The organism is Streptomyces sp. YIM 121038 (genome assembly GCF_006088715.1).
Classification (GTDB): Bacteria; Actinomycetota; Actinomycetes; order Streptomycetales; family Streptomycetaceae; genus Streptomyces.
Window position 1 is genome coordinate 5,059,737 of record NZ_CP030771.1, and the last position, 111,729, is coordinate 5,171,465.

Annotated in this window: 104 protein-coding genes, 1 tRNA gene and 2 pseudogenes (1 of these 107 cut by a window edge); 54 read left to right on the plus strand and 53 right to left on the minus strand. The window is 72.1% G+C overall.

All coding sequences use genetic code 11. The features are described 5' to 3' along the window. Positions 1-34 carry the final stretch of a GAF and ANTAR domain-containing protein gene (locus tag C9F11_RS21515; protein WP_138960806.1) on the plus strand. Its footprint begins 683 nt before the window's first position, so 34 of the gene's 717 nt are visible here — the last part of the coding sequence; its start codon lies beyond the left edge, outside the window; the stop codon is at positions 32-34. 81 nt (positions 35-115) lie between these two features. Here C9F11_RS21515 and C9F11_RS21520 read toward each other — a convergent pair whose 3' ends face one another. Then, on the minus strand, positions 116-829 hold the full coding sequence (locus tag C9F11_RS21520) for a DUF5324 family protein (RefSeq protein WP_138960807.1): 714 nt from the start codon (positions 827-829) through the stop codon (positions 116-118). 376 nt (positions 830-1,205) lie between these two features. Between C9F11_RS21520 and C9F11_RS21525 the strand changes: the two genes are divergently transcribed. After that, a complete protein-coding gene (locus C9F11_RS21525) occupies positions 1,206-1,739 on the plus strand; it encodes a peptidylprolyl isomerase (RefSeq protein ID WP_138960808.1) in 534 nt (177 codons plus the stop codon). Positions 1,740-1,901: 162 nt separating this feature from the next. Then, a complete protein-coding gene (locus C9F11_RS21530; protein ID WP_138960809.1) occupies positions 1,902-2,795 on the plus strand; it encodes a rhomboid family intramembrane serine protease in 894 nt (297 codons plus the stop codon). A gap of 398 nt (positions 2,796-3,193) precedes the next feature. Here C9F11_RS21530 and crgA read toward each other — a convergent pair whose 3' ends face one another. Then, positions 3,194-3,451 carry a cell division protein CrgA gene (crgA, locus tag C9F11_RS21535; protein WP_138960810.1) on the minus strand — a complete coding sequence of 86 codons (258 nt, stop codon included), beginning with the start codon at positions 3,449-3,451 and terminating at the stop codon, positions 3,194-3,196. Between the two features lie 142 nt (positions 3,452-3,593). Between crgA and C9F11_RS21540 the strand changes: the two genes are divergently transcribed. The 5 genes from C9F11_RS21540 to C9F11_RS21565 all read left to right on the plus strand — a co-directional run bounded on the left by C9F11_RS21540 (position 3,594) and on the right by C9F11_RS21565 (position 7,806). After that, positions 3,594-4,385: a DUF881 domain-containing protein gene (locus C9F11_RS21540; protein ID WP_138960811.1), complete on the plus strand. Its 792-nt coding sequence runs from the start codon at positions 3,594-3,596 to the stop codon at positions 4,383-4,385. Between the two features lie 29 nt (positions 4,386-4,414). After that, positions 4,415-5,098: a class E sortase gene (locus C9F11_RS21545; protein ID WP_138966817.1), complete on the plus strand. Its 684-nt coding sequence runs from the start codon at positions 4,415-4,417 to the stop codon at positions 5,096-5,098. Between the two features lie 228 nt (positions 5,099-5,326). Continuing rightward, positions 5,327-5,965, plus strand: a complete 639-nt coding sequence (locus tag C9F11_RS21555) for an aminodeoxychorismate/anthranilate synthase component II (RefSeq protein ID WP_138960812.1) — start codon at positions 5,327-5,329, stop codon at positions 5,963-5,965. After that, entirely contained in the window at positions 5,962-7,035 is a 1,074-nt protein-coding gene (locus C9F11_RS21560; protein ID WP_249401826.1) for a class E sortase, read from the plus strand. Before C9F11_RS21555 ends, C9F11_RS21560 begins: the two co-directional genes overlap by 4 nt. Positions 7,036-7,071: 36 nt before the next feature. Further along, positions 7,072-7,806, plus strand: a complete 735-nt coding sequence (locus tag C9F11_RS21565; protein ID WP_138960813.1) for a class E sortase — start codon at positions 7,072-7,074, stop codon at positions 7,804-7,806. Positions 7,807-7,902: 96 nt separating this feature from the next. On the opposite strand, the gene pknB is transcribed toward C9F11_RS21565, so the two are convergent. The 6 genes from pknB to C9F11_RS21600 all read right to left on the minus strand — a co-directional run bounded on the left by pknB (position 7,903) and on the right by C9F11_RS21600 (position 16,129). After that, the gene (gene pknB / locus C9F11_RS21570; RefSeq protein ID WP_138960814.1) at positions 7,903-9,945 is read right to left on the minus strand and encodes a Stk1 family PASTA domain-containing Ser/Thr kinase; all 2,043 of its coding nucleotides are present in this window, start codon (positions 9,943-9,945) and stop codon (positions 7,903-7,905) included. 170 nt (positions 9,946-10,115) lie between these two features. Continuing rightward, positions 10,116-11,579: a penicillin-binding protein 2 gene (locus C9F11_RS21580; protein ID WP_138960815.1), complete on the minus strand. Its 1,464-nt coding sequence runs from the start codon at positions 11,577-11,579 to the stop codon at positions 10,116-10,118. After that, the gene (locus C9F11_RS21585; RefSeq protein ID WP_138960816.1) at positions 11,576-13,003 is read right to left on the minus strand and encodes an FtsW/RodA/SpoVE family cell cycle protein; all 1,428 of its coding nucleotides are present in this window, start codon (positions 13,001-13,003) and stop codon (positions 11,576-11,578) included. The genes C9F11_RS21580 and C9F11_RS21585 overlap by 4 nt, the downstream gene beginning before the upstream one ends. A gap of 26 nt (positions 13,004-13,029) precedes the next feature. Beyond that, positions 13,030-14,571: a Stp1/IreP family PP2C-type Ser/Thr phosphatase gene (locus C9F11_RS21590; protein ID WP_171076104.1), complete on the minus strand. Its 1,542-nt coding sequence runs from the start codon at positions 14,569-14,571 to the stop codon at positions 13,030-13,032. A 120-nt stretch (positions 14,572-14,691) separates the two neighbouring features. Continuing rightward, positions 14,692-15,228 (minus strand): FHA domain-containing protein, encoded by a 537-nt coding sequence (locus tag C9F11_RS21595; RefSeq protein ID WP_138960818.1) that lies wholly within the window; start codon positions 15,226-15,228, stop codon positions 14,692-14,694. A gap of 10 nt (positions 15,229-15,238) precedes the next feature. Further along, positions 15,239-16,129: a DUF3662 and FHA domain-containing protein gene (locus C9F11_RS21600; RefSeq protein ID WP_138960819.1), complete on the minus strand. Its 891-nt coding sequence runs from the start codon at positions 16,127-16,129 to the stop codon at positions 15,239-15,241. 1,406 nt (positions 16,130-17,535) lie between these two features. Here C9F11_RS21600 and C9F11_RS21605 point away from each other — a divergent pair. Together C9F11_RS21605 and C9F11_RS21610 are read left to right on the plus strand one after the other, a co-directional pair. Continuing rightward, positions 17,536-17,622: transfer RNA gene (locus tag C9F11_RS21605), tRNA-Leu, on the plus strand. A gap of 672 nt (positions 17,623-18,294) precedes the next feature. Next, positions 18,295-19,710: a DUF2252 domain-containing protein gene (locus tag C9F11_RS21610; RefSeq protein WP_249402209.1), complete on the plus strand. Its 1,416-nt coding sequence runs from the start codon at positions 18,295-18,297 to the stop codon at positions 19,708-19,710. A gap of 89 nt (positions 19,711-19,799) precedes the next feature. Here C9F11_RS21610 and C9F11_RS21615 read toward each other — a convergent pair whose 3' ends face one another. Next, a complete protein-coding gene (locus C9F11_RS21615) occupies positions 19,800-20,336 on the minus strand; it encodes a dihydrofolate reductase family protein (protein ID WP_138960820.1) in 537 nt (178 codons plus the stop codon). A 46-nt stretch (positions 20,337-20,382) separates the two neighbouring features. Here C9F11_RS21615 and C9F11_RS21620 point away from each other — a divergent pair, with 46 nt between their 5' ends. From C9F11_RS21620 to C9F11_RS21630, 3 genes are all read left to right on the plus strand, one after another. Then, the gene (locus C9F11_RS21620) at positions 20,383-20,592 is read left to right on the plus strand and encodes a hypothetical protein (protein ID WP_138960821.1); all 210 of its coding nucleotides are present in this window, start codon (positions 20,383-20,385) and stop codon (positions 20,590-20,592) included. Between the two features lie 20 nt (positions 20,593-20,612). Further along, on the plus strand, positions 20,613-21,431 hold the full coding sequence (locus tag C9F11_RS21625; protein WP_249402210.1) for a hypothetical protein: 819 nt from the start codon (positions 20,613-20,615) through the stop codon (positions 21,429-21,431). A gap of 105 nt (positions 21,432-21,536) precedes the next feature. Then, complete coding sequence (locus C9F11_RS21630; RefSeq protein WP_138966823.1) at positions 21,537-21,866, plus strand: rhodanese-like domain-containing protein; 330 nt, start codon at positions 21,537-21,539, stop codon at positions 21,864-21,866. Between the two features lie 97 nt (positions 21,867-21,963). Here C9F11_RS21630 and C9F11_RS21635 read toward each other — a convergent pair whose 3' ends face one another. The 6 genes from C9F11_RS21635 to paaA all read right to left on the minus strand — a co-directional run bounded on the left by C9F11_RS21635 (position 21,964) and on the right by paaA (position 26,882). Then, positions 21,964-23,112 carry an acyl-CoA dehydrogenase family protein gene (locus tag C9F11_RS21635; RefSeq protein ID WP_138960823.1) on the minus strand — a complete coding sequence of 383 codons (1,149 nt, stop codon included), beginning with the start codon at positions 23,110-23,112 and terminating at the stop codon, positions 21,964-21,966. A gap of 144 nt (positions 23,113-23,256) precedes the next feature. Continuing rightward, positions 23,257-24,324, minus strand: coding sequence for a 1,2-phenylacetyl-CoA epoxidase subunit PaaE (gene paaE, locus C9F11_RS21640; RefSeq protein ID WP_138960824.1), 1,068 nt, complete (start codon positions 24,322-24,324; stop codon positions 23,257-23,259). Continuing rightward, positions 24,324-24,824: a 1,2-phenylacetyl-CoA epoxidase subunit PaaD gene (gene paaD / locus C9F11_RS21645; RefSeq protein WP_138960825.1), complete on the minus strand. Its 501-nt coding sequence runs from the start codon at positions 24,822-24,824 to the stop codon at positions 24,324-24,326. The genes paaE and paaD overlap by 1 nt, the downstream gene beginning before the upstream one ends. After that, complete coding sequence (paaC, locus tag C9F11_RS21650; RefSeq protein ID WP_138960826.1) at positions 24,818-25,543, minus strand: 1,2-phenylacetyl-CoA epoxidase subunit PaaC; 726 nt, start codon at positions 25,541-25,543, stop codon at positions 24,818-24,820. The genes paaD and paaC overlap by 7 nt, the downstream gene beginning before the upstream one ends. Then, a complete protein-coding gene (paaB, locus tag C9F11_RS21655; RefSeq protein WP_138960827.1) occupies positions 25,540-25,830 on the minus strand; it encodes a 1,2-phenylacetyl-CoA epoxidase subunit PaaB in 291 nt (96 codons plus the stop codon). Before paaB ends, paaC begins: the two co-directional genes overlap by 4 nt. After that, a complete protein-coding gene (gene paaA, locus C9F11_RS21660) occupies positions 25,827-26,882 on the minus strand; it encodes a 1,2-phenylacetyl-CoA epoxidase subunit PaaA (protein ID WP_138960828.1) in 1,056 nt (351 codons plus the stop codon). Before paaA ends, paaB begins: the two co-directional genes overlap by 4 nt. Positions 26,883-27,235: 353 nt before the next feature. Here paaA and C9F11_RS21665 point away from each other — a divergent pair, with 353 nt between their 5' ends. From C9F11_RS21665 to C9F11_RS21675, 3 genes are read left to right on the plus strand one after another with little or no spacing between them, the layout of a single operon-like run. Continuing rightward, entirely contained in the window at positions 27,236-28,150 is a 915-nt protein-coding gene (locus tag C9F11_RS21665) for a DUF5819 family protein (RefSeq protein WP_346347324.1), read from the plus strand. Positions 28,151-28,170: 20 nt separating this feature from the next. After that, the gene (locus C9F11_RS21670) at positions 28,171-29,409 is read left to right on the plus strand and encodes an HTTM domain-containing protein (RefSeq protein WP_249401827.1); all 1,239 of its coding nucleotides are present in this window, start codon (positions 28,171-28,173) and stop codon (positions 29,407-29,409) included. Next, positions 29,406-30,209, plus strand: a complete 804-nt coding sequence (locus C9F11_RS21675) for a TrmH family RNA methyltransferase (protein WP_138960831.1) — start codon at positions 29,406-29,408, stop codon at positions 30,207-30,209. Before C9F11_RS21670 ends, C9F11_RS21675 begins: the two co-directional genes overlap by 4 nt. Before the next feature lie 67 nt (positions 30,210-30,276). On the opposite strand, the gene paaN is transcribed toward C9F11_RS21675, so the two are convergent. After that, on the minus strand, positions 30,277-31,968 hold the full coding sequence (gene paaN / locus C9F11_RS21680) for a phenylacetic acid degradation protein PaaN (protein WP_138960832.1): 1,692 nt from the start codon (positions 31,966-31,968) through the stop codon (positions 30,277-30,279). A gap of 194 nt (positions 31,969-32,162) precedes the next feature. Between paaN and C9F11_RS21685 the strand changes: the two genes are divergently transcribed. Further along, positions 32,163-33,677 carry a 3-hydroxyacyl-CoA dehydrogenase gene (locus C9F11_RS21685; protein ID WP_138960833.1) on the plus strand — a complete coding sequence of 505 codons (1,515 nt, stop codon included), beginning with the start codon at positions 32,163-32,165 and terminating at the stop codon, positions 33,675-33,677. Beyond that, positions 33,674-34,267: a TetR/AcrR family transcriptional regulator gene (locus tag C9F11_RS21690; RefSeq protein ID WP_138960834.1), complete on the plus strand. Its 594-nt coding sequence runs from the start codon at positions 33,674-33,676 to the stop codon at positions 34,265-34,267. Before C9F11_RS21685 ends, C9F11_RS21690 begins: the two co-directional genes overlap by 4 nt. Before the next feature lie 62 nt (positions 34,268-34,329). Here C9F11_RS21690 and C9F11_RS21695 read toward each other — a convergent pair whose 3' ends face one another. Further along, positions 34,330-34,830 (minus strand): Lrp/AsnC family transcriptional regulator, encoded by a 501-nt coding sequence (locus C9F11_RS21695; protein WP_171075809.1) that lies wholly within the window; start codon positions 34,828-34,830, stop codon positions 34,330-34,332. A 201-nt stretch (positions 34,831-35,031) separates the two neighbouring features. Between C9F11_RS21695 and pdhA (C9F11_RS21700) the strand changes: the two genes are divergently transcribed. The 9 genes from pdhA (C9F11_RS21700) to C9F11_RS21740 all read left to right on the plus strand — a co-directional run bounded on the left by pdhA (C9F11_RS21700) (position 35,032) and on the right by C9F11_RS21740 (position 45,575). Then, positions 35,032-36,174, plus strand: coding sequence for a pyruvate dehydrogenase (acetyl-transferring) E1 component subunit alpha (pdhA, locus tag C9F11_RS21700; RefSeq protein WP_138960835.1), 1,143 nt, complete (start codon positions 35,032-35,034; stop codon positions 36,172-36,174). Beyond that, positions 36,171-37,175: an alpha-ketoacid dehydrogenase subunit beta gene (locus tag C9F11_RS21705; protein WP_138960836.1), complete on the plus strand. Its 1,005-nt coding sequence runs from the start codon at positions 36,171-36,173 to the stop codon at positions 37,173-37,175. The genes pdhA (C9F11_RS21700) and C9F11_RS21705 overlap by 4 nt, the downstream gene beginning before the upstream one ends. After that, the gene (locus C9F11_RS21710) at positions 37,175-38,638 is read left to right on the plus strand and encodes a dihydrolipoamide acetyltransferase family protein (protein WP_138960837.1); all 1,464 of its coding nucleotides are present in this window, start codon (positions 37,175-37,177) and stop codon (positions 38,636-38,638) included. The genes C9F11_RS21705 and C9F11_RS21710 overlap by 1 nt, the downstream gene beginning before the upstream one ends. 201 nt (positions 38,639-38,839) lie before the next feature. Then, a complete protein-coding gene (locus C9F11_RS21715) occupies positions 38,840-39,931 on the plus strand; it encodes a DUF6457 domain-containing protein (RefSeq protein ID WP_171075810.1) in 1,092 nt (363 codons plus the stop codon). A 509-nt stretch (positions 39,932-40,440) separates the two neighbouring features. After that, the gene (locus C9F11_RS21720; RefSeq protein ID WP_249401828.1) at positions 40,441-42,078 is read left to right on the plus strand and encodes a molybdopterin molybdotransferase MoeA; all 1,638 of its coding nucleotides are present in this window, start codon (positions 40,441-40,443) and stop codon (positions 42,076-42,078) included. A 34-nt stretch (positions 42,079-42,112) separates the two neighbouring features. Next, the gene (locus C9F11_RS21725) at positions 42,113-43,219 is read left to right on the plus strand and encodes a potassium channel family protein (RefSeq protein WP_138960839.1); all 1,107 of its coding nucleotides are present in this window, start codon (positions 42,113-42,115) and stop codon (positions 43,217-43,219) included. Between the two features lie 112 nt (positions 43,220-43,331). Beyond that, positions 43,332-44,309, plus strand: coding sequence for an NAD(P)H-quinone oxidoreductase (locus C9F11_RS21730; protein ID WP_138960840.1), 978 nt, complete (start codon positions 43,332-43,334; stop codon positions 44,307-44,309). A gap of 203 nt (positions 44,310-44,512) precedes the next feature. Further along, the gene (locus C9F11_RS21735; protein ID WP_138960841.1) at positions 44,513-44,932 is read left to right on the plus strand and encodes a hypothetical protein; all 420 of its coding nucleotides are present in this window, start codon (positions 44,513-44,515) and stop codon (positions 44,930-44,932) included. A gap of 100 nt (positions 44,933-45,032) precedes the next feature. Then, positions 45,033-45,575, plus strand: coding sequence for a bacterial proteasome activator family protein (locus tag C9F11_RS21740; RefSeq protein WP_138960842.1), 543 nt, complete (start codon positions 45,033-45,035; stop codon positions 45,573-45,575). 188 nt (positions 45,576-45,763) lie between these two features. Here the strand turns inward: C9F11_RS21740 and C9F11_RS21745 are convergent, their stop codons facing one another. Next, entirely contained in the window at positions 45,764-46,225 is a 462-nt protein-coding gene (locus C9F11_RS21745) for a carboxymuconolactone decarboxylase family protein (RefSeq protein WP_138960843.1), read from the minus strand. A 133-nt stretch (positions 46,226-46,358) separates the two neighbouring features. Further along, entirely contained in the window at positions 46,359-47,996 is a 1,638-nt protein-coding gene (locus tag C9F11_RS21750; protein WP_138960844.1) for a protein kinase, read from the minus strand. Between the two features lie 363 nt (positions 47,997-48,359). On the opposite strand from C9F11_RS21750, the gene C9F11_RS21755 reads away from it, so the two are divergent. After that, on the plus strand, positions 48,360-49,961 hold the full coding sequence (locus tag C9F11_RS21755) for a protein kinase (RefSeq protein ID WP_138960845.1): 1,602 nt from the start codon (positions 48,360-48,362) through the stop codon (positions 49,959-49,961). 65 nt (positions 49,962-50,026) lie between these two features. Here C9F11_RS21755 and C9F11_RS21760 read toward each other — a convergent pair whose 3' ends face one another. Together C9F11_RS21760 and C9F11_RS21765 are read right to left on the minus strand one after the other, a co-directional pair. After that, positions 50,027-50,479 carry a pyridoxamine 5'-phosphate oxidase family protein gene (locus C9F11_RS21760; protein ID WP_138960846.1) on the minus strand — a complete coding sequence of 151 codons (453 nt, stop codon included), beginning with the start codon at positions 50,477-50,479 and terminating at the stop codon, positions 50,027-50,029. A 201-nt stretch (positions 50,480-50,680) separates the two neighbouring features. Then, positions 50,681-51,343, minus strand: coding sequence for a response regulator transcription factor (locus C9F11_RS21765; RefSeq protein ID WP_138960847.1), 663 nt, complete (start codon positions 51,341-51,343; stop codon positions 50,681-50,683). Between the two features lie 359 nt (positions 51,344-51,702). On the opposite strand from C9F11_RS21765, the gene pdhA (C9F11_RS21770) reads away from it, so the two are divergent. The 3 genes from pdhA (C9F11_RS21770) to C9F11_RS21780 are packed head-to-tail and all read left to right on the plus strand — an operon-like array spanning position 51,703 to position 55,351. After that, entirely contained in the window at positions 51,703-52,947 is a 1,245-nt protein-coding gene (pdhA, locus tag C9F11_RS21770) for a pyruvate dehydrogenase (acetyl-transferring) E1 component subunit alpha (RefSeq protein WP_138960848.1), read from the plus strand. Between the two features lie 2 nt (positions 52,948-52,949). Further along, on the plus strand, positions 52,950-53,930 hold the full coding sequence (locus tag C9F11_RS21775) for an alpha-ketoacid dehydrogenase subunit beta (RefSeq protein ID WP_138960849.1): 981 nt from the start codon (positions 52,950-52,952) through the stop codon (positions 53,928-53,930). 11 nt (positions 53,931-53,941) lie between these two features. Further along, a complete protein-coding gene (locus C9F11_RS21780; protein ID WP_138960850.1) occupies positions 53,942-55,351 on the plus strand; it encodes a dihydrolipoamide acetyltransferase family protein in 1,410 nt (469 codons plus the stop codon). 71 nt (positions 55,352-55,422) lie between these two features. Here C9F11_RS21780 and C9F11_RS21785 read toward each other — a convergent pair whose 3' ends face one another. Continuing rightward, on the minus strand, positions 55,423-56,307 hold the full coding sequence (locus tag C9F11_RS21785; protein WP_138960851.1) for a serine hydrolase: 885 nt from the start codon (positions 56,305-56,307) through the stop codon (positions 55,423-55,425). A gap of 293 nt (positions 56,308-56,600) precedes the next feature. On the opposite strand from C9F11_RS21785, the gene C9F11_RS21790 reads away from it, so the two are divergent. Together C9F11_RS21790 and C9F11_RS21795 are read left to right on the plus strand one after the other, a co-directional pair. After that, positions 56,601-57,308 carry a GntR family transcriptional regulator gene (locus C9F11_RS21790; protein WP_138960852.1) on the plus strand — a complete coding sequence of 236 codons (708 nt, stop codon included), beginning with the start codon at positions 56,601-56,603 and terminating at the stop codon, positions 57,306-57,308. Then, entirely contained in the window at positions 57,305-58,627 is a 1,323-nt protein-coding gene (locus C9F11_RS21795) for an MFS transporter (protein ID WP_138960853.1), read from the plus strand. The genes C9F11_RS21790 and C9F11_RS21795 overlap by 4 nt, the downstream gene beginning before the upstream one ends. Positions 58,628-58,694: 67 nt before the next feature. On the opposite strand, the gene C9F11_RS21800 is transcribed toward C9F11_RS21795, so the two are convergent. Further along, a complete protein-coding gene (locus C9F11_RS21800; protein ID WP_138960854.1) occupies positions 58,695-59,519 on the minus strand; it encodes a maleylpyruvate isomerase family mycothiol-dependent enzyme in 825 nt (274 codons plus the stop codon). A gap of 136 nt (positions 59,520-59,655) precedes the next feature. Here C9F11_RS21800 and C9F11_RS21805 point away from each other — a divergent pair, with 136 nt between their 5' ends. Further along, a complete protein-coding gene (locus tag C9F11_RS21805; protein ID WP_138960855.1) occupies positions 59,656-60,483 on the plus strand; it encodes a carbon-nitrogen family hydrolase in 828 nt (275 codons plus the stop codon). A gap of 155 nt (positions 60,484-60,638) precedes the next feature. Here C9F11_RS21805 and C9F11_RS21810 read toward each other — a convergent pair whose 3' ends face one another. The 4 genes from C9F11_RS21810 to C9F11_RS21825 all read right to left on the minus strand — a co-directional run bounded on the left by C9F11_RS21810 (position 60,639) and on the right by C9F11_RS21825 (position 65,474). Further along, positions 60,639-61,136 carry an LURP-one-related family protein gene (locus C9F11_RS21810; protein ID WP_138960856.1) on the minus strand — a complete coding sequence of 166 codons (498 nt, stop codon included), beginning with the start codon at positions 61,134-61,136 and terminating at the stop codon, positions 60,639-60,641. Positions 61,137-61,201: 65 nt separating this feature from the next. Then, the gene (locus C9F11_RS21815) at positions 61,202-62,506 is read right to left on the minus strand and encodes a M18 family aminopeptidase (protein ID WP_138960857.1); all 1,305 of its coding nucleotides are present in this window, start codon (positions 62,504-62,506) and stop codon (positions 61,202-61,204) included. A 154-nt stretch (positions 62,507-62,660) separates the two neighbouring features. Beyond that, a complete protein-coding gene (locus C9F11_RS21820; protein ID WP_138960858.1) occupies positions 62,661-64,487 on the minus strand; it encodes an acyl-CoA dehydrogenase in 1,827 nt (608 codons plus the stop codon). Between the two features lie 129 nt (positions 64,488-64,616). Next, complete coding sequence (locus C9F11_RS21825) at positions 64,617-65,474, minus strand: alpha/beta fold hydrolase (protein ID WP_138960859.1); 858 nt, start codon at positions 65,472-65,474, stop codon at positions 64,617-64,619. A 144-nt stretch (positions 65,475-65,618) separates the two neighbouring features. Between C9F11_RS21825 and C9F11_RS21830 the strand changes: the two genes are divergently transcribed. Further along, positions 65,619-66,095 (plus strand): SseB family protein, encoded by a 477-nt coding sequence (locus tag C9F11_RS21830; RefSeq protein ID WP_138960860.1) that lies wholly within the window; start codon positions 65,619-65,621, stop codon positions 66,093-66,095. Between the two features lie 55 nt (positions 66,096-66,150). Here the strand turns inward: C9F11_RS21830 and C9F11_RS21835 are convergent, their stop codons facing one another. Continuing rightward, positions 66,151-67,254 carry a cytochrome P450 gene (locus C9F11_RS21835; protein WP_249401829.1) on the minus strand — a complete coding sequence of 368 codons (1,104 nt, stop codon included), beginning with the start codon at positions 67,252-67,254 and terminating at the stop codon, positions 66,151-66,153. Positions 67,255-67,971: 717 nt separating this feature from the next. Between C9F11_RS21835 and C9F11_RS21840 the strand changes: the two genes are divergently transcribed. Next, positions 67,972-68,928, plus strand: coding sequence for a pirin family protein (locus C9F11_RS21840; RefSeq protein ID WP_138960862.1), 957 nt, complete (start codon positions 67,972-67,974; stop codon positions 68,926-68,928). 315 nt (positions 68,929-69,243) lie between these two features. Further along, positions 69,244-70,329, plus strand: coding sequence for an AI-2E family transporter (locus C9F11_RS21845; protein ID WP_138960863.1), 1,086 nt, complete (start codon positions 69,244-69,246; stop codon positions 70,327-70,329). Here the strand turns inward: C9F11_RS21845 and C9F11_RS21850 are convergent. Next, positions 70,263-72,560: a SpoIIE family protein phosphatase gene (locus C9F11_RS21850; protein ID WP_138960864.1), complete on the minus strand. Its 2,298-nt coding sequence runs from the start codon at positions 72,558-72,560 to the stop codon at positions 70,263-70,265. The genes C9F11_RS21845 and C9F11_RS21850 overlap by 67 nt on opposite strands. Positions 72,561-72,776: 216 nt before the next feature. Between C9F11_RS21850 and aspS the strand changes: the two genes are divergently transcribed. The 3 genes from aspS to C9F11_RS48715 all read left to right on the plus strand — a co-directional run bounded on the left by aspS (position 72,777) and on the right by C9F11_RS48715 (position 75,953). Further along, positions 72,777-74,558: an aspartate--tRNA ligase gene (gene aspS / locus C9F11_RS21855; protein WP_138960865.1), complete on the plus strand. Its 1,782-nt coding sequence runs from the start codon at positions 72,777-72,779 to the stop codon at positions 74,556-74,558. A gap of 238 nt (positions 74,559-74,796) precedes the next feature. Next, a complete protein-coding gene (locus tag C9F11_RS21860; RefSeq protein ID WP_138960866.1) occupies positions 74,797-75,381 on the plus strand; it encodes a TetR family transcriptional regulator in 585 nt (194 codons plus the stop codon). A 110-nt stretch (positions 75,382-75,491) separates the two neighbouring features. Then, positions 75,492-75,953, plus strand: coding sequence for a hypothetical protein (locus C9F11_RS48715; RefSeq protein ID WP_138960867.1), 462 nt, complete (start codon positions 75,492-75,494; stop codon positions 75,951-75,953). 3 nt (positions 75,954-75,956) lie between these two features. On the opposite strand, the gene C9F11_RS21870 is transcribed toward C9F11_RS48715, so the two are convergent. Together C9F11_RS21870 and C9F11_RS21875 are read right to left on the minus strand one after the other, a co-directional pair. After that, the gene (locus tag C9F11_RS21870; RefSeq protein ID WP_138960868.1) at positions 75,957-76,154 is read right to left on the minus strand and encodes a hypothetical protein; all 198 of its coding nucleotides are present in this window, start codon (positions 76,152-76,154) and stop codon (positions 75,957-75,959) included. Between the two features lie 131 nt (positions 76,155-76,285). Beyond that, positions 76,286-77,182, minus strand: a pseudogene (locus C9F11_RS21875) (NAD(P)-binding domain-containing protein); the annotation flags it as partial. Positions 77,183-77,274: 92 nt separating this feature from the next. On the opposite strand from C9F11_RS21875, the gene C9F11_RS21880 reads away from it, so the two are divergent. Then, the gene (locus C9F11_RS21880; RefSeq protein ID WP_138960870.1) at positions 77,275-77,862 is read left to right on the plus strand and encodes a TetR/AcrR family transcriptional regulator; all 588 of its coding nucleotides are present in this window, start codon (positions 77,275-77,277) and stop codon (positions 77,860-77,862) included. Positions 77,863-77,953: 91 nt separating this feature from the next. On the opposite strand, the gene metG is transcribed toward C9F11_RS21880, so the two are convergent. Both metG and C9F11_RS21890 read right to left on the minus strand, forming a co-directional pair. Further along, positions 77,954-79,582 carry a methionine--tRNA ligase gene (gene metG / locus C9F11_RS21885; RefSeq protein ID WP_138960871.1) on the minus strand — a complete coding sequence of 543 codons (1,629 nt, stop codon included), beginning with the start codon at positions 79,580-79,582 and terminating at the stop codon, positions 77,954-77,956. 38 nt (positions 79,583-79,620) lie between these two features. Further along, positions 79,621-81,027 (minus strand): VWA domain-containing protein, encoded by a 1,407-nt coding sequence (locus C9F11_RS21890; protein ID WP_138960872.1) that lies wholly within the window; start codon positions 81,025-81,027, stop codon positions 79,621-79,623. Between the two features lie 258 nt (positions 81,028-81,285). Between C9F11_RS21890 and C9F11_RS21895 the strand changes: the two genes are divergently transcribed. Further along, positions 81,286-83,397, plus strand: a complete 2,112-nt coding sequence (locus C9F11_RS21895; RefSeq protein WP_138960873.1) for a PhoX family phosphatase — start codon at positions 81,286-81,288, stop codon at positions 83,395-83,397. Positions 83,398-83,452: 55 nt separating this feature from the next. Here C9F11_RS21895 and C9F11_RS21900 read toward each other — a convergent pair whose 3' ends face one another. Both C9F11_RS21900 and C9F11_RS21905 read right to left on the minus strand, forming a co-directional pair. Then, positions 83,453-84,451 carry a hypothetical protein gene (locus C9F11_RS21900; protein ID WP_138960874.1) on the minus strand — a complete coding sequence of 333 codons (999 nt, stop codon included), beginning with the start codon at positions 84,449-84,451 and terminating at the stop codon, positions 83,453-83,455. Positions 84,452-84,613: 162 nt separating this feature from the next. Next, a complete protein-coding gene (locus C9F11_RS21905) occupies positions 84,614-85,696 on the minus strand; it encodes a LysR family transcriptional regulator (RefSeq protein WP_138960875.1) in 1,083 nt (360 codons plus the stop codon). Positions 85,697-85,906: 210 nt separating this feature from the next. Between C9F11_RS21905 and snpA the strand changes: the two genes are divergently transcribed. After that, entirely contained in the window at positions 85,907-86,581 is a 675-nt protein-coding gene (gene snpA / locus C9F11_RS21910) for a snapalysin (RefSeq protein ID WP_138960876.1), read from the plus strand. A 2-nt stretch (positions 86,582-86,583) separates the two neighbouring features. Here snpA and C9F11_RS21915 read toward each other — a convergent pair whose 3' ends face one another. From C9F11_RS21915 to C9F11_RS21935, 5 genes are all read right to left on the minus strand, one after another. Further along, on the minus strand, positions 86,584-88,545 hold the full coding sequence (locus C9F11_RS21915) for an FUSC family protein (protein ID WP_138960877.1): 1,962 nt from the start codon (positions 88,543-88,545) through the stop codon (positions 86,584-86,586). A gap of 201 nt (positions 88,546-88,746) precedes the next feature. Next, positions 88,747-89,763 (minus strand): endonuclease/exonuclease/phosphatase family protein, encoded by a 1,017-nt coding sequence (locus tag C9F11_RS21920; protein WP_138960878.1) that lies wholly within the window; start codon positions 89,761-89,763, stop codon positions 88,747-88,749. A gap of 57 nt (positions 89,764-89,820) precedes the next feature. Further along, complete coding sequence (locus C9F11_RS21925) at positions 89,821-90,684, minus strand: hypothetical protein (RefSeq protein WP_138960879.1); 864 nt, start codon at positions 90,682-90,684, stop codon at positions 89,821-89,823. 77 nt (positions 90,685-90,761) lie between these two features. Beyond that, a complete protein-coding gene (locus C9F11_RS21930) occupies positions 90,762-91,607 on the minus strand; it encodes an ABC transporter permease (protein ID WP_138960880.1) in 846 nt (281 codons plus the stop codon). Next, on the minus strand, positions 91,604-92,653 hold the full coding sequence (locus C9F11_RS21935) for an ATP-binding cassette domain-containing protein (RefSeq protein ID WP_138960881.1): 1,050 nt from the start codon (positions 92,651-92,653) through the stop codon (positions 91,604-91,606). The genes C9F11_RS21930 and C9F11_RS21935 overlap by 4 nt, the downstream gene beginning before the upstream one ends. A gap of 164 nt (positions 92,654-92,817) precedes the next feature. Between C9F11_RS21935 and C9F11_RS21940 the strand changes: the two genes are divergently transcribed. After that, positions 92,818-93,195: a hypothetical protein gene (locus tag C9F11_RS21940; RefSeq protein WP_138960882.1), complete on the plus strand. Its 378-nt coding sequence runs from the start codon at positions 92,818-92,820 to the stop codon at positions 93,193-93,195. A 71-nt stretch (positions 93,196-93,266) separates the two neighbouring features. Here C9F11_RS21940 and C9F11_RS21945 read toward each other — a convergent pair whose 3' ends face one another. Beyond that, positions 93,267-94,538 (minus strand): SGNH/GDSL hydrolase family protein, encoded by a 1,272-nt coding sequence (locus tag C9F11_RS21945; RefSeq protein ID WP_138960883.1) that lies wholly within the window; start codon positions 94,536-94,538, stop codon positions 93,267-93,269. Positions 94,539-94,683: 145 nt separating this feature from the next. On the opposite strand from C9F11_RS21945, the gene C9F11_RS21950 reads away from it, so the two are divergent. Further along, positions 94,684-95,592 carry a LysR family transcriptional regulator gene (locus C9F11_RS21950; protein WP_171075813.1) on the plus strand — a complete coding sequence of 303 codons (909 nt, stop codon included), beginning with the start codon at positions 94,684-94,686 and terminating at the stop codon, positions 95,590-95,592. On the opposite strand, the gene C9F11_RS21955 is transcribed toward C9F11_RS21950, so the two are convergent. Continuing rightward, on the minus strand, positions 95,589-96,044 hold the full coding sequence (locus C9F11_RS21955; protein ID WP_138960884.1) for a hypothetical protein: 456 nt from the start codon (positions 96,042-96,044) through the stop codon (positions 95,589-95,591). The genes C9F11_RS21950 and C9F11_RS21955 overlap by 4 nt on opposite strands. 72 nt (positions 96,045-96,116) lie before the next feature. After that, the gene (locus tag C9F11_RS21960) at positions 96,117-96,860 is read right to left on the minus strand and encodes a TetR/AcrR family transcriptional regulator (protein WP_138960885.1); all 744 of its coding nucleotides are present in this window, start codon (positions 96,858-96,860) and stop codon (positions 96,117-96,119) included. 135 nt (positions 96,861-96,995) lie between these two features. Between C9F11_RS21960 and C9F11_RS21965 the strand changes: the two genes are divergently transcribed. Then, a complete protein-coding gene (locus C9F11_RS21965) occupies positions 96,996-98,561 on the plus strand; it encodes an MFS transporter (protein WP_138960886.1) in 1,566 nt (521 codons plus the stop codon). Between the two features lie 617 nt (positions 98,562-99,178). On the opposite strand, the gene C9F11_RS21970 is transcribed toward C9F11_RS21965, so the two are convergent. From C9F11_RS21970 to C9F11_RS21980, 3 genes are read right to left on the minus strand one after another with little or no spacing between them, the layout of a single operon-like run. Continuing rightward, on the minus strand, positions 99,179-99,955 hold the full coding sequence (locus C9F11_RS21970) for an SDR family oxidoreductase (RefSeq protein WP_171075814.1): 777 nt from the start codon (positions 99,953-99,955) through the stop codon (positions 99,179-99,181). Continuing rightward, complete coding sequence (locus tag C9F11_RS21975; protein ID WP_138960887.1) at positions 99,948-100,418, minus strand: cupin domain-containing protein; 471 nt, start codon at positions 100,416-100,418, stop codon at positions 99,948-99,950. The genes C9F11_RS21970 and C9F11_RS21975 overlap by 8 nt, the downstream gene beginning before the upstream one ends. Beyond that, positions 100,408-100,851 (minus strand): ATP-binding protein, encoded by a 444-nt coding sequence (locus tag C9F11_RS21980; RefSeq protein ID WP_249401830.1) that lies wholly within the window; start codon positions 100,849-100,851, stop codon positions 100,408-100,410. Before C9F11_RS21980 ends, C9F11_RS21975 begins: the two co-directional genes overlap by 11 nt. 76 nt (positions 100,852-100,927) lie before the next feature. Here C9F11_RS21980 and C9F11_RS21985 point away from each other — a divergent pair, with 76 nt between their 5' ends. Beyond that, entirely contained in the window at positions 100,928-101,788 is an 861-nt protein-coding gene (locus tag C9F11_RS21985) for a helix-turn-helix transcriptional regulator (protein ID WP_249401831.1), read from the plus strand. After that, entirely contained in the window at positions 101,748-102,017 is a 270-nt protein-coding gene (locus C9F11_RS21990) for a DUF397 domain-containing protein (RefSeq protein WP_138960889.1), read from the plus strand. Before C9F11_RS21985 ends, C9F11_RS21990 begins: the two co-directional genes overlap by 41 nt. 5 nt (positions 102,018-102,022) lie before the next feature. On the opposite strand, the gene C9F11_RS21995 is transcribed toward C9F11_RS21990, so the two are convergent. After that, positions 102,023-102,541, minus strand: coding sequence for a GNAT family N-acetyltransferase (locus tag C9F11_RS21995; RefSeq protein ID WP_138960890.1), 519 nt, complete (start codon positions 102,539-102,541; stop codon positions 102,023-102,025). Here C9F11_RS21995 and C9F11_RS22000 point away from each other — a divergent pair. Next, positions 102,540-102,737: a hypothetical protein gene (locus C9F11_RS22000; protein WP_138960891.1), complete on the plus strand. Its 198-nt coding sequence runs from the start codon at positions 102,540-102,542 to the stop codon at positions 102,735-102,737. The genes C9F11_RS21995 and C9F11_RS22000 overlap by 2 nt on opposite strands. Positions 102,738-102,759: 22 nt before the next feature. Here C9F11_RS22000 and C9F11_RS22005 read toward each other — a convergent pair whose 3' ends face one another. Then, a complete protein-coding gene (locus C9F11_RS22005) occupies positions 102,760-103,461 on the minus strand; it encodes a TetR/AcrR family transcriptional regulator (RefSeq protein WP_138960892.1) in 702 nt (233 codons plus the stop codon). Positions 103,462-103,699: 238 nt separating this feature from the next. On the opposite strand from C9F11_RS22005, the gene C9F11_RS22010 reads away from it, so the two are divergent. After that, positions 103,700-104,689, plus strand: a complete 990-nt coding sequence (locus C9F11_RS22010) for an alpha/beta fold hydrolase (RefSeq protein WP_249401832.1) — start codon at positions 103,700-103,702, stop codon at positions 104,687-104,689. 45 nt (positions 104,690-104,734) lie between these two features. Here the strand turns inward: C9F11_RS22010 and C9F11_RS22015 are convergent, their stop codons facing one another. Then, positions 104,735-105,178: a nuclear transport factor 2 family protein gene (locus tag C9F11_RS22015; RefSeq protein ID WP_249401833.1), complete on the minus strand. Its 444-nt coding sequence runs from the start codon at positions 105,176-105,178 to the stop codon at positions 104,735-104,737. Positions 105,179-105,300: 122 nt separating this feature from the next. Here C9F11_RS22015 and C9F11_RS22020 point away from each other — a divergent pair, with 122 nt between their 5' ends. Then, on the plus strand, positions 105,301-106,167 hold the full coding sequence (locus tag C9F11_RS22020) for an LLM class flavin-dependent oxidoreductase (RefSeq protein ID WP_138960894.1): 867 nt from the start codon (positions 105,301-105,303) through the stop codon (positions 106,165-106,167). Positions 106,168-106,216: 49 nt separating this feature from the next. Here C9F11_RS22020 and C9F11_RS22025 read toward each other — a convergent pair whose 3' ends face one another. Beyond that, positions 106,217-106,558 carry a hypothetical protein gene (locus C9F11_RS22025; protein WP_138966837.1) on the minus strand — a complete coding sequence of 114 codons (342 nt, stop codon included), beginning with the start codon at positions 106,556-106,558 and terminating at the stop codon, positions 106,217-106,219. A 5-nt stretch (positions 106,559-106,563) separates the two neighbouring features. Continuing rightward, positions 106,564-108,180: pseudogene (gene ctaD / locus C9F11_RS22030) on the minus strand (cytochrome c oxidase subunit I); the annotation flags it as partial. Between the two features lie 118 nt (positions 108,181-108,298). Between ctaD and C9F11_RS22035 the strand changes: the two are divergent. Both C9F11_RS22035 and C9F11_RS22040 read left to right on the plus strand, forming a co-directional pair. Further along, a complete protein-coding gene (locus C9F11_RS22035) occupies positions 108,299-108,835 on the plus strand; it encodes a sigma-70 family RNA polymerase sigma factor (RefSeq protein WP_138960896.1) in 537 nt (178 codons plus the stop codon). Further along, complete coding sequence (locus tag C9F11_RS22040) at positions 108,828-109,664, plus strand: hypothetical protein (RefSeq protein WP_138960897.1); 837 nt, start codon at positions 108,828-108,830, stop codon at positions 109,662-109,664. Before C9F11_RS22035 ends, C9F11_RS22040 begins: the two co-directional genes overlap by 8 nt. Before the next feature lie 19 nt (positions 109,665-109,683). Here C9F11_RS22040 and C9F11_RS22045 read toward each other — a convergent pair whose 3' ends face one another. After that, positions 109,684-110,706, minus strand: a complete 1,023-nt coding sequence (locus C9F11_RS22045; RefSeq protein WP_138960898.1) for an SGNH/GDSL hydrolase family protein — start codon at positions 110,704-110,706, stop codon at positions 109,684-109,686. A 214-nt stretch (positions 110,707-110,920) separates the two neighbouring features. Here C9F11_RS22045 and C9F11_RS22050 point away from each other — a divergent pair, with 214 nt between their 5' ends. Further along, complete coding sequence (locus C9F11_RS22050; RefSeq protein ID WP_138960899.1) at positions 110,921-111,298, plus strand: nuclear transport factor 2 family protein; 378 nt, start codon at positions 110,921-110,923, stop codon at positions 111,296-111,298. A gap of 71 nt (positions 111,299-111,369) precedes the next feature. Here the strand turns inward: C9F11_RS22050 and C9F11_RS22055 are convergent, their stop codons facing one another. After that, the gene (locus C9F11_RS22055; RefSeq protein WP_138960900.1) at positions 111,370-111,702 is read right to left on the minus strand and encodes a putative quinol monooxygenase; all 333 of its coding nucleotides are present in this window, start codon (positions 111,700-111,702) and stop codon (positions 111,370-111,372) included. Between the last annotated feature and the right edge of the window lie 27 nt (positions 111,703-111,729).

Sequence of the window (111,729 nt, forward strand, 5' to 3'; positions counted from 1 at the left end):
GCTGGACGTGGTGGAGGGGAGGCTGGATCCCTGACGGGGTCCGGCCCGCGGGTCCGGTGCCGTACGGGACGCCCGCCCGAGGGCGAGGTCCGGCACCCCGCCCCCGGCCCTCGCGTCAGTCCCGCTCGTCCCGGCCCTCCGCCTCGGCCTCCGCCTGCTTCGCCTGCACCTCGGGGTCCAGGGACGCCTGGCCGCTGCCGTCCACCGAGGTGAGCGGGGTGCGATCGGGGACCTCGGTGGCCGCGGGGGGCTCGACCAGCCAGTCCGGGTTGGCCTGCTTGTCCCACCACTTCCACACGGCGACCGCGGCGGCACCGAGCACGCCGAGCACCGCGAGCCGCTTGACCGTGCGGCCGGTGCGGGACCGGCGCTCCTGCCTGCGGGCGATCTCCTTGATCTCCTGCGGCGACACCTGACCGCGCAGCGCGGCGAGGGCCGCCGCACCCCGGGCCGCCGCCTCCTCGCGGACCGGTCCGGAGACGGCCACGGCGTGCTCGATGCGGGGCTTCGAGAAGTCGGCGGCCTGGCGGGCGGCCTTGCGGGTGCGGACGGCGGCCTCGTGCGCGGCGTGGTCGAGCTTCGGCGGCACATGCCCCCGTGCCTGCGTCACGCGCGGCGCGACGTGCGCCCCGTACTGGGCGCGGGCCTGGTCGGCGGCGGTGTGCGCCGCGTGCGACACCTTCGGGGCGAGGCGCGAGCGGGCCTCCTGTGCCAGGTGGGTGGCCCGGTCCTTGGCTTCTTCGGCGTAGGGCGCCACCGCGTCCGCGGCGTGCCGCGCGCTTTCCTTCGCCGAGTCGGCCGCGGCGCGCACGCTGTCTTTGCGGGTCACGGGATCCTCCTCCTTGGTGGCGTATAGGTATGTCACCTTTCCACCCTTTCCGGGATCATGCCTGCCGGGATGGAACCGGTCCACGCGCGGATGGGCATCCGGGGCGTCCCCGCGAGCGCGGGGCGCGCGTCGGTCCGCCCCGGCCGCCGGTGCGACACGGTGTTCGGCACGGCGTCCGGCAGGGCTCGTACCGCGGCTCCCGGTGCACCCGGAGCCGCGCGATCCGTGACGGGCGAAGCCGCTCCATCCGGTGCGGGCAGGGCCCGCCGACGACAATGCCACGGATCGTCCCCAGGTGTGCCTGCTCGGCGGCTACTCGTCCCAAACCGGTCCGTGCGAGGATCGGAGAGTCACAGAGGACAACGGAAGGCAGATCGTGGCTGAGCAGCTTTATGCCACCCTCAAGACCAACCAGGGCGACATCGAGATTCGGCTGCTGCCGAACCACGCGCCCACGACGGTCAAGAACTTTGTTGAGCTCGCCCAGGGCGAGCGCGAGTGGACGCACCCCGCGACCGGCAAGAAGTCCACGGACAAGCTGTACGACGGCACGGTCTTCCACCGGGTGATCAGCGGCTTCATGATCCAGGGCGGCGACCCGCTGGGCAACGGCACGGGTGGTCCGGGCTACGAGTTCAAGGACGAGTTCCACCCGGACCTCGCCTTCACCAAGCCCTACCTGCTGGCCATGGCGAACGCGGGCCCGGGCACCAACGGCTCGCAGTTCTTCATCACGGTCTCCCCGACCGCGTGGCTGACGGGCAAGCACACCATCTTCGGCGAGGTCACCAACGACGCCGGCAAGAAGGTCGTGGACGCCATCGCCGGTACGCAGACCAACCCGCGCACGGACCGCCCGGTGAACGACGTCGTCATCGAGTCCGTCGTCGTCGAGACGCGCGAGGGCTGAGCGCCTCCACGCTCGATCCCGTCCGTCGGGAGCTCCCGCCCGTCCGGGAGGACCCGCCCGCCGGGGAACAAAACCGCCCCGCCCATCCGTAGAGGAGGGCGGGGCGGTGCGTTGACCAGCATGCCGGCGCCGCCCGCGTACGGCAGACCAGAGGGGACCGCGATGGACCAGGCGCCAGGCAGCCCGGAGGGGCCGCAGGACGCGCAGAGCCTGCCGAGCTGCTACCGGCATCCCGGCCGGGAGACGGGGATCACCTGCACCCGCTGCGAGCGTCCGATCTGCCCGGAGTGCATGATCAGCGCCTCCGTCGGCTTCCAGTGCCCCGAGTGCGTCAAGGGCGGCTCCGGCACCGGGCACGCTCCGGCGGCCGCTCAGCCGCGCACGCTGGCGGGCGGCACGCTCACGCAGGACCCGCGCCTGCTCACGAAGATCATCCTTGCGCTCAACGTGCTGGTGTTCGTCGCGGTCCGCGCCCGTGAGGACCTCGTCGGGGACCTGTTCCTGATCGGCCGGTGGCCGCCCGAGCCGTTCCCCGCCACCGAGGGCGTGGCGGACGGTCAGGCGTACCGCCTGGTCACGGCCATGTTCACGCACCAGGAGATCTGGCACATCGCGTTCAACATGCTGGGGCTCTGGTGGCTCGGCGGCCCCCTGGAGGCGGCGCTCGGCCGGGCGCGGTTCCTCGCCCTGTATCTGCTGTCGGGGCTCGGCGGCAGCGCCCTGACGTATCTGGTCTCGGACCCCAGTGACGCCTCGCTCGGCGCCTCCGGAGCGATCTTCGGCCTGCTCGGCGCGACGGCGGTCCTGATGCGCCGGCTGAACTACGACATGCGTCCGGTCATCGCCCTGCTCGCGCTGAACCTGCTCTTCACCTTCACCTGGAGCGGCATCGCCTGGCAGGCGCACGTCGGCGGTCTCGTCGCCGGTGTCGCCATCGCGTACGGCATGGTGCACGCGCCGCGCGAGCGCCGGGCCCTGGTGCAGTGGGGCACCTGCGCCCTGGTGTTCCTGGTGATCGCGGCCACCGTGATCGTGCGGACCGTGCAGCTCACCTGAGGCTCCGGTCCAGCCGAGGCTGCCGTGGCCCCGCCCGTTCCCGGGCGGGGCCACGGCCCTTCAGCGGCGCTGTGGGCCGGGGTACAGGACCGCCCCCGTGCCCGGTGCGGGTACGGGGATGTCCCCACCGTCTCACCCCAGGTTGTCCACAGTCTGTGCCCGATCTTGTGCACGAAGTGGGGAACGTCTGTTCCGTGCGTCGCCGATCCGGGTTTTCCCAGGCGGGGCAAGGGATGGGCGGACCGGGCCAGGGCGGTCGGCCAGTCACACCGGCGTCAACGTCCGGAGAGTTATCCACAGATCTTCAGACCTTTCCCCAGGTCTGTGGATGGCACCGCTCGCGCTGTGGATAACTCAGGCCAGGGCTTGCGTTCCGCCCCCGCCGTTACCCCGGATCGTTACTTCCACTGAGTGGAGACGCCGAAGCCCGCGGCGATGAAGCCGAAGCCGACCACGATGTTCCAGTTCCCCAGCGGGTCGATCGGGAGCTCGCCGTCCGTGACGTAGAAGACGACGATCCAGGCGAGGCCGATCAGGAACATCGCCAGCATCACCGGAGCGACCCAGCTGCGGCTGGTCAGCTTGATGTTCGTCGCCTTCTTCGACGACGGGGGCGTGTAGTCGTCTGCCTTCTTGCGGATACGTGACTTCGGCACGAGGGTCTCTCCTGTCGATGCGCTGCGTGGCCGCGCAGGTAACTGGGTCCGGCGCCGGGAGCGGACACTACGGTGCGCTAAGTCTTCCCCCGGGCGTCCGTTAGCGTAGTGCTTCCGCGGCGGTGAAGGAGATAAGGGTACGTTGAGCAATTCCGCCGACTTCCCCACGGGCCCGGGCCGGCCGTCCCCGGGCACGGGCCGACGCCGCCGCTGGCGGCCGGTCCGCGTGCTCACCGCAGGCGTCTTCGCGCTCGCCGGGCTGCTCTTCATGACCAGCTTCAACACGGCCAAGGGCACCAACATCCGTACCGACGACTCCCTCCTGAAGCTCTCCGACCTCATCCAGGAGCGCAGCCGCAAGAACAAGGACCTGGACGCGTCCACCGGCTCGCTCCGCGACGAGGTCGAGTCCCTCGCCCGCCGCGACAGCCCCGGCACCAAGGCCGACGCCGCCCGGCTCAGCGCCCTGGAGCGGAACGCGGGCACCAAGAAGCTGAGCGGCCCGGCCGTCTCGGTCACCCTCACCGACGCCCCGCCGCACGCCACCGCCAAGCTCCCCGGCTACCCCGAGCCGCAGCCCAACGACCTGGTCATCCACCAGCAGGACCTCCAGGCCGTGGTCAACGCCCTGTGGCAGGGCGGCGCCGAAGGCATCAAGGTCATGGACCAGCGGCTGATCTCCACCAGCGCCGTGCGCTGCGTCGGCAACACCCTGATCCTCCAGGGCCGCGTCTACTCACCCCCGTACACGGTGACCGCGATCGGCGACCCCGACCGCCTCAAGAAGGCCCTCGCCGCCTCGCCGGAGATCCAGAACTACATGCTGTACGTCAACGCCTACGGGCTCGGCTGGAAAGTCGACGACGACGGGGCGGTGACTCTTCCCGGCTACTCGGGCACAGTGAACCTCCATCACGCGAAGCCTGTGGAGTAGCGCTCGCTCGGGAGGTCCCTGCGGTGTCGGTGCGCGTGCTCGTCCGGACGTTCAGCGAAGTGTGCGTCACCGTCGGCACCCTGATCGTGCTCTTCGTGGTCTACGTGCTGTTCTGGACCGGAGTGAAGGCCGACCGGGCCATGGACGACCAGGTCGACCGTCTCCAGGACCGGTGGTCCCAGGGGCGGGTCGCCACCGGCGCCGGAGCCCTGGACGCCTCGCCCCCGAAGCCCGCCGCCTACGAGAACGGCGAGGCCTTCGCCGTCATGTACATCCCCCGCTTCGGTTTCACGTGGAACAAGCCCGTGCTCCAGGGCACCGCCACCGACACCCTCAAGAAGGGCCTCGGCCACTACGCGCGCACCGCCCGGCTCGGCCAGCGGGGCAACTTCGCCGTGGCCGGACACCGGCGCACCTACGGCGACCCGTTCAAGGACTTCCCCGCGCTGCGCCCCGGCGACGCGGTGGTCCTGACCGACGGCACGACCTGGTTCACGTACCGCATCGACAAGAAGCCGTACAAGACGCTGCCCAGTGACATCGGGGTCGTCGACCCGGTGCCGCGGGGCTCCGGCTACCGCGCGCCCGGCCGCTATCTCACCCTGACCACCTGCGAGCCCGAGTGGGGCCACAGCCACCGTCTGATCGCCTGGGCCCATCTGGACGCCACCCAGCCCGTGGAGGCCGGGAAACCCGAGGCACTGCGCCGTTAGTCTGGTGCGGTACGGCGGCGACGGCCGGTGCGATGGGGCCGGGTGGCCGTGTGGCGACGAAAGGGACGGCATGTACGGCTGGATCTGGCGACATCTGCCGGGGAACGCATGGGTGAGAGCACTGATCTCCCTGATGCTGGTCCTCGCCGTGGTCTATGTGCTGTTCCAGTACGTGTTCCCCTGGGCCGAGCCCCTGCTTCCCTTCAACGACGTGACGGTGGACAACTGATGGGCGCGCGGATCCTCGTCGTCGACAACTACGACAGCTTCGTCTTCAACCTCGTGCAGTACCTGTACCAGCTGGGCGCCGAGTGCGAGGTGCTGCGCAACGACGAGGTCGAGCTGCGGCACGCGCAGGACGGCTTCGACGGAGTCCTCCTGTCGCCGGGCCCCGGCACCCCCGAGCAGGCGGGCGTCTGCGTGGACATGGTGCGCCACTGCGCCGCCACCGGGGTCCCCGTCTTCGGCGTCTGTCTGGGCATGCAGTCGATGGCTGTGGCGTACGGCGGTGTCGTCGACCGGGCGCCGGAGCTCCTGCACGGCAAGACCTCCCCGGTCACGCACGAGGGCAAGGGCGTCTTCGCGGGCCTGCCCTCGCCCTTCATCGCGACCCGGTACCACTCGCTGGCGGCCGAGCCCGCCACGGTGCCCGCGGAGCTGGAGGTCACCGCCCGCACGGCGGACGGCATCATCATGGGCCTGCGCCACCGCGAACTACCCGTCGAGGGCGTGCAGTTCCACCCCGAGTCCGTCCTCACCGAACACGGGCACCTGATGCTCGCCAACTGGCTCGCCGAGTGCGGAGACGCCGGGGCCGTCGCACGATCGAGCGGGCTCGCCCCGGTGGTGGGCAGGGCCACGGCGTGACCGCGGAGGCGCACGGGGGCGCCGACGCGACGGGGGCGGGGGAGCACCCGTCACCGTGGTTCCGCAGTGCGTCTCCGCCGGACGCGCCCGACCCCGATCAGCCCGCGCCTGGTCAGCCCGGGCTCGATCAACCTGCGCCTGGTCAGCTCGTCCCCGAGGCCCCGGAGCCGTACGTTCCGCCGCCGGACGACGCGACCATCGGCCTGCGGACCGCGGACACCCGTCGAATAGCGGGCGGGCCGGTGGTGCCGGGCGGCCGGGCCGCGCGGCGGAAGGCGGCCAAGCACAAGGGCCGCCGGGGCGCGAAGGCGCGGGCACGGGCGGCTCCCGCCGCCGAGGGCGTGCCGGACCGCCCGCTGACCAGGGTCGAAGCCCGGCGCGCCGAGCGGGCCCGCAGACCGGGCCCGGCCACCGTGGCGAGCCGCGTCATCGGCGAGCTCTTCATCACCGCGGGCGTCCTGATGCTCCTGTTCGTCACGTACCAGCTGTGGTGGACGAACATAAGGGCCCATCAGCAGGCGAACGCCGCCGCCCGCGACCTCCAGGAGGACTGGGCGAAGGGCAAGGGCAAGCCCGGCGCCTTCGAGCCCGGGCAGGGCTTCGCGCTGCTGCACATCCCCGAGCTCGACGTCGTCGTGCCGGTCGCCGAGGGCATCGACAAGCACAAGGTCCTCGACCGGGGCATGGTCGGCCACTACAGCGAGGGCGGCACCAAGACCCCGATGCCGGACGCGGATCCCGGCAACTTCTCCGTCGCCGGACACCGCAACACCCACGGCGAGCCGTTCCGGTACATCAACCGGCTCAAACCCGGCGACCCGATCGTGGTCGAGACGCAGGACACGTACTACGTCTACAAGATGGCGAGCATCCTCCCGCAGACCAGCCCCGGCAACACGGCGGTCCTCGGCCCCGTCCCACCGGGCTCCGGCTTCACGAAACCCGGCCGCTACATCACACTGACCACCTGTACCCCCGAGTTCACGAGTAAGTACCGAATGATCGTGTGGGGCAAGATGGTCGAAGACCGGCCACGGGCCAAGGGGAAACCGGCCGCGCTGGTCGACTAAGGGCGCCGGAAAGCCGAGACAGACAGGGCGGATGCAGTGGCAGCCACCACCGAAGAGGACGAGCGGACCGACGAGTCCAAGCCCGCGGACGGGCCGCCGCCGCGCGGCCGCGGCCCCATCGCGACGGCCGTCAGCGTCTTCGGCGAACTCCTCATCACCGCGGGCCTGATCCTGGGCCTGTTCGTCGTCTACTCGCTGTGGTGGACGAACGTCATAGCGGACCGCGAGGCGAGGAAGCAGGGCGACCGCGTCCGCGACCACTGGGCCGGCGGCCCCGGCGCCCTGAACACCAAGGACGGCATCGGCTTCCTCCACGTACCGGCGATGGGCGGCGGCGAGATCCTCGTGAAGAAGGGCACCGCCACCCACACCCTCAACAACGGCGTCGCGGGCTACTACACGGACCCGGTCAAGTCGGCCCTGCCGCAGGACGCGAAGGGCAACTTCTCGCTGGCCGCCCACCGCGACGGCCACGGCGCGAAGTTCCACAAGATCGACAAGATCGGCGAGGGCGACCCGATCGTCTTCGAGACCCGCGACAAGTGGTACGTGTACAAGGTCTACAAGACCCTCCCCGAGACCTCGAAGTTCAACGTCCGCGTCCTCGACCCGGTCCCGAAGGAGTCGGGCGCGAAGAAGCCCGGCCGCTACATCACGCTCACGACCTGCACACCCGTGTACACGTCGGCGTACCGCTACGTGGTGTGGGGCGAACTGGAGCGCGTCGAGAAGGTCGACAACAAGCGGACACCGCCGCCCGAGCTCCGCTGACGCGCAGGCCGGCCGAGCTCCACCGACGCGGCCCGCGCACGAGAGAGCCCCGGCACCACAGTGGTGCCGGGGCTCTTCCCGTAGGGGGCTCGGGACTCAGTCCCGCTCGTGACGGCCGAAGCCGGTGGCGCCCTCGATGAAGCCGCCGCCTCCGTCGTCACCGCCGCCGTTGTCGCCGCCGCCCTGCTGGCCGCCGCCGCCCCCGATGGTCGTCAGGTTGATGGCGGTGCCGGACTTGACCTTCGTACCCGCGGCCGGGTCGGCGAGGACCACCAGGGCGTCGTCGTCCTGCGGGCCCTGGATGTTGCCGACCGTCAGGTCCGCGTCCTCGATGGCGTCACGGGCGTCGGACAGCTTCTGGCCGGTGACGGTGGGGACCTGGACGTCCTCCTCCTCGGCCTTCTTCTTGGCGACCTGGACGGTGACCGTGGAGTTGGGGTCGACCTTCGTGCCCGCGGTGGGCGTGGTCTGGATGACCTTGCCCTCCTCGACGCTGTCGCTCTCCACGTCCGTACGGGTCGCGCTGAGCCCGCTGTCCTCGATCTGCTTCTTCGCGGCCTCCCACGTCTGACCGGACACGTCCGGGACGGTGGGCTTCTGCTGCTCCTTGGCGATGTACAGCGTGATCGTGCTGCCCTTTTGCACCTCGGTGCCGGTGACCGGGTCCTGCTCCAGGACCTTGCCCTCGGTCTCCGTGGAGATCCGCTGCTTGGTCTCGACCTTGAGCTGGTAGTCGTCGCCCTCGAGCTTCTCGGTGGCCTCGTCCTCGTCCAGGCCGAGGACGCTCGGGACCGCCACCTTCGGGGCTCCCGTGGACACGACCACGTTGATCGTGTCGCCCTTCTCGACCTTGGTGCCCTCGGTCGGGTCCTGCTTGCAGATCTCGCCCTTGGGGTACTTCTCGCAGGGCTTGCGCTCGGAGACCTCGATCTTCAGGTCGACGTTCGCCGCGGACTCCTTGGCTTCCTTCAGCGTCTCGCCGACGAAATTCGGTGCCTTCTTGTCGTCGGCCGCGCCTCCGCCGCCGCTGAACGCCCACTTGCCGATCAGGATCGCGCCGACCAGGACGAGGATGCCCGCGACGACCAGGAGGATCGTCGACGTGTTGCTCTTCTTCTGGCGGCCCCGGCGGCCGTTCTCGTCGTAGCCGTAGGTGCCGTCGTCCGGGTTGACCGGGGGCATCATCGACGTCTGGCCCTGGCCCGGCCCGCCGTTCTGCGGGTGCAGCATGGCCGTGGCCTGGTCGTCCGGGTGGCCGCCGTAGCCGACGGCTCCCATCGCCGCGGTGGCGGCGACGGGCTGGCCGTCGAGGCAGGCCTCGATGTCGGCGCGCATCTCGTCCGCCGACTGGTAGCGGTAGTCCGGGTCCTTGGTGAGCGCCTTGAGGACGATCGCGTCCATCTCGGGCGTGATCTCGTTGTCGAAGACGCTCGGGGCCTGCGGCTCTTCCCGCACGTGCTGGTAGGCCACCGCGACCGGCGAGTCGCCCACGAACGGCGGGCGCACGGTCAGCAGCTCGTACAGCAGACAGCCAGTGGAGTAGAGGTCGGAGCGCGCGTCGACCTGCTCGCCCTTGGCCTGCTCGGGCGAGAGGTACTGCGCGGTGCCGATGACCGCCGCGGTCTGCGTCATCGTCATGCCGGACTCGCCCATGGCGCGGGCGATGCCGAAGTCCATGACCTTGACCTGGCCGTTGCGCGTCAGCATGACGTTCGCGGGCTTGATGTCGCGGTGGACGATCTGGTTGCGGTGCGAGTACTCCAGGGCCTGGAGGATGCCGATCGTCATCTCCATGGCGCGCTCGGGAAGGAGCTTGCGCCCGGAGTGCAGGAGCTCGCGCAGCGTGGAGCCGTCGACGTACTCCATGACGATGTACGGGATGGAGACCCCGTCGACGTAGTCCTCGCCGGTGTCGTAGACCGCGACGATCGCCGGATGGTTGAGCGAGGCGGCCGACTGGGCCTCACGGCGGAACCGGGCCTGGAACGACGGGTCGCGGGCGAGGTCCACCCGCAGCGTCTTCACCGCCACGGTGCGGCCGAGGCGGGTGTCGTGCGCGAGGTAGACCTCGGCCATTCCGCCGCGGCCGAGCACCTGGCCCAGCTCGTACCGGCCGCCGAGGCGACGCGGCTCTTCCATAGCTATTCCAGCCCTCTCCGTCGGTCCCGACCGCACCGTGTTGCGCGGTCCGGCGGTGTGCTGTCCGGGCATACCGTACCCGGATCGCCTAACGTGACCCGGCCGCAACCGTCACCCGATACAGGACCGGTATCGCAACGTGCACCGATGTGGAGTGGCCGTGACACGGGTCACTTCTTGCTGTCGAGGACCGCCTTCATCACGTCCCTCGCGATCGGAGCCGCGAGACCGCCACCGGAGATGTCGTCACGGCTCGCCGCGCTGTCCTCGACGACCACGGCGACCGCGACCGGAGAACCCGACTCGGTCTTCGCGTAGCTGATGAACCACGCGTACGGGTTCTTGCTGTTGTTCAGGCCGTGCTGGGCCGTACCCGTCTTGCCGCCGACGGTGACGCCGGGGATCTTGGCCTTGGTGCCGGTGCCCTCGTTCACGACCGTCTGCATCATGTCCTGGAGCTTCTGCGCGTTCTCCTTGGACAGCGGGCTGCTCATCTCCTTCGGCGAGTGCTTCTCGACCACGTCGAGGTTCGGCGCCTGGAGCTCGCGGACCATGTACGGCTCCATGAGGGTCCCGTCGTTGGCGATCGCGGACGTCACCATCGCCATCTGCAGCGGCGTCGCCGCCGTCTCGAACTGGCCGATGGACGACAGCGCGGTCTGCGGCTTGTCCATCTCCTTGGGGAAGTTCGAGGCGTTGGAACGGACCGGGACGAACTGCTCCTCGTTGAAGCCGAACTTCTCGGCCGTCTCCAGCATCTTGTCCTTGCCGAGATCGGAGCCGATCTTGCCGAAGACGGTGTTGCAGGACACCCGCAGCGCCTCGCGCAGCGTGGCGTTCTTGCAGGGGATCGGGCCCTCGTTCTTCAGCTCGGTGCGGGTGTCGGGCATCACCCAGGGCAGCGGGGAGCGCGTCTTGGAGTCGATGTCCGTGTAGAGGTCGTGCTCCAGGGCCGCCGCGGCGGTGACCACCTTGAAGGTGGAACCGGGCGGGTAGGTCTCGCGCAGCGCCCGGTTCAGCATGGGCTTGTCGCGGTCCTTGTCCAGCTTCCCGAACGTCTCGGCTTCCTTGTTGGTGTTGCCCGCGAACCGGGAGGGGTCGTACGACGGGGTGGAGGCCAGCGCCAGGATCGCGCCCGTCTCCGGGTCTATCGCGGCGACGGCGCCCTTGCCGCGGGTCTTCAGGCCGTCGTACGCGGCCTTCTGCGCGGCGGCGTTCAGCGTCGTGACGACGTTGCCGCCCTCCTTCTTCTTGCCGGTCAGCATGTCGAGGCTGCGGCGGAAGAAGAGCCGGTCGTCGTTGCCGGTGAGGATGCGGTCCTCGATGGACTCGATCTGGGTGGCCCCTATGCGCTGCGAGGCGAAGCCGGTGACGGGCGACCACATGGGCCCGTTCTTGTACGTCCGCTTGTACTTGAAGTCGTCGCCGTCGACCTTCTTGGAGCCCGTGATCGGGTTGCCGTCCACGATGATGTCGCCGCGCGGCTGCGCGTACCGCTCGATCGGCACGCGGCGGTTCATGGCGTGCTCGGCGAGCTTGTCGGCCTGGACGTACTGCAGCCAGTTGTCCCGGGCGAGCAGCGCGAGGACGAGCAGTCCGCAGAAGATCGCGATGCGGCGCAGGGGCTTGTTCACGGCCGTACCACCTGGGTCATCTCGGCGTCGGGGTTCGGGGCGGGCGACGGCGCCGGGCGGCGCGCGGTGTCGCTGATGCGCAGCAGGACCCCGATCAGCGCCCAGTTGGCGATCACGGACGAACCGCCGTACGCGATGAACGGCATCGTCATACCGGTCAGCGGGATCAGGCCCATGACGCCGCCCGCGACGACGAACACCTGGATGGCGAACGCGCCGGACAGGCCGATCGCGAGCAGCTTGCCGAACGGGTCGCGGGCCGCGAGCGCCGTGCGCACGCCCCGCTCCACGATCAGGCCGTAGATCATCAGGATCGCCATGACACCGGCGAGACCCAGCTCCTCACCGTACGTGGCGAGGATGAAGTCGGAGTTGGCGGCGAAGCCGATCAGGTCGGAGTGGCCCTGGCCGAGGCCGCTGCCGAGGGTGCCGCCGGAGCCGAACGCCATCATTGACTGGGCGATCTGGTCGGTACCGGTCGCCTGGATGACATCGGCGTTGAACGGGTCGAGCCAGGCGTCCACACGCACCTTCACGTGCGGCTCGAAGGAGGCCACGGTGACCGCGCCCACGGCCGACATCAGCAGACCGAACACGATCCAGCTGGTGCGCTCCGTGGCGACGTACAGCATCACGACGAACATGCCGAAGAACAGCAGCGACGTACCGAGGTCGGTCTCGAAGACCAGGATCAGGATGGACATCGCCCACACGGCGAGGATCGGACCGAGGTCACGGCCGCGCGGCAGGTACAGACCCATGAAGCGGCGGCTGGCCAGCGCGAGCGCGTCCCGCTTGACCATCAGATAGCCCGCGAAGAACACCGCGATGACGATCTTCGCGAACTCCGCGGGCTGGATCGAGAACGCGCCGACCTGGATCCAGATCTTGGCGCCGTAGATGTTCTTGCCGAGGCCCGGGACCAGCGGCAGCAGCAGCAGCCCGATCGCGGCGACCATCGAGATGTACGTGTACCGCTGCAGGACGCGGTGGTCCTTCAGGAACAGCATGACGATCACGAACAGCGCGATGCCGACCGCCGAGTACAGCAACTGCTTCGGCGCGGACGGGCTGAACGCCCCGAACGACGCCTTGGCCAGCTGCTGGAGTCTCTCCGACTGGTCCAGGCGCCAGATCACCACCAGGCCCAGGCCGTTGAGCAGCGTGCCGAGCGGCAGAAGGAGCGGGTCGGCGTACGGCGCGAACTTGCGCACCACCAGGTGCGCTACGCCCGCGAGCAGGCCGAGTCCGAGGCCGTAGCCGAGCATGCCCGGGGGGAGCTCGCCGGAGATAGCGAGGCCCACGTTCATATAGGCGAACAGCGGAATGACGACGGCGAACACCAGGAGCGCGAGCTCGGTGTTGCGCCGGCTCGGCGCACCGATGGCGCCGATCGTCGACGTGTGTGTAGTGCTACTGCTCATGGCGTGCAAGGGCCCCCAACGGCTGCTTACTGCTTACCGCACTGCGGGACCAGCTTCTTCTCCTCCTCGGAGAGGCTGGGGCCGGGTGTGGGAGTCGGTGCGGTGGTGGACTTGGACTTGTCGTCCTTGGCGTTCTTGTCGTCGTCGGACGCGGGTGCGCCGGTCTGGCCGCTCATGCCGCCCGCCTCGCCCTCACCGGGCTTGGCGCTCGGCTTGGACTCGCGCTCCGAACGCTCCTTGTTCTCCCGCTCGATCCTGCGCCGCTCGGCGTCCTTCTCGCACGCCGACGCCTGCAGGCCCAGCTCCTCGATCTTCCGCTGGGCGTCGTCGAGGCTGTCCTCGACGATGGCCTCCTCGACCTGCTTGCGCTGGTACGGCGGCAGGTACTTGAGTTCGATCTCGGGGTGGTCCTTCTCGACCTTCGACAGGCTCACCCAGGCCAGGTCCTGGTCGATGCCGCGGTAGAGCGCTACGTGCTCGTCGTTCGTGCCCACGTAGTACTGCGTCTGCGTCCAGCGGTAGCCCCCGTAGAGGCCGCCCGCGACCACGGCGAGCGCGAGGGCCGTGTACAGCGATCTCTTCAGCCACTTGCGGCCGCCGCCGGGCTTCACGAAGTCCTCGTCGTCGTACGCCCCGAAGGAGCCCTCCGGGACGTACCCCGCGGTGTCGCCGCTGCCGGGCGGGCCGAAGCCGCCCGCGGACGGCGGCGCGGGACGGCCGAGGCCGGAGGCGCGGCCCGCCGGGGTCTCCATGGCTCCGCCGTCGCTCGTCTGCAGCTGGTTCTCCGCGACCGCGCCGACCACCACGGGGGTGTCGGACAGCTGGCCCGCGAGGGTGTCGCCGGTGTCGATGTCCAGGACGTCGGCCACGATCACCGTGATGTTGTCCGGGCCGCCGCCGCGCAGGGCGAGCTGGATCAGCTCCTGCACGGTCTCCTGGGGGCCCTGGTAGCTGGCGAGCGTGTCCTCCATCGTCTGGTGCGACACGACGCCGGAGAGGCCGTCCGAGCAGATCAAGTACCGGTCGCCCGCGCGGACTTCGCGGATCGACAGATCCGGCTCCACGTGGTCGCCGCTGCCGAGGGCGCGCATCAGCAGCGAGCGCTGCGGATGCGTCGTCGCCTCCTCCTCGGTGATGCGGCCCTCGTCCACGAGCCGCTGCACCCAGGTGTGGTCCTGCGTGATCTGGGTGAGCACGCCGTCGCGCAGCAGATACGCGCGCGAGTCGCCGACGTGCACCAGGCCGAGCCGCTGGCCCGTCCACAGCAGGGCGGTGAGCGTCGTGCCCATGCCCTCCAGCTGCGGGTCCTCCTCGACCATCAGCCGCAGCTGGTCGTTGGCCCGCTGCACGGCGGTGCCGAGCGAGGTGAGGATGTCCGAACCCGGCACGTCGTCGTCGAGCGTGACGAGCGTCGAGATCACCTCGGAGCTCGCCACCTCGCCCGCGGCCTGACCCCCCATGCCGTCGGCGATGGCCAGGAGCCGCGGACCGGCGTAACCGGAGTCCTCGTTCCCTTCCCGGATCATGCCTTTGTGCGATCCGGCGGCGAAGCGCAGTGACAGACTCATGCGCACCTCGCCCGTCGGCTCCGGGTACATCCGCACGGTGCCCACCCTCCGGTCGGGAGCGCGCTGGCGTCCTGAATCTGGACCGCGTCGGCTCGCTCGCTCCGCTCGCTCATTGTCGTACTACTTCCGCAGCTCGATGACGGTCTTGCCGATGCGGATCGGCGCGCCCAGCGGAACGGGCGTCGGGGTGGTCAGGCGGGTCCGGTCGAGATACGTGCCGTTGGTGGACCCGAGGTCCTCGACGATCCACTGGCCGTCACGGTCCGGATAGATCCTGGCATGCCTGCTGGAGGCGTAGTCGTCGTCCAGCACGATGGTCGAGTCGTGCGCCCGGCCGAGCGAGATCGTCTGGCCCTGCAGGGCCACGGTCGTACCCGTGAGCGTCCCTTCCGAGACGACCAGCTTCGTGGGGGCGCCACGGCGCTGGCGGCCGCCCCCGCCGCCCTGCCGTCCGCGGCCGCCACCGTCCTGCTGGCGCTGCGGCGGTGGCGCGGCGGCCTGCCGGGCCGCCTGCCGTCCGCCCTCACGGCGCGAGCCGCGCTGAGTGACGCGCGTACCGAACAGGTCGCTGCGGATGACCTGGACGGCCACGATCACGAACAGCCACAGAACGGCCAGGAAACCCAGCCGCATGACCGTCAGGGTCAGCTCTGACATTGCCCCCGCTTCACCCTTCGGCTTGCCGGTAAATGATGGTCGTGCTGCCCACGACGATCCGCGAGCCGTCGCGGAGCGTAGCGCGGGTGGTGTGCTGCCCGTCTACCACGATGCCGTTGGTAGACCCGAGATCCTGGATCGTCGAGGGCGTTCCGGTCCGGATCTCACAGTGCCGGCGGGATACGCCGGGGTCGTCGATCCGCACATCGGCGTCGGTGCTGCGGCCCAGCACCAGCGTCGGGCGGGAGATCTGGTGGCGATTGCCGTTGATCTCAATCCAGCGCCGTACTTGTGCGCCCGGGCCCGCGCCGGGGCCCTGCGGCGGGCGGCCCGGCGCCTGGGCGCCGCGGCCCGCGCCCGCGCCGGGAGGCGGCGCGGCGGGCATGGGAGGGGCGCCCGAGGGGCCCTGCGGCTGGCCGAAGCCCCCACGGGCGCCCTGGCCCGCGCTCGTGGGCCCGCCGCCGGGGCTCGCCGGGCCACCGGGGCCCGCGGAGCCGCCGGGAGCCGCGTCGGGGGTCTGCGAGGTGCTGGACGCGAGCGTGCGGCTGCGCACCCGGTATAGGCCGGTGTCGAGGTCCTCGGCCTTCTCCAGGTGGACCTTGATGGGGCCCATGAAGCTGTAGCGCTGCTGCTTCGCGTACTCGCGCACCATGCCGGACAGCTCGTCGCCGAGCTGTCCGGAGTACGGGCTCAGGCGCTCGAAGTCGGGGGCGCTGAGCTCCACGATGAAGTCGTTCGGGACGACCGTCCGCTCGCGGTTCCAGATCGTCGCGTTGTTGTCGCACTCGCGCTGGAGCGCGCCCGCGATCTCGACCGGCTGGACCTCGGACTTGAACACCTTGGCGAAGGTGCCGTTGACCAGACCTTCGAGTCGCTGCTCGAACTTCTTCAGAACTCCCATGGGGCACCTCCTCCGTCGTTGTCATCCTCGTACTGCTTACTGATCGTATCCACGCGCCGGGAAATCAGCTGGTTCCCCCTGTCTGCCCAGACCACGAGTGTCGCCTCTCACAAGGCATTCCCGCACCGCTCTTCCGGGATCCTCCGGCTTCCTTCAGGGTTCCACCGGAGCCCCGCCAGGGTCCTGCCCACGGCTTCGGCGGAGATCCGCCGAAGATCTTCAGGGACACCTCAGGGGCTCCTTCGGGAACCATTGCGGGGCGCCCGTTTCCGGGGCGTTCCGCGTGCCCGCGGGGGTCCTGCGGACGCCGCCGTGGAGGCTTCCCCGGGTGGTTCCTCGGGGGCTTCCTCATCGGGGCCTCTGTGAGGTTCCTCGCGGTCCCCGATGAGGTGCACCGGGGGTCTGTGAGGTGCCTTGAGGTCTCCCTTGGAGGCCGCCGTTCAGGTCTCCGTGCTCGGGTCCTCGGGTTCGGATCCATCTGTTCGGTATGTGGCTCTGGTCCCTCGACTCAGGTCCTTCGGCTCAGGTCCTGCCGCACTCGCTGCTCGCTCCGTGTCGCCTCGTCTCGCTCCGCCCTCGCCTCCAGCCCTTCCTTCTTCGGTCGTCCCCTGCCTGCCGCCGCCTGCCGCCGCCTGCCGCGGTCCTTGTCGGCCCGCGCCGAGGTGCGTCCGCGGTCGCTTCCGTCCGGCCTCGCGTGGCCGGACGGACCGGGGCCCGAGCCCGGCGGGGCGCGTTGCCGACCCGTCGGGCGTCCGTCGGGGCCCGGCGTTCCCGCCGAGTTCCCTTCCAGGTGCCCGCCCATGTCCGTGGCGGACATCCGGTGCCTTTACGGACCGGGCCGGGGTTCCTCTTTACCAGGGATCGTAGAGGGGCTCTCAAGACAGTGTCCCGTACGTGGCTGTCGACTCTGGAGGAGGACTTGACGGGCGGCTCGGTTGCGTCGGGGGCGGGAGTCGCCGGGGTGATGTTGGCCCGCGCGGCCGGGCTGTGTGACGGCTGTGGTGTGACTCAGGGTGTCTGGCGGGGGCTGGAGGGGGGCTGGGTTGCGGTGCCGTGTGCCTGGGGCGGTGCGTGGGGCGGTGCTGGAGGCGGTGCCGGGGTGTGGGGTCGGGGGCCGTGTGGGCCGGAGGGGCGGGGTGCTGTTCAGCAGTGGTTCGCCGGTCGGCCCGGTGGTGGATGCGCAGGTCGGCCGGGGAGTGGAAGTGCGGGGCGGCCCGGCGGCGGGTGTGCGGGTCGCCGGGCTGGTGGGCGGCGGGGGCGGTCGCGGGGGCGTCGTGCGGGTGCTCGCCCCTGTCGGGCAGGTGCTCGCACATACGGATGTGAATCCACCCTCCGCAGCGTGCTAATCTTCTGCATGTCGGAAGGCGCTCGCACCACACAGTGAGAGACCCAAAGACAACACCCATGCGCGGGTGGCGGAATAGGCAGACGCGCTGGATTCAGGTTCCAGTGCCCGAAAGGGCGTGGGGGTTCAACTCCCCCCTCGCGCACCAGTGAAGACCCCAGTTCATCTGGGGTCTTTCTGTTTTTCCCGGACTTGTGCCGGGGCCCGGGGTCCGCGTGCCGGGCCGGGGGCGGGTTGAGGCTGGGGCGCGGTGCTGGGGTCGGGCTGTGGGCCTGACTCGGTGGGCCTGACCCGGCGGCCGGGCCGCCGAGGTCGGACTGTGCTGGAGGTCACTCCGGTCGGTGCCCGGTGCGTGCGATCGGCCGCCCCCCTTGCCGCCGAGTCCGCCGGGGCGACCCCTCCCTTTCGGGGTGGTGACGTATGTCACGGCGGCGGCTCGTGTGAGCGCCGGACGGAAGTTATCCACAGGCTGTGACGAGGATTCGCTCGCGGCGGTACGGTCGAAGCCAGTTGATGTTCGCGACGCCGCGCGACGGCTTCGCCCCGGACGGGGCGCACGCGCCGACGTGGCCACGCGGACGCCGGAATTCGGGGGGCGATGGCCGTGACTGAGACAACTGACACATCCGGCATGGGCGGGTCGCTCGGCGGTGGCGCGGGCGCGGGCGAGCACGGGGTGCCGGGCGGTGGCAGGGGAGCGTTGGCCACTGGTGCTGGTGCTGGTGCTGGTGCTGGTGCTGGTGCCGACGTGGGTGTGGGTGTGGGTGCGGGTGCCGGTGCGGTGGTGCCGGGGCCGCGGGGGCCCGAAGGTGCCCGGCGGCTGCCGCACGTGGACGGATTCGCCCGCCTGCCCGCGCACGGTGCGGGCCACCACCCGCGGCCCAAGCAGGAAGGCAAGGCCCTGCGCACCCGCGTCCCGCGCTCCGCACACGCGGAGTACGCCGAGGACGACCACCGCCCCGACCCCCTCGCCGTCCTGGCCGAGACCAACAAGGGCCGGATCCCCGAGCTCACCCCCATCCGCACCGGCAGGATGGCCGCGACCCCCTTCGCCTTCCTGCGCGGCGCCGCCGGACTCATGGCGTACGACCTCGCGCGCACCCCCACCACCGGCATCGGCGCACAGATCTGCGGCGACGCCCACGCGGCCAACTTCGGGCTCTACGGAGACGCCCGCGGCGGCCTCATCATCGACCTGAACGACTTCGACGAGACCGTGCACGGCCCCTGGGAGTGGGACGTCAAACGCCTGGCCACCTCCCTCGTCCTCGCGGGCCGCGAGGCGGGTGCCACCGAGGACACCTGCAAGGAAGCCGCCCACGACGCCGTCGGCGCATACCGCCGCACGATGCGGCTGCTCGCCAAACTCCCGGTCCTCGACGCGTGGAACGCGATAGCCGATGAGGAACTGGTCTCCCACACCGACGCACGCGACCTGCTCGGCACCCTCGACCGGGTCTCGGAGAAGGCCCGGCAGAACACGAGCGCCCGCTTCGCGGCCAAGTCGACCGAGCCCGTCCCCACCGCCGGGGACGACCACGGCGGCGTCACACCGAGGCGCTTCGTCGACGCGCCTCCGGTCCTGCGCCGCATACCGGACGCCGAGGCCGCGGCGGTGGCCCTGGCCCTTGGCGAGTACCGGAGCACGCTGTCGGCGGACCGGCTCCCCCTGCTCGCGCGCTATGCGATCCAGGACGTGGCGTTCCGCGTCGTCGGCACGGGAAGCGTCGGGCTGCGCTCCTATGTGGTGCTGCTCCTGGACCACCGGGGCGAGCCGCTCGTCCTCCAGGTCAAGGAGGCGTGCCCCTCGGCGCTGCTGCCGCACCTGCCGACGGCCGGGTTCAAGGAACAGGAAGCCGTCCACGAGGGCCGGCGCGTGGTGCTGGGCCAGAAGCGGATGCAGGTCGTCAGTGACTTCCTGCTCGGCTGGACCACGATCGCCGGACGCCCCTACCAGGTACGGCAGTTCAGGAACCGCAAGGGCAGCGTCGACCCGGCCGCGCTCGCCGCCGACCAGCTGGACGACTACGGCCGCATGACCGGAGCCCTGCTGGCCCGCGCCCACGCCCACAGCGCGGACCCCCGGCTCATATCCGGATACTGCGGCAAGAACGCCGAACTGGACGAGGCGATGGCCGACTTCGCGATGACGTACGCCGACCGCACAGAGGCGGACCACGCCCGACTTGTCGCTGCCGTACGCGAGGGGCGGGTAGCTGCTGAGGCAGGGGTCTGAGGGGTCGGCGGGGTGAGGGCACGTCCGTAATCGAGGGCATGTCCGTGACTGTGGTGGCTGACGCGGCGGACAGGCCCTGGCTGCGACCGTTACTTGTGCACGTGGAAGCGCAGCATGGTGACCCCGCCCGACTGGACGTTGCTGAAGGGCTCCAGGTCGATCCGGCCGAGGCCCGGCGGTGTGAAGCGGACGCCGTCGCCGAGCAGCACCGGCAGCACGTACACCAGGATCTCGTCGACGAGGCCGCGCTGTAGGCACTGGGCGGCCACGTCGGCGCCGAGGATCTCCAGGTTCTGGTCGCCGGCGGCGCGGCGTGCCGTGGCCACGGCCTCCTCGATGTCGCAGGTGAGGAAGGTGACGTGGGGATCCGGCTCGTCGGGCGGGCGGTGGGTGAGGACGAACTGCGGCCCGCCGTCGTAGCCGGTGTTCTCGTCGGACATGCGCTTGCCGACCTCGTACGTGCCCCGGCCGACGAGCATGGCGCCGGTGGCCGCCATGACCTCCGGGAACGTCGCCGACGTCATGTGCTCGAAGATCCAGTCCATCGTGTGGCCGGGACCGGCGATGAAGCCGTCCAGGGACATCGCCCTGTTCACGACGACCTTGCCGGTGCTCGCATCCCTCATGCGTCTTCTCCAAGCAGGTGGAGGGCCGGGATCGCATCATAGGTCGGTGAGCAACGTCTTCTCGGGTGGCAGCTACGACCTGGACCTGTCCCATGGCGCCACCGCGGTGTTCATCGACGTGCTGATGCTCGTCGCGTCCGATCTCGCGTCCGAGGACTGGGACTTCTGTGATCGGCCGCGCCAGGGCCCGGCCGGCCCGGAGGCGGGGGCTCTGGGCGGGGGTCTGCTCCGGGTGTGGCCTACGCTGGCCTGGTGACGAGCCCGGAAGCCGAGCAGGTGCAGGACGAGACGCCGGAGGGCGCGCCGCCCGAGGGCGGTGCGCGGCCCGAGGAGCGGCTTGAGAGGGCTGTGCGGGCGGCCGAGCAGGCGTTGATCGAGTACGAGATCGCGGTGGAGACGTTCCGGGTCGAGGTGGAGAACTTCTCCCGGCTGCATCACCAGCGGCTCGGCCCGATGTACGCGCGCCTCGACGAGCTGGACGCGCAGATCGCCGAGGCGGTGGCGGCGCGGTCCGGTGATCCGGAGGACCGGCGCAAGGCCGATGAGGCGCGGGCGCGGGTGCTGCCGATGCCGGGGGTCGAGGAGCTGTTCCACGGCTGGATGGACGGTGACGGGCTGCCGCCCGAGGCCGCCGCGATGCTGACCGATCAGTCGGTGCGGCCGCCGCAGCGGGTGCGGCCGAGCGACGAGGCCCGCAAGCTCTACCGCGAGCTGGCGCGCAAGGCGCACCCCGATCTCGCGCAGGACGAGCAGGAGCGGGAGCGGCGTGACGGGTTCATCGCCCGGGTGAACGCGGCGTACGGCCGTGGTGACGAGGCGTTGCTGCGGGAGCTCCTCGAGGAGTGGGAGGCGGGGCCGGTGCCCGAGGAGCAGCGGCCCAGCCCCAGCGAGGAGCTGTACGTCCGGCTCGAGTGGCTCGCGCAGCGCAAGGAGCTCCTTTCGGTGGTCGCGCGGGAGCTGGAGGAGAGTGCGATCGGCGCGATGCTGAAGCTGGCGCCCGACGACCCCGACCGGCTGCTCGAGGAGATCGCCGAGCAGCTGCTCGCGCAGGTCGCGGAGCGTGAGGCGGAACTGGAGCGGCTGACCTCGACGTGAGCGGCGGCGGCCGGGTTTCTGCGATGGCCCGTCGGCTGTGGGCGGTCGGGCGGGGCCGTGGCGCGGGGGTCGGGTAGCGTCGGTGGCATGGAATTCGGTTCTGGTGTGCCCACGGTCACAGTCGCTGATCTCTCGGACGGCGACTTCCTGCTCGACGTCCGTGAGGACGATGAGTGGCAGGCTGGCCACGCGGCGGATGCGCTGCACATTCCGATGAGTGAATTCGTGTCCCGTTTCGGGGAGTTGACCGAGGCGGCGCCGCAGGACGGCAGGGTGAACGTGATCTGCCGGTCCGGGGGCCGTTCGGCACAGGTGACGATGTACCTCGCCCAGCAGGGCATCGACGCGGCCAACGTGGACGGTGGCATGCAGGTCTGGGAGGCCTCCGGCAAGCCCGTCGTCGACGACAAGGGTCAGCCGGGCACTGTGATCTAGGGCGCCACCGCGTGATCTAGGGCGCCACCGCCACCGCTGCCCTTGCCGCGCGGGCCCGCGCCCCGTCGGCGGGCCCCGGCCGCTGTCGCGTGTCGGCTCAGCCGAGGGCGTGGGCGGCGAGTACCTCGCCCAGTGCTTCCTCGTGGGCTGCCGCAGGGCCGAGGGAGAGCTCCAGGTGCTTGGCCCAGGCGTGGTAGCGGTGCAGGGGGTAATCGGTGTCGGCGCCGAAGCCGCCGTGCAGGTGTTGGGCGGTCTGGACGACGCGGCGTACGCCGTCCGAGGCCCAGGTCTTGGCGACCGCGATGTCGGCGGCGACAGGGAGCAGCCCGTCGCCGGGGGCCGTGCGGTCCGGTGTGCTGAGGCGCCAGGCGGCCTGCCAGAGGGTCGCTTCCATCGCGCGCAGGTCGATGTAGCGGTCGGCGGCCTGGACCGCGACGGCCTGGAACGTGGCGATGGGGTGGCCGAACTGCTCGCGCTTTCCGGCGTATTCGCTGGTCATGCGCAGCACCCTGGTGCCGAGGCCGAGCGCGAGCGCGCAGGTGCCGGTGGTGAGCAGATCACGTAGGAAGTCCCAGGCCCCGTCAGTGGTGATGAGGTCGGATTCGGGCACGCGCACGGAGTCCAGGTGCAGTTCGCCGAGGCGTTCGCCGCTGGTGGAGATCTGCTCGGCGAGGCTCAGGCCCGGGGCTGCGCGGGAGACGACGGCGAGGACGGTGCGGCCTTCCGGTGCGGTGGCCGGTACGAGGGTGAAGTCGGTGGTGTGCGCCCAGGCCACGGCGGTCTGGACGCCGTCGAGGAGCCAGTCGGCCCCGTCGGGCCGCGCGGTGACGGCGAGCTCGGCCCCGTCGTGTCCGGTGCGGCCGTGCGCGGCCACGGTCAGGACGGCTTCGCCCCGGGCGGCCCGTGCGAGGAGCCGCTGCTTCAACTCGGCGCTGCCGTAGGTCTGTACGGCATACGCGGCCGCGCTGGACTCCAGGAGCGGGACGCGGGCGAGTACCTTCGCTGATTCGCGCAGGACGAGGCAGAGCGCGATGGCGTCGAGGCCGGAGCCGCCGTACTCGGGGGCGAGGAGCAGGCTGAGCAGATCGGCCTCGGCGAGCTTGGCCCACAGGGCGCGGTCGAAGTCGTCGGCGACGGCCCCGGGGGTGAGGGAGGGGCTGGGCACGCCGTCGGGTGCGACGTCGGCGAAGACCGCCTGGGCCGCTTCCAGCGCTGCCTGCTGCTCCTCGGTGAAGGTGAAGTCCACTGTTCGTCCTCCCGCGCGCGCCGGCCTGGTCGTGTCCGTTCGCTCCGCCACCGTTTCTGACGGGTCGTCAAGATAGAACAGGTTCTAGCGGATGGGAACAGGTGCTGCCCCAGTGGCGGGCGCACCGGCGCGGCGGCGGTCGGCTCAGCGGTCGAAGTCCAGCTCCACCTTGTCCGTGGTCGGATGGGACTGGCAGGCCAGGACGTACCCGGCCTCGGTCTCCTCCGGCTCCAGGGCGAAGTTCCGGTCCATGCGGACGTCGCCGGAGACCTTGAAGGCCCGGCAGGTGCCGCAGACTCCTCCCTTGCAGGCGAACGGCGCGTCCGCGCGGTTGCGCAGCACCGTGTCGAGGAGCGTCTCCCCCGCCTGCACCGGCCAGGTGCCGGAGCGGCCGTCGAGGGTCACGGTGACGGTGCTGTGCTCGCGCACCGGCACGGTCGCGGCTGCCGTGGGGGCGTCGTCGACGTGGAATATCTCCTCGTGGATGCGGCGCCGGTCCACGCCGAGGGACCGCAGGGTCCGCTCCGCGCTCTGCACCAGGCCGTACGGGCCGCACAGGAACCAGCCGTCGACCTCGGGCACCGCGAGCAGCGCGGGCAGCAGGGCCGCGAGCCGCTCCTGGTCGAGCCGCCCGGAGGCGAGCCCGGCCTGCTGCTCCTCGCGGGAGAGCACCGTCACCAGCTGGAACCGGTCCGGCCAGCGGTCCTTGAGGTCGGCGACCTCCTCGAGGAACATCGTGGACGCCGTGGTGCGGTCGCTTCGGATGAGGCAGAACTGGGCGCGCGGTTCCCGCTCCAGGAGCGTGGTGACGATGGAGAGGACCGGGGTGATGCCGCTGCCGCCGACCACCGCCGCGTACCGGCCGGGGGCGGGGTCCAGGGTGAAGCGGCCCGCGGGGGTCATCACCTCCAGCTCGTCGTCCACGGCTATTTCCTTGTGCGCGTACGTCGAGAAAGCGCCGCCGTCCACCACGCGCACGCCGACCCGCAACGTGCCGGGGGCCCCGGCCTGCTGGGGAGCGGGTGCCGGGGAGCAGATCGAGTAGGTCCGCCGGATCTCCACACCGTCGACGACGCGGCGGAGGGCGAGGTGCTGGCCCGGGGTGTAGCGGTAGTCCTCGCGCAGGTCCGGGGGGACGTCGAAGGTCAGGGCCACGGAGTCGTCGGTGAGCTGCTCGACGGCCGCTACGCGCAGCTGGTGGAAGCGCGCCATCACAGCTCCTTGAAGTGGTCGAAGGGTTCGCGGCAGGCCACGCAGCGGCGCAGTGCCTTGCAGGCCGTGGACGAGAAGCGGCTGAGCAGCTCGGTGTCGGTGGAGCCGCAGTGCGGGCAGCGCACGGCGAGGGTGAGCGGCACGGGCCCTTCGGCGGCGTGCGGGCGAGGCGGGGCGATGCCGAACTCGGCGAGCTTGCGGCGGCCTTCGGCACTGATGTCGTCCGTGGACCAGGCAGGGGAGAGCACCGTGCGCACCTGGACGTCGGCCACGCCGTGCTCGTGGAGGATCTGCTCTATGTCGGCGGACATGGCCTCGATCGCGGGGCAGCCGGTGTACGTCGGCGTCAGCTCGACCTCGACCCGGCCGGGGCCGCTGGCGCGGACGGCACGGACCACGCCGAGCTCGGCGAGGGTCAGGACGGGCAGCTCGGGGTCGGGCACCGAACCCGCCAGGGCGAGCAGGCGCTCCTCGAGGGCGGTGGGCGCGACGCTCACCATGACGCCCCCGGGTGGCTGCGGTGCAGGTGCTGCATTTCGGCGAGCATCCGGCCGAACGGCTCCGTGTGCAGGCCCTCGCGCCCCGCGCCCGCTGTCCAGGCCCCGCTCTGCGGGCCCTCCGGGACGGTGAGCGTGGCCTTCTCGATGACTCCGGTGACCGTGGCGGTCCACTGCTCGCGCAGCGTCTGCCAGGCGATGTCCAGGCCGGGCACCGGCTGGAACAGCTCTCCCGTGAACCGCCACAGGGCGTCCAGGCCGCGCTGCATCCGCTGGTGGCTCTCCGCCGTGCCGTCGCCGAGCCGGAGCGTCCACTGCTCGGCGTGGTCCTGGTGGTAGGCCACTTCCTTGGCGGCCTTCGCGGCCAGGGGGGCCAACTCGCTGTCCGTGGTGGCCAGCTGGGTGTACAGCAGGTTCTGGTAGACGGAGAAGTAGAGCTGGCGGGCGATGGTGTGGGCGAAGTCGCCATTGGGCTGCTCGACCAGCTGGGCGTTGCGGAAGGCGCGCTCCTCGCGCAGGAACGCCAGCTCGTCCTCGTCGCCCGCGAGGGACAGCAGGATGCGGGCCTGGCCGAGGAGGTCCAGGGCGATGTTCGCCAGGGCGACCTCTTCTTCGAGGACGGGGGCGTGACCCGCCCACTCTCCCAGGCGGTGCGAGAGCACCAGCGCGTCGTCGCCGAGGGCGAGGGCCGCGATGCCGGCGGTGCGGGGGGTCGTGGTCACAGGTGCTTCACTCCTTCCGGGATGTCGTAGAACGTCGGGTGGCGGTACGGCTTGTCGGCGGCCGGATCGAAGAAGGAGTCCTTCTCGTCCGGGGACGACGCGGTGATCTCGGCGGAGGGCACGACCCAGATGGAGACGCCTTCGCTTCTGCGGGTGTACAGATCACGGGCGTTGCGCAGGGCCATGTCGGCGTCCGGGGCGTGCAGGCTGCCCGCGTGGGTGTGCGAGAGGCCGCGGCGCGAGCGCACGAACACTTCCCACAGGGGCCATTCGGTCGAGCTGCTCATGCGGTCGCCTCCGCGGGGGTGCCGAGCGCCGCGGGGCGGCGGTCCTTGTCGTGGTCGCTGTGCTTGGCGGCATACGCCGCCGCGGCTTCGCGCACCCAGGCGCCTTCCTCGTGGGCGCGCCTGCGCTGGGTGATGCGCTCCTCATTGCACGGGCCGTTGCCCTTGAGGACCGACCAGAACTCGCTCCAGTCGATGGGGCCGAACGTGTGGTGCCCCCGCTCCTCGTCCCACCGCAGGTCGGGGTCGGGCAGGGTGAGGCCGAGGGACTCGGCCTGGGGGACGCAGATGTCCACGAAGCGCTGCCGCAGCTCGTCGTTCGAGTGGCGCTTGATCTTCCAGGTCATGGACTGCTCGGAGTGCGACGACTCGGCGTCCGGGGGGCCGAACATCATCAGGGACGGCCACCACCAGCGGTCCACGGCGTCCTGGGCCATGGCGTGCTGCTCGGGGGTGCCGCGGCTGAGAGCCAGCAGCAGTTCGTACCCCTGGCGCTGGTGGAACGACTCTTCCTTGCAGACGCGGACCATCGCGCGTGCGTACGGGCCGTACGAGCAGCGGCACAGGGGGACTTGGTTGGTGATCGCCGCGCCGTCGACGAGCCAGCCGATGGCGCCTACGTCCGCCCATGTCAGCGTGGGGTAGTTGAAGATCGATGAGTACTTCTGGCGGCCCGAGTGCAGCTTGTCGAGCAGCTCGTCGCGGCTGACGCCGAGCGTCTCCGCCGCGCTGTACAGATACAGGCCGTGGCCCGCCTCGTCCTGGACCTTGGCCATCAGGATCGCCTTGCGGCGCAGCGACGGGGCGCGCGTGATCCAGTTCGCCTCCGGCTGCATGCCGATGATCTCGGAGTGGGCGTGCTGCGCGATCTGGCGCACGAGCGTCGCGCGATAGGCGTCGGGCATCCAGTCGCGGGGCTCGATGCGCTCGTCGGCCGCCACGGCGGCGTCGAAGAGGGACTCGAGCTCGGTGGTGTCCGGCCCCACGTCGGCGGCCGCGGGGCCGGGCGCAGCCCTGTCCTTCGCCGCGTCGGGCGCCTTGTGCGCTGTCGCCATCTCGGTCCCCCTCGACCTCGGGCAGTCTCTGCGTCCTCCGGCGGTCTCCCGACCGATCGTTCGGTCCGCCGGAATTCAATGGTGCGGCGCCTCGCCATAAGGTGTCAACCCTGTGGATAACCTCCGTGCCGCTGTGCCTGACGGGCAGGCCTGAGTACGGTTCCGGCGGCAGGGTTCGGTGCGGGAACGGGAAACGGGACGGAATGGACGCCTACGACAAGGGCCCGCGGGACGGGCCTGTCGGGCCTGACGGGTCCTCTGTGCCGGACGGGGCCGACGGGCCCGACGGGCCTTCCGCGCCGGACGAGGCCGTTGCGCCTTCAGCGTCGGGTGGGACTGAACAGGCCTCCGGGATGCAGGAGGCACAAGAGGGCCACGGGGTGCCTGCGGTGGAGGAGCTGTCCGGGACGGGCGAGGCTGTCGGGCCGGGCAAGGCTGCCGGGGCGGTCAAGGCTGTCGGGGCCGCCGAGACCACCGGTGTAGGTGGGGCATCCGTGAGGGATAGGGCTCACGGGGCCACCGATGGTCCCCTGCCCGAACCGCCCACCGGCTCCGGCCGCGGCTCCGGTCCCGGCCTGCCCACGGGAATCGCCGGTCTCCCCCGTGGCTACCAGCTCGCCGCCGCCTTCGCGCTCGCGTTGATCGTCGTCACCGTCTGCGTGCACCTGGGGATGTTGTTCCTGCACGTCGCCCCGGCGAACACGGTGAGCAAGGAGCACGGCAAGAAGATCTACGACTGGGTGTACCCGGAGTTCGAGCAGAACTGGAAGCTGTTCGCGCCCAATCCGCTGCAGCAGAACGTCGCGGTGCAGGCCCGCGCGCAGCTGCGTACCGCGGACGGCGGCCGCCGGGTCACCCGCTGGTACGACCTGTCGGCGCAGGACGGCGCGGCCATCGACCACAACCTCCTGCCGAGCCACACCCAGCAGAACGAACTGCGCCGGGCCTGGGACTTCTTCGTGTCCACGCACGACGCGCAGAATCGTCCCACCGGTCTGCGCGGCGAGATCTCCGAGCGCTACGTCCGCCGCATCGTGCTGCTGCGCATCGACCGCCACGAGCCGCTCGCGCGCGGTGAGGCGATCGACCAGGTGCAGGTCCGATCGCGGACGACGGGTGTGCGGCCGCCGAAGTGGAGCGACGAGAAGAACAACGCCGAACCGGTCCTCCGGTTGCTGCCGTGGTGGTCGGTGACCCCGGACGACCTGCCCCTGGCCGACGGCACGCGCGCGAGGCGGGACGTCGCCGAGGGGAGTGGTGCCCGGTGAGCCGTCCGAAGGAGCGTCACGTGCCGCGTCTCGAACCGCTCGCGCGGGGGCTCCAGCGCGTCACCGCGCAGGCCCTCGGCCCGTACCAGAGCGCGGTCGTCCGCATCGGCTTCGCGGCGACATGGCTGCTGTTCCTGCTGCGCGAACTGCCGCACCGGAACGAGCTGTACGGGCCCGACGGCCCGTGGGGCTGGGACATGGCACGCCAGGTGATCGCCGAGAACGACGCCTTCACGGTGCTCATGTGGTCCGACGCGCAGCTCTGGTTCCAGCTCGTCTACGGCTTCGCCATGCTGACCAGCGCGCTGCTGCTGCTGGGATGGCGTACGCGGACCATGTCCGTGCTCTTCATGATCGGTGTCCTCTCGCTCCAGAACCGCAGCATCTTCATGGGGGACGGCGGCGACAACGTCATCCATCTGATGGCGATCTACCTGGTGTTCACGCGCTGCGGCCAGGTGTGGTCCCTGGACGCGCGACGACGGACACGCGCGCGTGCGGAGGGCGGGGACCGGGTCGGTCCCGCGCTGTGGGGGGTGCTCGGGCTCGCGCTGGCTCTCGTGACGGGCATGGGTGAGCTCGGCTGGTTCTGGCTGGTGCTCTTCTGGGGGCTGTGGGCGTCCCAGGGCCTGTGGTGGGCCGCCGGGCGGCACGCCCCGCGCGGGCCGCAGCGCCTGCTGCTCGACGTCGTGGCCAACCTCGTGCACAACGCGGCCCTGCTCGTGATCATGGTCGAGGCGTGTCTGATCTACGCGACGGCGGGCTGGTACAAGATCCAGGGCAGCCGTTGGCAGGACGGGACGGCGGTCTACTACCCGCTGAACCTGGACTACTTCTCGCCCTGGCCCGCGCTGTCGGAGCTGCTGTCCTCGCACGGCGTGATGATCATGATCATCACCTACGGGACGGTCATCGTGCAGGTCGCCTTTCCGTTCACGCTGCTCAACCGGCGCGTCAAGAACGTGCTGTTGACGCTGATGATCTGTGAGCACGCCGTCATCGCGGTGGTCCTCGGCCTGCCGTTCTTCTCGCTCGCGATGATCGCGGCCGACGCGGTGTTCCTGCCGACCTCGTTCCTGCGGCGGCTCGGGACGTGGGCGGCACGCGCGCGTGGGGCGCTGTCCGCCCGTCTGCCGCTGTCCCGCCTCTCCCGGGGCTCCCGCCCTGCCCGCGTCCCTGCGGGGCCGCAGACGGCCCCGCAGGGCGGTCGGAGCGCACAGGGGAGCGCTGAGCACGCGCGCGTAGGCTTCGGTGCATGAGCGGTACGGATGAGGGCGGCGGGCCGGGCACGGTGGACGCGGTGCGTGTGTGGCGCGGGCTCGCCGCTACGTCGGTGCTGCTTGACGGCTTTCACGCGCTGAAGCACGCGCTGCGCTTCGGTGCGCGTGTCCCGGTGGCGCTGACCAGCGACAAGGCGGCCGCGCTCGCTCTTGCGAAGGACCTCGCGCCGGACGTCACGGACGCGCTCGACGGGCTCCTCGCCGAGACCGACGACGCGACGCTGCGCGCCCTGGTCCCCCGGCTGCACCCCACCGCGGTGGCCGCTCTGGCGGTACGTCCCTCGCGCGCCGCCAATCTGGAGGTGCTGGCCCGCAGGCCGAGGACGGCGCCCGTCGTCGTCCTGGACGATCCGCGCAACCTCGGCAACGCGGGGGCGGTGATCCGGCTCGCCGCGGGCTTCGGCGCGACGGGTGTGGTGACGACCGGCACGCTCGATCCCTGGCACCCCACGGTGGTCCGTGGCGGTGCGGGGCTGCACTTCGCGACGGCGGTGGAGCGCCTGGACGTCGACGAGCTGCCCCCGGGCCCGGTGTTCGCCCTCGACGCCGAGGGCGAGGACATCCGGGGGCTCAAGCTCCCCGATGACGCCGTCCTCGCCTTCGGGTCCGAGCGCAGCGGTCTCTCTCCCGAGCTGCGGGCCCGCGCCGAGCACTTGGTGTCCCTGCCGATGCGGCCGCAGGTCTCCAGCTACAACCTGGCGACGAGCGTCGGCATGACGCTGTTCCACTGGTCGTCGCTCCACGGCCCGGCGGGCGGACCGCCGGGAGCGGAGGACTGATCCTCCGCTCCCGGGGCCGGGCCGAGCGGACCGCTGCCGGGCCCGGCGGGCGCCGGGTGCCGCCGGCTCACGCCTCCTTGCGGATCTCCACCACGCGGAAGCGGTTGGCCACGAAGGCGCTGTCGCACAGCGCGGCGTTCGCCGCGGGGTTGCCGCCGGAGCCGTGGAAGTCCGAGAACGCCGCGGTCTGGTTCACATAGACCCCGCCGGTCAGGTTCAGCGACAGCTGGGCGCTCTCCTCCAGGCAGGCCTCCTCGACGGCGGAGGTGACGTCCTCGGAGGTGGTGTACGCGCCGACGGTCATGGCGCCCTTGTCGCGCACCGTGCGCCGCAGCAGGTCCACCGCGTCCGCCGCGGAGTCCACGGCGACGGCGAACGACACCGGGCCGAAGCACTCGCTCAGATACGCGGCCTCGGCGTCCGGCTTCGCGCCGTCCAGCTTCACGATCACCGGGGTGCGCACCACGGCGTCCGGGAACTCGGGGTTGGCGATCTCCCGCGAGGGCAGGGCGACTTCACCGATGCCGGGCGCCGCGTCCAGGCGGGCCTTCACGTCCGGGTTGACCAGGGCACCCAGGATGCCGTTGGCCCGGGCGTCGTCGCCCAGGAGGCCGCTCACCGCGGCGGCGAGGTCCGTGACCACCTCGTCGTACGACTTGGCGCCCGCGTCCGTCGCGATGCCCTCGCGCGGGATGAGGAGGTTCTGCGGGGTCGTGCACATCTGGCCGCTGTACAGCGACAGGGAGAAGGCGAGGTTCGCCAGCATGCCCTTGTAGTTGTCGGTCGACTCGATGACGACCGTGTTGACCCCCGCCTTCTCCGTGTAGACCTGCGCCTGGCGGGCGTGGGTCTCCAGCCAGTCGCCGAAGGCCGTGGAGCCCGTGTAGTCAATGATCTTGACTTCGGGGCGGACGGCGAGGGTCTTGGCGATGCCTTCGCCGGGGCGCTCGGCGGCGAGCGCGACCAGGTTCGGATCGAAGCCCGCCTCGGTGAGGACCTCGCGGGCGACCCGCACCGTCAGGGCGAGCGGGAGCACCGCGCGCGGGTGGGGCTTGACCAGGACCGCGTTGCCCGTGGCGAGGGAGGCGAAGAGGCCCGGGTAGCCGTTCCACGTCGGGAAGGTGTTGCAGCCGATCAGCAGGGCGATGCCGCGGCCGACCGGGGTGAAGCGCTTGGTGAGGACCAGGGGGTCGCGCTTGCCCTGCGGCTTGTTCCACTCGGCGGTGCCGGGGGTGCGGGCCTGCTCGGCGTACGCGTACGCCACGGCTTCCAGGCCGCGGTCCTGGGCGTGCGGGCCGCCCGCCTGGAACGCCATCATGAAGGCCTGGCCACTGGTGTGCATGACCGCGTGCGCGAACTCGTGCGTGCGGGCGCTGATGCGCGACAGGATCTCCAGACAGACCGCCGCGCGCGCCTCGGCGCCCGCGTCGCGCCAGGCGGACAGGCCCGCGCGCATCGCGGGGAGCAGGGTGTCCACGTCCGGGTGCGGATATGTGATGCCCAACTCCGGGCCGAAGGGGGAGACTTCCGCGCCCGTCCAGTCGTCCGTGCCGGGCTGGTCGAGGTCGAAGCGGCCGTTCAGGAGGGACTCGAAGGCGGCCTTGCCTTCCGGCAGGCTCAGGCTGCCGTTCTCCCCATAGGCCTTGGGGTGCTCGGGGTGCGGCGACCAGTACGCGCGCGTGCTGATGGCCTCAAGGGCCTGGTCGAGCGTGGGCCGGTGCTTGGCGATCAGCTGGTGCGCGGTGACTTCGGCGGCCATGAGGGACCAACTCCTCGTCGAGTCAGCTCTCCTTCGAGCTGGCGAGCTGGGCAGGGGCAGTGGGCAGGAACAGCTGGACAGAGCTAGAGTAACCGAACGATCGGTCGGGACAAGAGGGTCTGCCAAAGCTGTGGAAAACCTCCCCGCCCACCCCGAACCCCTGGCCAAGACCCTTGTGCGGGAGGATCGCGAGCATGACAGCACTCGATCTCAGCAGCCCGGTCGCCGTGGTCGGCACCGGCACCATGGGCCAGGGCATAGCCCAGGTCGCCCTGGTGGCGGGACACCCGGTGCGGCTGTACGACGCCGCGCCCGGCTTCGCGAAGACGGCCGCCGAGGCGATCACCGCCCGTCTGGACCGGCTCGTGGAGAAGGGCCGACTCGACCAGGCCGCCCGCGCCGCGGCCGCCGGGCGCCTCGAGGCGGTCGACGACCTGGCCGAGCTCGCCGGGTGCGGGCTCGTGGTCGAGGCCGTCCTGGAGCAACTGGACGTCAAGCAGAAGCTGTTCCAGGACCTCGAGGGCGTCGTCGCCGAGGACTGTCTGCTCGCCACGAACACCTCGTCCCTGTCCGTGACGGCCATCGCGGGCGCGCTGACCGGGCCCGGCCGCTTCGTGGGCCTGCACTTCTTCAACCCGGCGCCGCTGCTGCCCCTCGTCGAGGTCGTCAGCGGCTTCGCGACCGACGAGACAGCCGCCACGCGCGCGTACGACACGGCGAAGGCCTGGGGCAAGACCCCGGTGCGCTGCGCCGACACCCCCGGGTTCATCGTCAACCGCGTCGCGCGCCCCTTCTACGCCGAGGCGCTGCGCGCGTACGAGGAGCGGGCCGCGGACCCGGCGACGATCGACGCCGTGCTGCGCGAGTGCGGCGGCTTCAGGATGGGCCCCTTCGAGCTCACCGACCTCATCGGCCAGGACGTGAACGAGGCCGTCACGCGCTCGGTGTGGGAGTCGTTCTTCCAGGACCCCAAGTTCACGCCGTCCCTCGCCCAGCGCCGCCTCGTCGAATCGCGCCGCCTGGGGCGCAAGTCGGGGCAGGGCTGGTACGCGTACGGGGACGACGCCCCGCGTGCCGAGCCGCACACCGCGGAGCCCGCCGACGCGCCGGCGGCCGTCACCCTGCGCGGCGAGCTGTTCCAGGCCGCGGCCCTCGTCGGGCTCATCGAGGCCGCGGGCATCCGCGTGGACCGCGAGGAAACCGCGGGTGCGCCCTGCCCGGGCTGGATCGAGCTGCCCGGCGGAGCGCGGCTCGCCCTCGTCTCCGGCACGTCCGTGCACGCCATGGCGGAGCCCACGATCGAGTTCGACCTGGCCCTCGACTACGCGAGCGCCACCCGGGTCGCCCTCGCCCGTGACGTGCGCGTGAGCGACCAGGACCTCAGCGAGGCCGTGGGCCTCTTCCAGGCGCTCGGCAAGAAGGTCAGCGTCATCCGGGCCACCCCGGGCATGATCGTGGCCCGTACCGTCGCGATGCTCGTCGACGTCGCGCACGACGCCGTCGCGCGCGAGGTGGCCCACGCGGACGACGTCGACACCGCCATGCGCCTGGGCGTCAACTACCCCCGCGGACCGCTCGCCTGGGGAGCCGGGCTCGGCCTCTCCTGGGTGGCCCAGTTCCTCGACGACGTGCACAGCGAGTACCCCTCGGGGCGCTACGCCCCCTCTCCGGGGCTGCGCCTCGCGGCCGCTCAGGAGGAGAACGGATGACCACGGCGAGGCGCGACACCTACACCCCGCAGACCCTCCTCGAGGTCGCTGTGCGGGTCTTCAACGAGCGGGGCTACGACGGCACGTCCATGGAGCACCTCTCCAAGGCTGCCGGCATCTCCAAGTCGTCGATCTACCACCACGTCGCGGGCAAGGAGGAGTTGCTGCGGCGCGCGGTGAGCCGGGCGCTCGACGGCCTCTTCGCCGTCCTCGACGAGGAGCACGCGCGCGTGGGCAGGGCGGTGGAGCGCCTGGAGTACGTCACGCGCCGCACCGTCGAGGTCCTTGTGGCCGAGCTGCCCTATGTGACGCTGCTGCTGCGCGTGCGCGGCAACACCGACACCGAGCGGTGGGCGATGGAGCGGCGCAGGGACTTCGACCACCAGGTCGCGGCGCTCCTCAAGGAGGCCGCGGCGGACGGCGACCTGCGCTCGGACGTCGAGCTGCGCCTCGCCACCAGGCTGCTCTTCGGAATGATCAATTCCATCGTGGAGTGGTACCGGCCGGACAGCCGTGGTGCCGCCGACGGGACGGAAGTCGCCGAAGCGGTGGTGCAGTTGGCGTTCGCGGGGTTGCGTACGGACGGCTGAGAGCCGGTGGTACGCCGACGGCTGAATCCGTCGGCGTACGCCCGGCGCGAACGGTCGGCGCCTCAGCCCTCCGTCTCCAGGTCGTCCTCCTCGAAGACCAGCAGCGTGCGCGTGCTCAGGACCTCGGGGATGGACTGCAGACGGGTGAGCACCAGCTCGCGCAACGCGCGCGTGTCGGGCGTGTGCACCAGGAGCAGTACGTCGAAGTCGCCGCTGACCAGGGCGATGTGCGACGCGCCCGGCAGTGTGCGCAGCTGGTCGCGGACCGTGCGCCAGGTGTTCTGGACGATCTTCAGGGTGATGTACGCGGAAGCGCCCTGGCCTGCCCGTTCGTGGTTGATCCGGGCGCCGAAGCCACGGATGACACCGTCCTCGATGAGCCGGTTGATGCGCGCGTAGGCGTTCGCCCGCGACACGTGGACGCGCTCCGCCACGGAACGTATCGAGGCGCGACCGTCCGTGTGCAGGATCTGCAGGATGTCGCGGTCGATGGCGTCCAGCGGACGGGGCTGCGGTTCCGGACGGCCCCCGTCCTGCTTGTCGGCCATTCGTTCAGCTGCCATGTCCCCCCGCCTCCTTACCATGGACGTAATGCGTCCATCCCAGGCTGTGCAGAACCGTTTGTCCACAGCCTGGAGGTGCCTGTAGCCAAAATGTGCCAACGACCGAACAATCGGTAGGTGAGGCGCATCACATCGCCGCGCCTCTTTTGCAGCTCCCACGAGGAGACCGCTTCCCTCAGCATCCCCCCAGGAGGTGCCGTCATGACGGTCATGGAGCAGCGGGGCGCCTATCGACCCGCCCCGCCCCCCGCATGGCAGCTCAGGACAGACCCTGAGCCGCTGCTGCCCGACGCGGCGCCGTATCGGGTGCTCGGCACCGAGGCCGCCGCCTCGGCCGACCCGCAGCTGCTCCTGCGCCTGCACGCCGAACTGGTGCGCGGACGGCGGTACAACACCCAGGCGACCGCCCTCACCAAGCAGGGCAGGCTCGCGGTGTACCCGTCAAGCACCGGCCAGGAGGCCTGCGAGATCGGCGCCGCGCTCGCCCTGGAGGAGCGCGACTGGCTCTTCCCCAGCTATCGCGACACCCTCGCGGCCGTGGCGCGCGGCCTCGACCCGGTGCGCGCCCTCACGCTCCTGCGCGGGGACTGGCACACCGGGTACGACCCGCGTGAGCACCGGATAGCGCCCCTGTGCACACCGCTGGCCACCCAGCTGCCGCACGCCGTGGGCCTCGCGCACGCCGCCCGCCTCAAGGGCGACGACGTCGTCGCGCTCGCCATGGTCGGCGACGGCGGCACCAGCGAGGGCGACTTCCACGAGGCGCTGAACTTCGCGGCCGTGTGGCGGGCGCCGGTGGTCTTCCTCGTGCAGAACAACGGCTTCGCGATCTCCGTGCCGCTCGCCAAGCAGACGGCCGCTCCCTCCTTGGCGCACAAGGCCGTGGGCTACGGCATGCCGGGCCGCCTGGTGGACGGCAACGACGCGGTCGCGGTGCACCAGGTGCTCAGCGAGGCCGTGCGGCACGCGCGCGAGGGCGGCGGCCCCACCCTCGTGGAAGCGGTGACGTACCGCCTGGAAGCGCACACCAACGCGGACGACGCCACGCGCTACCGCCAGGACGACGAGGTGGAGGCCTGGCGCGACCACGACCCGGTCCTGCTCGTGGAGCGGGAGCTGACCGCGCGCGGGCTGCTCGACGAGGACCGCGCCGCCACGGTGCGCGAGAACGCCGAGGCGATGGCGGCGGACCTGAGGGAACGGATGAACCAGGACCCCGAGCTCGACCCGATGGACCTGTTCACCCACGTGTACGCCGAGCAGACCTCCCAACTGCGCGAGCAGGCCGCCCAGCTGCGGGCCGAGCTCGACGCCGAGACCGAGTCGGACGGAGCGGGCCGATGACCACTGTCGCCGTGAAACCGGCCACCATGGGGCAGGCGCTCGGGCGCGCCCTGCGCGACGCGATGGCCGACGACCCCACCGTGCACGTCATGGGTGAGGACGTCGGCACGCTCGGCGGCGTCTTCCGCGTCACCGACGGACTCGCCGCGGAGTTCGGCGACGACCGCTGCACGGACACGCCGCTGGCCGAGGCGGGCATCCTGGGGACCGCGGTCGGCATGGCGATGTACGGCCTGCGGCCCGTCGTGGAGATGCAGTTCGACGCGTTCGCCTACCCCGCCTTCGAGCAGCTGATCTCGCACGTGGCGCGGATGCGCAACCGCACCAAGGGCGCGATGCCCATGCCGCTCACCATCCGGGTGCCGTACGGCGGCGGGATCGGCGGCGTCGAGCACCACAGCGACTCCTCCGAGGCGTACTACATGGCGACGCCGGGGCTCCATGTCGTCACGCCCGCCACGGTCGCCGACGCCTACGGCCTGCTGCGGGCCGCCATCGCCTCCGACGACCCCGTGGTCTTCCTGGAGCCCAAGCGCCTGTACTGGTCGAAGGCCGAGTGGAATCCGGACACACCGGAGACGGTGGAGCCCATCGGCAGGGCCGTGGTGCGGCGCACCGGGCGCAGCGCCTCACTGATCACGTACGGCCCGTCCGTGCCGGTCTGTCTGGAGGCGGCGGAGGCGGCGCGCGCGGAGGGCTGGGACCTCGAAGTGGTCGACCTGCGCTCGCTGGTGCCGTTCGACGACGAGACGGTGGCCGCTTCCGTGCGGCGCACCGGGCGCGCGGTCGTGGTGCACGAGGCGAGCAGCTTCGGCGGGCCCGGCGGGGAGATCGCCGCGCGCATCACCGAGCGCTGCTTCCACCACCTGGAGGCGCCGGTGCTGCGGGTCGCCGGGCTCGACATCCCCTATCCGCCGCCGATGCTGGAGCGGCACCACCTGCCGGGCGTCGACCGCATCCTGGACGCCGTGGCGCGGTTGCAGTGGGAGGCGCGGAGCTGATGGCCCAGGTCCTGGAGTTCAAGCTGCCCGACCTCGGTGAGGGGCTCACGGAGGCGGAGATCACCCGCTGGCTGGTGCAGGTCGGCGACGTGGTGGAAGTGGACCAGCTGGTCGTTGAGGTCGAGACGGCCAAGGCGATGGTCGAGGTTCCCTGCCCGTACGCGGGCGTGGTCACCGCCCGCTTCGGCGAGGAGGGCACCGAACTGCCGGTGGGGGCACCCCTGCTGACGGTCGCGGTGGGCACCCCGGCGGTGGGCGCGCCGGCACGCGGTGGAGCCCCGGACAGCGGCCCGGCCCCGGCGGACGAGACGTCGGGGAACGTACTCGTCGGCTACGGCACGGGAGCGGCCCCCGCCCGGCGGCGACGGATACGCCCGGCGCTGGACGTGACGGCTGCCCCGGCCGCCCGAACGGAAGCCCGGGCGGAGGCCCGCACGGAAGCGCCCGTGGAGCCCCGGACGGGCTCCGGCCGGACCCTCGACGCCGGGCCGGGCCCCGAGCACGACGAGGGGCCCGTGCCGGTGATCTCGCCGCTCGTCCGCAGGCTGGCGCGGGAGAACGGCGTGGATCTGCGGCAGCTCGCGGGTTCGGGCCCGGACGGGCTGATCCTGCGCGCCGACGTGGAGGACGTCATGCGGGCGTCGGCGGCCACGGCCGCCCCGTCCACGGGCCCCGCCCCGGCGTCCGCCGCCGCGCGCACCACGGCGACGGGCCTCGGCGCCACCTTCGGCAGCACCCGGGAGGGCGCGCCCGCCGCGGGCCGCGCCGCCGTGTCCGGCACGCGCGTGCCGCTGCGCGGTGTGCGCGGTGCGGTGGCCGACAAGCTGTCCCGCAGCCGCCGGGAGATACCGGACGCCACCACGTGGGTCGACGCGGACGCGACGGAACTGATGAACGCGCGCGCGGCGATGAACGCGGCGGGCGGGCCGAAGGTCTCCCTGCTCGCGCTGCTCGCCCGGATCTGCACGGCGGCCCTCGCCCGCCATCCGGAGCTCAACTCCACGGTCGACATGGAGGCGCGCGAGGTCGTCCAGCTCGGCGAGGTCCACCTCGGCTTCGCCGCGCAGACCGAGCGCGGGCTCGTCGTGCCCGTCGTACGGGACGCGCACGCGCGCGACACGGAGTCGCTGAGCGCCGAGCTCGCCCGCCTCTCCGAGGCCGGCCGGGCCGGGACGCTCACGCCCGGGGAACTGACGGGGTCCACGTTCACGTTGAACAACTACGGAGTGTTCGGCGTCGACGGATCCACGCCGATCATCAACCACCCCGAGGCGGCCATGCTCGGCGTCGGCCGGATCGTGCCCAAGCCGTGGGTGCACCAGGGGGAGTTGGCGGTCCGGCAGGTCGTCCAGCTGTCGCTCACCTTCGACCACCGGGTGTGCGACGGCGGCACGGCGGGCGGCTTCCTGCGGTTCGTGGCGGACTGCGTCGAACAGCCGGCGGTACTGCTGCGCAAGGTGTGACCGGGCTCCACCGGCTGAGGGCCGCCCCGCGCCACCCGGCCGACGGCAAAGGCCCCGCCGGGTGGCGCCCCGGCGCCACCTCCTGGAGCCCTCAGCGGCTGGTGCCCTCACCCGTCGGGTCTCTGCGCCTGTGAGGAACATGAGACCTGCGGGGCGCCCATAAGGGGTGGCGTTGACATCTCGGGCGCCCATACTCGGTGGATGACCACGAACACGGCCCCCGGCACGGCGGCGTTCGACGCCGTCGTGCTCGCCGGAGGCCGCGCGGCGCGGCTCGGCGGCGCGGACAAGCCCGGTGTGCGCGTGGGCGGCAGGGCGCTCCTCGACCGCGTCCTGACCGCCTGCTCCGGCGCGACGACGACCGTCGTCGTGGCGGCGCCCCGGCCCACCGGGCGGCCCGTGGTGTGGGCCCGCGAGGAGCCCGCGGGCGGCGGGCCCCTGGCCGCGCTCGACGCGGGCCTGCGCCACACCGCCGCCGAGCTGGTGGTGGTGCTCTCCGCGGACCTGCCGTTCCTGCGGGCGGAGACGGTACGCGGCCTCGTCGCCGCGGTGGGCACGGCGGACGGCGCGCTGCTCACCGACCCGGACGGCCGTGACCAGCCGCTGGTCGCCGTGTACCGCGGCGCCGCGCTGCGACGGGAACTGGCCCGGATCGCGGCCGGGGATCCCGCCCGAGCCGCCGCCGGGGATTCCGCCCGGGGTGCGGCCGGGGAGCCTCCCCGCAGCGCCGCCGGGAAGCCCGCCCGCGCGGGAGCCGGGCCGGCCGGGCTGCCGCTGCCCGGGCTCGCCGGGCTGCCGCTGCGGCTGCTCACCGAGCGCCTCGACCTGGCCCGGATCGCCGAGCCGCTGGCCGCGTTCGACTGCGACACCTGGGACGACATCGCCACCGCCCGCGCGCGGATCAGGGAGCATGGGCACGTGTTGTTGGATGAATGGATTTCCGCAGTCAAGGACGAACTGGGCATCGACCTCGACGTCGACACCGGCACCCTCCTCGACCTCGCCCGCGACGCCGCGCACGGAGTGGCCCGGCCCGCCGCGCCGCTGACCACCTTCCTGGTCGGGTACGCGGCGGGGCTCGCCGGGGCGAGCGGCGGGCCGCAGGCCGTCGCGGAGGCATCGCGCAAGGCGGCCGCGCTCGCGGCCCGCTGGGCCGAGGAAGGGGACCCGGGCGGGGCACCCGCGGCTGGGAACCCGGCGCCAGGGTCCGGCACCCATGCCGGTACGGCACCGGACGCGCTGTCCGGCAGCGCGCAGGCCGCCCCGGCCGACGAGAATCCGGGCGCCCGATGACCGGGGGCCAATCGGCCGACGCCGAGCTGGACGAAGCACTGGCCCTGGTGAACGAGGACCGCGCCGCCACCCGAGCCGCGAGCGGTCCGCCCGTCCCCGGGGCACCGGGCGTGCCGCCCACAGCGGGTTCGGCGAGCGTGCCGCCCGCCCCCGGGGCGCCGGGCGTGCCGCCCACAGCGGGCTCGGCGAGCGTTCCGCCCGCCCCCGGGACACCGGGCGTGCCGCCCACGGCGGGTCCCGCGAACGTGCCGCCCGCTCCGGGGGCACCCAGCGTTCCGCCCGTCCCCGGGACGCCCAGCGGTCCGACCGTCCCCGGGACGCCCAGCGGTCCGACCGTCCCCGGGGCACCGGGCGTGCCGCCCACAGCGGGTCCCGCGAACGTGCCGCCCGCTCCGGGGGCACCCAGCGTGCCCCCCGTCCCCGGGACGCCCAGCGGTCCCCCCACCCCCGCGGCCCCCAGCGTGCCGCCCGCAGCAGGGCCCCCGGGCACATCGCCCGCCCCCAGGGCCGTGAACGACTCGCCGCCCGCCCCCGCGCCGGGCACCGCGTCGGCCCCCGGGCCGGAGTCCAGGCCCGGCTCCGCGAGCGGGCCGTCCACCGGCCAGGGCACCTCGCCCCACCGGGACGAGCCCGCCGCGCCCCGCTCCCGCGCCGAGCCGTCGGTGCCGTCCACGCCTGCCCAAGGCCGCCCCGGGTCCCCGCGCGACCGGGCCGCGGCGTCCGGCGACGACCCGGCGGCCCACGGGGGCGCGCGGCACCGCTCCCGCGCCGCCTCCTGGCCCGAAGCCCGCGCGGTGTCCCGCAGGGCCGGTGCTCCGGGGGCCGCAGCTGCCGTGGCCACGCCGTTGTCCGACGCCCTGGGGCGCGTCCTCACCGCGCCCCTGGCCGCCCTCACCGACCTGCCCTCGTTCGACACCTCGGCGATGGACGGGTGGGCGGTGGCCGGGCCGGGGCCCTGGACGGTCCTCGCGGACGGGGTCCTGGCCGGGCAGGAGCGGCCCGAGCCGCTCGGCGACGGCGAGGCGGTGCGGATCGCGACCGGTGCCCGCATCCCGCAGGACACCACCGCCGTCATCCGCAGCGAGCACGCCCGCGTGGACGACAAGAACAAGCTGCACGCGCAGCGCGCTGTCGTGCCCGGCCAGGACATCCGGCCGCGCGCCCAGGAGTGCCGTTCCGGGGATCAACTCCTGCCGCCCGGCGCCCTGGTGACGCCCGCCGTGCTCGGCCTCGCCGCCGCGGCCGGGTACGACACGCTGCCCGTCGCCCCGCGCCCCCGCGCGGAAGTGCTCGTCCTGGGCGACGAGTTGCTCACCGAAGGGCTGCCGCACGAAGGCCGCATCCGGGACGCGCTGGGCCCGATGCTGCCGCCCTGGCTCCGCGCGCTCGGCGTGACCGTAACGGCCGTACGTCGTCTCGGCGATGACGCGGAAGCCCTCTACGAAGCCCTGTCCCGGTCCACGGCCGACGTGATCGTGACGACCGGCGGTACCGCGTCCGGGCCCGTCGACCACGTCCACCCCGCGCTGCGCCGTCTCGGCGCGGAGTTGCTCGTCGATGGGGTCGCGGTACGCCCCGGCCACCCGATGCTGCTCGCCCGCCTGCCCGAGGCCGCCCGACCGCAGGCCGCCCGACCGCAGGACGCACAACCGCAGGCCGCCCAGCCGAAGCCCGCACAACCGCAGGCCACCCAGCCCGAGACACCCCCCGCCACCCCCGGCCGGGCCCCGGCAGCGCCGGGACGACCCCCCGTCCGCCACCTCGTGGGTCTCCCCGGAAACCCCCTCGCCGCCGTCTCCGGTCTGCTCACCCTGGCCGAGCCGCTGCTGCGCGGGCTCGCGGGCCGTCCCGCCGCCGAGCCGTACACGGCGCCGCTGCGGGACGACGTACACGGGCATCCGCACGACACGCGCCTCGTGCCGGTCGTCCTACGGGCCGAGTACGCGGTGCCGTTGCACTACAACGGCCCGGCGATGCTGCGGGGCATCGCGGTCGCCGACGGGCTCGCGGTGGTGCCGCCGGGCGGTGCGCGCCGTCGGCAAGAAGTGGAGATTCTCGATCTGCCCTGGACCGAACCAGGCGGATCACACGGCGAGTTGGGCCCCGACGGCTCGGCGGGCCCTTTCAGCGAGGTGTGTTTCACGTGAAACTGGCGGACCCCTTCGGTGAGGTGTGTTTCACGTGAAACTGCCCGGCCATGACGCGATCGCGCGCCAAGCCGACGAACACCTCGTCACCCACCGCGTCAAACTCCCCCGGCGCGTCGTCGAACGCCCCCTGCGCCAGGTCGGCAAACGCCTGCTGATGGCGATGTTCGTGCTGGGGCTGACCATCCTCATCGTGTACGTCGACCGCGACGGCTACCACGACAACGCGAACGGGACGATCGACTTCCTCGACGCCTCGTACTACGCCACCGTGACGCTCTCCACCACCGGGTACGGCGATATCGTCCCGCACAGCGACAGCGCGCGGATGGCCAACATCTTCCTGATCACGCCGCTGCGCGTGCTCTTCCTGATCATCCTCGTCGGCACCACGCTCGAAGTGCTGACGGAACGCACCCGTGAGGAATGGCGGCTTTCCCGCTGGAGGTCCAACTTGCGTGACCACACCGTCGTCGTCGGCTTCGGCACCAAGGGCCGTTCCGCGATCCAGACCGTGCAGGCGACGGGACTCAAGCCCGAGCAGGTCGTGATCGTCGACCCCAGTTCGAAGGTCGTCGACGCGGCCACGGCGGAGGGCTACGCGGGCGTCGTCGGTGACGCGACGCGCAGCGACGTGCTGCTGCGGGCCGAGGTGCAGAAGGCCCGCCAGATCATCGTGGCGACCCAGCGCGACGACACGGCGGTCCTGGTCACGCTCACCGCCCGGCAGCTCAACCGGCAGGCGAAGATCGTGGCCGCGGTGCGCGAGGAGGAGAACGCCCCGCTGCTGCGGCAGTCCGGTGCCGACGCCGTCATCACCAGTGCCAGCGCGGCGGGACGGCTGCTCGGCCTTTCGGTGCTCAGCCCGAGCGCGGGCGTGGTCATGGAGGACCTGATCCAGCAGGGCAGCGGCCTCGACCTGGTCGAACGGCCGGTGATAAAGGCTGAGGTGGGACGCGGAGTGCGCGATATGCCGGACCTCGTCGTCAGCGTCGTACGGGGGCACAGGCTGCTCGCCTACGACGATCCCGCCATCGGTGAGCTCCAGTTGACGGACCGGCTGATCACGATCGTCCGGGCCTCCCCGGCTCCGGAGCCACCGGCGGCGGACGCGCGGCGGGTGCCTCGGCCGCTGGACTGAGGCCCGCGCTGTCCGGAGTGCCGCCACGGCCCCGCGCCCCGAGAGGGCCGGGGCCGTGTCGTTCGTGTGCACCGCCCTTCCGGCCAAAGGGAGCGGGAGTAGCCTCGCCCGCATGCATGCGATCACGATCCGCGAATCCGGTGGGCCCGAGGTGCTTCAGTGGGCCGAGGTCCCCGATCCCGTACCCGCTGAGGGCGAGGTCCTCATCGACGTGGCGGCCAGTGCCGTGAACCGTGCCGATCTGCTGCAACGGCAGGGCTTCTACGACCCGCCGCCCGGCGCGTCCCCCTACCCGGGCCTGGAGTGCTCCGGGCGGATCGCGGCGCTCGGCCCCGGCGTCGCCGGGCTGGCGGTCGGCCAGGAGGTGTGCGCGCTGCTCGCGGGCGGCGGCTACGCGGAGAAGGTCGCCGTCCCGGCGGGGCAGGTCCTGCCGGTGCCCGACGGCGTCGACCTCGTCACGGCGGCCGCGCTCCCGGAGGTCACGGCCACGGTCTGGTCGAACGTGTTCATGGTGGCCCATCTGCGCCCCGGCGAGACGCTCCTCGTGCACGGCGGCGCCAGCGGCATCGGCACCATGGCGATCCAGCTCGCGAAGGCCGTCGGGGCGCGCGTCGCGGTGACGGCGGGCGGCAAGGAGAAGCTGGCGTTCTGCGGCGACCTGGGCGCGGACATCCTCATCGACTACCGGGAGCAGGACTTCGCCGAGGAGATCCAGCGGGCCACCGACGGAGCGGGCGCGGACGTGATCCTGGACATCATGGGCGCCAAGTACCTGGAGCGGAACGTGAACTCCCTCGCGGTCAGCGGCCGCCTCGCGATCATCGGCATGCAGGGCGGCGTCAAGGGCGAGCTGAACATCGCCACGCTGCTGCGCAAGCGCGCCGCCGTCACCGCGACCTCGCTGCGGGCCCGGCCCGTCGCGGAGAAGGCCTCGATCGTCGCGGCCGTGCGGGAGCACGTGTGGCCGTTGATCGGGGCGGGGCAGGTGCGGGCCGTGGTGGACCGGACGGTGCCGATGCGGGACGCGGGGGCCGCGCATCAGGTTCTGGAGGGTGGGGGGCACATGGGGAAGGTGCTACTGGTGCGGTAGGGCCCTCGCGGGGGCGCCCCAGACCCGCCCCTTCCCGAAACCAGGGGGCTCCGCCCCCCGGACCCCCCCGGTTGTCGGCGCTGCGCGCCTCGTCCTCAAACGCCGGACGGGCTAGGGCGCCGAGATGCCGGATGGTGCGTGTCGTGTGACGCTGGCTGCACGCCCGCGATCTTGGCGACCCGGCAGCGGGAGGGAGTCGTGCGGTGACGTCGTGGCTGTGCCGTGCTGCGCGCGGGGCCGTACCGGTGGCGCTGGTGAGCGTGCTGCTCGCCCCGGCCCCGGGGTACGCCGCCGACCCGTCCCCCGCCCCCTCGGCCGCGTACTACGACGAGGTGGAGCTCGCCGGGAGCCGTGCGGGCGAGGGGAGGGCCCGGCCGGGCCGTGCGGAGCCGCTCGTCGTGCCCGATCCGCGGGGCTGGCGTCCGTTGCCGCCCCCGGCGGCCCGGAAACCGCGCACCGAACCGAGGCCGCCGCCCGCCGTCGACGTGGCCGAGCCGTCGTCCGCGCGGCGTACGGCGACCGGACCGCCCATCCCCGGCCTGCGCGTCCTGCCGCTCGGTGCGGGCCTGGTCCTGATCGGCCTCGGCCTGGGGTTCCTGGGGCTGCGCGTGCGCCGGGGCTGACGCGCCCACGAGCCCCGGTTCCGCGCGTCCGTACACGGTGGATCATCGGCGAATGGGGGCACCAAGGATGTGTGAACAACGGGTGCGAGAGAATGGCGGCATGGAGATGCCGAGGAACGAACGGTCGCCGGAGAATCCCCAGGTCCTGGTTGTCGGCCAGGACGGCATGGCGCTCGGCGGCGGAGGCGGCGACGACGTCCGCGAGGTCCCGGTGACGGACATGGTCGAACAGCCGGCGAAGGTCATGCGCATCGGCAGCATGATCAAGCAGCTTCTGGAAGAAGTGCGCGCGGCACCTCTGGACGAGGCGAGCCGGGTGCGCCTCAAGGAGATCCACGCCAGCTCGGTGAAGGAGCTGGAGGACGGCCTCGCGCCCGAGCTCGTGGAGGAGCTGGAGCGCCTGTCGCTGCCGTTCACCGACGAGACGACGCCGAGCGACGCGGAGCTGCGCATCGCGCAGGCCCAGCTGGTGGGCTGGCTGGAGGGCCTCTTCCACGGGATCCAGACGACGCTGTTCGCGCAGCAGATGGCCGCACGGGCCCAGCTGGAGCAGATGCGCCGCGCGCTGCCCCCGGGCGTGGGCGGTCACGAGGACGACGAGGAGGGCGGCGTGGCGGGCCGCAGCGGCGGCCCCTACCTCTAGCCCGTACGCGATTCAGCCCGTACGCGATCCAGCCCGTACGGGCATCCAGCCCGTACGCGAAAGGCGCCGCCCGCAGGCCGGGCGGCGCGCCCGCACACCGAGTGCCCCGCCCGTACGCCGGGCGGCGCGGACACGAAAGGGCCCGGTACGCATCCCGCGTACCGGGCCCTCGGTCGGTGGCTCCGGGCTCAGCCCCACGTACGGCCCGCGGGCTCCTGAATCGTGGCGTTGATCCGGTTGAACAGGTTCGTCACGCCGATGACCAGGATCAGGGCGGACAGCTCCCGCTCGTCGAAGTGGTCGGCGACCTCGTCCCAGAGTTCGTCGGACACGGCCTGCGCGGAGCGGTCCGCGAGCCGCGTGACGTGCTCCGTGAGGGCCAGCGCGGCGCGCTCGGCGTCCGTGAAGAACGGTGCCTCGCGCCAGGCCACCACCGCGGCGAGCCGCTCGGTGCTCGTTCCGGCCTTGACGAGGTTCGCCGTGTGGCTGTGGATGCAGGCGCTGCAGCCGTTGATCTGGCTGGCCCGCAGGCCGACGATCTCCTGGAGCTCCTGCGGAAGGCCGCTCTCGGCGATGGCCTGCATCATGGTGCCGATGCCCTTGAGGCTGTCGGGAAGGACGTACGCCGGGTTCTTCATACGGGCCTGCATGGCTGGTCTCCTCTGTGCCGCTCTCGCGCCGCTCGGTCTGTTGCTTCACTGACGGAGCGGGAGGAGGGAATGTGACCGGGGCGCGGAAAAACTTCCGGGCCCACCGGCTGACCCCGCGAGGGCCGGGCAGGCGCTACGAGGGGTCGCCCGTCGAGATCTGGAAGGTGATCTCCACGTCCTTCGGGTCGACGTCGGAGCCCGCCTTGGGGATCTGCCCCATGACGGTGTCCTCGCCGTACGTGTTCTCGTCGAGCTTCTGCTTGTCGTAGTTCCACCCGGCGGCCTGGAGACAGGAGAGGACCGAGCGCCAGTCCTTGTAGCTGAAGTCGGGCAGCTTGATCTTGTCCGGGTCGTTGTACGCCGTGTCCGGCTCGGTGCACTCGGTCTTCTCGATGGTTTTCGTGCGGTCCGGGCCGCGGTGCCCGGCGACCGGCTTCTTCGACTCCTTGGAGCCGCCGCCGTCGTCGCTGTCGCCGTTCAGGGAGATCGCGGTGATCACGCCGCCGATGGCGAGGAGGGCGACGACGATCGAGCCGATGACGACCGGCATGGTCCGCTTGCCGCCGCCCGAGCCGCCCCGCCCACCGGCCGGCGCCGCCGTGGCGGGCTGCGGCGACAGGGAGTACGGGGGCGGGGTCTGGGCCGCCTGCGGGGCCGGGGCGTACGCGTTGGTGGGCGCGGGGGTCGGGAAGCCCTGCTGCGGGTAGCCGTACCCGGGCTGCGGGGTGGGGGCGGCCGGGGTCGCGGGGCCGTAGGGGCCCGGCTGGTACGGCGTCTGGACGCTGCCCGGAGCCTGCGGGTTCGTCGAGTCGACCGGCGGGAAGACGGCGGAGCCGACGCCCGCGCCGCTCGCGGTCCGGGCGCCCGGGACGATGCTGGGGGCCGCCGCCTGGAAGGACTGCGCGACGCGCAGGCACTCGTCGCGCATCGCCTCGGCGGTCGGGAAGCGCTCGTTCGGGTTCTTCTTGAGCGCGCGGGCGACGAGGGCGTCGACGGCCGGGGGCAGCGAGCGGTTGACGGAGGACGGGGCGACCGGCTCCTCCTGGACGTGCGCGTACGCGATGGCGAGCGGCGAGTCCGCCTCGAAGGGGAGGCGCCCGGTCACGAGCTGGAACAGCATGATGCCGACCGAGTACAGGTCGGAGCGGGCGTCGACGCCGCGGCCGAGGGCCTGCTCGGGCGACAGGTACTGCGGGGTGCCGACGACCATGCCGGTCTGGGTCATGGAGGTGACGCCAGACTGCATGGCGCGGGCGATGCCGAAGTCCATGACCTTGACGACGTTCCGCTTCGTCATCATCACGTTGCCGGGCTTGATGTCGCGGTGGACCAGGCCCATCTCGTGGCTGATCTCCAGGGCCGCGAGCACATCGGCGGTGATCTTCAGCGCCTGGTCGGTGGGCATCGCGCCCTGCTGGCGGATCGCGGCGTCCAGGACGGAGCCGAGCGGCTTGCCCTCCACGTACTCCATGACGATGTACGGCATGGCCGCCCCGCCAAGGTCGTCCTCGCCGGTGTCGAAGACCGACACGATGTTCGTGTGCGTGAGCTTGGCCACGGACTGGGCCTCGCGCCGGAAGCGCTCGCGGAAGGACTGCTCACGGCCGAGCTCGGTGTGGAGTGTCTTGATCGCGACCTGTCGGTCGAGCACCGTGTCGTAAGCGAGGTGCACCGAGGCCATGCCGCCCTCGCCGAGCAGATCGCGCAGCTGATAGCGGCCGCCGGCCAGTGAACTGCCCGCGTACCGGCCCTGAGCGCCGTCCTGGCTCATGTCGTGCGTCCCCCATCGGCGCGGACGCGAGACGGCGCCGCGGTTGTGACTGTGGCTATGGGTTGCGACCGATGACGTCGAGAAGACGGTGATCGATCCGCTATTCCTGGCCAAGTCTGCCCGAGGGGGATGCCACGTCAAGCTCGGTGCCCGTTCCGTGACCGTACGCGCAAGAAGAGTCTCGGAAGCGTTACAAGTTTGCCTCGGGGAGCCCTCGGCGGGTTTGATGGCCGGTCCTTCTCGGACCGGCATGCCGCGCGGAGGCTGTAGCGTGGCACGGCGGAGTACCCCGTACCGCTCCTATCACGTATCCGGTGCACGCCCTCCACGGGCGGACCACGATCAGAACGACGGCGAGGACTGATGGCACAGACGCAGCGCGCTCAGGGCCCGTCCGACCCCGAGGCGACTGGCGGCGGTATGTCAGACGTGCCCGAGATGTGGGGGAACGGTGGCCTGGTCGGAGACGGTAGGTACCGGCTGACCCACCGGCTCGGCCGTGGTGGCATGGCCGAGGTGTTCGCCGCGGAGGACGTGCGTCTGGGACGTACGGTCGCGGTCAAACTGCTGCGCGCCGACCTCGCCGAGGACCCGGTGTCCAAGGCCCGCTTCACGCGCGAGGCGCAGTCGGTCGCCGGTCTGAACCACCACGCGGTCGTCGGGGTCTACGACTCCGGCGAGGACTTCATCGGCGGGAACTCCGTCCCGTACATCGTGATGGAGCTGGTCGAGGGCCGCACCATCCGCGATCTGCTGATCAACGCGGAGGCGCCCGGGCCCGAGCAGGCGCTGATCATCGTGTCGGGCGTCCTGGAGGCGCTCGCCTACTCGCACCAGCACGGCATCGTGCACCGCGACATCAAGCCCGCGAACGTCTCCATCACCAACACCGGCGCGGTGAAGGTGATGGACTTCGGCATCGCGCGCGCCCTGCACGGCGCGTCCACGACGATGACGCAGACCGGCATGGTCATGGGCACGCCCCAGTACCTGTCGCCCGAGCAGGCGCTCGGCAAGGCCGTCGACCACCGGTCCGACCTGTACGCGACGGGCTGTCTGCTGTACGAACTGCTCGCGCTGCGGCCGCCGTTCACCGGTGAGACGCCGCTGTCCGTGGTCTACCAGCACGTCCAGGACACGCCCGTACCGCCGTCCGAGGTGTCCGACGCGGCGCCGCCGGAGCTCGACGGGCTCGTCATGCGGTCCCTCGCCAAGGACCCCGACGACCGCTTCCAGACCGCCGAGGAGATGCGCGGTCTGATCCAGTACGGGCTCCAGATGCTCGCCGAGCAGGGCAGCCACACGGGGACCTGGAACACCGGCCCGGTGACGGCCGTGCACGGGCACGAGGGCGCGCACACCCCGGCGATGGGCGTCGGCGGCACCACCGCGATGCCGCACCCCGGGGACAGCGGTACCCAGCAGATCCCGAGCCCCATGCTGCGGCCGCCGGGCGGCGACGACGGCGGCTTCGACGGCGGGCACCGCGACGGTGGCGGGCGGGGCCGCGCGGGCAAGGTGTGGATCCTGGCCGTGCTCGCGGTGATCGCGGTCGCGGTGGGCGTCGCGTTCGCGCTGTCCGGGAACGGCGGCGGCGACAAGAAGGACGACGGCCCCTCCAAGACGCCCTCGACGAAGCAGTCGCAGGAGAAGAAGCCGAGCAAGAGCGCGGACGACGACGAGACGGCCGACAACAACACGCAGCCCGGTGGCGACGGCACCGGGGGGCAGAACGACTACCCCCAGCAGTCGACCCGGCCGACGCATCAGCAGACCCAGCCGACGACGAAGCCCACGGAACCGACGAATCCGCCGACGGAGCCCACGGATCCGCCGACCGATCCGACGGACCCGCCCACCGATCCCTCGGATCCGCCCACCGAGCCGTCCGACCCGGTCTCGCCGCCGGACGACGGCGGGAACGACGGCGGTACGGAGGGCGGCGAGGGCTCCGACTCCGAGTGATCCTCCGCGGCGACTCCGAGTGATCCTCCGCGGCGACTCCGAGTGATCCTCCGGGGTCCCCGGGCTCAGCCCCGGGCCCTGGCCACCCGGTGGGCGGACCAGCCGTCCACAGAGGTACCGGCGGGGCTCAGCGTGTGGACCACGGCCTTCTGCGGGGCTATGCGCAGGTACACCGCGTCGTACGGCTCGCCGTCCACGAAGCGCGGGGGTGCGCCGAAGCGCGCGAGCTCCGCCGTGGTGGGGCGCACGGCCTCGCAGAGCCCGACGAGCTGGACCGTCCACTGGCCCTCGGCGGCCGCCGCCGTGCCCAGGTTGTCCGCGCCGTACGCGACGACGCTCCCGACGCACGCGTCGTGGTACCCGAAGCCCCGGTGCATGCGCAGCAGGACGTGCCCGTCGGTCACGATGTGGCGGGCCGCCGCGAGGAAGGGCAGGGCGCGCATGCTGGTCGCGACCCGGCCGTAGTCGGTGCGCCGGAGCAGGGCGAAGGCGAGCTGCTGGTCGGAGTCGGAGGGCATGGTTCCTACCGTCCCGCACGCGCGCGGGGCGGGAGAAGAGCCCCCCGCCCCGTAACCAAGGGACGTAAGTCCCGAGGGCCCGGGCCCGCTGCGGTCCGGGAGCGCCGGAAGGGGCACGGGGCTGTGTCTGTGTGCGGCTCCACCGCGAGGGCGCGACAGCGACAACGGTGCCCGCATGGTGCGGCACATCCCGCGAAGCGCTCAGCGAAGGCGCTCGGCCTGCATCCGCGCCACGTACGCCGCCGCCTGCGAGCGGCGCTCCATGCCGAGCTTGGACAGCAGGCTGGAGACGTAGTTCTTGATCGTCTTCTCGGCGAGGTGGAGGCGCTCGCCGATGGCGCGGTTGGTGAGTCCCTCGCCGATCAGGTCGAGGATCTTGCGCTCCTGCTCGGTGAGGTTGGCCAGGCGGTCGTCGCCCTTGGCGCCGCTGCCGTCGCGCAGGCGCTCCAGGACGCGGGCCGTGGCGACCGGGTCGAGCAGGGACTTCCCGGCGGCGACGTCCCGCACGGCGGACAGGAGTTCATTGCCGCGGATGGCCTTCAGGACATATCCGGAGGCACCGGCCATGATCGCGTCGAAGAGGGCCTCGTCGTCCGCGAAGGAAGTGAGCATCAGGCATTTGATGGAGTCGTCCTGCGAACGGATCTCACGGCAGACCTCGACTCCGCTGCCGTCGGGAAGGCGGACGTCGAGCACCGCCACATCCGGACGCGTGGCCGGAATGCGCACCAAGGCGTCGGCGGCCGTGCCCGCCTCTCCGACCACCTCGATGTCGGACTCCACCGAGAGGAGCTCATGGACTCCGCGACGCACGACCTCGTGATCATCGAGCAGGAATACCGTGATTTTTCCTTGTTCGCGCACGGTGCCAGTGTCACACATCAACTCTTCCCGTGCCCGGGGTGGCCGGGATAACGTGCCGGTGTTCCGGCCCCCTGCCAGGCTGTGATCAGTGGCGTGACCAGCGAGTGTTTCCCGGCTTCTCGGTTTAGTTGGATTTCCTAGTGGGCCTTTACTTGGAAATCCAAGCAAAATTGCAGGTCAGACGGGGTTTCACAGTTTCGGTACGCACTGGGTAACGTGCTTGGAGAAGGGCGCTCGCCGGGACGACTGTCACGCCTAATCCCGCTGAGCCGCACCCACCCCGTGCGACGGGCTGGAATCGGGCGAGCCGTACTGGCCTGCCGGTGGACCCCGGGGGCCGGACCGACGGAGGAGCACACGTGACCGTGGAAAGCACCGCCGCGCGTACGCCGCGCCGCGCAGGCACAGGCAGCGGCGCCAAGCGCACCAGTGCCGGCGCGAAGAAGAGCGCAGGCGCGAAGAAGAGCGCGAGTGCCGAGAAGGCCACGGGCCCGGGCACGCAGCCCGAGCTCGTCCAGCTGCTGACGCCCGAGGGCGAGCGGGTCGAGAACCCCGCGTACGACAAGTACGTGGCGGACGTGACCCCCGAGGACCTGCGCGCGCTGTACCGGGACATGGTGATGACCCGCCGCTTCGACGCCGAGGCCGTCACGCTCCAGCGCCAGGGCGAGCTGGGCCTGTGGCCCTCGCTGCTCGGCCAGGAGGCGGCCCAGGTCGGCTCGGGGCGCGCGACCCGCGACGACGACTACGTCTTCCCCACCTACCGCGAGCACGGCGTCGCCTGGTGCCGTGGCGTCGACCCGACGCTGCTGCTCGGCATGTTCCGCGGCGTGAACCACGGCGGCTGGGACCCCAACAGCAACAACTTCCACCTGTACACCATCGTGATCGGCTCCCAGACGCTGCACGCGACGGGCTACGCGATGGGCGTGGCCAAGGACGACGCGGACAGCGCGGTGGTCGCGTACCTCGGCGACGGCGCCACCAGCCAGGGCGACGTGGCGGAGGCCTTCACGTTCGCGGCGGTCTACAACGCCCCCGTGGTGTTCTTCTGCCAGAACAACCAGTGGGCGATCTCCGAGCCGACCGAGAAGCAGAGCCGCGTACCGCTGTACCAGCGCGCGCAGGGCTACGGCTTCCCGGGCGTGCGCGTCGACGGCAACGACGTCCTCGCCTGCCTCGCGGTCTCCAAGTGGGCCCTGGAGCGGGCGCGCACCGGCGAGGGCCCCTCCCTCGTCGAGGCGTTCACGTACCGCATGGGCGCGCACACCACCTCCGACGACCCGACGCGCTACCGCCGCGACGAGGAGCGCGAGGCGTGGGAGGCCAAGGACCCGATCAAGCGGCTGCGGGCGTATCTGGAGGCCGGGGGCCACGCGGACGAGGCGTTCTTCGCGGAACTCGACGCGGAGAGCGAGACGTTGGGCAAGCGGGTGCGGGACGTGGTGCGGTCCATGCCCGACCCCGAGCCGATGTCGATCTTTGAGAACATCTACGCGGACGGGCACGCTCTCGTGGACGAGGAGCGGGCCGATTTCGCCGCCTACCAAGCGTCGTTCGCGGACGCCCCTGCGGACGCCGTCACCGGCGGAGAGGTCAAGTAGCCATGGCCGTGAAGAAGTTGCCGGTCGCCAAGGCGATCAACGAATCCCTGCGCACGGCCCTGGAGGCCGACCCCAAGGTCCTCGTGATGGGTGAGGACGTCGGCAAGCTCGGCGGCGTCTTCCGGGTCACGGACGGGCTGCAGAAGGACTTCGGCGAGGACCGCGTCATCGACACGCCGCTCGCCGAGTCCGGCATCGTCGGCACCGCGATCGGCCTGGCCCTGCGCGGCTACCGGCCGGTCGTGGAGATCCAGTTCGACGGCTTCGTCTTCCCCGCGTACGACCAGATCGTCACGCAGCTCGCGAAGATGCACGCGCGGTCGCTCGGCAAGGTCAAGGTGCCGGTCGTCATCCGCATTCCCTACGGCGGCGGCATCGGCGCCGTCGAGCACCACAGCGAGTCCCCCGAGGCGCTGTTCGCGCACGTCGCGGGCCTGAAGGTGGTCTCTCCCTCGAACTCGTCGGACGCGTACTGGATGCTCCAGCAGGCCATCCAGAGCGACGACCCGGTCATCTACTTCGAGCCGAAGCGGCGCTACTGGGAGAAGGGCGAGGTCAACACCGAGTCCATCCCGGACCCGCTGCACGGGGCGAGCGTGGTCCGCGAGGGCACGGACGCGACGCTCGTGGCGTACGGCCCGATGGTGCGCACCTGTCTGGAGGCGGCCGCGGCCGCGGCCGAGGAGGGCAAGTCCCTGGAGGTCGTCGACCTGCGCTCCGTCTCGCCGATCGACTTCGACACGGTGCAGGCCTCGGTCGAGAAGACCGGCCGGCTGATCGTCGTGCACGAGGCGCCGGTGTTCTTCGGCTCGGGCGCGGAGATCGCCGCGCGCGTCACCGAGCGCTGCTTCTACCACCTGGAGGCGCCCGTCCTGCGGGTCGGCGGCTTCCACTCCCCGTATCCGCCCGCGCGGGTGGAAGAGGACTATCTGCCGGGCCTCGACCGGGTGCTCGACGCCGTCGACCGCTCGCTTGCGTACTGAGGGAAGGGGTCGTGACGACAATGACTGACACCACGTCGGCCGTCCGCGAGTTCAAGATGCCCGACGTGGGCGAGGGACTCACCGAGGCGGAGATCCTCAAGTGGTACGTGGCCGCGGGCGACACCGTCACCGACGGCCAGGTCGTGTGCGAGGTGGAGACGGCCAAGGCGGCCGTGGAGCTGCCGATCCCGTTCGACGGCACGGTCCGTGAGCTCCGGTTCGCCGAGGGCACGACCGTGGACGTCGGCCAGGTGATCATCACCGTGGACGTGTCCGGGGGCGCGGCGCCCGCGCCCGCCGCGGCGCCGGAGCCCGCGCCGTCGGCGGAGCCCGCGGCCCCCTCGGGGCGCCAGCCGGTCCTCGTCGGGTACGGCGTCGCGGAGTCCTCCACCAAGCGCCGCGCCCGCAAGCAGGTTCCGGGCCAGGCCGATCCCTCGCCCGCCGCGGCCGCCGTCCAGGCCGAGCTGAACGGCCACAGCGCGCCGCCGCCCGCTCCGGAGGCGGCGGCTCCCGCGCCCGCCGGTGCCCGGCCGCTGGCCAAGCCGCCGGTGCGCAAGCTCGCCAAGGACCTGGGCGTGGACCTCGCCACGGTCACGCCGACGGGCCCGGACGGCGTCATCACCCGCGAGGACGTGCACGCGGCGGTGGCCCCGGCGCCCGCGCCCGCGGCCCCCGCGGCCGCGGGGGTCCAGGAGCCCGTAGCGGTGGTGGCCGGGGACGCGCGGGAGACCCGCATCCCGGTCAAGGGCGTCCGCAAGGCGACCGCGCAGGCGATGGTCAGCTCGGCGTTCACGGCGCCGCACGTCACGGAGTTCGTGACGGTGGACGTGACGCGCACGATGAAGCTCGTCGAGGAGCTGAAGCAGGACCGGGCCTTCGAGGGCCTGCGGGTCAACCCGCTCCTGCTGATCTCCAAGGCGCTCCTGGTGGCGATCCGCCGCAACCCGGGGGTGAACGCCGCCTGGGACGAGGCGAACCAGGAGATCGTCCAGAAGCACTATGTGAACCTGGGCATCGCCGCGGCGACCCCGCGCGGTCTGATCGTGCCGAACATCAAGGACGCGCACGCCCAGACCCTGCCCGAACTGGCCGCCTCGCTCGGCGAGCTGGTGTCCACGGCCCGCGAGGGCAGGACGTCGCCCGGCGCGATGCAGGGCGGCACGGTGACGATCACGAACATCGGCGTCTTCGGCATCGACACGGGCACGCCCATCCTGAACCCCGGGGAGTCCGCGATCCTCGCGGTCGGCGCGATCAAGCTCCAGCCGTGGGTCCACAAGGGCAAGGTGAAGCCGCGCCAGGTGACCACCCTCGGCCTCTCCTTCGACCACCGCCTGGTGGACGGGGAGCTGGGCTCGAAGGTGCTCGGCGACGTGGCGGCGATCCTGGAGCAGCCCAAGCGGCTGATGACCTGGGCGTAAGCGCGCACATACGGGAGAAGGGGGCCCGCCGCGGTGTGCGGCGGGCCCCCTTTCCCCTGTGACGGCGGGAGTTACGCGACGCGGAAGCCGTAGTCCATGATCTTCTTGGCGTCCTTGTAACGGGCTTCCTTCGTCGGCGCGGTCAGGACGGTGCCGACGACCGTCTTGCCGTTGCGGGTCGCGGCGAAGACCAGGTTGAACTTGGCCTGGGCGCCGGAGCCCGTCTTCACGCCGATGGCACCGCGGTAGGTGCCGAGCAGCTGGTTGGTGTTGCCCCAGACCGGCATCCCACGGGTGCCGCCGTTGGGCATCTTGGGCTTGGCCTTGTAGCCCTTGGTCTTCACGACGGTGCGGAAGAGCGAGTTCTTCATCGCCTTGACCGTCAGCTTGGTGAGGTCGCGCGGCGAGGAGTAGTTCGCGCCATTGCTTATGCCGTCGAACGAGTCGAAGTGCGTGTTGCGCAGGCCCAGGTCGCGCGCGGTCTTGTTCATCTTGCCGATGAAGGACTTCACGCGGGCGGCGCGCGAGGAGCCCTTGCCGTAGGTGTCGGCGAGGGCGTAGGCGGCGTCGCAGCCGGACGGCAGCATCAGGCCGTAGAGCAGCTCGCGGACCGTGGCGGTGTCGCCGACGATCAGGCCCTTGGCCGAGGAGGCGCCGTTGCGGACGATGTAGTCGCTGTACGCCTTCTGGTACTTGACCTTGCGGTTCAGGTTCAGCCCCGGCTGGTTCAGCACCGTGAGCGCGGTCGCGATCTTGGTGGTGGACCCCGTCTTGAGGCGGGTGTCGGCGCCCTTCGTGAACAGCGTCTTGCCCGTGCCGCTGTTCATGAGGAAGCCGCCCTTGGCCGAGATCGACGGCTTGGGCGGCGCGGCGGCGTGCGCGGCGGGGACCGTGATGACCGTCGTCGTCATGACGGCGCCGGCCGTGATGACGGCGGCGGCCGAGGCCCGGCGCATGCCTGTTGTCCGAATTCTCAAAGTAAACGCTCCATTGTCCCTGATGCGTAAGTTGGGCGGCCCGCGCCCCGAATCCCCCTGAAGTACAGACGACATGGGGGAGCCGCCACGGACAAGACTCGCGACGGCGCGTGAAGGATGCACGGACGACGGAAAAAGTGACCCGAAAGTTGTCGCATGGTCACGTACGTACGAGTGCCGCGTTTGGACGGGGCGGGACGGGGCGTGCGGGTGCCGCGTCCGGATCGTGGACGCAAGATCCATCGGATACCTGTTGTATCTATGCTGTGCGCATGCCGACCGCGCCTGCCGCTCCCCCCGCCCCCGTCACGTCCGGCCCCGTCACGGCCGCTGCCTCGCCCGGGAAACAGCCCCCCGCCGCCGAGCGCGTCTACGCGCACGTGAAGCGGGCCGTCCTGGAGCGGCACTACGAGGGCGGCACGCTCCTGACCGAGGGCGAGCTGGCCGAGGCCGTGGGGGTGTCCCGCACACCGGTGCGCGAGGCGCTCCTGAAGCTGGAGGTGGAGGGGCTGCTCCGGCTCTACCCGAAGAAGGGCGCGCTCGTCCTGCCCGTCTCCGCGCAGGAGATCGCGGACGTCGTCGAGACCCGGCTCCTGGTGGAGACCCACGCGGTGCGCAAGGCGGTGCCCGCGCCGCCGGGCCTGCTCGACCGGCTCGCCGAACTCCTCGAGAAGCAGCGGGCGCAGGCGACGGCGGGCGACCTCGCGGGGGCGGCCACCACGGACCGCTGCTTCCACGCCACGATCGTCCGCAGCGGCGGCAACGAGATCCTGGCGCGCCTGTACGACCAGCTGCGCGACCGCCAGCTGCGGATGGGCGTCGCGGTGATGCACTCCCACCCCGACCGGATCGCCAAGACCCTGGCCGAGCACGAGGAGATCCTGGCCGCGCTGACGGCCGAGGACGCGGACGCCGCGGTGGCGGTCGTCACCCGGCACGTCGGCTGGTTCCAGAACCTGGCCCGGGGGGCCACGCGATGAGCGCCTCCGCCACCAGGGCCGGGCGGCTGCCCGGGGATCCGCCGGGCGGACGGCGGGCCGTCTTCGTGTGGTCCGTCGGCGTCGCCGTCTACTTCGTCGCCGTCACCTTCCGTACGTCGCTCGGCGTCGCGGGCCTGGACGCCGCCGACCGCTTCCACGTCAACGCGTCGGCCCTGTCGACGTTCTCCATCCTCCAGCTCCTCGTGTACGCGGGCATGCAGATACCCGTCGGCCTGATGGTCGACCGGCTCGGCACGAAGAAGGTCCTCACGCTCGGCGCGGTCCTGTTCACCGCGGGGCAGCTCGGCTTCGCGCTCGCGCCCTCGTACGGGACGGCGCTCGCCGCCCGCGCGCTGCTCGGCTGCGGCGACGCGATGACGTTCATCAGCGTGCTCCGGCTCGGCACCCGCTGGTTCCCGGCCCGGCGCGGGCCCCTGGTCGCGCAGCTCGCGGGCCTGGTGGGCATGGCGGGCAACCTGGTCTCCACGCTCGTCCTGGCCCGGCTCCTGCACGACATCGGCTGGACCCGGGCGTTCGCGGGCAGCGCGCTCGCCGGAGTCGTCGTCCTCGTCCTCATGGCGCTGTTCCTGAAGGACCACCCCGAGGGCCACGAGCCGCCGCCGCGGGCCGCCAGGGACGCGGCCGGGCCCGGCTTCGTGCGCGAGCAGATCGCGCGGTCCTGGCGGGAGCCCGGCACCCGGCTCGGCCTGTGGGTGCACTTCACCACGCAGTTCCCGGCGATGGTGTTCCTGCTGCTGTGGGGCCTGCCGTTCCTGGTCGAGGCGCAGGGCCTCAGCCGGGGCGCGGCGGGCGACCTGCTGACCCTCGTCGTCCTGTCGAACATGGCGGTCGGCCTGGTCTTCGGCCAGATCGTGGCCCGGCACCACGCGGCGCGGCTGCCGCTGGCGCTCGGCACGGTGGGAGCTACCGCGGTGGTCTGGGCCGGTGTCCTCGCGTACCCCGGCGACCACGCGCCGCTGTGGCTGCTGGTGGTGTTGTGCGTGGTGCTCGGGGCGTGCGGCCCCGCCTCGATGATCGGTTTCGACTTCGCGCGCCCGGCGAACCCGCCGGAGCGCCAGGGCACGGCCTCGGGCATCACCAACATGGGCGGCTTCGTGGCGTCCATGACCACGCTGCTCGCGGTCGGCGTCCTCCTCGACGCCACGGGCGACGACTACCGGATCGCGTTCTCCTCGGTCTTCGTGCTTCAGGCGCTCGGGGTGAGCCAGATCCTGCGGCTGCGGGGGCGCGCGGCGCGGCGGGAGCGCGAGCGGCTCGTCGCGAGCCGGGTGGAGACGGTGCACGTGCCCGCGGCGTGAGGCGGTGGGAGGGGGCTCGCCCCCTCCCCGGGGCCGCGTCGTGGGGAGGCGCCTGTGTGCGGCCGGGTCACGGGGTGACGGAGAAGTCCCCCAGGATCGCCTCGCCCAGCTCCTGGTCGCCCTCGACCTTCACGCGGTCGCGGACCGCCGTGTGCGCCACGCGCCCGCAGGCGAGACGCGCGTACGTCTCCCAGTCGGTGGCGATGGTGACGAGCGGGCCCAGCGAGGGGGTGTTGTCGACGGTGCCCCTGCCCTCCGCGTCCACGCGCACCGTGCGCAGGAACTCCACGGGCCCGCTCACGTCCACGACGACGGCGGAGTTCGCGGGGGCGCCCGCCTTCTTGGCGACGACCTTCGCGAGGCCGTACAGCATCAGATCGCGGGCGACGTACGCGCCCGGCGAGTCGAGGTTTCCCGGCCTGCCCAGCGTGACCCGCAGGTCCTGCTCGTGCACCCACACGTCGAAGGCCCGGATCCGCATGGCGAGTTCGAGGCTCTGCTCGGTGCCGAGGGGGCCGCGCACCATGGTCTCCGGGGCGCGCGACTCGTTCCGGATCTGCCGGTTGCGGCGGATGATCGTGTACTCCAGCTCGGAGGTCATCTCCGGTGCCGTGTGGTGGCGGCGGACGTCCACCTGCATCTCCATGTACCGCTGGCCCTCGGTCTTCACGTGGTACAGGTCGCGCGGCAGCGTGTGGATCGGGCGCGGATCGCCGAGCATCTCGCAGTCCAGGCCGATGACGTGCGAGACGATGTCCCGCACGGACCAGCCCGGGCACGGGGTTGGCTGGTTCCACTCGCCCTCGGCGAGCGGGGTCACCAGCTCGGATATCGCTTCCACGGCGTGGGCCCAGGCATCGGCGTAGGTTTGCAGGCTGGGATGGAGACTCACGGGACCCCTCGGCGGTCGTACGCGGGCGGTGGGTGTCTTGGGGCTTTAAGTTACGCTGCCCGTGGGCACCCCGGCAGTGCTTTCGTGTGACGATCGTAGGCCTACTTGACGGTTCGAATGCCAGGACGGTGGTACTGTGCGCGCCTCTCTCCTCCAGATCGCCGTAGAGGATGACGAATCAGTCAAGTCCCGGCGGCTGCGGGTCTCTTCGCTGGTGCGCGAGGTGGCCGAGCGGGAGAGCCCCGATCTGATCGTCCTGCCCGAGCTGTGGACCACCGGGGCCTTCGGGTACGAGGCGTTCGCCACGGAGGCGGAACCGCTGGAGGGTCCGACGTACGAGGCGATGGCCGAGGCCGCGCGCGACGCGGGCGTGTGGCTGCACGCGGGCTCCGTCCCCGAGCGCGCCGCGTCCGACGGCGGCGCCGCGGGCGAGGGGGCCCTCTACAACACCTCCCTCGTCTTCTCGCCCGCCGGTGAGCTCGCCGGCGCCTATCGAAAGATCCACCGCTTCGGCTTCGACAAGGGCGAGGCCGTGCTGATGGGCGCGGGCCGCGAGCTGGTCACCGTCCGGACGCCCGAGGCGGTGCTCGGCCTCGCCACCTGCTACGACCTGCGCTTTCCCGAGCTCTTCCGGGGGCTCGTGGACGCGGGGGCCGAGGTCTTCGTGGTGCCCGCGGGGTGGCCCGCGCGGCGGCGCGCGCACTGGTCGCTGTTCGCGCGGGCGCGGGCGGTGGAGGACCAGGTGATCGTGCTCGCGTGCGGGACCGCGGGGGCGCACGCGGGGGTGCCGCAGGCGGGGGCGAGCGTGGTGGTCGACCCCTGGGGCGAGGTGCTCGCGGAGGCGGGGCCCTCCGGGGCGGAGGTCCTCACCGTGGATCTCGACCTTGCCAAGGTCGCGGAGGTCCGGGAGCAGTTCCCGGCGCTGAAGGACCGGCGGCTGGGCGTGGCCGAGCCCCGGCTTTGACCGCTGGGCCGTGCCTGGGCCGCGCCTTTGCTTCGACGGCTGAGCGGCGCCTCGGTGCTGTGCCCACCCTTCCCCAAGCTCTCGGCTCCGCTCGAGCAGGGGATGCCCCACTCGCCCTGCGGGACGATTGCCCACAGCGGAGACGGCGGGGGGGGCTAGTCCTCGCCGTGTTCCTTTTCCGCGAGGCGGATGACGCAGACCGTGATGGCCACCAGGAGGGCCGGGTCCGCGTCGTCGCGGGTGATGTGGAGGCCGTAGGTGTCCCGCACGCTGAACCAGCGGCGGGAGACGTCCGCGAGCAGCTCCCCCTCGTACTCGATCGCGAACTCGCGGTCGAAGATCTTGCCGCTGACGTCGAGCACGGTGCTGCCGTCGGCCAGCTCCACGCGGTAGTGGTTGCGCAGCAGCGAGAGCCGCTTGCGCTTGATCCTGGCCAGCGGCTCGCCCTCGCGCTCGATCACCATCGTGTCGCGCAGGGCGAGCATCTTGGCGTGGATGTCGATGAGCACCCGCCCCTGCGGATCCTTCAGCTCGAAGGTGTCCCGCAGCCGCATGGCCTTGCCGTCGACGAGGAAGACCTTGCGGCCCCGGTCGTCCTCGATCCAGTAGTCGTCACCGATGCCGAACAGACGGTCGCGCACGAGAAGCCTCATGCGCCCATGAGTACCCGCAAACGGGATGTTTCCGCCTCCCGCGCGCAGGGACGGCCCGAAAGGGGTCAGCCTTCGAGGAACGCCCGCAGCGCGTCCGCCAGCATGGGCGGGTCGTCGACGCCGCACAGCTCGCGCACGCTGTGCATGGACAGGATCGCGACGCCGATGTCGACCGTCTTGATGCCGTGCCGCGCCGCCGTGATGGGGCCGATGGTCGTGCCGCAGGGCATCGCGTTGTTGGAGACGAACGACTGGAACGGCACGCCCGCCTTCTCGCACGCGGCGGCGAACACCGCGCGGCCCGCGCCGTCGGTGGCGTAGCGGTTGTTGACGTTCACCTTCAGGATCGGGCCCCGGTTGGCGCGCGGGTGGTGCGTCGGGTCGTGCCGCTCCGCGTAGTTGGGGTGCACGGCGTGCCCGGTGTCGGACGACAGACAGACCGTGCCCGCGAAGGCGCGGGCCTTGTCCTCGTACGAGCCGCCGCGGGCGAACACCGAGCGCTCCAGGACGCCGCCGAGCAGCGGACCGTCGGCGCCGGTGTCGGACTGCGAGCCGTTCTCCTCGTGGTCGAAGGCGGCGAGCACCGGGACGTACGGCAGCGCGTCGGCGCCGGAGGCGGTGGCCACGGCGGCGAGCGCGGCCGTACCGGCGTGCACGGACAGGAGGTTGTCCATGCGCGGGCCCGCGAGCAGCTCGCGGTCGCGGCCCAGATACGCGGGCGCCTCGACGGAGTGGGTCATCAGGTCCCAGCCGGTCACCTCGCCGGGGGCGAGGTCGCACTCCTCCTCCACGAAGCGGATCAGGTCGCCCTCGCGCACGTCGTCGCCCAGGCCCCAGATGGGCTGCATGTGCTTCTGCTTGTCCAGCTTGAGGCCCTCGGTGGGCACCGAACGGTCCATGTGGATGGCCAGTTGGGGCACGCGGAGCAGCGGGCGGTCCACATTGACCAGGCGGGTGGAGCCGTCGCGCAGGGTGAGGCGGCCCGCGAGGCCGAGGTCGCGGTCCAGCCAGGAGTTGAGCAGCGGCCCGCCGTAGATCTCGACGGCCACCTGGCGCCAGCCGTGGGCACCGGCGTCCGGCAGCGGCTTCACCCGCAGGTTCGGGGAGTCGGTGTGCGCGCCGACGATGCGGAACGGGGTGTGGGCACGTGCGCCCTCCGGCACGAACCAGGCGATGATCGCGCCGCCGCGCAGCACGTACTTGCCGCCGCTCGAGGCGTCCCAGGCGTCGGTCTCCTCGACCTGCCGGAAGCCCGCTTTCTCCAGCCGCTCCGCGGCGCTCGCCACGGCGTGGTACGGCGACGGGCTGGCCGCGAGGAAGGACATCAGGTCGTCGGTGTGACCGCGATCGAAGCGGGGGCGTGTGCGCATGCCGCTCAGCCTAACCAGGCCCTCGGGCCCTGTGCGGGGCCTCCGGTCGCGGTGGTGCCCCTGGTCCCGTCCCCTTGGCCCGCTGTGGCGGGTGTCGCCCGACACCGGTGGCCCGCCCCCGGACGGGAGCGGGCCACCAGAGCTTCGGCGGGGCCTAGAACGCGGCCTCGTCGAGCTCCATCAGGTCGAGGCCGACGCCCTCGGCGAGGGCGCGCTGGGTGGCGACGCCCGGCAGGACGTTCGCCGCGAAGAACCTGGCCGCGGCGATCTTGCCCTGGTAGAAGGGCACGTCCTTCGAGGCCGCGGTCGGCAGCTTCTCGGCGGCCACGGCGGCACCGCGGAGCAGCAGATAGCCCACGACCACGTCACCGGAGGCGAGCAGCAGGCGGGTGGTGTTGAGCCCGACCTTGTAGATCGACTTCACGTCCTGCTCGGTGGCGGCGAGGTCGGTCAGCATGACGCCGACCATGGCCTCCAGCTCGACGGCGGCCTTGGCCAGCTCCTCGCGGGCCCCGGCGAGCTCCTCGCCCCCGGTGCCGACGGCGAGGAACTTCTTGATGTCCTCGGCGAGGCCGTTGAGCGCGGCGCCCTGGTTGCGGACGATCTTCCGGAAGAAGAAGTCCTGGCCCTGGATCGCGGTCGTGCCCTCGTAGAGAGTGTCGATCTTGGCGTCGCGGATGTACTGCTCGATCGGGTACTCCTGCAGATAACCCGAGCCGCCGAAGGTCTGGAGCGACTGGGCCAGCTGCTCGTAGGCCTTCTCGGAGCCGTAGCCCTTGACGATGGGGAGCAGCAGGTCGTTGAGCGCGTGCAGGGCGGTGGCGTCCTCGCCCGTCGCCTCCTTGACCGCGATCTCGTCCTGGACGGCGGCGGTGTGCAGGACCAGGGCGCGCATGCCCTCCGCGTACGCCTTCTGCGTCATGAGGGAGCGGCGCACGTCCGGGTGGTGGGTGATCGTCACCTTGGGCGCGCTCTTGTCCATGAACTGGGCGAGGTCGGGGCCCTGGACGCGCTCCTTGGCGTACTCCAGGGCGTTGAGGTAGCCCGTGGAGAGGGTGGAGATCGCCTTCGTGCCGACCATCATGCGGGCGAACTCGATGATGCGGAACATCTGGCGGATGCCGTCGTGCTTGTCGCCGATCAGCCAGCCCTTGGCGGGGTGCTGGTCGCCGAACGTCATCTCGCAGGTGTTGGACGCCTTGAGGCCCATCTTGTGCTCGACGTTCGTCGCGTACACGCCGTTGCGGGCGCCGAGCTCGCCCGTCTCGAAGTCGAACTCGTACTTCGGGACGAGGAAGAGGGACAGGCCCTTGGTGCCGGGGCCCGCGCCCTCGGGGCGGGCGAGGACGTAGTGGAGGATGTTCTCCGACATGTCGTGCTCGCCGGACGTGATGAAGCGCTTCACGCCCTCGATGTGCCAGGAGCCGTCCTCCTGCTGCACGGCCTTGGTGCGGCCCGCGCCTACGTCCGAACCGGCGTCCGGCTCGGTGAGGACCATCGTCGAGCCCCACTGCTTCTCGACGGCGATCTCGGCGATCTTCTTCTGGACGTCATTGCCCTCCTCGAAGAGGATCCCGGCGAACGCCGGGCCCGAGGAGTACATCCAGATCGCCGGGTTCGAGCCGAGGAGCAGCTCCGCGTACGCCCAGATCAGGGAGCGGGGCGAGGTGGTGCCGCCGATCTCCTCGGGCAGGCCGAGGCGCCAGTACTCGGAGTCCATGAAGGCCTGGTAGCTCTTCTTGAAGGAGGCCGGGACGGGGGCGGTGTTGGTCTCCGGGTCGAAGACCGGAGGGTTGCGGTCGGCGTCCTCGAAGGAAGCGGCCAGCTCGTTCTCCGCGAGGCGGGCGAGCTCGCTGAGGACGCTCTTGGCGGTCTCGACGTCCATCTCCGCGAACGGGCCGGTGCCGTACAGCTTGTCGCGGCCGAGGACCTCGAAGAGGTTGAACTCGATGTCGCGGAGATTCGACTTGTAGTGCCCCATGGCGACGGCTCCGTAATGGCTTGGGAGGCGGGGACCTCGTAGGCGTACCAGTAAGTAGCTTGTGGTCTTAAATGATGCTACCCGTCGGTAATAAGAGGCAACCCCTGAGCGCCCAAGTGTGAGCTGGGTCTACTTCCTCCCGCCCCGGTGTGCGGGCTGGCCGTCCAGGAAGTCGGATATCAGCCGCTGCCACTGGGCGGGCTGCTCGGCGAAGGGCAGGTGGCCCGTCGCGAGGTCCGCCGTCCGGGCGCCCGCGATGCCGGCCGCCGCCTCGCGCTGGAGCGCGGGCGGGATCAGCTGGTCCTCGGTCGTGATGATCGCCAGCGTCGGCACCGCGATCCGCGCCAGGTCGGCCCGCACGTCGACCCTGGCCACCAGGTCCACATGGTCGGCCGAGCCCTCCGGGATCGACTCCGCCGTGCCCCGCACGGTCGCCTCCGTGTCGGCGGCGGACAGGGACGCGAGGGCCGCCGGGCTCAGCGCGAGCGGCAGCAGGAACCGGGCCAGGGTGTCCCGGTCACCGGACGCGGCGAGGCCGCGCCAGACCTCGGCCGTCAGTCGCGTACGGGTGTCCGGGCGGGCGAAGGGGGCCGTCAGGACCAGGGCCGTCACCCGCTCCGGGTGGCGCGTCGCCGCCCGCAGCGCCACGGCCGTGCCCAGCGAATAGCCCACCAGGGCGAAGCTCTCCAGGCCCTCGGCGTCGGCCGCCGCGACCAGCTCGTCCGCGAGGGCGTCCAGGGCCAGCGGGGTCTGCGACCGGGGGGTGGCTCCCGTGCCCGGGTAGTCGACGCCCACGACGCGGTGCGTCGGCGTCAACGCGTCGAGAACCGGGCCGTAGTTGGCCGCTGTCGAGCCGCCCGCGCCGTGGGCGAGCAGTACGCCGGGGCCCGTGCCCGCGGCCGTGCGGGCGAACGTCGCGCCGGGCGCGGGTGCGGTCGGGGCCGGCGAATCCGTCGCTGAGGTCGGCGTCTGCGGGTGTGCGGGCATGGGAGTCCCCCTTCGGTTCCGGCGGCCACGACTATCTGTAGCCGCCACTACAGAAACCGTAGCCGAGTCGTCGCGCCATTGTCTAGCGGTCGCTAGATAAATATTCCGGCGGCCCGCCACGCCGCTCTCGGTAGGCTGGGGGGCATGTACGGCTACGACCAACACGCCGGTGTCGGCCAGGGGTACGCCCCGCCGCAGCAGCCGCAGCACGCGCAGATGCCCGGTGGTTACGGCCAGCAGCCCCCGCTGTATCCCGAGCCGTCGCCGCCGTCCCTCGCGGACGCGGTGCGCGCGTTCACCACGGGCTCGATGTCCGCCGAGGACTTCCAGCAGATCTTCGCGACCTCGAAGGTGTACTGCCCGCGCGGCGACAACCCGGGCTTCCTCGCGCTGCACAACACCCAGCAGCCGGTCATCCCGATGTTCACGTCGCTCAAGGAGCTGCGCCGCTACGCGGGCAAGGACTCCAAGTACTTCGTCATCACCGGCGCCGAGGTGATCGACCTGCTGCCGACCGGCTACGGCTTCGTCCTGGACATGGAGGGCGAGCACCGCATGGTGTTCGACGCGAAGGCCGTCGAGCAGATGGTGGACTTCGCGATGCGCCGCATGTACGGCTGACCGCCCGTCAGGACCCGTGCCTGTAGGGGCCGCCCGTCAGGGACCCGGCCGCCCGTCAGGTCCGGCGGACCTTGTCGCGGTGGCCCACGTGGACGGTCCGTACGCCGAGCAGGCCGAGGAGCGGTACCTCCGCGGTGCGTTGGCCGGGGGCGACGATCAGGCCGGTCCTGCGGATGTGGCCGAGGAGCAGCTCGGCGAGCGGCATGACCAGATGGCGGCCCCAGCAGCGCTCGCTGACGTGGCCGAACGGCAGGTAGCCGGGGGTGTCGTCGGGGTCGAGGGCGTCCCAGCGCTCGGGCCGGAACTCGTCCGGGGCGTCCCAGAGGGCGGGGTCGCGGTGGGTGAGCAGCGGCAGCATCAGGATGTCGTCGCCGGGGCCTATCCGGTCGTCGACGGCCGGGTACTCGGGCGACCGGTTGCGCAGCAGGTTCCACGACGGGGGCAGTAGGCGCATCGCCTCGTACAGGACGGCGCGGTCGGACGCGGAGTCGTCGAAGGGGGAGCCGAGCCACAGGGCGTTGGCGACGAGGGTGGAGACGGTGAAGCAGACCGGGGCGGCGGCGCGACGGTACATGCCCATGGCGTAGCGCCGGTCCTGGTAGGTCTCCGCCTCGGCGACGAGGTTCGCCAGCTGGGTCAGGTGCGGGCCGGGCCGGGGGCGGCGGGGCAGGGCCGCGCCGGTCACGATCGTCGTCCAGGTGACCTTGGTGTCGATCTCCAGGAGGCGGGACATCAGGACGCGCAGGCGCCAGGGGTCGTCGCGCAGGACCAGGTCGCGCAGGAACCGGTGCCCGGTGATCGGCCACGGCCCGGACAGGTCCGTGTCCGCGGGGAGCGGGTCGGGGCCGTCCAGGGCGGCGCGGACGTCCCGGCCGACGGTCCGCATCACCGACGCGGCCTCGGCCTTGGAGATCGAGCGGCCGTGCAGGGGCTTGAAGGTGGGGCGCTCGGTCTCGGTCGCCCGGCGCGCGGCCAGGACGCGGTCCGAGAGCTCCGCGCCCGCGATGCCGATCGTGTCGGGTTCCAGCCGTACGAGATCCTTGCCGGTGTGCTCGTCGAGGAGCGCCTGAAGCCGGGGCGCGAAAACCGTGGTGCGGCGATTCCGCGGATGCGTCCGAGTGCGGGCGGATGGATTTCCCGGGCCGCCGGTTCCACGCACCGCTGCGCTTTCTGAATTCTTTACGGTGGCGTCGGTTGCGCTCTCCGCCTTTTTGCTCCGCTGATTCTGGCTGTGCTCGGTGGATGACATACGGAGGTCTCCGGAATGAGGGGCCCGCGCGCGGCGGAACGGAAGGAAACCGGCTCCTGTGCCGTGCGCGGGCCCGTGGGCCCGAAGGTCAGTACCGGACGTGCCGGGCGGTCCGGACCCGGGTCAGCAGGGCGCTCAGTACCAGATGTACCAGGCGGACTGCTTCAGGCTCGGCTCGTTCTTCTTCGTGGCGGCCTTCAGGGCCTTGATGATCTTAGCCATGTAAAACCCTCCCTCCCTGCGTTTTGAGTACGCGGAAACAGTGGTTTAGGAGCAGCAATTCGCGGGCGCCCAAAGGGTGCCGGGAAATGTGCTCCTGTTGTTGCGTGGTGAGTGAATCGGTCTGCGGCTCACGTTGTCAATGGGTTGCTCTTCTTTTGGCGCGTCCCGAGAAGTCGTTATCTCTATATGTGGGATATGTGGCGATCTTGTGGTGGCGGGTGCGGGACTGGTGCGGGGTGGGTGCGCTCCCGGGTGCGGAGGGGTGACGGGGGCGCCGGGGGGCGCGTTTCGGTCAGGGGGGTGTGTGGCGGGGCGGGCGGCGGGAATGCCGTCGGGCCGTGCCGCGTTCCAGGTGGCAGAAAGTTCTACGTTCAACTAACCTGAGCGCAAGAGGAGGTCCGAACCATGCCTGCAGTGACCGTTGAGAACCCGCTGACCCTGCCCCGCGTGACCGTGCCCGCCGACACCACGGCGCGGCCCGTGCTCGCCGTGAAGACCGCGCCGAGCGGCTTCGAGGGCGAAGGGTTCCCGGTGCGCCGGGCCTTCGCCGGGATCAACTACAAGTACCTCGACCCGTTCATCATGATGGACCAGATGGGCGAGGTGGAGTACGCGGCCGGAGAGCCCAAGGGCACGCCCTGGCACCCGCACCGCGGCTTCGAGACCGTGACGTACCTGATCGACGGCACGTTCGTGCACCAGGACTCCAACGGTGGCGGCGGCACCATCAAGAACGGTGACACCCAGTGGATGACGGCCGGCTCCGGCCTGCTCCACATCGAGGCGCCGCCGGAGTCGCTCGTCATGTCCGGCGGCCTCTTCCACGGGCTCCAGCTGTGGGTGAACCTGCCCGCCAAGGACAAGATGATGGACCCCCGCTACCAGGACATCCGCGGGGGCCAGGTGCGGCTGCTGACCTCGCCGGACGGCGGGGCGCTGCTGCGGGTCATCGCCGGTGGGCTCGACGGGCACGAGGGGCCCGGCATCACGCACACCCCGATCACCATGGTCCACGCGACGGTGCGGCCGGGGGCCGAGGTCACGCTGCCCTGGCGGGAGGACTTCAACGGGCTCGCGTACGTGCTGGCCGGGCGCGGGTCGGTGGGTGCGGAGCGGAGGCCCGTCCAGGTGGGGCAGACCGCCGTCTTCGGGGCGGGGGGTTCCCTCACCGTCCGGGCGGACGAGCGGCAGGACTCCCACACGCCGGATCTGGAGGTCGTCCTGCTGGGCGGGCAGCCGATTCGGGAGCCGATGGCGCACTACGGGCCGTTCGTGATGAACACCCGCGAGGAGCTGCAGCAGGCGTTCGAGGACTTCCAGAAGGGGAGGCTGGGGTCCGTGCCCGCGGTCCACGGCATGTGACCTCCTCCGGCCGGGCGCCTGCCCCCCTGCGCGGGGCGGGCGCCTTCTGCCTGGGCGGGGGCCTTCCCTGTGCGGGGCGGTGCCCCTCTGCCCGGGGCCGGGCCCTGTTGGACGGTTGCTCCCCGCTGTGGGCTGTGCCCACCCGTTCCGCCCTCTGGGCGGACCAGCTGCCCACAGCGGGGAGGGGGGAGGGGGTGAGCGGATCAGCTGCGCACAGCGGGGCGGACCGGCTGCCCACTGCGCGGAGCGGGAGGGTGGCCACTCGGGCGCTTCGTTCCGGGTGCGGGGTGCCGGGGGGCGTGTTCGGGTGGCAGGGTGTCTTCGCTTCTGCCTGAGGTGGTGCGGCGGCTGGCCGCCTGGTGCGTGGTGGCGCTGCTCGTCACGGGTGTCGCCGCCGTCGGGGTCTGGCTGTGCGTCGTCTTCAAGACCGCCGTCACCCCCGTACTGCTCGCGCTGCTCGGGACCGCGCTGCTCGGGCCGCTGTACCGGCGCCTGGTGCGGATGCGGGTGCAGCGGTCGCTCGCGGCCGGACTGACGTGCGCGGCCGTGCTCGCGGTCGTCGGCGGGGCGACGTACATCGTCGTGAAGGCCCTGATCGACACCGGCGGCCAGATCGTGGACTCCCTCAAGAACGCCGCGCACGACCTGTCGAAGCACTTCGGCGCGGCCGGGACCTCCCTGGACGACCTGGCGTCCAACTCCAAGGACCTCCTCGGCAAGTTCGGCGGCACGGCGGCCTCGGGCGTGGTCAGCGGCCTGAGCGTGGTCGGCGAGATGATCGCGACCGCGGTCCTCGCGCTGCTGCTCGTGTTCTTCTTCCTGCGGGACTCCCACAAGGCGGCGAGCACGCTGCGGTCCCTGGTGCCCGCGCACTCCGGGGACACCGTGGAGGCGATGGCGCGGCGGGCCTTCACGGCCGTCGAGGGGTTCATGCGCGGCACGACGTTCATCGCGCTCATCGACGCGGTGTGCATCACCGTCGGGCTGCTGATCCTGCGCGTTCCGGGGGCGTGGGGGCTCGGCGCCCTGGTGTTCGTCGGGGCCTACATCCCCTACCTGGGGGCGTTCCTCTCCGGGGCCATCGCCATCCTCGTGGCGCTCGCCGACCGCGGCCTCGTCATCGCCCTGTGGGCGCTCGGCGTGGTGCTCGCGGTGCAGGTCCTGGAGGGGCACGTGCTCCAGCCGATGATCCAGAGCAGGACCGTGCAGATGCACCCGGCGGTGGTGATGCTCGCGATCACCGCGGGCGCGTCCGTCGCCGGGATCATCGGCATGCTGCTCGCCGTGCCGCTGACGGCCGCGGCCTTCGGGGTGGTCAGCGAGTTGCGGGTCCGCTACGCGGAGAAGGCGTCCGCGGGGCCCTCCCCGGCGTCCCCTTCGGCCGAGGCCGAGCCTTCGTAGAGCTCGAACCAGATGCTCTTGCCCTCCCCGCGCGGGTCCACGCCCCACCGGTGGGCGAGCAGGTCCATGAGGACGAGACCGCGCCCGGAGGAGGCGAGTTCGCCGGGGTGGCGCTTGTGCGGCAGGTCGTCACTGCTGTCGGTGACCTCCGCGCGCAGCCTGCGCGTGCCGTTCTCGCCGGTGACCTCGGCGACGAGGAGGGCGTCGCCGTCGGTGTGCACCAGGACGTTGGTGATCATCTCGGAGATCAGCAGGACGGCGGAGTCGACCTGGTCGGTGTCCGCCCAGTCGTGCAGCAGGTCCCGCAGGTGCCCCCGCGCGCCCGCGACGCGCTCCGGCTCGGCCTGCGCGATGGTCAGCATCGTGCGGCGGATGCGGACGCGCTCCTCGGGGCGCCCGGTGCGGCGCAGCAGCAGGAGGGCGATGTCGTCCTCGCGGCGGTCGGCGAGCGGCCCCGTGGTGTGGTGCGAGGAGGGGCCGTGCACCGCCTGGACGAGGGTGTCGGCGAGGGTCTCCAGGTCGTCGTCCGCCCCGGCGGGGCGGGACCGGGTCTCGTACTCCGGGCCCGCGGGCTCCGCGTACTCGGAGAACCCGTCGTAGTTCTCCAGGACGCGCCGGATCCGCGTCCAGCCGGTCTCCAGGTCGTGGCCGCCGGTCTCTATCAGGCCGTCGGTGCAGATCAGCATCGTCTCGCCGGTGTCGAGGACGAGCCGGGTCGTGGGGTAGTCCGCGTCCGGGTCGATGCCGAGGGGCAGGCCGCCCGCGATGGGCCGCTGCAGAACCGTTCCGTCGGACATGCGGACGACGGGTTCGGGGTGGCCCGCGCGGGCGATCTCCAGGAGGCCGGTCGCCGGATCGGCCTCTACGTAGAGGCACGTCGCGAAGCGCGGGTCCGTGGCCGCGTGGTCGGGGTCGTCCCGGGAGTCCGTGGACCCGTAGGTGATGCCGTCCGTGATGCCGGACAGGAAGCGGGTGGCGCGGGAGAGGACCGCGTCCGGGCGGTGGCCCTCCGAGGCGTACGCGCGCAGGGCGATGCGGAGCTGCCCCATCAGGCCCGCCGCCCGGACGTCGTGGCCCTGTACGTCGCCGATGACGAAGGCGATGCGCCCGCTGGGCAGCGGGATCATGTCGTACCAGTCGCCGCCGACCTGGAGGCCGCCGCCGGTCGGTACGTAGCGCGCGGCGACGCTCATGCCGGGGATCTCGGGGCCGAGCGTCGGCATCATGGACCGCTGGAGGCCCTCGGTCAGCTCCCGCTCGGACTCGGCGACCCCGGCCCGCGACAGGGCCTGCGCCAGCATCCGGGCGACGGTCGTCAGGACGGAGCGCTCGTCGGGCGTGAACGAGACGGGGTACGTGAACGCGGCCATCCAGGCGCCCATCGTGCGGCCCGCCACGGTCAGCGGCAGGAACGCCCAGGACTGCCGCTTGAAGCGGGACGCGAGGGGCCACGTCGTCGGATAGCGGCGGCGGTACTCCTGCGGCGACGACAGATAGACGGCGCGGCCGGTGCGCAGCACCTCGGCGGCCGGGTAGTCGGTGTCCAGGGGCATGGCGGCGAGCGGATCGTCGTCCCCGTAGCCGTGGTGTCCGTGGTGGCCGACGACGGTGAGCCGGTCGCCGGTGGAGCCGAAGACGGCGAGGCCGTCCGGGGAGAACCCGGGCATGGACAGGCCCGCGGCGACCCGCAGGACCTCCTCCGTGGACCGCGCCTCCGCGAGCGCGCGCCCCGCGTCGAGCAGGAAGGCCTCGCGGGAGCGGCGCCAGTCGCCGGTGACGGGCGCGCGGGCGGCGGCGCCGGGCCCCGGCTCGGTGACCTCCTGGAGGGTGCCGATGAGCTCGTACGCGGTCGACGAGGAGTCGTGGACCACCGGCTTGGTGCGGCTGCGGACCGTGCGCAGGACGTGCCGGCCCTGCTCGTCCATGATCCGCAGCCGGGCCTCGGCGAGGGTGCCCTCGGCGACGGCGAGCTGCACGATGCCGTGGATCTCGTTCCAGTCGACCGGGTGGAAGCGGGAGCGCACGCCGACCTCGGTGGTGGTCTGGGCGCGCGGCGCGAGCCCGAGCAGCCGGGCGGCCTCCGCGTCGAGCGTGACGGTGCCGCTCGCGTTGTCCCAGCGCCACAGGCCGGTGGCGATCGCGGCGAGTACGTCCTCCACAGGGGGCAGTGCGCCCTGGCCGGGCGGCAGGGAGGCGTCACCCCTCTGCTCGCGGGGCTCATTGGTGCGCATTGCTTCACTGTAGGAAGAGGTACGGACCAGCCGCCACCGAGTGCCGGGCGCGGCATCGCCGGCGGGGTTGCGCCCCCGCCGTACCGCTTCGCTCGATTTCGCGGCTGCGGGCTTGCCGCGGCTGGGCGCGCAGTTCCCCGCGCCCCTACGGGGCGCTCACAAACGGTAGCCTTGCCAGCTAGTGTCCCCCGATCTCGAAAGACTGGATGAACGACGATGCATCGGTACAGGTCCCACACGTGCGGTGAGCTCCGCGCCTCCGACGTCGGCACGGACGTCCGGCTGAGCGGCTGGCTGCACAATCGGCGCGACCTGGGCGGCATCCTCTTCATCGATCTGCGCGACCACTACGGCATCACGCAGCTCGTCGCCCGTCCCGGCACGGCCGCCGCCGAGGCCCTGGACAAGCTCTCCAAGGAGACGGTCGTCCGCGTCGACGGCAAGGTCGTCTCCCGCGGCGCGGACAACGTGAACCCGGAGCTGCCCACCGGCGAGATCGAGATCGAGGCCGCCGACGTCGAGGTGCTCGGCGCCGCGGCCCCGCTGCCCTTCACGATCAACGCGGAGGACGGGGTCAACGAGGAGCGGCGTCTGGAGTACCGCTTCCTGGACCTGCGCCGCGAGCGCATGCACCGCAACATCATGCTGCGCTCGGCCGTCATCGCCGCGATCCGCCACAAGATGGTGGCCCTCGGCTTCAACGAGATGGCGACGCCGATCCTCACCGCGACCTCCCCCGAGGGCGCGCGCGACTTCGTGGTCCCCTCCCGGCTGAACCCGGGCAAGTTCTACGCCCTGCCGCAGGCGCCGCAGCAGTTCAAGCAGCTGCTGATGATCTCCGGCTTCGACCGCTACTTCCAGATCGCGCCGTGCTTCCGCGACGAGGACGCGCGCGCGGACCGCTCGCCGGGCGAGTTCTACCAGCTCGACGTCGAGATGAGCTTCGTGGAGCAGGAAGACGTCTTCCAGCCCATCGAGAAGCTCATGACCGAGCTCTTCACGGAGTTCGGCGGCGGCCGCGAGGTCACCTCGCCGTTCCCGCGCATCCCGTTCCGCGAGTCGATGCTGAAGTACGGCAACGACAAGCCGGACCTGCGCGCCAAGCTCGAACTGGTCGACATCACCGACGTCTTCGAGGGCTCGGAGTTCAAGGCCTTCGCGGGCAAGCACGTGCGCGCGCTGCCGGTGCCGGACACGGCCGGGCAGTCCCGCAAGTTCTTCGACGGCCTCGGTGAGTACGCCGTCGAGCACGGCGCCAAGGGCCTGGCCTGGATCCGCGTCGGCGAGGACGGGGCCTTCGCGGGCCCGATCGCCAAGTTCCTCACCGAGGCGAACGTGGCGGAGCTGACCAAGCGCCTCGGCCTGGAGGCCGGTCACGCCGTGTTCTTCGGCGCGGGCGAGTTCGACGAGGTCTCCAAGATCATGGGCGCGGTCCGCGTCGAGGCCGCCAAGCGCGCGGGCCACTTCGAGGAGAACGTCTTCCGCTTCTGCTGGATCGTCGACTTCCCGATGTACGAGAAGGACGAGGAGACCGGCAAGATCGACTTCTCCCACAACCCCTTCTCGATGCCCCAGGGCGGCATGAAGGACCTGGAGGAGAAGGACCCGCTCGACATCCTCGCCTGGCAGTACGACATCGTCTGCAACGGCATCGAGCTGTCCTCCGGCGCCATCCGCAACCACGAGCCCGAGGTCATGCTGAAGGCCTTCGAGATCGCGGGTTACGACGCGGAGACCGTCGAGCACGAGTTCAAGGGCATGCTGAAGGCCTTCCGCCTCGGCGCCCCGCCGCACGGCGGCATCGCCCCGGGCGTCGACCGCATCGTGATGCTCCTCGCGGACGAGCCGAACATCCGCGAGACCATCGCCTTCCCGCTCAACGGCAACGCCCAGGACCTGATGATGGGCGCGCCCACGGTGCTGGAGGAGGCGCGGCTCAAGGAGCTGAACATCGCTCTGCGTAAGGCTCCCGCCAAGGGTGAGCAGGGCGAGAAGTAAGCCTCCGGCTCTGCGGTGGGGGTCCGGGGCCAGCTGGCCCCGGACCCCTTTCGTCTGGGGCTTCGCCCCTTTCCCCCTTCGTCGGCGCTTCGCGCCTCGTCCTCAAACGCCGGACGGGCTGGATTGCCTCGCGTCTCGTTCTCGGGTGCCGGAGGGGCTGGATTGCCTCGCGTCTCGTTCTCGGGTGCCGGGCGTTACAGTACGAACGTACTGTTGTGCGCGTCGTCGAGGAGCAGACATGGCCGCCCCCGAGCCCCGTCGGCGTGATCCCGCGCGGCGTGTCGCGGAGATCGCCGCCGCCACCGAGCGCGTCATCGCCGAGCGCGGTGTCGAGGGGCTCACGCACCGGGCCGTCGCCGCCGAGGCGGGGGTGCCGCTCGGCGCGACGACGTACCACTTCGCCACGAAGGACGACCTGATCGCGGCGGCCCTGCGCCGGTCCGTGGACCGGTTCGCCGCGTACCTCGACGAGTGGGTCGCGCGCCGGCCCCAGCTCACGCCCGAGCAGCACGCCGTGCTGCTCGCCGACGCGGTCCTGCCGCCGCTCGCCGGGCCCGAGCGGGCCCAGCAGGTGGTGGACCTGGAGCTGTACCTCGCCGCCCTGCGGCGGCCCGCGCTGCGCCACATCGCCGAGGAGCACCAGGGGCACATCCTGCGCGCCCTGGCCCACTACACCGACCCGGACACCGCCGCCGCCGCGGGAGCCGCGCTCATGGGGATCAGCCTGCGCTCCCTCGCCTCGCAGACCCCGCCGACCCGGGCCGAGGTCGAGGCGATCCTGCGCCGCATCCTCACTCCGAACCCGGCGCTCACCGGAGCCTGACGGCCAATCGTGACCCGGCGGGGTCTCCTCAACACCCCTGTCCTGCGCTTACCCTGACGATCCGTCACGCTACGGGGCGCGGGACGGAATCGTGACGCTTCGGGGGACCGGTGCCCGACGATCTGGGATTCGGCAAGCTGCTGGACGACGACGGCCTTCTCGCCCGGCTGCTCGGCAAGACGGCCAGGGGCCGCAACCGCCCGCTCCTGTACGGGCCCGACCTGCCGGTGGTGTTCCTCACCGGCGGACCCGGCATGGGCAAGGGCCGGCTGCTGGCCTGCGTGCACGACGGCGTGCGCACGATCGCGCAGGCCGTCTTCCTCGCCAACGCCCGCTCGGCGGGGTCGGTGCCGCCCCGCGAGCGGGTCGCCGCCCAGTGGTCACGCCTGGAGTCCGCGCACCGGGTGGCCGGAACCAGTGGGTGGGTGTGTCTGACCAACGCGGGCAACCCCTACGACAAGCCCGTGGCGGTGGTCGAACTCGACCCCCGCACGCGCAAGCTGAGGTTCGTGGGGCTCGGGTGGCCGGGCGGGCGGGTCCAGCCGCGCGACTGCGTCGTGCCCAGCGGCTGACGCCTACGCCGCTCTGGTCGGGAGGTCCTGCTGGTCCGCGGCTTCCGCCGTCGCCCACTCGGTCACCAGGCGCTGATACTCGCGTCGCTGGTCGGTGCTCAACCGCCCGCCGCAGCGCAGCCACAGCGCACGGATCTCCTCGTTCACCTCGTCCGCGGTGCGCTGAGGGCGCCGCGGGTCGGAAGCGGGATTCGTGGCCATGCTGTGAAGCGTACGTGCGTGGGCGTGAAGAGGGAGTGAGTCCGGTCACGAAGTGATCAACAGCTCATTGGCGGGGTAGAGATCAAGCCACTCGTGCGGGCCGCGGCGCGCGGCCCGCACGGTCCCGGCGGTCAGGCGGGCCTCTTCATGAGGTCCACCAGCTTGCTGAAGCTGTCGGCGCCGTGCCCGGCGTCCGCGCCCCGGCGGAAGGCGTCCAGGACGACCTGCGGGAACGCCGTGTCCACGCCCGCGTCCGCGTTGGTGTGGACGACGTGCTCCATGCTCGCCACGCCCATCGAGATGCGGTCCACGTCGCCCGCGTGGTTGCCCGCGTCGATGCGGGGCGCGTAGAAGTCGACGAACTGCCGCATGCCCTCGTAGTTGCCGGCCACGTACGGAGCCATCTCCGAGGCCGAGATGCCGTGCGCCCCGGCGAGGGCGACGGCCTGCCAGTAGGCGAGCATCGCGGGCCAGAAGACGACCATGTTGAGCTGGTACATCAGGGCCGCGAGGCCCGGGTCCTCGCCGCGGTAGTCGGTCTTGCCGGTGATGACCTCCAGGGCCGCGCGGTGCGTGTCGTAGGCCTCGCGCGGGCCGCTGTAGAAGGTGGACATGTCCGGGCTGCCGATGGTGGGCGGCGGGGACAGGACGCCGCCGGTCAGATGGGTGCCGCCGAGCTCCGTCACCCAGCGGGCCGCGGCGCGGGCCTTCTCGGGGACGTCCGAGCTGAGGTTCACCAGGACCCGGCCCGCGACCGCGGCCTCGGCGCCCCGGAGCGCGGTGTACATCGCGTCGTAGTCGATCAGGCTGAGCACCACCAGGTCGTTGGCGCGCAGGGCCTCCTCGGCGGTGGCGGCGACGCGGGCGCCCCGCTCGGCGAGCGCGGCGGCGCGCGAGGGGGTCCTGTTCCACACCGTCACCTCGTAGCCCCGGTCGAGGAACGCGCCCGCCATGGCCTGCCCCATCGGACCGAGCCCCAGAACAGTTACGGACTGTGACATGGCTGTCTCCTGACTTCTCTGTTGAGTACCTCTAGAACGAACGCTCTATCCAGAGCCAGGAGTAACGTAGCACAGCACTAGAACGAACGCTCTACTCAGAGGATGGGTAAGGTGGCGGGATGAGCATGTACAGCGCGCCCCCCAGCACGCGCGAGCGGATCGTCGTGGTCGCCGCGCAGCTCATCCAGCGGCAGGGCTACGTCGGCACCGGCATCAAACAGATCGCCAAGGAGGCGCAGGCCACGCTCGGCTCCGTCTACCACTTCTTCCCGGGCGGCAAGGAAGCCGTCGCGGTGGCCGCGATCAAGCACGGGGAGAGGGAGTTCGGCCGGCTGCTCCAGGACGCGCTCACCCCCGAGGGCGACCCGGCCGCCGCGATCGAGGCCTGCGCCGTGCGGCTGGCCGTCGAACTGCGCGCGTCGGGCTGGACCGACGGCTGCCCGATCACGGCCGCCGCCCTGGAGACCCTCGGCACGGATTCGGAGATCCAGCGGGTGTGCGGCGAGGCGCTGCGCAGCTGGGAGAACATCGTCGCCGAGAAGCTCCTGGCCTGCGGCTTCACGGAGGCCGACGCGCGCGAGGTGGCCACCACCGTCATCAGCACCCTGGAGGGCGCCGAGGTGACGGCGCAGGTCAACCGCAGCGAGGAGCCCCTGCGGGCGGCCGGACGCCAACTGGCGCGGCTCGTCCGGACGTACGAGGGCTGACGCCACCTCGTACGGAAGGCGCGCGGAGACGCGGGAAGGGCCCGGAACACATGGTTCCGGGCCCTTCCTCCGAGCTGTGCCGCGTGTCCGGCTAGGCCTTCTTCGGCTCCTCCAGGCGCGGGAAGAGCACCGCGCCCTTCGTCACCGTGGAGCCCGCGGGGAGCTGCCCCCACGCGCCCGCGCCCTGGACCTTCTGGTCCGCGAGCGCGCCCAGGGACGCCTCGGCGCCGAGGGAGTCCCAGAGCTTCTGGGAGGTGTCCGGCATGACGGAGTTGAGGAGCACGGCGACCGCGCGCAGGGACTCGGCGGCCGTGTACAGGATGGTCGCGAGGCGGGCCTTGCCCTGCTCGCTCTCGTCCTTGGCCACCTTCCACGGCTCCTGCTCCGTGATGTAGCCGTTGACCTGCTTCACGAAGTCGAAGACGGCGAGGATGCCGCCCTGGAAGTCGAGGTCGTCGCCGATCTTCGCGTCCGCCGTGGCGACGGCCTTCGCGAGGCCCTCGTGCACCGCGGCCTCCGCCGGGCCGTCCGCGGCGGCCGCGGGCAGCGCTCCGCCGAAGTACTTGCCGACCATGGCGGCCACGCGCGAGGCGAGGTTGCCGTAGTCGTTGGCCAGCTCGCTGGTGTAGCGGGCGGTGAAGTCCTCCCAGGAGAAGGAGCCGTCCTGGCCGAAGGCGATGGCGCGCAGGAAGTACCAGCGGTAGGCGTCGACGCCGAAGTGCGAGGTCAGGTCCTGCGGCTTGATGCCGGTCAGGTTCGACTTCGACATCTTCTCGCCGCCGACCATCAGCCAGCCGTTCGCGGCGACCTTGCCGGGCAGCGGGAGGCCCTGGGCCATCAGCATCGCGGGCCAGATGACCGCGTGGAAGCGGAGGATGTCCTTACCGACGAGGTGCACGTTCGCGGGGAAGGTGCCGTCGAACTTCGCCGGGTTCTCGTTGTACCCCACGGCCGTGGCGTAGTTGAGCAGCGCGTCGACCCACACGTAGATCACGTGCTTGTCGTCCCACGGCACCTTCACGCCCCAGTCGAAGGTGGAGCGCGAGATCGACAGGTCCTGAAGGCCCTGCTTGACGAAGTTCACGACCTCGTTGCGCGCCGACTCGGGCTGGATGAAGCCCGGGTTCGCGGCGTAGTGCTCCAGGAGCTTGTCGCCGTACTCGCTCAGCTTGAAGAAGTAGTTCTCCTCGCTGAGGAGCTCCACCGGCTTCTTGTGGATCGGGCAGAGCTTCTGGCCCTCGTACGCGCCCTCGCCGTCGAGGAGCTCGCCCGGGAGCTTGTACTCCTCACAGCCGACGCAGTACGGGCCCTCGTAGCCGCCCTTGTAGATCTCGCCCTTGTCGTAGAGGTCCTGGACGAACTCCTGCACCCGGTCGGTGTGCCGCTTCTCCGTCGTGCGGATGAAGTCGTCGTTCGCGATCTCCAGGTGCTCCCAGAGGGGGCGCCAGGCCTCCTCGACGAGCTTGTCGCACCACTCCTGGGGCGTCACGCCGTTCGCCTCGGCCGTGCGCATGATCTTCTGACCGTGCTCGTCCGTGCCGGTGAGGTACCACACCTTCTCGCCGCGCTGCCGGTGCCAGCGCGTGAGCACGTCGCCTGCGACGGTCGTGTAGGCGTGGCCCAGGTGAGGAGCGTCGTTTACGTAGTAGATGGGGGTCGAGACGTAGAACGCCTTCGCGCTCTCGTCCGCCCCCTGCTTCTCGGATCCAGTGGCCGCCATGGTCGAAATCCTAACGGTCCGACGAAGATCGACTCACCTCACGGCCGGGGGCTCCAGGTGGCCAGGAGGCCGTCGTAGAACTGCTTGTCGGTGAGCTCCTTGGGGGCGGGGCCCGCGAGGAAGCGGGCGGCGTTGTCCGCCTTGAGGCGGCGCAGGTAGTCGAAGGCCTTGTTGTCCTCTTCCCCGAAGGCGACGAAGGAGAAGAACAGCGGGTGCCGGGCGGCGTCCGCCAGGGCCTGGGTCGCGGGGCCCTTGGTGTCCGGGGCGCCGTCCGTCTGGAAGACCACGAGGGCGGGGCCCTCGTCCCCGGACTTCTCGTAGTGGGCCACGACCTCCTCGACGGCGCGGTGGTAGCTGGTGCGGCCCATGCGGCCGCAGGCCGCGTGCAGCTCGTCGACGCGGTTCTCGTGGTCGGCCGGGGTGAGGGTGCCGGTGCCGTCGACGTCCGTCGAGAAGAAGACGACGTGGACGGTGGCGGTGGGGTCGAGGTGGGCGGCCAGGGCGAGGGTCTGGTCGGCGAGGGCCTGGGCGGAGCCGTCCTTGTAGTACGGGCGCATGGAGCCGGAGCGGTCCAGGACGAGGTAGACCCGGGCGCGGGTGCCCGTCAGGCCCCGCTTGCGCAGGGCCGTGCCGGCCGCCTTGTACGCCGGGGCGAGCCTTGGCGCCCGCGCCTTGAGCCTGGCCAGGCTGAGCGCGGGCTTGGCGGCGGCGTCCGCGTGGGCCGGGGCGTCCGCCGGGGCCGGTCCTTCCTCCTCGGCCGAAGCTCCCTCCGAGGCTTCCGCCTCGGGCTGCTCCTCGGCCGGGGCCTGCGCCTCGGGCTCCTGCTCGGCGGGGGCTTCCGCCTCAGGCTGCTCCTCGGCCGGGGCGTCTGCCTCGGGGGCGGCCTGGGCCGGGGCCTCCTCTTCGGCCGGGGCTTCGGCCTTGGGCTGGTCCTCCGCCGGGGTCTCTATGGCCTGGGGCTCCTCCGCCCGGGGCGCCTCCGCGGGGGCGGGCACCGTGGGGGCGGGCTCTGCTGCACGGTTGCTCGGCACCTCAGGCTGTGCCCACCCGTCCCGCCCTGCGGGACGATTGCCCACAGCGGTGGGGGGCGGTTCTTCGGCCGCTTCCAGGGGAGCGAGCTCCGTGGGGGCCTTGCTGGGGAGTTCCCCGTCATGGGTGGGCGGGTGGGCGGGGGCTTCCGCCGCGGAGCGGCGGACCGTGACGTTGTCGAAGGCCGCCGCCACGAGGTCGTCCGCCGGGGACGCCTGGGCCGGGACGGCCGGGGCCCGGTCGGCGGGCTCCTCCCGGGGCGGGGCCTGGAGCCCGGCAGGGGCGGGGGACTCGGCCCGCGGAGCGGGGGACTCCGCCTCGGGGGAGGGGGGCTCGGGTTCGGCCCGGGGGGAGGGGGGCGTTGGATTGGTTCGGGGGCGCCGGAAGGCGCTCCGCAGACGATCCAGAATGCCCATATGCGCACCCCTAAATGTGAGTTCAGCGTGAGTGGGTCCCCGACAGGCCCCCTGGCCACAAGGGACACGTAAGGGTATCCGCCGCCTCCCCGGCCACACGGGGCCCCCGCCCCACCCCAGGGGCCAGGCGCGGTTCACGCTCCGTTCACCCGCAGTCCCCCGTGCTGCTGGCAGCCGCCCCTAGCCTCCAGCCGGACCGCTGTGAACCGAGTGAAAACAGCCACGTCGCAGCCCATTTCAGCCACCCTGGAGGAACCCGTGCGCAAGCTGCTGCCCCTGATCACCTCACACCCGGGCGGCACCGGCGGCCGCTCGGCCATGACGTGCCGGTTCCGCTGCGGCGACGCCTGCTTCCACCCGGTGCCGAACACCAGCGACAACGAGTACGTCGGCGACGTCATAGCCGGTGCCCTGAGCCGACGCTCGGTGATGCGCGCGGCGGCCGTGGTGACCGTGGCCGCCACCGCGGCGGGCGGCGTCGCCCTCGGCCCCGGCGCGGGCGAGGCCGCGGCGGCCGAGGGCGCGGCCCCGGCGGCGTACAAACCGAGAGGGAAGAAGGCGGCCCGCGGCCTGCGGTTCACGCCCGTCGCGCCGAACACGGCCGACCAGGTCACCGTCCCCGCGGGCTACCGCCAGAACGTCGTGATCCGCTGGGGCGAGCCCATCCTGCGCGGCGCCCCCGCCTTCGACGCGGACAAGCAGTCCGCGAAGGCCCAGGCCGGCCAGTTCGGCTACAACAACGACTTCCTCAGCCTGCTGCCGCTGCGCGGCGAGAGCGAGGAGCACGGCCGTCAGGTGCTCGTGGCCAACCACGAGTACACGGACGAGGTCCTGATGTTCAAGGGCTACGACGCCAAGAACCCGACCCGCGAGCAGGTCGAGATCGCCTGGGCCGCGCACGGCCTGTCCGTGGTCGTGGTCGACGGCGAGCGGAAGACCGGCGCCCTGCGCGCCGTGCCCCGCCACCGCCTCAACCGGCGCCTGACCACCACCAGCAAGTTCCACCTCTCCGGCCCCGCCGCCCACAGCGAGTTCGTCCGGACGAAGGCCGACCCGCGCGGCACCACCGTCCTCGGCACGCTCAACAACTGCTCCGGCGGCACCACCCCGTGGGGCACCACGCTGCACGGCGAGGAGAACTTCAACCAGTACTTCGCGCACGCGGACCAGGTCACCGACCCCACCCAGGCCGCGCGCCTGAAGCGCTACGGCGTCGTCGGGGGCGAGTCCGAGCGCAAGTGGGAGCGGTTCGACGACCGCTTCGACCTGACCAAGGAGCCGAACGAGCCGCACCGCTTCGGCTGGGTCGTCGAGCTCGACCCGTACGACCCGGACTCCGTGCCGCGCAAGCGCACCGCGCTCGGCCGCTTCAAGCACGAGGGCGCCCAGCCCCGCCTGACCCGCGACGGCCGCCCGGTGGTCTACATGGGCGACGACGAGCGGTTCGACTACGTGTACAAGTTCGTGAGCAGCAAGCGGATGGCGAAGGGGGACTCGCGCTGGGCGCGCGAGCACAACCTCACGCTGCTCGACGAGGGCACGCTGTACGTCGCCAAGTTCACGGGCGACTCCCCGGCGACGGAGATCGACGGCACGGGCAAGCTCCCGGCCGACGGCGAGTTCGACGGCAGCGGCCAGTGGATCCCGCTGGCCACCGCCTACGCGGGCGGCAAGGCCGTCTCGCACGTCGAGGGCATGACCGCCGACGAGGTGTACGTCTTCACGCGGCTCGCGGGCGACAAGGTGGGCGCCACGAAGATGGACCGCCCCGAGGACATCGAGCCGTCCCCGACGACCGGCAAGGTGTACGTCGCCCTGACGAACAACTCCGACCGCGGCAAGCCCGGCAAGGCCGCCGCCGACGAGGCCAACCCGCGCAACCTCAACAAGCACGGGCAGGTGCTCGAACTGACGGAGTCCCGTGACCGCCCGGAGTCCACGCGCTTCGCCTGGAACCTCTTCCTCGTCGCGGGCGACCCGAACGACCCGGCCACGTACTTCGCGGGCTTCCCCAAGGACAAGGTCAGTCCCATCTCCTGCCCCGACAACGTGGCCTTCGACCCGCACGGCAACCTGTGGATCTCCACCGACGGCAACCAGCTCGGCTCCCACGACGGCCTGTTCGGCGTGGCCACGAAGGGCGAGCGGCGCGGTGAGCTGAAGCAGTTCCTGACGATGCCGACCGGCGCGGAGACCTGCGGCCCGCTCGTGCAGGAGCGGCGCGTGCTCGTCGCCGTGCAGCACCCGGGCGAGGTCGACGGCGCGTCCGTCGAGAAGCCCGCGAGCGTCTGGCCCGACGGCCCCGGCAAGATCGTGCGCCCGGCCGTCGTGTCGGTGTGGCGCGCGGACGGCGACGACATCGGCGTCTGAGTGCGCAGGAGGGGCGCCCCCTTGCCCGGGGGCGCCCCTCCTCACGTACCGGTGCCTAGTCGTTCTGCTTGCGGCGGTACATCGCGAAGCCCAGGCCCGCCGCGCCCAGGGCCGCCATGCCGCCGCCCGCGGCGACCAGCGGGGCGGGGTGCGAGGCGTCGGCGGAGCCGTCCACGCCTTCGGCGCCCGCCTTGACGCCGCCCCGGGGCACCTTGGTGGAGGGGTGCGTGGGCTTCGGCGTGGTGCCGCCCTGCGCGTGGCCCTCGACCCAGCCCTTCATGGTGCCGTCGGGGTCGAGCACGAAGTGCGCGCCGTTGTGCTGCCCGTACGCCGCCTTGGCGCCGGTCTGCTTCAGGGTGTCCCAGACGGTCTTCCTGCCGGTGTCCGGAGCCGGGGCGATCATGTCCGCCTCGTAGCCGGCCCTGGTCTTGTAGACCTTGGCGTCGAAGCCGGTCCCGCCCAGGTTCTTGTACTCGCGCACGAAGGCGCGCTTCTTCGCGGGCTGCGGCTTCGGCTGCGGCTTGGGCGGGGTCGGCGTGCCGGTCTTGGTGACCGTGCCGTCGGCGGTCAGCGTGAACGTACAGCCGTCGATCTTCGTGGAGGCGGGCTTGACGTACGCCTCCAGGGAGCCCTTGGCGACGCCGCCCTTGAGGAGCTGGGCCTTGGCGGAGCGGGCGGAGGCGTTCACGTCGACCTTCGCGGTCCAGCCGTGGCCGAGGGCGACGGTGCCCTTGGACTCCCAGCCGCCGGGGACCGGCTTGTCCTTGTCCTCGTCGGGCTTGGTCTCGTCGTCGGGCTTGGTGCGGTCGTCCGGCTTGGTCTCGTCGTCCGGCTTGGTGTGGTCGTCGGGCTTGGTGTGGTCGTCCGGGTTCGGCGTGGGGTCCGGGCTCGGCGTCGTGTCGTCGCCGCTCTGATCGCTCGGCGCGGTGGCGCCGTCGACCTGGTGCGGGACCGCCGGGGAGTCGGCGAAGGCCGCGGTGGCGGGGACGGCGAGCGCGGCGATCGCGCCGGTGGCGATGGCGGCGGTGCGGATGGTGCGTCGGGTGGCGCGCATGGCGTGGTTCCCTCGTACTGGTCGGCGTCTTGTCCGTCTATGTGCCCCTTTGCGGTGGCGACGGACATGAAGCTACGGGCGCCGTGTGTGCGTCGTCCGTAGGGCACGTAACAACTGGCCGCAGACCGCGACGCAGAACCGTAAAACGGCGAGAAGTGCAGGTCAGAGAGGGGTTGGCCGAAGGTCCCGAGCGGGGTGGGGGCCAAGGTCCCCGGGCGCGGGGACGGCACGCGCCGACGCCGGGCGGTCGGGGGGTGGTGCGGGGAGCGACGCGGGGGGACACACGGGGGGGCAGGGTGCGGGGGGTCCGGCGCCGCGGGTGCCGAGCAGCCAGTCCTGGTAGGCGGGGGCCTCCGCGGCGGCCTCCCAGTAGGCGGCCTCCAGCTCGCCGTACACGGCGTTCAGCTCCGTCTCCGTACGGGCCGCGACGTACAGGCGGACGCCCAGCGGATCGCCGTGCAGGGGTCTGACCGCCATGTCGGGTCTCGCCACCGAGGTGGGCTGGCAGACGGTGACGACCTCGCCGGTGGCGACGAGCGTGGCGGCGGTCAGGTAGTCGCCGTGCAGCACGCGGGGGTCGAGCCCCGCGGATCTCAGCATCCGCCGCAGGCCGTCCCACTCCCCGTCCACGGTCGGGTCGACCATCCAGCGGTCGTCGGCGAGGTCGGCGAGGCTGATGACGGGCTCGCGGGCGGCGGGGTGGTCGGCGGCGAGCGAGACGAACTGCGGCTCGCGGTCGATGAGCACGCGGCGGGCGAGCCCGTCGGGGAACCTGAGCGGACTGCCCTCCACCTCGTGCACGAACGCGACGTCGAGGCGGCCCTCGGCGACGTCCCGGAGCAGCGCGTTCGCGGACACGTCCATCTGGAGCGAGGTCTCGGTGCCGGGCATGCTGGCGCGCAGCCTGCGCAGCCAGCCCGGTATGGCACGGCTCGCCGTGGACCCGATGCGCAGCCGCGGCTCCCCGTCGGCGGAGCGGGCGGCGGCCGCGCGGGCCTCGGTGACGAGCGCCCGCATCTCGATGACCAGTGGCCGGGCGCGGCTGAGGACGGTGCGGCCCAGCGGGGTCGGGCGGCAGCCGGTGCGCTCGCGGGTGAAGAGCTGGCCCCCCACGGCGTGTTCGATGCGCCGCAGCTGGGTGGTCAACGAGGGCTGGCTCATGCCGAGTTGGCGCGCCGCCTTGTGCAGGCTGCCGCTGTCAGCGATGGCGCAGAGTGCGCGGAGGTGCCTGACCTCGAGCTCCATGGGCGTGAGCGTAGAGCGGGTTACGGCAGCACACCAGCCTCCCAAACACCCATGGAACCGTAGAAGTTGCCCCTCCGTTCGGTGACCGGATGTACGGCGATAGCCCTGGGCTATCGCCAGCTGCCATCATCCGCAACGCGCCTGGCTCCCCGACACTCACGGATACCGAAACGTTCATCTTTCACCGAACGAGTAGGGAGCCCCCCCCACATGCACAAGCGTTATGTCTCCGTCGCCGCCGCACTCGGACTCGCGGTAGCCGCGCTCGGCACCTCGTCCGTCGCTTCGGCGGCCACGTCGTCCGACTCGGCCAAGGCCGCCACGACCGCGTCGTCCTCCTACGCCGGGTACACCGGCTCCGCCGAAGAGGCCGCGGCCAACAAGGCGTTCTTCGAGGCCGTCGTCAAGGCGGTCGCCGAGAAGCGTGCCGCCAACCCCGGTGCCCAGGCCGTCACGGTGACCTACAGCACCCAGCGCGCCCCGTCGTTCCGGCAGCAGATCGCCGCGAGCACCTCCATATGGAACGCGGCCGTCTCCAACGTCAAGCTCCAGGAGGGCACGAGCGGTACGAGCTTCGAGTACCGCGAGGGCAACGACGCGCGCGGCTCGTACGCGAGCACCAACGGCCACGGCCGCGGCTACATCTTCCTCGACTACCGGCAGAACCAGCAGTACAACTCCACCCGCGTGACCGCCCACGAGACCGGCCACGTGCTCGGCCTCCCCGACCACTACTCCGGCCCCTGTTCGGAACTGATGTCCGGCGGCGGCCCCGGCACGTCCTGCCAGAACGCCCAGCCCAACGCGCAGGAGCGGGCCCGCGTCAACCAGCTCTGGGCCAACGGTCTGGCCAAGGCCATGAAGCAGGTCGAAGCAGCGAAGTGACCCTACTGGGGCCGCGGTGACGCGATCGCGCGGGCCGCGGCCACCTCCTGGCGGAGGGGTTCGAGGACGCTGTCCTTGGGGCCCGTGAACTCCACGGGCACCGGGACGAGCACCTCCACCTCCCGCAGCGCGGCAGCCAGTTCACGCAGCTGACGCACGACTTCCCCGGCCTCCGCCCCCTCGGGGGCGGAGGCTCCGTGCCGTACGCGCACCCGTGCGGCCGTGGTCGCGTCGACGATCCGCTCGACGGCCACCACCAGCGGCCACCACGCGGTGGCCCGCGCCCCGACGGGCGGCGGCTCGGTCAGCGCCCGCTGGAACTCGGTGCGGATGTCGGACAGGTCGCGGTACAGGCGCCGCCGCATCCGGGCCCGCGCGGCGGGATCGCCCGCGGCGCCGTCCTTGCCGAACGCGCACTCCACGTACTCCGCCGTGTCGGCGACCGCGTCCGCGAGCCGGTCCCCGATCCGCGTGTGCCAGCTCTCCGGCCACAGCAGATAGCCCGCGACCAGCGCGATGGCGCAGCCGATGAGGCTGTCGAGCAGACGGGGCAGGACGAGCCCGAAGCCCTGGTGGTTGAGGACGTCCGACAGGAGCAGGATCACCGGGGTGATGGCGGCGGTCTGGTAGCCGTACCCGCGCGGGGTGAGCGCGGGGACGAGCATGGCGAGGACGAGCACCACGGGCACGTCCCACCAGCCCCGTTCGAGGGCGGCGAGCACCGCGGCGGCCACCACGAGGCCCACCGCCGTGCCGACGGCCCGCATCACCGCGCGCGAGAACACCGAGCCGAAGTCCGGCTTCAGGACGAAGGTGACGGTGAGCGCCACCCAGTACGAGCGCGGCACGTCGATGAGGGACACCAGGGACTGCGCGATGCCGATGCACAGCGCGAGCCGCAGGCCGTAGCGCCAGGAGGCCCCGGAGAGCACGACGTTGCGGGTCGCGCGCCGGGCCCGCACGCGCAGCGCGGCGGGCCGCCCGAGCCGGTCGTCGGCGTGCACGGCGGTCAGCGGGTCGGGGTCGGCGAGGGTGTCGGCGGCGTGCCGCAGCGCCTGGTGGACGGCGCGGGCCGCGGCCCCGTACGTCCCCGGCAGCTCCGCGGGCAGGCCGAGTGCGACGGGCTCCGCGCCGGGGCCGCGCGCGATGGCCGCGGCAAGGCGGCGGGCCGCACCGGGGAGTTCGGGCGGCAGCTCCTCGCCGTACTGGTGGGCGGCGGGCGCGGCCTCGACGACCGGGGTGATGGCGTTCAGCTCGGCGATGAGCCGCACCAGGTCGGGGCTGCGGCCGTGGTCGCGGGCGCGGCGGGCCAGGACGAGGTCGTAGGCCTGGTTGAGCTGGGCGGTGACGGCGGCGCGGGCCTCGTCGTAGGCGTCGTCCCCGGTGTGTTCGGTGCCCGCCGCCTCCAGGAGCGCGGCCACCTTCTCGTACGCGGCCGCGACGGCGGCCCGTTCGGGTACGCCGGACCGCAGCGGCCAGGCGAGCAGCGCGAGCACGAGGACGAGCAGGCCGCCGCCGGTCATCAGGGCGGGGGCGAGCCACCACGCGCCGGGCAGCGGCAGGCCCGCGCCGATGACCGCGTTGAGCAGCAGCAGGAGCCCCGACACGGAGGCGACGGCGCCGATCGTCGACATCATCCCCGAGACCAGGGCGATGACGGTCACCGCGGCGACCGCGGCCCAGCCGTGGCCGTGGGCCAGCGAGCCCAGGGTGACGCCGAGCGCGCCGAACAGCTGCGGGACGGCGATGTTGAGGATCCGCATGCGGTACGCGTCGGCGGTGTCGCCGATCACCCCCGACAGGGCGCCCATGCTGGCGAGCGCCCCGTAGGCGGGGTGGCCCGCCGCCGTGCCGATCGCCAGGGGCAGGGCCATGGCGGTGGCGGCGCGGGCGACCGCCGCCCAGGGGACGGGGGCCGGTTGGGGCTTGAGCGACCTGACGAGCCAGTCCGGTGGGCGGGGCATGCCGCCATTATCGCCGGGCCTCGCCTTGACCTGCGCTTACGGTCGCGGGCCCTGCCGGGGGCCTCCCCAATCCCGCCCCTTCCCGATTCCTGGGGCTCCGCCCCAGACCCCGCTCCTCAAACGCCGGAGGGGCTGGATCTTCCAGCCCGTCCGGCGTTTGAGGACGAGGCGCGGAGCGCCGATAGAGCGGTGGCACGGGGGTCAGGGCCGGTGCAGCGTCAGGTCGAGGAGCACCGCACGGTGGTCCGTGTTGCCCAGGGTGAGGAAGCGGGCCTCGTGCGCGGCGAAGTCCGGTGTCGTGAGGACGTGGTCGATCTGCGCGCCGAAGGGCCGCGGCAGCAGCGTGGGCCAGGTCGGCGTCCGCGAGGCCCCGGCGAGCCGCGCCGCGTCGTGCAGCCCCGTACCGAGGATGCGCCGGAACGCCGCGTGGTCCTGCGTGGCGTTGAAGTCCCCGGCCAGGACGGTGGGCCGCCCGTCCCCCGCCGCGGCGAAGTCCCGCAGGGCGCCGAGCTCCGTGCGCCAGCGGTCGACGCCGCCGGGCGTGGGCGGCATGGGGTGGGCGAGCTGGAGCCGCACGGCCACGCCCTTGACGTCGGCGACGGCCCCGGGCATGCCGAGCGTCCCGCGCACCCCCTCGGCCCGCTTCAGGGGCACGTCGGCGAGGATGACGGACCCGTCGGCCCCGTCGCCCCCGGCGGCCACCCGGTGGGGGTACGCCGACTTCGGCAGCCCCTCGCGCAGCGTGTCCTGGCAGGCGCGGTCGCATTCGGAGACGAAGACGAGGTCCGGCTTGTGCTTGCGTACGGCCTCGACGAGGCCGGGGGCGCCGTGCCCGAACTCGACGTTGGCGGCGAGGACGCGCAGATCGGCCAGGGGCGGCCCGTCCGGCTCCCCCACCTTCCCGTACGGCTCCATGTACCAGGCGAGCCCGCCGAGCACGGCCACCGCCCAGACGAGCCCGACGCGCCAGCGCCCGTACGCGGCGAGCAGCAGGGCGAGCACGGCGGGCGCCAGGAGCCAGGGCAGGAAGGCGAGGACCTGCGGTACGGGCGTGACCGCGTCGGTGTCGGCGGCGCGGCAGCCGAGGACCGCGCTCACTCCGGCGAGCAGCAGCCCGGCCGTCCAGGCGGAGGCCCGCCACCGGCCCGGCCGCCGGGTGGGGGCGTCGTCGGGGAACGGGTCCTCGGGGGCGGTGGGCGGTGCCGTCGCGTGCTCCAAGGGGCGGCCTTTCCTCGACGGGGCGCCCGGTGGGCGGCGCGCTGTCCGAATCCTCCCTTAGAGACGTGGCGGCCCCGCGGAAAGTTTCCCGGGGCGCCTGCGGGAGAGCAGCCACACTCCGGCCGCCACGAGCAGCCCCAGGCCCACCAGGACCCAGGCCGTCACGCGCAGGCTCTCCGTGAGCGCGTCGTAGACGGCGCCGGCGGCGGCCCGGGACACGTCCGGGGGCAGGTCGTCCAGGGTGAGCGCGCGGCCGACGGCGACGGCGGCGGCGAGCGCGGCGGCCCCGGCGGCCGTGCCGAGTGCGGTCGCGAGGACGGCGCGGCGGCGGCGCACCGCGAGGAGGATGCCGCCGACGGCGAAGACCACCGCGGCGACGGGCAGCCAGAGGCCCGCGGCCTGGAGCATGCGGAACACCTTCCGGTAGTCGCTCAGGTCCTGCGCCTTCATGACCGTGACCTCGGTGTGGCGCACCGGGATGCGGTCGGCGAACGGCACGCCCTCTTCCGTGAGCCGCCGTTTGACCTGTTCCGTGATCGGCGCGAGGTCGATGCTCACCTCGCCGTCGGAGTCGTTCTCCAGGGCCTGTTCGACGGCCGCGTGCGCGGCGCGGTTCGCCGCGTTCCAGGCGGTGCGGAAGGCCGTGGTGCCGGTGAAGGAGCCCACGGCCTCCCGGACGAACGACTCGACCGTGGACTGGAGCGGTCCCGCGTCGATCTCCTTGACCAGGGAGTCGGTGACGGCGTCGGCCACGGCCGCCCGCACCGCCGGGTCCGCGGACAGGGGCGCCATCGTGGCGACGTACCGGTCCGTGTCGTGGATCTCGTACGCGGCCCAGGTCGAGACCACGCCGAGGGGCACCAGGAGGCAGGTGAGGACGAGCAGGACGGCACAGAGGGCGGCGCGCAGGCGTGGGGGCACGCCACCCAGGCAAGACCCCGGCCGCGCCGGGCGCGACCGGGGTGACTCCGGATGGAGCAGGACGGGCGGGCGGCTGCCTACTTGCGGTTGTACAGGCGCATCGTCACCGGCCCGAAGACCGCCACGAGCAGGCCCGCCCAGCCCAGGCTCCACGCGATCTCCGCGCCCGGCCAGTCGCCGGCCATCAGGCCGCGCACGGCGGAGGCGACGTGGGTGACGGGGTTGTTGTTGACGAAGGCCTGGAGCCAGCCCGGCATCGTCTCGGGCCGCACGAAGATGTCGGAGAGGAACGTCAGCGGGAACAGCACCATCATGCTCACGCCCATCACGGACTTCTCGGTGCGCAGGAGCAGCCCGAACATCGTCCACACCCAGGAGAAGGCGAAGGAGAAGACCAGCAGGAGCAGCACGCCGAGCAGCACCCCGAGCGCGTTGTCCGGGCGGAAGCCGAGGACCAGGCCGACGCTCAGCATCACGGCGGAGGCCATGGCGTAGCGCAGGACGTCGCCGAGGAGATAGCCGACCATCGCCGAGGGCCGCCAGATCGGCAGCGAGCGGAAGCGGTCGAAGACGCCCTTCTCGATGTCGGTGTTGACCGAGACGCCCGTGTACATCGTGATCATGACGACGGACATCACGAGGATGCCGGGCAGCAGGTACTGGATGTACTCGCGCGGCGATCCGGCGAGGGCGCCCCCGAAGAGGTACGTGTACATCAGCACCATCATGATCGGGAACGCCGTCACGTCGAAGAGCTGCTCCGGCACGTGCTTGATCTTCAGGACGGCCCGCCAGCCGAACGTCAGGGACGTCGACAGGGCGCTGGGGCGGCGCGGCCGCTCCTTGGCGACGAGCAGTTCGGCGAGGGACTCGGTGTGGACGGGAGCGAGTTCCCGGTCCTCGACGGGGATCACGGTGCTCATGGCGCGGCCTCGGCTTCCTTGCGGTCCTGCGGTGCGTGGCTCTGCTGGTGGGGGTCGAGCGGCTGGTCGGTGAGGGCCAGGAACACCTCGTCGAGGCTGGGCTGGCCCAGGGAGAAGTTGTCGACGACGATGCCCGCGCGGGCGAGTTCGGCGAGGGCCCGGGAGGCCTTCTCGGCGGCGGCCTCCTCGGCGCCGCGCCCGCCGTCGCCGACCCGGGCGGTGAGCGCCACCGGGTCCGGCTCCGGCTGCACCTGCGCGTCCAGGGCGAGCCCGAGAAGGCGGGCCGCCTCCTCGCGCCGGGCCGCGTCCCGCAGCCGGACGTGCACGGAGCCCGCGCCGACGGAGGCCTTCAGCTCGCCCTTGGTGCCCTCGGCGATGACCCGGCCCTTGTCGATGACGGCGATCCGGGACGCCAGCTGGTCGGCCTCGTCCAGGTACTGCGTGGTCAGCAGGACCGTGGTGCCCTGGGCGACGACGGCGCGCACGATGTCCCAGACCTGGTTGCGGCTGCGCGGGTCGAGCCCCGTGGTCGGCTCGTCGAGGAAGAGCAGGTCGGGCGTGTTCAGGATGGACGCGGCGATGTCGATGCGGCGCCGCATGCCGCCCGAGTAGTTCTTCACCTGCCTTCCGGCGGCCTCGGCCAGGCCGAACGCGGCGAGCAGCTGCTCGGCGCGCGCGTACGAGGCCTTCTTGCCGTGGCCCGTGAGCCGGGCGAGCAGGACCAGGTTCTCGGTGCCGGTGAGGTCCTCGTCCACCGACGCGTACTGGCCGGTGAGGCTGACGCGGGTGCGGACGGCGTCGGCCTCGCGGACCACGTCGTGGCCGAAGACGTGCGCCTCGCCGCCGTCCGGGCGCAGCAGCGTGGCGAGCATCTTCACGGTCGTCGTCTTGCCCGCGCCGTTCGGCCCGAGCAGGCCGTAGACCGTGCCCGCGGGGACGGCCAGGTCGACGCCGTCGACCGCGCGGTTGTCGCCGAACGTCTTCACCAGGCCCGCGGTCTCGATGGCGAGGCCGTCCGGCCCCCGTCCCGGCTGTGTGCTGCTCATGTCCCTGCGCCCTCCGATGCGATGCCTCGCGCGGTGCGGTAGCGGTGCGCCGTGTCATGGGGGAGACCGGTCCCGGCCCGGAAACTCATCGCTCCGGTGGAGCGCGGGCCCACGCGGGTGTTTCCTGGGAGGAGGCCGCAGGGCCCGAGCAGAGAGGAACCGCCATGGCACTCACCGCACACGGATCCCCCGGCATCCGCAGCCTCTCCCACGTCCTCGCGGGGCCCCTCGTCCTCGCCGTCGTCTACGGCGTCTGGGCGGCGGGCATCCACCGCGAGGGCGGCCCCATCACCGGCGGAAACGTCCTGTACGGCGTGGTCACCGGGGTGGTCTTCGGCGTCCTGTACGCCGCCGTGCGCCGCTTCGCCCCCGGCCTGCCGCGCGAGCTGCGCGCCGCGGCCTGGGCCACCTTCGCGGGCGTGAGCTTCGGCTTCCTGTACAGCCTCACGGACGCGAGCGTGCTGCGGTCGACGGGCATGGCCGCGGTGGTCGCGGGCGGCGTCTTCGCGGCGACGTTCTACCACTTCTACACGCACGAGTAGCCCACGGCGGAACCTCATCACCGACTGGAGCGAACGTTCTATCCAGAGCGGGAACAGAAGAGGGGGCGGGGCTAGAGGGTCTTGAGGTCGACCGCGCGGGCCATGGCCCGGTACCCGGCGTCGTTCGGGTGCAGATGGTCGCCGCTGTCGTACGCGGGCCGGATGCGCTCGGGGTCCGCGGGGTCGGCGAGGGCCTGGTCGAAGTCGACGTACCCGTCGTACGCGCCGGACGTCCGCACCCAGGTGTTGAAGGCGTCGCTGACGGCGGCGGCGCGCTCGCCGTAGTGGTCGGAGCCGCCGAACGGCACCAGGGTCGCGCCGACGACCTTCAGGCCCTTGGCGTGCGCGGCGCGGATCAGCTTCCGGTGGCCGTTGATGAGTTCCCTCGCGGTCACGACCGGCGCGGGCTTGTACGTCGGCTTGTCGGTCTCGCTGAAGCCGATGTCGTTGACGCCTTCGAGGACGACGACGGTCCCGGCGTTCGGCAGGTCGGTGACGTCCCGCGCGAACCGCGTGGAGCTCTTGTCCCCGAACCACGCCGAGTCGTTGAGGACCAGGTTGCCGCCGATGCCGGAGTTGACCACGGGGCGCGGCGTTCCCGCCTTCGCGAGGCGCTCGGCGAGGGCGTCCGACCAGCGGCGGTTGTGGTCGGGGGAGGAGCCGAAGCCGTCGGTGATGGAGTCGCCGAACAGGACGATCCCGTCGCGCCGCGCGGGCCGTTCGCCGCGTACGTCGACGCCCGCGAGGTAGTACCAGGACTCGGTGGATTCGTCGAAGGCGCCGCCGCCGGTGTCGGTGAGGTGGTCGCCCGTGGCGCGGTAGCTGGTCGCGAAGGACTGGGCGTGGAAGGTGGCGGGCCCGGTGGTGCCCGCGAGCCGGAGCGTCACGGTGACGGAGTCGAAGCGGTCCAGGCCGAGCGCTGCCGCGTCGCTGGAGAGCTGCCCTCCGGCCGGGATCGTGACCGCGCGCTCGCCGCCGAAGGTGAGGCGGCGCAGCGTGCCCTTCGCGACGGCGGCGCCCTTGGTGCCCTCGGTACGCGCGACGGTGGCGCCCGCGATGCGCAGCGGGGACGCGCCGTAGGCGTTGGAGAGGCGGATGCGGGCCCGGTCGCCGCCCTGGGTCACGCGCACCACCTGGCGCAGCGTGTGACGGTCGAAGCCCGCCTCCGCCCAGTTGGGCACGAAGCCGATGCTGGGGCGCTGCGGGGCGGCCGCCCAGGCGGCGTTCCACCGGGTGTCCTTGCCCGCGGGGGCGGTGGAGGCGCTGGCCCCGGCCGCGGAGAATCCCGCGACGAGGGCGAGTGCGGTGGCGGCGACGACGGACCTGCGGGGGCGCGAAGACATGGCGGATCCTTGGAAGTTGACGTGGGGTGGGCCAAGGGCAACGATCCGCCGCCGCCCGCGGCCGATCAACGACGATCCATGAAACGATCACCACGCTCTGACTTATCGATGCAGGTCAGGCTGGTACCAGGGGGAGGGGCCGGGGATGGAACGGCAGGAGCTGGAGACGTTTCTGACGCTCGCCGAGGAGCTGCACTTCGGGCACACGGCCCAGCGCCTGCTCGTCTCGCAGGCGCGCGTCAGCCAGACCGTGAAGAAGCTGGAGCGCACGATCGGCGGCACGCTCTTCGAACGCACCAGCCGCGTGGTGCGGTTGTCGCCGCTCGGGCGCCGCCTGTACGAGGACCTGGCGCCGCTGCACCGGCTCATGGAGGAGGCGGTGGCCCGTGCCAAGGACGCGGCGCGCGGTGTGGAGGGCGAGTTGGGCGTCGGCTTCCTCGGCGCGGGGGCCGGGGCGCTGACCCAGCCCATCCTGGAGCTGTTCCGCGAGCGGTGCCCGCGGTGCGAGGTCCGGATGCGGGAGACCCAGTTCCAGGATCCGCTCGGGCCGCTGCGGTCCGGGGAGGTCGACGTGCTCTTCACCTGCCTGCCCGTGCGCGAGCCCGACCTGACCGTCGGGCCCGTCGTCATCAGCCAGCCCCGCGTCCTGGCGATGCCCGTCGGCCACCGCCTTGCCGGGCGTGCCTCCGTGTCCTGGGAGGACCTGGCGGGCGAGACCTGCTTCGGGGTGGTGAACAGCGCCCCGTCCTACTGGTGGGACTTCCAGGTGCCGCCGCGGACGCCGTCCGGCCGGGAGATCAGGCGGGGGCAGGCGGTGGCCACGTTCCAGGAGCTCATCACGCTCATCGCCACGGGCCAGGGGGTCTCGCCGGTGATCGCCTCCGTCCAGACGTACTACTCCCGGCCCGACATCACCTTCGTCCCCGTGCCGGACCTGCCCGCGGCGGAGGTGGCGGCGGTGTGGCGCACGGGCACCCCCTCGGCCCCGGCCCAGGCCTTCACCCGGGCCATCCACGACGTCCTGGCGGCCAACGGCGGGCCCGCGACGTTCTAGACGGTGCCGGCGGAGTCGTTCGTGCACAGGGCCCAGATGATGAACGCCCCGATGGCCAGGGAGATCAGGGCCCAGAGGGGGCTGTAGGGGAGCCAGAGGAACTGGGCGACCATGGCCACCGCGGCGAGGGCGATGCCGGTCGCGCGCGCCCATTCGGCGCCCTTGAGGATGCCCCAGCCCGTCACCGCCACCAGGAGCCCGAGCACGAGGTGGATGCATCCCCAGGCGGTGAGGTTGAACTTGTACACGTAGTCGCCGATGCGCGCGTACACGTCGTCCTTGCCGATCCCCGCGATCCCCGTGAGGACCCCGAGGGCCCCGTACACGAGCATGAGCACACCGGCGAAGAGCGTGCCGCCCGACGCCCAGGCGCTCTCGTCGTCCCCGGGGCCCGAGGGTCCGGCGGGCCCCGGGGGCGCCGCACGATGCGTGTCACGTTCCGGTGAGGTCATGGCCCGAGCGTCCGGCGGCCGTCGGGGGACGGCCACCGGAGCGGGCCATTGGAGGGACCGGGCCCTGCCGCGTCAGGGGGCGACGTGGGTCTCCAGGCCGTCGAGGATGCAGGCGATGCCCACCTCGAAGTAGCCCTGCCGCGCACTGCTCGCGTCGGCGCCCTGCGGGGACATCGCGTACATCTTCCGCAGCCGCGGATAGGCCTGCACCGCGTCGGCCGCCGCGGGCCGCACCGTGTCGTGCCACTCCTGTTCCGTACGCCCGCTGCGCGCGACCGTCGTGAGGTACGCGGCCTCGGTGGTGGCGATGCCGATGACGTACGCCCAGATGGTCTTGACGGCGATCTCGGAGGTCTCCAGGTCGAAGCCGCCCGCCTCGAAGAGGCCGAGCATCTCCTCCGTGAGCCCCATCATGTTCGGCCCCAGGTGGGCCATGCCCAGCTCGCCGAGGACCGAGGAGATCCACAGGTGTCGCAGGAGCGTCTCGCGGACGTTCTCGGCGAACTGCTTGGTCGCGGCGCGCCAGTCGTCGCGGGAGCCGGACGCGGGCATCGGCACTTCGATCTCGCCGTAGATCCGGTCGACGGCGAGCTCGATGATCTCGTCCTTGTTCGACACGTGCGTGTAGAGCGAGGTGGCGCCCGCGTTCAGCCGCGTGCCCAGCTTGCGCATGCTCAGGGCCTCCAGGCCCTCGGCGTCCAGCAGCGCGATGGCCTCGGAGACGATCTGATCGCGACTGAGCGCGGGCTGTTCCCGGCGCGGTCGCTGCGGCCGGGTCCAGACAGAGATCGCGGTCGGCTTCCCGGTGCGCGCCATGCGGCCACCCTTCTTTCTGCTCCGACGTGACGCCCCCACCTTAGCGCAGAATGCGAACAGTGTTCGGAGGTTGCGAACAGTGTGCGGCGTGCGTACAGTGTTCGGTGTCAGCGAACGACGTACCGAGGAGGTCCGATGGACGGGCTTGCAGCGCAGGGCACGGACGACCGGGGGGAGGGAACGGGCGGTGAGACCCCGGTGCGTGACCCGCGACGTTGGCTGATCCTCGTCGTGCTGTGCCTGAGCACGCTGGTCCTGGTCGTGGACAACATGATCCTGACCGTGGCGATCCCGCCCATCGCCGAGGACATCGACGCCACCGCCTCCGACATCCAGTGGATCCTCGACTCGTACATGCTGGTCTTCGCGGGCCTGCTGCTGACGTCCGGTTCGCTGTCCGACCGCTTCGGCCGCCGCAAGGTGATGGTGCTCGGCCTCGTCCTCTTCGGCGGGGCCTCACTGATCGCGACCATCGCGAACAGCCCCGAGCAGCTGATCGCGGGCCGTGTCCTCATGGGCATCGGCGGCGCGCTGATCATGCCCAGCACCCTCTCGATCCTCATCACCGTCTTCGACGAGGAGGAGCGGCCCAAGGCCATCGCGGCCTGGAGCGCCGTGGCGATGGTCGGCCTCGTCGGCGGCCCGGTGTTCGGCGGCGCCCTGCTCGGCCACTTCTGGTGGGGCTCGGTCTTCCTGATCAACCTGCCCATCGTGGGTCTCGCGATCCTCGCCGCGCTCATCCTGATGCCCGAGTCCAAGGGGCCCTGGCGCAAGGCCGATCCGCTCGGCATCGTCCTGTCGGTCGTCGGCATGGTCGCCCTGGTGTGGACGATCACCGAGTGGCCGAAGGAGGGCTTCGACTCCCCGAAGGTGTTCGTCGCCGGGATCGTGGCCGTCGCCGCCCTCGTCAGCTTCGGCTTCTGGGAGACCCGCGTCGACGAGCCGATGGTCCCCATCGAGCTCTTCCGCAACCGCGTCTTCACCGGCGCCAGCTTCTCGATCGTCCTGCTGACCTTCGCCAACGGCGGTCTGCTGCTGGTCCTGACCCAGTACCTGCAGTTCGTCCTGCACTACTCGCCGACGAAGACCGGCTGGGCCTTCGCGCCGCTCGCCGTCGCCTCCCTCGTCTTCAACACGCTGGGTGCCACGCTCGGCCAGAAGCTCGGCAACCGCTTCCTGGTGGCCGTCGGCCTCACCATCACCGCGGGCGGCTTCTTCACCCTCACCACGCTCTCGCCCGGTGACGGCTTCGGCATCGTCGCCATCGCCATGGTCCTGATGGGCATGGGCGGCGGTCTCGCGATGCCCGCCGCGGTGGCGGCCCTCATGAGCGCGGTTCCCGGTGAGCACGCCGGTGTGGGCTCCGCCCTCAACGACACCGTCCAGCAGGCGGGCGCCGCCCTCGGCGTCGCGATCCTCGGCTCCGTCCTCTCCAGCACGTACGCCGACGAGATGCCGGCCTCGGCCGGTGACGTCGCGGACAACTCCGTCGTCGAAGGCCTCGCCGAGGCCGCCCGTACGGGGAACGCGGCCCTCGGGGACGCGGTCCGGTCCGCCTTCACCGACGCGATGTCCGCGACCTTCGTGACCGGGGCGGCCGCCGTCCTCGTCGCCGCGGTCCTCTCGATCTTCCTGATGAAGCCCGGGCCCGAGGCCCCGGCCGTCGACGAGGACCGGGAGCCCGACCTGGTCTCCCACTGACCCTGGCCCCTGGGCCTCGAACAGGCCCTGACCCGAGGTCTCCCTTCTACGGGGCCTGACCCCAGGCCCCCACCACGGGGCTTCGGCCCTGGGCCCTCGGCGGGTCACCTCCCGCCCGGCCCTCCATAGATCCCCCGGCGACACCCGCGATCCTCCCCCGGCTCGCGGGTTGTCGCCGTTCCGGGGCCCTGCGCGGCGGGCCCCGGCCCGGGCCCCGGCGACAGGGGCCGCGCTGCGCGCCGCCGGGGCGGGCCCACCCACCCGCCCCCACCTGGCGTGGCCCCCTCAGGCGGGAGCGCCCCGGCCCCGGCCCGGCCTTGACCGCCCGGCGCTTGGCGCGGGGCGCTACCGCGCAGTGGGTGGCCCCGCCGCTGCCGCGGCGGGTACTTTCCCACCCTCCCACCCGTAACTCCCCAGCTCCGCAGGCCGGGCCCCGACGCAGCCCCCCCGCCCCGGGAGGATCACACCTGGCCTGATCTGCGCGACCGCCCGGGGTGGGTCTCGGCCCGGTACGTGGACAACACCGGCACCGTGAAGGTCTGTAGCGACGCGGCAGCCGCAGCCCGGCCGCCGCCCGGCCACGGTCCCGCGCAGGGCCCGGGGTGCCGGCCGTCAGGTCACCACGTGGGGCGGGCGCTCACCCCGCCGTCCACGACCAGGTCCGCCCCGGTGATCCACGACGCCCCCGAGGACGCCAGGAACACGCAGGCCGAGCCCACGTCCTCCGCCCGCCCGAGGCGGGTGAGCGGCGCGGCCCGCCCCCACCGCTCCACCCCGTCGGGCCAGTCCTCCGCGAGTCCGGGCCGCCCGATGAGCCCCGGCGACACGCTGTTCACCCGCACCCCCACCGCCCCGTACTCCACGGCCGCCGCCCGCGCGAACATGATCAGCGCGGCCTTCGACGCGGCGTAGTGCGCGTGCCCCGGCGCGGGCTGGTGCCCCTCGATGGAGGCGATCTGCGTGACGCTGCCGCCGCCCTCCTGCGCGCCCATGACCTCGGCCGCCGCCTGCGTACAGGCGAACGCGCTGGTCACATTGGCTTCCTGGAGCTCCCGCCAGTCGGTGGCGGACATGCCGGGCAGCGGCTGCACGGGCTGTACCCCGGCGTTGTTCACCAGCGCGTCGAGCCGCCCGCGCCAGTCGCGGGCCGCGCCGACGAGCCGTCGGCACTCGTCCTCCTCGCGCAGGTCGGCGGCCACGACCAGCGCGTCGCCGCCCGCCTTGCCGATCTCCTCGGCCAACGCCTCGGCCCGACCGGCCTGTTCGCGGCAGTGCAGGACCACCGCCGCCCCGGCCGCCGCGAACCGCCGGGCGATCCCGCCGCCGAGCAGCCCGCTGGCCCCGGTCACGAGGGCCACGCGGCCCGCCAGCGAGGGAAGTTCGGGGTCAGTCACGGCACAGCTCCCTGATGTGAGTCGCTCGGCTCGGGTACGCGGCGGCGAGCGCGCCCGCCTCCCCGCCCTCGTAATCCTCGTCCATGAACCCGGGCGCCATCGTCGTACCGAACAGCGACCAGTCGCCCCCGGCCCGCACCCGCGCGCCCATCCACGTCCCCGCCGGTACGACGACCTGGAACTCGCCCCCATCGCCCCCGAGGAAGCGCAGCTCGTCGCTGCCGTCCGGGTGCAGGAGCAGCAGTTCCAGCGCGTCCCCCCGGTAGAAGTGCCAGACCTCGTCGATCGGCAGGCGGTGCAGCGCCGAGAAGTCGCCCGGCTCCGACGTCAGGAGCATGATGATCGCCGTCCCCACGGGGCGCCCCGCCGCGTCCGGCGGCCCCGCCCACGTCCTGCGGAACATGCCTCCCTCGAACTCCAGCGGCACCAGCCCGTGCTCGGCGATCAGTTCCTCAGGGGTCACCGTCCACGCCCTTCCCGTCGTCGCACTCGAACCAGATGGTCTTGCCCGCGCCACCCGGCAGCACCGTAACGTCCCACCGGTCCGTGACCGCGGCGACGAGCCTCAGCCCGTGCCCGCCCTCCGCCAGTTCGCCGTCCGCCTCGCCCGCCGGGGCGGGCAGCACGGGGCTGCCGTCCATCACCTCCACGCGCACTCCGCGTGGACGCCGCACGATCAGCACCGCGCACCGGCGGTCCGGCACGTGCCGCACGACGTTCGCGACCAGCTCCGTGAGCGCCAGCTCCGCGTCGTCCGCCAGCCCGGCGAGCTCCCAGCGTCCCAGGTACGACCGCAGGATCCGCCGCAGCGGCCGCGCCGAGTGCTCACCGACGGTGAAGCTCATCCGATAGCTGCCGCCAACTCCTTGGTCAAGGAGGTCAGTTGCGTGATTCATGTCACTCAGGCTGACGCGCTCCGCTTACCCTTGGCTACGCAACGAGAGCAACGCTGACGGGCGTTTGACGCCGGGGGTGAACCTTTCCGTGGTACGCATCAACGAGCTGGACCCGAGCGCGTCCCCGCTGGACTTCTACGGATCGGAGCTGCGCCGCCTGAGAGAAGGGGCGGGCCTCAACCAGGCCGAGCTCGGCGGCTGCATCTTCTGCACGGGGTCCCTGGTCGGCCAGGTGGAGACGGCGAAGAAGGTGCCCACGCGTGAGTTTTCGGAGCGCGTTGACGCTGCCCTCGGGACGGATGGGATGTTCTCCCGGTTGGTGGGCCTCGTGCTGCGCAGTCAGTTGCCGAGCTGGTTCCAGGCCTATGCGGAGATGGAAGCCAAGGCCACATACATCTCGACGTTCCAGGTGCAGTTGGTCTATGGACTGTTGCAAACACAGGACTACGCACGGGCCGTGCTGGCAACGGGCATGCCCAGCAACCTCGACGACCTGGTGGCCGCACGGATGGAACGCCAGCGAGTTCTGGAGCGCGAGCGCCCGCCGCTGACCCTGGTGACGCTCGACGAGGCGGCGCTGCACCGGCCCATCGGGAGCCGCGAGATCATGCGTGAGCAACTCCAACACCTGTTGAGCTGTCAACAGCGACGCTGGGTGCGCATCCAGGTGCTCCCGTACTCGGCAGGTGAACACTCAGGACTCGACGGCTCGTTCAATCTGCTGCGCTTCGATGACGACCCTGAGATCGTCTACACCGAGGACATGATCGCGGGCCACATGACGGCTAACCCGGAAACGATCCGCGAAGCTTCGCTCCGTTACGCTAATTTGCAGGCCGCCGCCCTCTCGGTCGAGGACTCGGCGGATCTGATCACCCGCGTGATGGAGGAACGCTATGGGGACGACCCTGGACCTGACGAACGCGCGGTGGCGTAAGTCCTCGTACACCGGAAGTACTGGCGGCGACTGCGTCGAGTGCGCCCCCCTCAACGGCGCGGCCTGGCGCAAGTCCTCGTACAGCGCGGACACCGGCGGCCAATGTCTGGAGGTCGCCGAACTCCCCGGCCCCCACATAGCCATCCGCGACAGCAAGCGCCCCGACGGGCCCCACGTCACCGTGTCGGCCACCGCCTTCGCGGCCCTGGTGCGTGGGGCCCTCAAGTAGGCCGGTCAGGCCACCCGCTCGCGTACGTGCCGGTGCCCGCTCAGCGGATAGTCCGGCGGGAACGGGGCCAGAACCTCCGCCAGGTCGTAGCCGCACTTGTGCGCGACCCGGCACGACGCCTCGTTGTCCACCTGGTGGAGGAGTGACAGGCGCGTCAGTCCCTCCGCGGCGAACGTGGTGAAGGCCCACTCCGTCAGGGCCTCCAGCGCGCGGGGCGCGACCCCCCGGCCGCGCGCCGGGGCGGCGGTCCAGTAGCCGACCTCGGCGGACGCCGGGTCGGGGCCCTCGCGCTTGAGGACGACCTGCCCGAGCACGCGGTCCTCGGCCGAAGGCTCCGTAACGGCGAAGGCGAAGCGGTCACCCGCCTCTCGGGCCCGCTCGTGGTCCTCGATCCAGCGGACCGCGGCCGCCTCGTCCTCGGGGCCCCGAAGCGCCCAGCGGCGCAGCGCGGCGTCGCGGTAGATCTCGACCAGACTCGCGGCGTCGGCGGTCCGCCAGGGGCGCAGGGTGACGGGTGGCTGCATGCGGCTCAACTCCTCGGCGACGGGCGCCGCGTGGGCGCAGTCGCAGGATACCGATCTTGAGGCGGGGCGCCCCGGCCTGGCCCGGCGCGTACGGGACTCGGTGGCGGCGGGCGACCTCGACGGCGCCCGCGCCCTGCTTCCGGCGGAGCCGGTCCACCCCGTCGCGGACGCGCTGCTCGCCCACCTGCGCCCCTAGGGCGAAGGGCCCGGGCGGCCCGTCAGCCCGGGTCCGTCGCGGGCGCCCCGTCGGCGTCGGGCGGCTGCAGCAGACCCATGAACATCCGCATCAGCTCGTCCACGATCGTGTCCAGGTCCGCGTCCACGTACCCGGTGGTCCAGTCGTACAGGAGCGCGTTGACCGCCCCGACGAAGCCGAGCGCGGCCACGCGGTAGTCGCGGGCGCCGATCTCGCCGCGCGCCGCCGCCTCGTCGAGGGCGGCGACGAGCAGGCCGACCCAGCCCTTGCGGGCCTCCAGGCGCTGCTTCTCCAGTTCCGGCGTGACGCCGGTGACCTCCACGAAGGCGATCCGCACGAGGTGCGGATGGGCGGTGAGCACGCGCGCGTACGCACGGAACGCGGACTCCACGCGCTCGCGCACGGTGCCCTCCGTGACCTCGGCCAGGGCCGCGAGGACGGCGGTCTGCGCGGCCTTCTGGACGTGCTGGTGCAGGGCCGCGAGCACCTCTTCGAGATTGCGGAACTCCTCGTAGAACTGGCGCGTCGACAGGCCCGCGCGGGCGCACAGGGCGGCGACGGACGCGGCGCGGTAGGCGCCGGGGCCCGTGCCGAAGAGGTCGACGCCCGCGTCGAGGAGGCGCCGCCGCCGCTCCGCCTTGCGCTGCTCGGCCGACTTGCCTCCGTACGCCCGCGCGGGCCGCCGCCCGGCCCCGCCCGGCCCGTCCCCCTCGTCGGACTCCACCCCTGCCGCCCCTCTCACCTGCCGCTTCGCCAACTCGCCGCCCCCGTGGGGAAATTGTCCCGCGCACGCCTCTTGCGTCGGCGCCGCCCCGCTCCTACTTTCAAGTAACCAAATCTGAAGCGGTGCCGTTTCAGATTGCCTCTCATCGGTGTGTCATGGCCATGACCTTCCCCTGGTGCGTCCTCGTGACGCCCTCACCCCCCCCGCACGTGCCAGCTCGCTCGAAGGGACAGGAACCGTGAACGGAACCTCCGCAACCGGCCGCCGTCTGCCGCGCTCCCTGCGGCGCGGCGCCGCCGCCGTCGTGCCCGTGGCCCTCGCCGCCACCGCGCTCACCGCCGCCGGGGCCCCGGCGGGCGCCGCCGAGCAGCCGCGCAAGCCGTCGTACCCCGTCGGCGGGGTCGCCGACGGCGTCCGCAACTTCTTACTCAGCCCCAACGCCGTGACCGGTGTGAACGACTGGAGCTGCAAGCCCTCCGCCGAGCACCCCAACCCCGTCGTCCTCGTGCACGGCACCGGCGTCAACCTCGGCGCCAACTGGGTCACGATGGGCCCGACGCTCGCCAACGAGGGCCACTGCGTCTACGCCTTCAACTACGGCATGGGCAGCCCGTTCGACTTCGGCGGCCGCGTCGGCGGACTCACGGGCATCGCCCGGTCGGCCGGGACGATGAGCGCCTTCGTGGACAAGGTGCTCGCGTCGACCGGCGCGAAGAAGGTCAGCGTCGTCGGACACTCCCAGGGCGGCATGATGCCGAACTACTACATCAAGCGGCTCGGCGGTGCGCAGAAGGTCGACCGCCTCGTCGCGCTCGCCCCCACCAACCACGGCACCACCCTCAGCGGCCTGACCGAACTCGGCCGCGCGCTCGGCGTCATGGGCCTGGTCAACGGCGCGTTCGACCATCTGAACCTCCAGGGCCTCAAGGACCAGGAGGAGGGCTCGGACTTCCAGAAGGCCCTGTTCGCGGACGGCGACACCGTCCCGGGCGTGCGCTACACGGTCATCGCGACGAAGAACGACCGCGTCTCCACCCCGTACAGCCAGGGCTTCCTGAAGGGCGACAACGTCCGCAACATCGTCGTCCAGGACCAGTGTCCGAAGAACCCGGTCGGCCACGTCGGCCTGTTCACGGACGGGCCGACGACCCAGGACGTCGTCAACGCCCTGGGCGCCGACAAGCCCGACTTCAAGCCCGCCTGCGGGGACTACGGCCTGCCGTTCTGACCCCGGCAGGGGAGTGCGCGAGCCGCCGGCCCGGGGCGTGTGCCCTCAGGCCGGCGGCTCGTAGCAGTCGTAGTTGCGCTGGCCGCTGATCCTGCCGTCGCGGAAGTCGAGGAACGCGGCGATGTGGGCCCGCAGGACGTGGCCCGCGGGCAAGGCGCCCAGCGGGACGGCGAGTTCGCCGGTCCACTCCACCTCCAAGGCCACCTTGTCGCCGCAGGCCACCGCGTTGCGGACGTCGTACGTCTGGCGGCGCAGCGTGCCGCGTCCGGCCTCGGCCGCCTCCAGGATGCCCGGCAGATCGCGGACGACGCCCTTCGGGAAGAGCAGATTGGGCAGCTCGCGGTGGACCGCGTCCGCCGTGAAGAACGCCGCGAGCGCGTCGCCCGTGGCCCCGGCGCCCACGGCCCGGTGGTAGCGGACGGCGATGTCGGTGGGGGATTCCGCGTGCGGGTCCGGCGTCGGTGCGTTGTCGGTCTCCATGGTTCCCATGGCTTCCATGGTGCCGGTCGGCGTCCGGCCGCGGGGGCGAACGATTGCCGTTCGCGGTCGGCGCCCGGCCGCGGGGGCAAACCCATTGCCGCCGTTCCCGGCCCCGCGCGACCATGCCCCCCATGCGCTTCTCGATCAACATTCCGAACTTCGGTGACTTCGCCGACCCGAGGGTGGTCGCGCGCGTCGCCGTCGCCGCCGAACAGGCGGGCTGGGACGGCCTGTTCGTCTGGGACCACGTCGTGCACGACAAGGCCGTGCAGGCGGGCAAGCCCTTCGGCGACCCCTGGATGCTCCTGACGGCCGCCGCGCTCGCCACCTCGCGGCTGCGGCTCGGCACCCTGGTGACGCCGGTGGCCCGCCGCCGCCCCCATCAACTGGCCCGGCAGGTGGCCACCCTGGACGCCCTGTCCGGCGGCCGGGTGATCTTCACCGCCGGGCTCGGCGGGCCCGTCGACGACGAGTACGGCAGCTTCGGCGAGCCCACCGACCCGCGCGTCCTCGCCGAGCTCCTGGACGAGGGCCTCGACCTTCTGAGCCGGTACTGGTCCGGGCAGTCCGTCAGCCACGAGGGCCCGCACTTCCAGGTCCGTGACGTCACCCTGCTCCCCGCCACCGTGCAGCGGCCCCGGCCGCCCGTGTGGATCGGGGGGTTCTGGCCCAACCGGCCCCCGATGCGCAGGGCCGCCCGGTGGGACGGGGCCGTACCGCTCTTCCAGTCCGCTCGGCACGGGCACGTTCCGGCTGTCGCCGAGGTGCGCGAGCTTGTGGGCTACCTTCGGGATCACCGCCCTTACGGGGGCGGGGCCTTCGATCTCGTGCTGGGCGGGGCCACGCCGTGCGAACCCGGTGCCGCGGGGGAGGTGGTCGCGCCCCTGCGGGACGCGGGGGCTACCTGGTGGGACGAGCGGCAGCTCCAGTCGGGCCCTGACCTTGACCGGCTTGCCCCGGTGCTCCGGCGCGTCGAGGCCGGGCCGCCTGCGCTTTAGGGGTTCGTCTGCGGCCGCGTGGGGCTGGTCGCGCAGTTCCCCGCGCCCCCTAAGGGGCGCTCACCCAAGCCCCGGCGACCAGCAGGGCGAACGTCATGCCCAGCAGGGCCCCCGCCAAGAGACGGCGGCGCAGGGACCGGTAGCGGGTTTCGTACTCCGTGCGGAGTTCGCGGGAGCGGTGGGCCGTGCGGCGCCAGATGTGGCGGGTGAGGGCCAGGTGGTCCTCGGTGTACACGCGTTCCACCTCCTCGCGCTGGGCCTGGGTGAGCCAGTCGAGGCGGGCGGTGAACCGGGCGGCCGCCGCGCGGCTCTCCGTGCGGGCGGACTCCACCAGGAGGTGGCCCTCGATCTCGTGGATGAGCAGGGCCGCCTCCGCCGGGCGGTCGTCCATGGCGGTCACAGGGCGGCCCTCTCCGCGGGCTCCGGCACGGGCGCGAGCTCCGCCGCGATCTCGGGGTGGCGCAGGTCGAACGCCGGGGACTCGGAGCGGATGCGCGGCAGGGAGTGGAAGTTGTGGCGCGGCGGCGGGCAGGTCGTCGCCCACTCCAGGGAGCGGCCGTAGCCCCAGGGGTCGTTCTCCTCGACGTACGCGCCGTACTTCGCGGTCTTCCAGACGTTGTAGAAGAACGGCAGCAGGGACATCCCGAGCAGGAACGAGAAGATCGTGGACAGGGTGTTCAGGCCGGTGAAGCCCTCGGCGTCCAGATAGTCGGGGATGCGGCGCTGCATGCCCGCCGCGCCCAGCCAGTGCTGGACGAGGAACGTGCCGTGGAAGCCGATGAAGAGCGTCCAGAACGTGATCTTGCCGAGCCGCTCGTCGAGCATCTTGCCGGTGAACTTGGGCCACCAGAAGTGGAATCCGGAGAACATCGCGAACACGACCGTGCCGAAGATGACGTAGTGGAAGTGCGCGACCACGAAGTACGAGTCGGTCACCGCGAAGTCCATCGGCGGGGACGCCAGGAGCACCCCGGTCAGACCGCCGAACACGAAGGTGATGAGGAAGCCGACCGCCCACAGCATCGGGGTCTCGAAGCTCAGCGAGCCCTTCCACATGGTGCCGATCCAGTTGAAGAACTTCACGCCCGTCGGCACCGCGATGAGGAACGTCATGAAGGAGAAGAAGGGGAGCAGGACGCCGCCCGTCGCGTACATGTGGTGCGCCCACACCGTCACGGAGAGGCCCGCGATGGCGATGGTCGCGCCGATCAGGCCCATGTAGCCGAACATCGGCTTGCGCGAGAACACCGGGATGACCTCGGAGATGATGCCGAAGAACGGCAGCGCGATGATGTACACCTCGGGGTGGCCGAAGAACCAGAACAGGTGCTGCCACAGCAGCGCCCCGCCGTTCGCCACGTCGAAGATGTGCGCGCCGAACTTCCGGTCCACTTCGAGGGCGAACAGCGCGGCCGCCAGGACCGGGAAGGCGAGCAGCACCAGGACGCCGGTCAGCAGCACGTTCCAGGTGAAGATCGGCATGCGGAACATCGTCATGCCGGGCGCGCGCATGCAGACGATCGTGGTGATGAAGTTGACCGCGCCGAGGATCGTGCCGAAGCCGGAGAGGGCCAGACCCATGATCCACATGTCGGCGCCGATGTTCGTCGCGTGCGCGGCGTCCGTGATCGGCGCGTACGCGGTCCAGCCGAAGTCCGCCGCCCCTCCCGGGGTGAGGAAGCCGCCCACCGCGATCAGCGAGCCGAACAGGTACAGCCAGTAGGCGAACATGTTCAGGCGGGGGAACGCCACGTCGGGGGCGCCGATCTGGAGCGGCATCAGCCAGTTCGCGAAGCCCGCGAACAGCGGCGTCGCGAACATCAGCAGCATCAGTGTGCCGTGCATCGTGAACGCCTGGTTGAACTGCTCGTTCGACATGATCTGGAGCCCCGGGCGGGCCAGCTCGGCGCGCATGAACAGCGCCATCACACCGCCGATGCAGAAGAACGCGAACGCCGTCACCAGATACAGCGTGCCGATCGTCTTGTGGTCGGTGGTCGTCAGCCACTTCACGGTTGCCCTCATGCCCCGTACGTGTCCGGGACCGGCCGGGGCGTCACGGCGAACCCCTGCCACGAACATCACAGCGCCCGGGTGTGAAGATCGGGGACATGCCGGACACCTACGGTTCATGAGCACGGACGAAGCCTTCGCGGCCGCCTACCGCGAGCACTACTGGGCGGTGAGCCGCTTCGTGGCGCGCAGACTCGGCGCGGGCGAGACGCACGAGGTCGAGGAAGTCGTCGCGGAGGTCTTCTCCATAGCCTGGCGGCGCCGCGCCGAACTGCCCGAGAACGCGCTGCCCTGGCTGTACGGCGTCGCCCGCAACTGCCTGGCCAACACGGTGCGGGGCCTCGGCCGCTACCGCCGCCTGCTGCACCGCATCGGCCACCACGAGGCCACCCGGCACGGCCAGGTCGTCACCGGACCCGACGCCGACGCGCCCGGCGCCTGGGTGCACGAGGCCCTCGCCCGGCTCTCCCCCGCCGACCAGGAGGCGCTGCGCCTGACCACCTGGGAGGAGCTGGGCGTCGACGACCTGGCCGTCGCCCTCGGCTGTGGCCGGAGCGCCGCCGCGATGCGGCTGCACCGGGCCCGGCGGCGGCTGCGCGCGGAGATCGACCGGATGCGGATGAACGTAACGGCAGGAGACGGCACCCATGACTGACGAACTGGACCTGCTGCGCGCGGCCGACCCCGTGTCCGCCACCGAGGGCCCCTGGCGCGACCGGCCGCTCGACGCCCGCGCGGAACGCGGCCTCAACCAGCTCCTGCACACGAGCCGGCGCCGGGCCCGCCGCCGCGTCGTGCTGTGGGCGGAGGCCGCCGCCGTCGCGCTCGCCGCGGTGCTCGTGCTCACCCTGCCCGACCTCGCGGCCACGTCCGCCACGGCCGCGCCCCGCGCCCTGCACCCGCGCGCGGGCTCCGCCGCCGTGCCGCTCGCCGAGGTCGCCGAGCGGGCGCGGGCCGCCGCGCGCGACGGCGAGCCGGGCCTGCGCCGGGGCAGCCACGTCCGGACGTGGAGCCTGCCCGCGGAGTCCGGGCCGCGCGCCGAGCCGCCCGCGCGGCCGCCCGGGGCGCGGGCCAGGCCGCCGCACACCCCCGCCGGGCTGCGCGCCTATCTGACGGACGCCTACGACCGGGGCGCGCACCGCCGCTCGGGCCCGCTCACCACGGACCAGCTCCTCGACGCGCTGCCGCGGCTCCTGGACACCTGGACGCTCGGTGCCCGCGAGAGCGCCGCGCTCGCCCGCGTCCTCGCCGACACCGAGGGCCTGCGTCCCGCGGGGGCGATCACCGACCGGCTGGGCCGCTCCGGGCAGGCGTACGTGCACCGGTCCCGGGGCGCGGGCGACGACGAGCTGCGCCGGATGCTGATCCTCGACCCGGGGACCGGGACCGTGCTCGGCCTGGAGGTGATGTTCACCAAGGCCGAGCCGCGGTTCGAGGTGCGGGCGGGCGACGTGCGGTCGTACAGCGCGTGGCGCCGGGACTGACGGCCTCCGGGCGGCCCCGTCAGCGCTTCGCGGCGCGGGCCACCGTGTCCGTGACCGCCTGCCCGATCCGGCGGATGCCCGGCGAACGCACCGGACAGGGCCGGGACTTCGGGGTCGTCGGAGCCAGACAGAAGTGCAGGTAGTCGTCGCCCCGGTGCAGCGCGGTACGGCCGCCGGGCTCCGTGCAGTACACCGGGTGCGCGCGCTCGTCCGCCGTGCAGGGCAGCTCCCGCACCCACCGGTAGCGGGCCGACGCCGGGCTGACCGCCCGGCCCGCGTCCGACACCAGGTCGCCGGACGCGGCGGCCTGCCGCCGGTACAGCTCGTTCACGCGGCGCACGCGGTCGGGCGTCATGACGTCCGGGCCCTGCGACACCCACACCACCTTCGGCCGCGCCGCGCCCACGTCCCGGGCGGCCTCCTCGATCTGCCCGGTCAGGCGCCGCGCGTCGGCCGCGTACCGCGTGAAGTACGTGTCCCGCTGCTTGTCGTACGTGACGCCGCCCATGCACGGCGTGTAGCCCCAGGAGTTGCCCCAGAACTGGAGCACCACGAAGTCGGGCCGCAGCTCGCGCACGAGCGTGGCCGCCTTGTCCTCGTCCGGTACGAGGGAGTCCTCGCCGGTGTCCTCCAGGTAGTCGCAGAGGGTGGTGCCGGAGTAGGGGGCGCTGGTGTAGCGGGCGGCGAGCCGGTCGCGCAGGAGGGAGCCGAGGACGTCCTGGTTCTCCATGGCGAGGGAGTCGCCGAGGTAGAGGACGCGGGGCGCGGGCTTGGGCCCGGAGGCCCGACCGCCGGACGTACCGGGCGACTTGGGGCCCGCACGGGAGGCGCCCCCCTCCTTGCCCCGCTCCTCGTCCCCCTCTTCGTCCCGCTCCGCCTGCTGCCGGTTCGTCTGCGACGGCGGGCCCGATCCGTCCGTGCGCGAGGCCGCGGGCGGATCCGGCGCGGGCGCCCCGCCCGAGCCGTCCTCCGCGCCCGGGTCCCCGCAGGCCCCGAGCAGCAGCATCCCCGCGACGACACCACCGACCAACTGCTTCCGCATCCGGCAACTCCCGGCTCGGCGAACGAAATCGGCCCACTAGGACAACACACGCGCGCGCCCTGCGGAAGCCACTCACGAGACTGCTTTACCTGGGGCGTAATCGCGCCGGGCGGCCCCCGCACGGCACTCTGAGGTCACCGAGGCCCGGGCGGCGCACTCCGGCCGGGCCCCGGGAACGACGTACGGAGACCGACACTCACCGGAGGCGAAGACCATGCCCGCACAGGACGTTCACGAGACCGCTGTCGCCCGGTACTTCGAGGCCTGGAACGCCACGGGGACCGAGGACATCCGCAAGGCCGTGGAGGCGGCCTGGACGCAGGACGGCACGTACACCGACCCGCTGGCCGACGCGGCCGGGACGGAGGCGCTCGTCGCGGTGATAGCCGCCGTGCAGAAGCAGTTCCCGGGGTTCGAGTTCCGGCGGACGGGCGAGCTCGACGGGCACCACGGCCTCGTCCGGTTCACCTGGGAGCTGGTGTCGGGGGCGGACGGCTCCGCCCCGGTGGCCGGTTCGGACGTGGCGGTGCTCGCGGAGGACGGCCGCGTCCGCACGGTGTACGGCTTCCTGGACCGGCTGCCGCAGGCGTGACGTGAGGAGAGCGAGAGGGGCCCGGACCGCTGGACGGTCCGGGCCCCTCTCGCGCGTGTGCGCCGCCGTGCTCAGGCCTCGCGCGGCGAGACCTCGCCCATCGCGCCCCAGCCGTCCATGCCGGGGATCTCCGTGCTGACGATCTGGGGGGTGCTGGCGATGGCGTACGACATGGTCTCCATCGCGGCGGCGAAGTGCGCGGACTCCACGTGCTCGCGGCCCGCCTCGCCGTCGCGGAAGGCCTCCACCAGGACGAACTGGTGGGGGTCGTCGACGCTGCGGGACCACTCGAAGAAGATGTTGCCGGGTTCGGCACGGGTGGCACGCGTGAAGTCGTCGACGAGGTCGAGCCAGTCCTCGCTGCGCTCGGGGCGGACGGTGAATTTCACGGTGATGAAGATCATGGGGCGTTCCCTCTTAGCCTTTAGGTG

Bases quoted from the DNA above. Each gene is read 5' to 3' on its own strand.
- paaD (WP_138960825.1), bottom strand. From the start codon at position 24,824: ATGGTGAGCGTCGCGCCCACCGCCCTCGAGGAGCGCCTGCTCGCCCTG.
- C9F11_RS22015 (WP_249401833.1), bottom strand. From the start codon at position 105,178: ATGGGAACCATGGAGACCGACAACGCACCGACGCCGGACCCGCACGCG.
- C9F11_RS21825 (WP_138960859.1), bottom strand. From the start codon at position 65,474: ATGCCCGCACACCCGCAGACGCCGACCTCAGCGACGGATTCGCCGGCC.
- C9F11_RS21530 (WP_138960809.1), top strand. From the start codon at position 1,902: ATGGACCAGGCGCCAGGCAGCCCGGAGGGGCCGCAGGACGCGCAGAGC.
- C9F11_RS21775 (WP_138960849.1), top strand. From the start codon at position 52,950: ATGGCCGTGAAGAAGTTGCCGGTCGCCAAGGCGATCAACGAATCCCTG.
- C9F11_RS21665 (WP_346347324.1), top strand. From the start codon at position 27,236: ATGCAGGAGGCACAAGAGGGCCACGGGGTGCCTGCGGTGGAGGAGCTG.
- C9F11_RS21755 (WP_138960845.1), top strand. From the start codon at position 48,360: ATGGCACAGACGCAGCGCGCTCAGGGCCCGTCCGACCCCGAGGCGACT.
- C9F11_RS21745 (WP_138960843.1), bottom strand. From the start codon at position 46,225: ATGCAGGCCCGTATGAAGAACCCGGCGTACGTCCTTCCCGACAGCCTC.
- pdhA (WP_138960835.1), top strand. From the start codon at position 35,032: ATGACGGTCATGGAGCAGCGGGGCGCCTATCGACCCGCCCCGCCCCCC.
- C9F11_RS22045 (WP_138960898.1), bottom strand. From the start codon at position 110,706: ATGCGGAAGCAGTTGGTCGGTGGTGTCGTCGCGGGGATGCTGCTGCTC.
- C9F11_RS21585 (WP_138960816.1), bottom strand. From the start codon at position 13,003: ATGAGCAGTAGCACTACACACACGTCGACGATCGGCGCCATCGGTGCG.
- C9F11_RS21950 (WP_171075813.1), top strand. From the start codon at position 94,684: ATGGAACGGCAGGAGCTGGAGACGTTTCTGACGCTCGCCGAGGAGCTG.
- C9F11_RS21690 (WP_138960834.1), top strand. From the start codon at position 33,674: ATGACCACGGCGAGGCGCGACACCTACACCCCGCAGACCCTCCTCGAG.
- C9F11_RS21930 (WP_138960880.1), bottom strand. From the start codon at position 91,607: ATGAGCACCGTGATCCCCGTCGAGGACCGGGAACTCGCTCCCGTCCAC.
- C9F11_RS21995 (WP_138960890.1), bottom strand. From the start codon at position 102,541: ATGCAGCCACCCGTCACCCTGCGCCCCTGGCGGACCGCCGACGCCGCG.
- C9F11_RS22040 (WP_138960897.1), top strand. From the start codon at position 108,828: ATGACTGACGAACTGGACCTGCTGCGCGCGGCCGACCCCGTGTCCGCC.
- C9F11_RS21840 (WP_138960862.1), top strand. From the start codon at position 67,972: ATGCCTGCAGTGACCGTTGAGAACCCGCTGACCCTGCCCCGCGTGACC.
- C9F11_RS21760 (WP_138960846.1), bottom strand. From the start codon at position 50,479: ATGCCCTCCGACTCCGACCAGCAGCTCGCCTTCGCCCTGCTCCGGCGC.
- C9F11_RS21675 (WP_138960831.1), top strand. From the start codon at position 29,406: ATGAGCGGTACGGATGAGGGCGGCGGGCCGGGCACGGTGGACGCGGTG.
- C9F11_RS21850 (WP_138960864.1), bottom strand. From the start codon at position 72,560: ATGCGCACCAATGAGCCCCGCGAGCAGAGGGGTGACGCCTCCCTGCCG.
- C9F11_RS21860 (WP_138960866.1), top strand. From the start codon at position 74,797: ATGGCCGCCCCCGAGCCCCGTCGGCGTGATCCCGCGCGGCGTGTCGCG.
- C9F11_RS21820 (WP_138960858.1), bottom strand. From the start codon at position 64,487: ATGGGGCACTACAAGTCGAATCTCCGCGACATCGAGTTCAACCTCTTC.
- C9F11_RS21785 (WP_138960851.1), bottom strand. From the start codon at position 56,307: ATGCGCCGGGCCTCGGCCGCCGCCGTCATCACGGCCGGCGCCGTCATG.
- C9F11_RS21900 (WP_138960874.1), bottom strand. From the start codon at position 84,451: ATGCGCGCCACCCGACGCACCATCCGCACCGCCGCCATCGCCACCGGC.
- C9F11_RS22055 (WP_138960900.1), bottom strand. From the start codon at position 111,702: ATGATCTTCATCACCGTGAAATTCACCGTCCGCCCCGAGCGCAGCGAG.
- C9F11_RS21685 (WP_138960833.1), top strand. From the start codon at position 32,163: ATGACAGCACTCGATCTCAGCAGCCCGGTCGCCGTGGTCGGCACCGGC.
- C9F11_RS21715 (WP_171075810.1), top strand. From the start codon at position 38,840: ATGACCACGAACACGGCCCCCGGCACGGCGGCGTTCGACGCCGTCGTG.
- C9F11_RS21880 (WP_138960870.1), top strand. From the start codon at position 77,275: ATGAGCATGTACAGCGCGCCCCCCAGCACGCGCGAGCGGATCGTCGTG.
- C9F11_RS21815 (WP_138960857.1), bottom strand. From the start codon at position 62,506: ATGCGCACACGCCCCCGCTTCGATCGCGGTCACACCGACGACCTGATG.
- metG (WP_138960871.1), bottom strand. From the start codon at position 79,582: ATGGCGGCCACTGGATCCGAGAAGCAGGGGGCGGACGAGAGCGCGAAG.
- C9F11_RS22050 (WP_138960899.1), top strand. From the start codon at position 110,921: ATGCCCGCACAGGACGTTCACGAGACCGCTGTCGCCCGGTACTTCGAG.
- C9F11_RS21590 (WP_171076104.1), bottom strand. From the start codon at position 14,571: ATGAGTCTGTCACTGCGCTTCGCCGCCGGATCGCACAAAGGCATGATC.
- C9F11_RS21935 (WP_138960881.1), bottom strand. From the start codon at position 92,653: ATGAGCAGCACACAGCCGGGACGGGGGCCGGACGGCCTCGCCATCGAG.
- C9F11_RS21600 (WP_138960819.1), bottom strand. From the start codon at position 16,129: ATGGGAGTTCTGAAGAAGTTCGAGCAGCGACTCGAAGGTCTGGTCAAC.
- C9F11_RS21945 (WP_138960883.1), bottom strand. From the start codon at position 94,538: ATGTCTTCGCGCCCCCGCAGGTCCGTCGTCGCCGCCACCGCACTCGCC.
- C9F11_RS21940 (WP_138960882.1), top strand. From the start codon at position 92,818: ATGGCACTCACCGCACACGGATCCCCCGGCATCCGCAGCCTCTCCCAC.
- C9F11_RS22025 (WP_138966837.1), bottom strand. From the start codon at position 106,558: ATGGACGACCGCCCGGCGGAGGCGGCCCTGCTCATCCACGAGATCGAG.
- C9F11_RS21555 (WP_138960812.1), top strand. From the start codon at position 5,327: ATGGGCGCGCGGATCCTCGTCGTCGACAACTACGACAGCTTCGTCTTC.
- C9F11_RS21730 (WP_138960840.1), top strand. From the start codon at position 43,332: ATGCATGCGATCACGATCCGCGAATCCGGTGGGCCCGAGGTGCTTCAG.
- C9F11_RS21905 (WP_138960875.1), bottom strand. From the start codon at position 85,696: ATGGAGCTCGAGGTCAGGCACCTCCGCGCACTCTGCGCCATCGCTGAC.
- snpA (WP_138960876.1), top strand. From the start codon at position 85,907: ATGCACAAGCGTTATGTCTCCGTCGCCGCCGCACTCGGACTCGCGGTA.
- C9F11_RS21790 (WP_138960852.1), top strand. From the start codon at position 56,601: ATGCCGACCGCGCCTGCCGCTCCCCCCGCCCCCGTCACGTCCGGCCCC.
- C9F11_RS22020 (WP_138960894.1), top strand. From the start codon at position 105,301: ATGCGCTTCTCGATCAACATTCCGAACTTCGGTGACTTCGCCGACCCG.
- C9F11_RS22035 (WP_138960896.1), top strand. From the start codon at position 108,299: ATGAGCACGGACGAAGCCTTCGCGGCCGCCTACCGCGAGCACTACTGG.
- paaA (WP_138960828.1), bottom strand. From the start codon at position 26,882: ATGGCGACAGCGCACAAGGCGCCCGACGCGGCGAAGGACAGGGCTGCG.
- C9F11_RS21695 (WP_171075809.1), bottom strand. From the start codon at position 34,830: ATGGCAGCTGAACGAATGGCCGACAAGCAGGACGGGGGCCGTCCGGAA.
- C9F11_RS21870 (WP_138960868.1), bottom strand. From the start codon at position 76,154: ATGGCCACGAATCCCGCTTCCGACCCGCGGCGCCCTCAGCGCACCGCG.
- C9F11_RS21960 (WP_138960885.1), bottom strand. From the start codon at position 96,860: ATGGCGCGCACCGGGAAGCCGACCGCGATCTCTGTCTGGACCCGGCCG.
- C9F11_RS21615 (WP_138960820.1), bottom strand. From the start codon at position 20,336: ATGAGGGATGCGAGCACCGGCAAGGTCGTCGTGAACAGGGCGATGTCC.
- C9F11_RS21890 (WP_138960872.1), bottom strand. From the start codon at position 81,027: ATGGGCATTCTGGATCGTCTGCGGAGCGCCTTCCGGCGCCCCCGAACC.
- C9F11_RS22000 (WP_138960891.1), top strand. From the start codon at position 102,540: ATGCGGCTCAACTCCTCGGCGACGGGCGCCGCGTGGGCGCAGTCGCAG.
- paaE (WP_138960824.1), bottom strand. From the start codon at position 24,324: ATGGCGCGCTTCCACCAGCTGCGCGTAGCGGCCGTCGAGCAGCTCACC.
- paaB (WP_138960827.1), bottom strand. From the start codon at position 25,830: ATGAGCAGCTCGACCGAATGGCCCCTGTGGGAAGTGTTCGTGCGCTCG.
- C9F11_RS21955 (WP_138960884.1), bottom strand. From the start codon at position 96,044: ATGACCTCACCGGAACGTGACACGCATCGTGCGGCGCCCCCGGGGCCC.
- C9F11_RS21915 (WP_138960877.1), bottom strand. From the start codon at position 88,545: ATGCCCCGCCCACCGGACTGGCTCGTCAGGTCGCTCAAGCCCCAACCG.
- C9F11_RS21705 (WP_138960836.1), top strand. From the start codon at position 36,171: ATGACCACTGTCGCCGTGAAACCGGCCACCATGGGGCAGGCGCTCGGG.
- C9F11_RS21990 (WP_138960889.1), top strand. From the start codon at position 101,748: ATGGGGACGACCCTGGACCTGACGAACGCGCGGTGGCGTAAGTCCTCG.
- C9F11_RS21740 (WP_138960842.1), top strand. From the start codon at position 45,033: ATGGAGATGCCGAGGAACGAACGGTCGCCGGAGAATCCCCAGGTCCTG.
- C9F11_RS21980 (WP_249401830.1), bottom strand. From the start codon at position 100,851: ATGAATCACGCAACTGACCTCCTTGACCAAGGAGTTGGCGGCAGCTAT.
- C9F11_RS21965 (WP_138960886.1), top strand. From the start codon at position 96,996: ATGGACGGGCTTGCAGCGCAGGGCACGGACGACCGGGGGGAGGGAACG.
- C9F11_RS21810 (WP_138960856.1), bottom strand. From the start codon at position 61,136: ATGAGGCTTCTCGTGCGCGACCGTCTGTTCGGCATCGGTGACGACTAC.
- C9F11_RS21795 (WP_138960853.1), top strand. From the start codon at position 57,305: ATGAGCGCCTCCGCCACCAGGGCCGGGCGGCTGCCCGGGGATCCGCCG.
- aspS (WP_138960865.1), top strand. From the start codon at position 72,777: ATGCATCGGTACAGGTCCCACACGTGCGGTGAGCTCCGCGCCTCCGAC.
- pknB (WP_138960814.1), bottom strand. From the start codon at position 9,945: ATGGAAGAGCCGCGTCGCCTCGGCGGCCGGTACGAGCTGGGCCAGGTG.
- paaN (WP_138960832.1), bottom strand. From the start codon at position 31,968: ATGGCCGCCGAAGTCACCGCGCACCAGCTGATCGCCAAGCACCGGCCC.
- C9F11_RS21750 (WP_138960844.1), bottom strand. From the start codon at position 47,996: ATGAGCCAGGACGGCGCTCAGGGCCGGTACGCGGGCAGTTCACTGGCC.
- C9F11_RS21830 (WP_138960860.1), top strand. From the start codon at position 65,619: ATGTACGGCTACGACCAACACGCCGGTGTCGGCCAGGGGTACGCCCCG.
- C9F11_RS21710 (WP_138960837.1), top strand. From the start codon at position 37,175: ATGGCCCAGGTCCTGGAGTTCAAGCTGCCCGACCTCGGTGAGGGGCTC.
- C9F11_RS21595 (WP_138960818.1), bottom strand. From the start codon at position 15,228: ATGTCAGAGCTGACCCTGACGGTCATGCGGCTGGGTTTCCTGGCCGTT.